This is a genomic window from Rhodococcus sp. NPDC056506 (assembly GCF_042794945.1).
GTDB lineage: Bacteria > Actinomycetota > Actinomycetes > Mycobacteriales > Mycobacteriaceae > Rhodococcus_F.
Map to the genome: position 1 here is coordinate 1 of NZ_JBHTSW010000015.1, position 115,343 is coordinate 115,343.

The 115,343-nt window shown below is 62.9% G+C and carries 103 protein-coding genes and 1 riboswitch (1 of these 104 running past the window's edge); of the genes, 50 read left to right on the forward strand and 53 right to left on the reverse strand.

Annotation, left to right across the window (positions count from 1 at the left end; all coding sequences use genetic code 11):
• The first annotated feature begins 2 nt into the window (after window positions 1-2).
• Together ACFQ6H_RS14565 and ACFQ6H_RS14570 are read left to right on the forward strand one after the other, a co-directional pair.
• Window positions 3-1,136 (forward strand): DUF3068 domain-containing protein, encoded by a 1,134-nt coding sequence (locus ACFQ6H_RS14565; RefSeq protein ID WP_378646866.1) that lies wholly within the window; start codon window positions 3-5, stop codon window positions 1,134-1,136.
• 169 nt (window positions 1,137-1,305) lie between these two features.
• Complete coding sequence (locus ACFQ6H_RS14570) at window positions 1,306-2,262, forward strand: ABC transporter substrate-binding protein (protein WP_378646868.1); 957 nt, start codon at window positions 1,306-1,308, stop codon at window positions 2,260-2,262.
• On the opposite strand, the gene ACFQ6H_RS14575 is transcribed toward ACFQ6H_RS14570, so the two are convergent.
• A complete protein-coding gene (locus ACFQ6H_RS14575; RefSeq protein ID WP_378535473.1) occupies window positions 2,243-3,469 on the reverse strand; it encodes a lipopolysaccharide biosynthesis protein in 1,227 nt (408 codons plus the stop codon). The genes ACFQ6H_RS14570 and ACFQ6H_RS14575 overlap by 20 nt on opposite strands.
• 33 nt (window positions 3,470-3,502) lie before the next feature.
• Between ACFQ6H_RS14575 and ACFQ6H_RS14580 the strand changes: the two genes are divergently transcribed.
• Complete coding sequence (locus tag ACFQ6H_RS14580; protein ID WP_378646870.1) at window positions 3,503-5,242, forward strand: hypothetical protein; 1,740 nt, start codon at window positions 3,503-3,505, stop codon at window positions 5,240-5,242.
• Here ACFQ6H_RS14580 and ACFQ6H_RS14585 read toward each other — a convergent pair.
• Complete coding sequence (locus ACFQ6H_RS14585; protein WP_378646872.1) at window positions 5,189-6,403, reverse strand: glycosyltransferase family 4 protein; 1,215 nt, start codon at window positions 6,401-6,403, stop codon at window positions 5,189-5,191. The genes ACFQ6H_RS14580 and ACFQ6H_RS14585 overlap by 54 nt on opposite strands.
• A gap of 173 nt (window positions 6,404-6,576) precedes the next feature.
• On the opposite strand from ACFQ6H_RS14585, the gene ACFQ6H_RS14590 reads away from it, so the two are divergent.
• The 5 genes from ACFQ6H_RS14590 to ACFQ6H_RS14610 all read left to right on the forward strand — a co-directional run bounded on the left by ACFQ6H_RS14590 (window position 6,577) and on the right by ACFQ6H_RS14610 (window position 12,187).
• Entirely contained in the window at window positions 6,577-7,347 is a 771-nt protein-coding gene (locus ACFQ6H_RS14590) for a class I SAM-dependent methyltransferase (protein WP_378646874.1), read from the forward strand.
• Window positions 7,348-7,351: 4 nt separating this feature from the next.
• Window positions 7,352-8,239, forward strand: coding sequence for an ROK family protein (locus ACFQ6H_RS14595; RefSeq protein ID WP_378646876.1), 888 nt, complete (start codon window positions 7,352-7,354; stop codon window positions 8,237-8,239).
• 139 nt (window positions 8,240-8,378) lie between these two features.
• The gene (locus tag ACFQ6H_RS14600) at window positions 8,379-9,566 is read left to right on the forward strand and encodes a phosphotransferase family protein (protein WP_378646878.1); all 1,188 of its coding nucleotides are present in this window, start codon (window positions 8,379-8,381) and stop codon (window positions 9,564-9,566) included.
• 1 nt (window position 9,567) lies between these two features.
• Window positions 9,568-10,737: a hypothetical protein gene (locus ACFQ6H_RS14605; protein WP_378448795.1), complete on the forward strand. Its 1,170-nt coding sequence runs from the start codon at window positions 9,568-9,570 to the stop codon at window positions 10,735-10,737.
• Between the two features lie 4 nt (window positions 10,738-10,741).
• Window positions 10,742-12,187: an aldehyde dehydrogenase gene (locus ACFQ6H_RS14610; protein WP_378646880.1), complete on the forward strand. Its 1,446-nt coding sequence runs from the start codon at window positions 10,742-10,744 to the stop codon at window positions 12,185-12,187.
• Between the two features lie 330 nt (window positions 12,188-12,517).
• On the opposite strand, the gene ACFQ6H_RS14615 is transcribed toward ACFQ6H_RS14610, so the two are convergent.
• The 5 genes from ACFQ6H_RS14615 to ACFQ6H_RS14635 form a co-directional block, all read right to left on the reverse strand.
• The gene (locus tag ACFQ6H_RS14615; RefSeq protein ID WP_378646882.1) at window positions 12,518-13,219 is read right to left on the reverse strand and encodes a hypothetical protein; all 702 of its coding nucleotides are present in this window, start codon (window positions 13,217-13,219) and stop codon (window positions 12,518-12,520) included.
• On the reverse strand, window positions 13,216-14,277 hold the full coding sequence (locus ACFQ6H_RS14620) for an ABC transporter substrate-binding protein (RefSeq protein ID WP_378646884.1): 1,062 nt from the start codon (window positions 14,275-14,277) through the stop codon (window positions 13,216-13,218). Before ACFQ6H_RS14620 ends, ACFQ6H_RS14615 begins: the two co-directional genes overlap by 4 nt.
• The gene (locus tag ACFQ6H_RS14625; RefSeq protein ID WP_378646886.1) at window positions 14,274-15,092 is read right to left on the reverse strand and encodes an ABC transporter ATP-binding protein; all 819 of its coding nucleotides are present in this window, start codon (window positions 15,090-15,092) and stop codon (window positions 14,274-14,276) included. The genes ACFQ6H_RS14620 and ACFQ6H_RS14625 overlap by 4 nt, the downstream gene beginning before the upstream one ends.
• Window positions 15,089-16,096 carry a FecCD family ABC transporter permease gene (locus tag ACFQ6H_RS14630; protein WP_378646992.1) on the reverse strand — a complete coding sequence of 336 codons (1,008 nt, stop codon included), beginning with the start codon at window positions 16,094-16,096 and terminating at the stop codon, window positions 15,089-15,091. Before ACFQ6H_RS14630 ends, ACFQ6H_RS14625 begins: the two co-directional genes overlap by 4 nt.
• Before the next feature lie 115 nt (window positions 16,097-16,211).
• Window positions 16,212-16,349, reverse strand: a riboswitch (cobalamin riboswitch).
• Between the two features lie 16 nt (window positions 16,350-16,365).
• Complete coding sequence (locus tag ACFQ6H_RS14635; protein WP_378646994.1) at window positions 16,366-16,878, reverse strand: TetR/AcrR family transcriptional regulator; 513 nt, start codon at window positions 16,876-16,878, stop codon at window positions 16,366-16,368.
• Between the two features lie 148 nt (window positions 16,879-17,026).
• On the opposite strand from ACFQ6H_RS14635, the gene ACFQ6H_RS14640 reads away from it, so the two are divergent.
• The 3 genes from ACFQ6H_RS14640 to ACFQ6H_RS14650 are packed head-to-tail and all read left to right on the forward strand — an operon-like array spanning window position 17,027 to window position 19,257.
• Complete coding sequence (locus ACFQ6H_RS14640; RefSeq protein WP_378646888.1) at window positions 17,027-17,965, forward strand: alpha/beta hydrolase; 939 nt, start codon at window positions 17,027-17,029, stop codon at window positions 17,963-17,965.
• Between the two features lie 10 nt (window positions 17,966-17,975).
• On the forward strand, window positions 17,976-18,923 hold the full coding sequence (locus ACFQ6H_RS14645) for a cation diffusion facilitator family transporter (RefSeq protein WP_378646890.1): 948 nt from the start codon (window positions 17,976-17,978) through the stop codon (window positions 18,921-18,923).
• 28 nt (window positions 18,924-18,951) lie between these two features.
• Window positions 18,952-19,257 (forward strand): hypothetical protein, encoded by a 306-nt coding sequence (locus ACFQ6H_RS14650; protein WP_378646892.1) that lies wholly within the window; start codon window positions 18,952-18,954, stop codon window positions 19,255-19,257.
• Window positions 19,258-19,316: 59 nt separating this feature from the next.
• Here the strand turns inward: ACFQ6H_RS14650 and epsC are convergent, their stop codons facing one another.
• The 6 genes from epsC to ACFQ6H_RS14680 form a co-directional block, all read right to left on the reverse strand.
• Window positions 19,317-19,895: a serine O-acetyltransferase EpsC gene (gene epsC / locus ACFQ6H_RS14655; protein WP_003945907.1), complete on the reverse strand. Its 579-nt coding sequence runs from the start codon at window positions 19,893-19,895 to the stop codon at window positions 19,317-19,319.
• A gap of 5 nt (window positions 19,896-19,900) precedes the next feature.
• A complete protein-coding gene (gene cysK, locus ACFQ6H_RS14660; protein WP_019747115.1) occupies window positions 19,901-20,836 on the reverse strand; it encodes a cysteine synthase A in 936 nt (311 codons plus the stop codon).
• Between the two features lie 170 nt (window positions 20,837-21,006).
• Window positions 21,007-22,836 (reverse strand): phosphoenolpyruvate carboxykinase (GTP), encoded by a 1,830-nt coding sequence (locus ACFQ6H_RS14665; RefSeq protein ID WP_317551408.1) that lies wholly within the window; start codon window positions 22,834-22,836, stop codon window positions 21,007-21,009.
• Between the two features lie 277 nt (window positions 22,837-23,113).
• The gene (locus tag ACFQ6H_RS14670; protein WP_378634770.1) at window positions 23,114-23,452 is read right to left on the reverse strand and encodes a DUF6802 family protein; all 339 of its coding nucleotides are present in this window, start codon (window positions 23,450-23,452) and stop codon (window positions 23,114-23,116) included.
• Window positions 23,453-23,583: 131 nt separating this feature from the next.
• The gene (locus ACFQ6H_RS14675) at window positions 23,584-24,924 is read right to left on the reverse strand and encodes a hypothetical protein (RefSeq protein ID WP_378646894.1); all 1,341 of its coding nucleotides are present in this window, start codon (window positions 24,922-24,924) and stop codon (window positions 23,584-23,586) included.
• On the reverse strand, window positions 24,917-25,849 hold the full coding sequence (locus ACFQ6H_RS14680; RefSeq protein WP_378646896.1) for a Rab family GTPase: 933 nt from the start codon (window positions 25,847-25,849) through the stop codon (window positions 24,917-24,919). The genes ACFQ6H_RS14675 and ACFQ6H_RS14680 overlap by 8 nt, the downstream gene beginning before the upstream one ends.
• 163 nt (window positions 25,850-26,012) lie before the next feature.
• Here ACFQ6H_RS14680 and trmB point away from each other — a divergent pair, with 163 nt between their 5' ends.
• From trmB to ACFQ6H_RS14695, 3 genes are read left to right on the forward strand one after another with little or no spacing between them, the layout of a single operon-like run.
• Window positions 26,013-26,771 carry a tRNA (guanosine(46)-N7)-methyltransferase TrmB gene (gene trmB, locus ACFQ6H_RS14685; RefSeq protein WP_378448806.1) on the forward strand — a complete coding sequence of 253 codons (759 nt, stop codon included), beginning with the start codon at window positions 26,013-26,015 and terminating at the stop codon, window positions 26,769-26,771.
• Window positions 26,768-27,475: an NYN domain-containing protein gene (locus tag ACFQ6H_RS14690; protein WP_378547578.1), complete on the forward strand. Its 708-nt coding sequence runs from the start codon at window positions 26,768-26,770 to the stop codon at window positions 27,473-27,475. The genes trmB and ACFQ6H_RS14690 overlap by 4 nt, the downstream gene beginning before the upstream one ends.
• Before the next feature lie 10 nt (window positions 27,476-27,485).
• Entirely contained in the window at window positions 27,486-30,437 is a 2,952-nt protein-coding gene (locus tag ACFQ6H_RS14695; protein ID WP_378646898.1) for an MMPL family transporter, read from the forward strand.
• On the opposite strand, the gene ACFQ6H_RS14700 is transcribed toward ACFQ6H_RS14695, so the two are convergent.
• Together ACFQ6H_RS14700 and ACFQ6H_RS14705 are read right to left on the reverse strand one after the other, a co-directional pair.
• A complete protein-coding gene (locus tag ACFQ6H_RS14700; protein WP_378646900.1) occupies window positions 30,412-32,289 on the reverse strand; it encodes a DUF2339 domain-containing protein in 1,878 nt (625 codons plus the stop codon). The genes ACFQ6H_RS14695 and ACFQ6H_RS14700 overlap by 26 nt on opposite strands.
• Window positions 32,290-32,394: 105 nt before the next feature.
• Window positions 32,395-32,967, reverse strand: a complete 573-nt coding sequence (locus tag ACFQ6H_RS14705; RefSeq protein ID WP_378535436.1) for a TetR family transcriptional regulator — start codon at window positions 32,965-32,967, stop codon at window positions 32,395-32,397.
• 152 nt (window positions 32,968-33,119) lie between these two features.
• Between ACFQ6H_RS14705 and ACFQ6H_RS14710 the strand changes: the two genes are divergently transcribed.
• Both ACFQ6H_RS14710 and ACFQ6H_RS14715 read left to right on the forward strand, forming a co-directional pair.
• The gene (locus ACFQ6H_RS14710; protein ID WP_378646902.1) at window positions 33,120-33,647 is read left to right on the forward strand and encodes a cupin domain-containing protein; all 528 of its coding nucleotides are present in this window, start codon (window positions 33,120-33,122) and stop codon (window positions 33,645-33,647) included.
• Window positions 33,648-33,682: 35 nt separating this feature from the next.
• Window positions 33,683-34,135: a MaoC family dehydratase gene (locus tag ACFQ6H_RS14715; protein ID WP_378646904.1), complete on the forward strand. Its 453-nt coding sequence runs from the start codon at window positions 33,683-33,685 to the stop codon at window positions 34,133-34,135.
• Between the two features lie 4 nt (window positions 34,136-34,139).
• On the opposite strand, the gene ACFQ6H_RS14720 is transcribed toward ACFQ6H_RS14715, so the two are convergent.
• The 4 genes from ACFQ6H_RS14720 to ACFQ6H_RS14735 are packed head-to-tail and all read right to left on the reverse strand — an operon-like array spanning window position 34,140 to window position 37,941.
• Window positions 34,140-34,868, reverse strand: a complete 729-nt coding sequence (locus tag ACFQ6H_RS14720) for a DUF1707 domain-containing protein (protein ID WP_378448809.1) — start codon at window positions 34,866-34,868, stop codon at window positions 34,140-34,142.
• Window positions 34,869-34,885: 17 nt separating this feature from the next.
• Window positions 34,886-35,518, reverse strand: coding sequence for a response regulator transcription factor (locus ACFQ6H_RS14725; protein ID WP_047269712.1), 633 nt, complete (start codon window positions 35,516-35,518; stop codon window positions 34,886-34,888).
• 28 nt (window positions 35,519-35,546) lie between these two features.
• Window positions 35,547-36,770, reverse strand: coding sequence for a MacS family sensor histidine kinase (gene macS, locus ACFQ6H_RS14730; RefSeq protein ID WP_378634748.1), 1,224 nt, complete (start codon window positions 36,768-36,770; stop codon window positions 35,547-35,549).
• A complete protein-coding gene (locus ACFQ6H_RS14735) occupies window positions 36,763-37,941 on the reverse strand; it encodes an AI-2E family transporter (protein ID WP_378535428.1) in 1,179 nt (392 codons plus the stop codon). Before ACFQ6H_RS14735 ends, macS begins: the two co-directional genes overlap by 8 nt.
• Before the next feature lie 192 nt (window positions 37,942-38,133).
• Here ACFQ6H_RS14735 and ACFQ6H_RS14740 point away from each other — a divergent pair, with 192 nt between their 5' ends.
• Together ACFQ6H_RS14740 and ACFQ6H_RS14745 are read left to right on the forward strand one after the other, a co-directional pair.
• The gene (locus tag ACFQ6H_RS14740; RefSeq protein WP_021343017.1) at window positions 38,134-39,612 is read left to right on the forward strand and encodes an adenylate/guanylate cyclase domain-containing protein; all 1,479 of its coding nucleotides are present in this window, start codon (window positions 38,134-38,136) and stop codon (window positions 39,610-39,612) included.
• Between the two features lie 9 nt (window positions 39,613-39,621).
• Window positions 39,622-40,728, forward strand: a complete 1,107-nt coding sequence (locus ACFQ6H_RS14745) for a YbhN family protein (RefSeq protein ID WP_378634741.1) — start codon at window positions 39,622-39,624, stop codon at window positions 40,726-40,728.
• On the opposite strand, the gene ACFQ6H_RS14750 is transcribed toward ACFQ6H_RS14745, so the two are convergent.
• The gene (locus ACFQ6H_RS14750; RefSeq protein WP_378646906.1) at window positions 40,725-41,405 is read right to left on the reverse strand and encodes a FadR/GntR family transcriptional regulator; all 681 of its coding nucleotides are present in this window, start codon (window positions 41,403-41,405) and stop codon (window positions 40,725-40,727) included. The two genes, ACFQ6H_RS14745 and ACFQ6H_RS14750, sit on opposite strands and share 4 nt — an antisense overlap.
• A gap of 163 nt (window positions 41,406-41,568) precedes the next feature.
• Between ACFQ6H_RS14750 and ACFQ6H_RS14755 the strand changes: the two genes are divergently transcribed.
• The 4 genes from ACFQ6H_RS14755 to ACFQ6H_RS14770 all read left to right on the forward strand — a co-directional run bounded on the left by ACFQ6H_RS14755 (window position 41,569) and on the right by ACFQ6H_RS14770 (window position 45,904).
• Complete coding sequence (locus ACFQ6H_RS14755) at window positions 41,569-43,305, forward strand: 2-isopropylmalate synthase (protein WP_378646908.1); 1,737 nt, start codon at window positions 41,569-41,571, stop codon at window positions 43,303-43,305.
• Between the two features lie 78 nt (window positions 43,306-43,383).
• The gene (locus ACFQ6H_RS14760) at window positions 43,384-43,932 is read left to right on the forward strand and encodes a YceI family protein (protein WP_378646910.1); all 549 of its coding nucleotides are present in this window, start codon (window positions 43,384-43,386) and stop codon (window positions 43,930-43,932) included.
• A 64-nt stretch (window positions 43,933-43,996) separates the two neighbouring features.
• Window positions 43,997-44,374, forward strand: coding sequence for a DUF3054 domain-containing protein (locus ACFQ6H_RS14765; protein ID WP_378535419.1), 378 nt, complete (start codon window positions 43,997-43,999; stop codon window positions 44,372-44,374).
• Between the two features lie 57 nt (window positions 44,375-44,431).
• A complete protein-coding gene (locus ACFQ6H_RS14770) occupies window positions 44,432-45,904 on the forward strand; it encodes a peptide MFS transporter (protein WP_378535417.1) in 1,473 nt (490 codons plus the stop codon).
• A gap of 6 nt (window positions 45,905-45,910) precedes the next feature.
• On the opposite strand, the gene ACFQ6H_RS14775 is transcribed toward ACFQ6H_RS14770, so the two are convergent.
• The 3 genes from ACFQ6H_RS14775 to ACFQ6H_RS14785 form a co-directional block, all read right to left on the reverse strand.
• Window positions 45,911-46,648 carry a sulfite exporter TauE/SafE family protein gene (locus tag ACFQ6H_RS14775; RefSeq protein WP_378448816.1) on the reverse strand — a complete coding sequence of 246 codons (738 nt, stop codon included), beginning with the start codon at window positions 46,646-46,648 and terminating at the stop codon, window positions 45,911-45,913.
• 30 nt (window positions 46,649-46,678) lie between these two features.
• Window positions 46,679-48,358 carry an NTF2-like N-terminal transpeptidase domain-containing protein gene (locus tag ACFQ6H_RS14780; protein ID WP_378535413.1) on the reverse strand — a complete coding sequence of 560 codons (1,680 nt, stop codon included), beginning with the start codon at window positions 48,356-48,358 and terminating at the stop codon, window positions 46,679-46,681.
• Window positions 48,359-48,465: 107 nt separating this feature from the next.
• Window positions 48,466-50,283, reverse strand: a complete 1,818-nt coding sequence (locus tag ACFQ6H_RS14785) for a penicillin-binding transpeptidase domain-containing protein (protein ID WP_378646912.1) — start codon at window positions 50,281-50,283, stop codon at window positions 48,466-48,468.
• A gap of 96 nt (window positions 50,284-50,379) precedes the next feature.
• On the opposite strand from ACFQ6H_RS14785, the gene ACFQ6H_RS14790 reads away from it, so the two are divergent.
• The 4 genes from ACFQ6H_RS14790 (at window position 50,380) to ACFQ6H_RS14805 (ending at window position 54,209) form a co-directional block, all read left to right on the forward strand.
• Window positions 50,380-50,934 (forward strand): hypothetical protein, encoded by a 555-nt coding sequence (locus tag ACFQ6H_RS14790; protein WP_378634719.1) that lies wholly within the window; start codon window positions 50,380-50,382, stop codon window positions 50,932-50,934.
• Window positions 50,935-51,168: 234 nt separating this feature from the next.
• A complete protein-coding gene (locus ACFQ6H_RS14795) occupies window positions 51,169-52,770 on the forward strand; it encodes an ABC-F family ATP-binding cassette domain-containing protein (protein WP_378646914.1) in 1,602 nt (533 codons plus the stop codon).
• A gap of 50 nt (window positions 52,771-52,820) precedes the next feature.
• The gene (locus tag ACFQ6H_RS14800; RefSeq protein WP_378646916.1) at window positions 52,821-53,360 is read left to right on the forward strand and encodes a hypothetical protein; all 540 of its coding nucleotides are present in this window, start codon (window positions 52,821-52,823) and stop codon (window positions 53,358-53,360) included.
• Window positions 53,361-53,438: 78 nt separating this feature from the next.
• The gene (locus ACFQ6H_RS14805; protein ID WP_378547826.1) at window positions 53,439-54,209 is read left to right on the forward strand and encodes an alpha/beta fold hydrolase; all 771 of its coding nucleotides are present in this window, start codon (window positions 53,439-53,441) and stop codon (window positions 54,207-54,209) included.
• A gap of 18 nt (window positions 54,210-54,227) precedes the next feature.
• Here the strand turns inward: ACFQ6H_RS14805 and ACFQ6H_RS14810 are convergent, their stop codons facing one another.
• Together ACFQ6H_RS14810 and ACFQ6H_RS14815 are read right to left on the reverse strand one after the other, a co-directional pair.
• Entirely contained in the window at window positions 54,228-56,291 is a 2,064-nt protein-coding gene (locus ACFQ6H_RS14810; protein WP_378646918.1) for a heavy metal translocating P-type ATPase, read from the reverse strand.
• 112 nt (window positions 56,292-56,403) lie between these two features.
• The gene (locus ACFQ6H_RS14815; protein ID WP_378646920.1) at window positions 56,404-57,054 is read right to left on the reverse strand and encodes a DUF305 domain-containing protein; all 651 of its coding nucleotides are present in this window, start codon (window positions 57,052-57,054) and stop codon (window positions 56,404-56,406) included.
• A 212-nt stretch (window positions 57,055-57,266) separates the two neighbouring features.
• Here ACFQ6H_RS14815 and ACFQ6H_RS14820 point away from each other — a divergent pair, with 212 nt between their 5' ends.
• Window positions 57,267-57,980: a response regulator transcription factor gene (locus tag ACFQ6H_RS14820; protein ID WP_378646922.1), complete on the forward strand. Its 714-nt coding sequence runs from the start codon at window positions 57,267-57,269 to the stop codon at window positions 57,978-57,980.
• Window positions 57,977-59,113, forward strand: a complete 1,137-nt coding sequence (locus ACFQ6H_RS14825; protein ID WP_378646924.1) for a sensor histidine kinase — start codon at window positions 57,977-57,979, stop codon at window positions 59,111-59,113. Before ACFQ6H_RS14820 ends, ACFQ6H_RS14825 begins: the two co-directional genes overlap by 4 nt.
• On the opposite strand, the gene ACFQ6H_RS14830 is transcribed toward ACFQ6H_RS14825, so the two are convergent.
• Window positions 59,097-59,387 carry a YiaA/YiaB family inner membrane protein gene (locus ACFQ6H_RS14830; protein WP_054800678.1) on the reverse strand — a complete coding sequence of 97 codons (291 nt, stop codon included), beginning with the start codon at window positions 59,385-59,387 and terminating at the stop codon, window positions 59,097-59,099. The two genes, ACFQ6H_RS14825 and ACFQ6H_RS14830, sit on opposite strands and share 17 nt — an antisense overlap.
• Before the next feature lie 164 nt (window positions 59,388-59,551).
• Here ACFQ6H_RS14830 and ACFQ6H_RS14835 point away from each other — a divergent pair, with 164 nt between their 5' ends.
• Window positions 59,552-60,760: a macrolide family glycosyltransferase gene (locus ACFQ6H_RS14835; RefSeq protein ID WP_378646926.1), complete on the forward strand. Its 1,209-nt coding sequence runs from the start codon at window positions 59,552-59,554 to the stop codon at window positions 60,758-60,760.
• Window positions 60,761-60,766: 6 nt separating this feature from the next.
• Here ACFQ6H_RS14835 and ACFQ6H_RS14840 read toward each other — a convergent pair whose 3' ends face one another.
• Window positions 60,767-61,213, reverse strand: coding sequence for a MarR family winged helix-turn-helix transcriptional regulator (locus ACFQ6H_RS14840; protein ID WP_378646928.1), 447 nt, complete (start codon window positions 61,211-61,213; stop codon window positions 60,767-60,769).
• A 55-nt stretch (window positions 61,214-61,268) separates the two neighbouring features.
• Window positions 61,269-62,675: a PLP-dependent aminotransferase family protein gene (locus ACFQ6H_RS14845; RefSeq protein WP_378535389.1), complete on the reverse strand. Its 1,407-nt coding sequence runs from the start codon at window positions 62,673-62,675 to the stop codon at window positions 61,269-61,271.
• Between the two features lie 137 nt (window positions 62,676-62,812).
• On the opposite strand from ACFQ6H_RS14845, the gene ACFQ6H_RS14850 reads away from it, so the two are divergent.
• Window positions 62,813-64,033 carry a pyridoxal phosphate-dependent aminotransferase gene (locus ACFQ6H_RS14850; protein ID WP_378535386.1) on the forward strand — a complete coding sequence of 407 codons (1,221 nt, stop codon included), beginning with the start codon at window positions 62,813-62,815 and terminating at the stop codon, window positions 64,031-64,033.
• A 77-nt stretch (window positions 64,034-64,110) separates the two neighbouring features.
• Here ACFQ6H_RS14850 and purQ read toward each other — a convergent pair whose 3' ends face one another.
• Both purQ and purS read right to left on the reverse strand, forming a co-directional pair.
• Entirely contained in the window at window positions 64,111-64,788 is a 678-nt protein-coding gene (gene purQ, locus ACFQ6H_RS14855; RefSeq protein WP_050655460.1) for a phosphoribosylformylglycinamidine synthase subunit PurQ, read from the reverse strand.
• Window positions 64,785-65,024: a phosphoribosylformylglycinamidine synthase subunit PurS gene (purS, locus tag ACFQ6H_RS14860; RefSeq protein ID WP_003945817.1), complete on the reverse strand. Its 240-nt coding sequence runs from the start codon at window positions 65,022-65,024 to the stop codon at window positions 64,785-64,787. Before purS ends, purQ begins: the two co-directional genes overlap by 4 nt.
• Before the next feature lie 165 nt (window positions 65,025-65,189).
• Here purS and ACFQ6H_RS14865 point away from each other — a divergent pair, with 165 nt between their 5' ends.
• The gene (locus ACFQ6H_RS14865) at window positions 65,190-65,837 is read left to right on the forward strand and encodes an MBL fold metallo-hydrolase (RefSeq protein WP_378646931.1); all 648 of its coding nucleotides are present in this window, start codon (window positions 65,190-65,192) and stop codon (window positions 65,835-65,837) included.
• Window positions 65,838-65,846: 9 nt separating this feature from the next.
• On the opposite strand, the gene ACFQ6H_RS14870 is transcribed toward ACFQ6H_RS14865, so the two are convergent.
• The 4 genes from ACFQ6H_RS14870 to ACFQ6H_RS14885 all read right to left on the reverse strand — a co-directional run bounded on the left by ACFQ6H_RS14870 (window position 65,847) and on the right by ACFQ6H_RS14885 (window position 69,782).
• On the reverse strand, window positions 65,847-67,244 hold the full coding sequence (locus ACFQ6H_RS14870) for an Ig-like domain-containing protein (protein WP_378646932.1): 1,398 nt from the start codon (window positions 67,242-67,244) through the stop codon (window positions 65,847-65,849).
• Window positions 67,245-67,471: 227 nt separating this feature from the next.
• On the reverse strand, window positions 67,472-68,176 hold the full coding sequence (locus tag ACFQ6H_RS14875; protein ID WP_378535379.1) for a DUF2334 domain-containing protein: 705 nt from the start codon (window positions 68,174-68,176) through the stop codon (window positions 67,472-67,474).
• A 125-nt stretch (window positions 68,177-68,301) separates the two neighbouring features.
• Window positions 68,302-68,799, reverse strand: a complete 498-nt coding sequence (locus ACFQ6H_RS14880; protein WP_003945816.1) for a glutathione peroxidase — start codon at window positions 68,797-68,799, stop codon at window positions 68,302-68,304.
• A gap of 47 nt (window positions 68,800-68,846) precedes the next feature.
• Window positions 68,847-69,782: an ABC transporter substrate-binding protein gene (locus ACFQ6H_RS14885; protein WP_378646933.1), complete on the reverse strand. Its 936-nt coding sequence runs from the start codon at window positions 69,780-69,782 to the stop codon at window positions 68,847-68,849.
• A 277-nt stretch (window positions 69,783-70,059) separates the two neighbouring features.
• On the opposite strand from ACFQ6H_RS14885, the gene ACFQ6H_RS14890 reads away from it, so the two are divergent.
• The 3 genes from ACFQ6H_RS14890 (at window position 70,060) to ACFQ6H_RS14900 (ending at window position 73,507) form a co-directional block, all read left to right on the forward strand.
• Entirely contained in the window at window positions 70,060-70,884 is an 825-nt protein-coding gene (locus tag ACFQ6H_RS14890) for a sucrase ferredoxin (protein WP_378646934.1), read from the forward strand.
• Window positions 70,885-71,009: 125 nt separating this feature from the next.
• On the forward strand, window positions 71,010-72,287 hold the full coding sequence (locus ACFQ6H_RS14895) for an acyl-CoA dehydrogenase family protein (RefSeq protein ID WP_378646935.1): 1,278 nt from the start codon (window positions 71,010-71,012) through the stop codon (window positions 72,285-72,287).
• Complete coding sequence (locus ACFQ6H_RS14900) at window positions 72,284-73,507, forward strand: acyl-CoA dehydrogenase family protein (protein WP_378646937.1); 1,224 nt, start codon at window positions 72,284-72,286, stop codon at window positions 73,505-73,507. The genes ACFQ6H_RS14895 and ACFQ6H_RS14900 overlap by 4 nt, the downstream gene beginning before the upstream one ends.
• A 131-nt stretch (window positions 73,508-73,638) precedes the next feature.
• Here ACFQ6H_RS14900 and ACFQ6H_RS14905 read toward each other — a convergent pair whose 3' ends face one another.
• A complete protein-coding gene (locus ACFQ6H_RS14905) occupies window positions 73,639-75,051 on the reverse strand; it encodes a cation:dicarboxylate symporter family transporter (RefSeq protein ID WP_378448841.1) in 1,413 nt (470 codons plus the stop codon).
• A gap of 119 nt (window positions 75,052-75,170) precedes the next feature.
• Between ACFQ6H_RS14905 and ACFQ6H_RS14910 the strand changes: the two genes are divergently transcribed.
• Together ACFQ6H_RS14910 and ACFQ6H_RS14915 are read left to right on the forward strand one after the other, a co-directional pair.
• Window positions 75,171-76,757, forward strand: a complete 1,587-nt coding sequence (locus ACFQ6H_RS14910) for an ATP-binding protein (RefSeq protein WP_378535369.1) — start codon at window positions 75,171-75,173, stop codon at window positions 76,755-76,757.
• Window positions 76,754-77,443, forward strand: a complete 690-nt coding sequence (locus tag ACFQ6H_RS14915) for a response regulator (protein WP_003945570.1) — start codon at window positions 76,754-76,756, stop codon at window positions 77,441-77,443. Before ACFQ6H_RS14910 ends, ACFQ6H_RS14915 begins: the two co-directional genes overlap by 4 nt.
• A 28-nt stretch (window positions 77,444-77,471) precedes the next feature.
• Here the strand turns inward: ACFQ6H_RS14915 and ACFQ6H_RS14920 are convergent, their stop codons facing one another.
• From ACFQ6H_RS14920 to ACFQ6H_RS14930, 3 genes are all read right to left on the reverse strand, one after another.
• Window positions 77,472-79,586 (reverse strand): S9 family peptidase, encoded by a 2,115-nt coding sequence (locus ACFQ6H_RS14920; RefSeq protein ID WP_378646939.1) that lies wholly within the window; start codon window positions 79,584-79,586, stop codon window positions 77,472-77,474.
• The gene (locus ACFQ6H_RS14925) at window positions 79,583-80,476 is read right to left on the reverse strand and encodes a phosphoribosylaminoimidazolesuccinocarboxamide synthase (protein ID WP_050655449.1); all 894 of its coding nucleotides are present in this window, start codon (window positions 80,474-80,476) and stop codon (window positions 79,583-79,585) included. Before ACFQ6H_RS14925 ends, ACFQ6H_RS14920 begins: the two co-directional genes overlap by 4 nt.
• 155 nt (window positions 80,477-80,631) lie before the next feature.
• Window positions 80,632-81,666, reverse strand: a complete 1,035-nt coding sequence (locus tag ACFQ6H_RS14930; RefSeq protein ID WP_378646941.1) for an ABC transporter substrate-binding protein — start codon at window positions 81,664-81,666, stop codon at window positions 80,632-80,634.
• A 248-nt stretch (window positions 81,667-81,914) separates the two neighbouring features.
• Here ACFQ6H_RS14930 and ACFQ6H_RS14935 point away from each other — a divergent pair, with 248 nt between their 5' ends.
• On the forward strand, window positions 81,915-82,847 hold the full coding sequence (locus ACFQ6H_RS14935; protein ID WP_378646943.1) for a tyrosine-protein phosphatase: 933 nt from the start codon (window positions 81,915-81,917) through the stop codon (window positions 82,845-82,847).
• A 92-nt stretch (window positions 82,848-82,939) separates the two neighbouring features.
• Here the strand turns inward: ACFQ6H_RS14935 and ACFQ6H_RS14940 are convergent, their stop codons facing one another.
• From ACFQ6H_RS14940 to fepB, 3 genes are all read right to left on the reverse strand, one after another.
• Window positions 82,940-83,602 carry a response regulator gene (locus ACFQ6H_RS14940; protein ID WP_378535357.1) on the reverse strand — a complete coding sequence of 221 codons (663 nt, stop codon included), beginning with the start codon at window positions 83,600-83,602 and terminating at the stop codon, window positions 82,940-82,942.
• Window positions 83,599-84,876 (reverse strand): sensor histidine kinase, encoded by a 1,278-nt coding sequence (locus ACFQ6H_RS14945; protein WP_378646946.1) that lies wholly within the window; start codon window positions 84,874-84,876, stop codon window positions 83,599-83,601. Before ACFQ6H_RS14945 ends, ACFQ6H_RS14940 begins: the two co-directional genes overlap by 4 nt.
• A 147-nt stretch (window positions 84,877-85,023) precedes the next feature.
• Complete coding sequence (fepB, locus tag ACFQ6H_RS14950) at window positions 85,024-86,019, reverse strand: Fe2+-enterobactin ABC transporter substrate-binding protein (protein WP_378646948.1); 996 nt, start codon at window positions 86,017-86,019, stop codon at window positions 85,024-85,026.
• Between the two features lie 81 nt (window positions 86,020-86,100).
• Here fepB and fes point away from each other — a divergent pair, with 81 nt between their 5' ends.
• Entirely contained in the window at window positions 86,101-87,321 is a 1,221-nt protein-coding gene (gene fes / locus ACFQ6H_RS14955; protein ID WP_378646950.1) for an enterochelin esterase, read from the forward strand.
• 42 nt (window positions 87,322-87,363) lie between these two features.
• Here fes and ACFQ6H_RS14960 read toward each other — a convergent pair whose 3' ends face one another.
• From ACFQ6H_RS14960 to ACFQ6H_RS14980, 5 genes are all read right to left on the reverse strand, one after another.
• Window positions 87,364-88,752: a DUF1254 domain-containing protein gene (locus ACFQ6H_RS14960; RefSeq protein WP_378646952.1), complete on the reverse strand. Its 1,389-nt coding sequence runs from the start codon at window positions 88,750-88,752 to the stop codon at window positions 87,364-87,366.
• A gap of 55 nt (window positions 88,753-88,807) precedes the next feature.
• Window positions 88,808-89,221: an HIT family protein gene (locus ACFQ6H_RS14965; protein ID WP_378646954.1), complete on the reverse strand. Its 414-nt coding sequence runs from the start codon at window positions 89,219-89,221 to the stop codon at window positions 88,808-88,810.
• 66 nt (window positions 89,222-89,287) lie between these two features.
• Window positions 89,288-90,709, reverse strand: a complete 1,422-nt coding sequence (purB, locus tag ACFQ6H_RS14970; protein ID WP_378535344.1) for an adenylosuccinate lyase — start codon at window positions 90,707-90,709, stop codon at window positions 89,288-89,290.
• A gap of 55 nt (window positions 90,710-90,764) precedes the next feature.
• Window positions 90,765-91,370 (reverse strand): TetR/AcrR family transcriptional regulator, encoded by a 606-nt coding sequence (locus tag ACFQ6H_RS14975; protein ID WP_003945736.1) that lies wholly within the window; start codon window positions 91,368-91,370, stop codon window positions 90,765-90,767.
• 64 nt (window positions 91,371-91,434) lie between these two features.
• On the reverse strand, window positions 91,435-92,595 hold the full coding sequence (locus tag ACFQ6H_RS14980) for a pyridoxal phosphate-dependent aminotransferase (protein ID WP_378448852.1): 1,161 nt from the start codon (window positions 92,593-92,595) through the stop codon (window positions 91,435-91,437).
• A 162-nt stretch (window positions 92,596-92,757) separates the two neighbouring features.
• Between ACFQ6H_RS14980 and ACFQ6H_RS14985 the strand changes: the two genes are divergently transcribed.
• The 4 genes from ACFQ6H_RS14985 (at window position 92,758) to ACFQ6H_RS15000 (ending at window position 100,682) form a co-directional block, all read left to right on the forward strand.
• On the forward strand, window positions 92,758-94,368 hold the full coding sequence (locus ACFQ6H_RS14985) for an ABC transporter substrate-binding protein (protein ID WP_378646956.1): 1,611 nt from the start codon (window positions 92,758-92,760) through the stop codon (window positions 94,366-94,368).
• A 54-nt stretch (window positions 94,369-94,422) separates the two neighbouring features.
• The gene (locus tag ACFQ6H_RS14990) at window positions 94,423-97,791 is read left to right on the forward strand and encodes a serine hydrolase (RefSeq protein WP_378646958.1); all 3,369 of its coding nucleotides are present in this window, start codon (window positions 94,423-94,425) and stop codon (window positions 97,789-97,791) included.
• Window positions 97,792-97,793: 2 nt separating this feature from the next.
• Window positions 97,794-99,209: a serine hydrolase domain-containing protein gene (locus tag ACFQ6H_RS14995; RefSeq protein WP_378535334.1), complete on the forward strand. Its 1,416-nt coding sequence runs from the start codon at window positions 97,794-97,796 to the stop codon at window positions 99,207-99,209.
• Window positions 99,210-99,296: 87 nt separating this feature from the next.
• A complete protein-coding gene (locus tag ACFQ6H_RS15000) occupies window positions 99,297-100,682 on the forward strand; it encodes a sensor histidine kinase (protein ID WP_378646960.1) in 1,386 nt (461 codons plus the stop codon).
• A 3-nt stretch (window positions 100,683-100,685) separates the two neighbouring features.
• Here the strand turns inward: ACFQ6H_RS15000 and ACFQ6H_RS15005 are convergent, their stop codons facing one another.
• Window positions 100,686-101,360: a response regulator transcription factor gene (locus ACFQ6H_RS15005; RefSeq protein WP_378646996.1), complete on the reverse strand. Its 675-nt coding sequence runs from the start codon at window positions 101,358-101,360 to the stop codon at window positions 100,686-100,688.
• A 117-nt stretch (window positions 101,361-101,477) separates the two neighbouring features.
• On the opposite strand from ACFQ6H_RS15005, the gene ACFQ6H_RS15010 reads away from it, so the two are divergent.
• Window positions 101,478-102,311 carry a phosphatase PAP2 family protein gene (locus ACFQ6H_RS15010; RefSeq protein ID WP_378646962.1) on the forward strand — a complete coding sequence of 278 codons (834 nt, stop codon included), beginning with the start codon at window positions 101,478-101,480 and terminating at the stop codon, window positions 102,309-102,311.
• Here the strand turns inward: ACFQ6H_RS15010 and ACFQ6H_RS15015 are convergent.
• The gene (locus ACFQ6H_RS15015) at window positions 102,247-103,329 is read right to left on the reverse strand and encodes an ABC transporter substrate-binding protein (protein ID WP_378646964.1); all 1,083 of its coding nucleotides are present in this window, start codon (window positions 103,327-103,329) and stop codon (window positions 102,247-102,249) included. The two genes, ACFQ6H_RS15010 and ACFQ6H_RS15015, sit on opposite strands and share 65 nt — an antisense overlap.
• Window positions 103,330-103,428: 99 nt before the next feature.
• Here ACFQ6H_RS15015 and ACFQ6H_RS15020 point away from each other — a divergent pair, with 99 nt between their 5' ends.
• Window positions 103,429-103,884 carry a MarR family winged helix-turn-helix transcriptional regulator gene (locus ACFQ6H_RS15020; RefSeq protein ID WP_378646966.1) on the forward strand — a complete coding sequence of 152 codons (456 nt, stop codon included), beginning with the start codon at window positions 103,429-103,431 and terminating at the stop codon, window positions 103,882-103,884.
• A gap of 6 nt (window positions 103,885-103,890) precedes the next feature.
• On the opposite strand, the gene ACFQ6H_RS15025 is transcribed toward ACFQ6H_RS15020, so the two are convergent.
• From ACFQ6H_RS15025 to purD, 4 genes are all read right to left on the reverse strand, one after another.
• The gene (locus ACFQ6H_RS15025; protein ID WP_378646968.1) at window positions 103,891-104,832 is read right to left on the reverse strand and encodes an ABC transporter substrate-binding protein; all 942 of its coding nucleotides are present in this window, start codon (window positions 104,830-104,832) and stop codon (window positions 103,891-103,893) included.
• Window positions 104,833-105,023: 191 nt separating this feature from the next.
• On the reverse strand, window positions 105,024-105,857 hold the full coding sequence (locus tag ACFQ6H_RS15030; protein WP_378646970.1) for a helix-turn-helix domain-containing protein: 834 nt from the start codon (window positions 105,855-105,857) through the stop codon (window positions 105,024-105,026).
• A gap of 110 nt (window positions 105,858-105,967) precedes the next feature.
• Window positions 105,968-107,536, reverse strand: a complete 1,569-nt coding sequence (locus ACFQ6H_RS15035; protein ID WP_378448879.1) for a GMC oxidoreductase — start codon at window positions 107,534-107,536, stop codon at window positions 105,968-105,970.
• 242 nt (window positions 107,537-107,778) lie between these two features.
• Window positions 107,779-109,035, reverse strand: coding sequence for a phosphoribosylamine--glycine ligase (purD, locus tag ACFQ6H_RS15040; RefSeq protein ID WP_347871725.1), 1,257 nt, complete (start codon window positions 109,033-109,035; stop codon window positions 107,779-107,781).
• 171 nt (window positions 109,036-109,206) lie between these two features.
• Here purD and ACFQ6H_RS15045 point away from each other — a divergent pair, with 171 nt between their 5' ends.
• The 5 genes from ACFQ6H_RS15045 to ACFQ6H_RS15065 are packed head-to-tail and all read left to right on the forward strand — an operon-like array spanning window position 109,207 to window position 114,237.
• Complete coding sequence (locus ACFQ6H_RS15045; RefSeq protein ID WP_378646972.1) at window positions 109,207-110,829, forward strand: ABC transporter substrate-binding protein; 1,623 nt, start codon at window positions 109,207-109,209, stop codon at window positions 110,827-110,829.
• Window positions 110,826-111,860: an ABC transporter permease gene (locus ACFQ6H_RS15050; RefSeq protein WP_378646998.1), complete on the forward strand. Its 1,035-nt coding sequence runs from the start codon at window positions 110,826-110,828 to the stop codon at window positions 111,858-111,860. Before ACFQ6H_RS15045 ends, ACFQ6H_RS15050 begins: the two co-directional genes overlap by 4 nt.
• Window positions 111,853-112,674, forward strand: coding sequence for an ABC transporter permease (locus ACFQ6H_RS15055; protein ID WP_378646974.1), 822 nt, complete (start codon window positions 111,853-111,855; stop codon window positions 112,672-112,674). The genes ACFQ6H_RS15050 and ACFQ6H_RS15055 overlap by 8 nt, the downstream gene beginning before the upstream one ends.
• Window positions 112,671-113,588 carry an oligopeptide/dipeptide ABC transporter ATP-binding protein gene (locus ACFQ6H_RS15060; RefSeq protein WP_378646976.1) on the forward strand — a complete coding sequence of 306 codons (918 nt, stop codon included), beginning with the start codon at window positions 112,671-112,673 and terminating at the stop codon, window positions 113,586-113,588. Before ACFQ6H_RS15055 ends, ACFQ6H_RS15060 begins: the two co-directional genes overlap by 4 nt.
• A gap of 1 nt (window position 113,589) precedes the next feature.
• The gene (locus tag ACFQ6H_RS15065; RefSeq protein WP_378646978.1) at window positions 113,590-114,237 is read left to right on the forward strand and encodes an ABC transporter ATP-binding protein; all 648 of its coding nucleotides are present in this window, start codon (window positions 113,590-113,592) and stop codon (window positions 114,235-114,237) included.
• A gap of 106 nt (window positions 114,238-114,343) precedes the next feature.
• Here ACFQ6H_RS15065 and ACFQ6H_RS15070 read toward each other — a convergent pair whose 3' ends face one another.
• Window positions 114,344-114,592 carry a hypothetical protein gene (locus ACFQ6H_RS15070; RefSeq protein ID WP_378646980.1) on the reverse strand — a complete coding sequence of 83 codons (249 nt, stop codon included), beginning with the start codon at window positions 114,590-114,592 and terminating at the stop codon, window positions 114,344-114,346.
• Between the two features lie 201 nt (window positions 114,593-114,793).
• Between ACFQ6H_RS15070 and ACFQ6H_RS15075 the strand changes: the two genes are divergently transcribed.
• Window positions 114,794-115,343: the 5' end (the start) of a DUF222 domain-containing protein gene (locus ACFQ6H_RS15075; protein WP_378646982.1), read on the forward strand. 749 nt of this gene lie beyond the right edge of the window; 550 of the gene's 1,299 nt are visible here — the first part of the coding sequence; its start codon is at window positions 114,794-114,796; its stop codon lies off the right edge, out of view.

Consider the following 115,343-nt stretch of genomic DNA (forward strand, 5'->3'; position numbering starts at 1 on the left):
GCATGGCGGAACGCTCAGGGCCGAGCCGGATACTTCCTTGCATTCTGGTGGGCCTCGGTGCCTTCCTTTTGGCCATCGCCATCCTCATTCCTACCTACACGGTAGGCAAGCTGGAGAAGACGCCACTCGACCTCGAGGTGACCACCGTCGCCACGGGCACCGGTAGCGTCCTCAACTCGGCGGCCCTCCTCGGTGGTAAGGCACAGGTCGACACCAACGTGCCGATCGTCGCTCAGCGCTACGTCACCACGCAGGACCCGTCCGACGCCGACATCATCACCGTCGAAGCCGGCCAGACGGTCCGTCGTACCGACAAGCAGGGCGACACCGGGCTGCTGACCGCAACCCTGGACCGCGTCACGCTCGATCGCGTCAGCTCGATGCCGACCAACGATCCGGTCGGAACCGTCCAGACCTCCAGCGACCAGCCCGCCGAAGAAGTTTCCCGCGACGGTCTGCAGTACAAGTTCCCGTTCAACACGGAACAGAAGAGCTACCCCTACTTCGACCTGAACGCTCGCGCCACGAAGGACATCGACTTCGTCGAAGAGACCGAGATCAACGGTCTGAAGGTGTACCACTTCCAGCAGACGATCGATCCCGTCGACCTGTCGAAGGTCGTCAACTCCCCCACCAACAAGCTGAGCCTGCCCGCCGACACCTGGGGCGTTCCCGGTGGCGCTACTCCGATCACGATGACGCGTTGGTACACCAACGTCCGTGACCTGTGGGTCGAGCCCAAGACCGGCGTTGTCGTCAAGGGCCAGGAGCAGTTGCACCAGTACTACGGACGCAACAAGGATGCCGTCGACGTCGAGGTTCTCAAGGTCACCCTGCCCTTCGACGAAGCGACCATCGAGTACCAGGTCCAGCAGGCACGTGACGGCATGGACAAGCTCTCGCTCTTCGGCCGCACCGTCCCGATCGTGGCAGGTGTCCTCGGCGTCATCGCACTGATCGCCGGTATCTTCCTCGGCCTCCGCGGCAGCAAGGGCGGAACTCCGGCCCGCGCTGCACACGGCGGAACGAACCAGAATCCCAGCGGCCAGGGTTCGCCAGAGCCGGCTCCGGGTGAGCACGACTGGACCTCGGACGACACTCAGGTGATCCCGCGTCCGGATCTGCGCAAGGACTGATTCAGACAGTAAGTAGAGCGCCCCTTCCACACGGAAGGGGCGCTCTACTGCGTTTCGGGATGTTGTTGCCGGATCGGCGTACGGATTGGCGCGACGGATGGTTCCCTCCGCACGGTCACGGGCTTAGCGTTTTCTGGAAGTCCGGATCACCCCGAGCACGAGGAGCCACATGCCCGCATCAACAGTTCTGGGGTCACACATCTGTGTCAGCGATCTGACGCGGCGGAGATTCGTGGTCAGTACGGCAGCATTCTCCGGGCTGTTCGCCGCCGGTTGCGCACGATCCGCCGGGACCGAGAGCGATGCGTCCGGGATGCGCACGGTCACGACCTCTCTCGGAACCTACGACATTCCGCTCACCCCGAAGCGCGTCGTCGCCATCGACTCCCGACTCGACCTCGAACCGGCCGTCGCGATGGGCCTACCGGTCATCGCCTACAGCTTCGACGCCGCCGAGCCGTGGGTTCCTGCTGATCCCACGGCGCAGGTGTTCGAGGCACCGGTCAACGTCGAGGCAATTCTCGCGCTGGAACCGGACCTGATCATCTGCACCGACATCGGTGAGGCCTCCGACATGTGGCCGCTACAGCAGTTGAGCCAGACAGCGCCGGTGCTTCCGATGGACTTCACGCGCCCTTGGCGCGAGAACATCGATCAGTTGGCGAGTTGGCTGGGGCGCACCGAGAACCCCGACGTCCGTCAGGTCATCGGAGCGTACGAGGACAAAGCAGCCGGATTGAAGGAACGCCATGCCCAGAGCTTGGCGAGCAAGCAGATCGTGCTGCTGAACTACGTGAACCAGAAGGTCAACGGCGTCAACCGCAAGGGCATCTCCACGCAGGTTGCCGAAGACCTCGGCGTGCAACTCCAGTGGCCGGTCGAGGGACAGAAGGAGATCTCCACCGAAAATCTGGTGACTGCTCTCGACTCGGCCGACGGAATGATCGTCACCACCGCGCCCGGCGTGGATCCCGTCAGCGACGACCGCGCGATGTGGAACCGTATCCGCGCAGTTCAAGGCGACAACGTCGTCTACACGGGTGGGAACATCAACTACGGATCCGTCTACACCGCGATGCGCACGCTCGACTACTTCGACGATCTGTTCACGCGTCTGGAGAACTGACGCCGCTGCGAGGGGCCGGCCCGGCGCGGTCGGCACTTCGCACCGCGGCGACGGACACCGCCAACGCCGTCGTCGACGCAACCACGACGGCGACACCGATCAACTCTCCCGGCGTCTTCGCCCACACCAGCATGACCGTCGCCTCCACAGCCAGCCCTGCCCATGCCAGAAGGGCCACTCGTGTGCGTTCTGACGCGATTGCGGACAGCAAAGCACCCTGGAGTACCGCCAGCGCTGCACCGTGCAGGGCGAAGGCCCACAGCATCGGAGCGACGGCGGCGTACGCGTCGCCCACGAGCATCGGCACCAGCGGGCCGGCAACCGCCGCCCCCAGAACCAAGACGGCGCCGATACCGACGAGCACCGCCAGAGCCGAGCGAACCGCCTGCGCCGAGTGCGCCGGGTTCGCCATCTTCGGGTACAGCACGACGCCCACTGCCTGCGGCAGCCAGAACGCGACCTTCGTCGCGACGGCGCCCAGTGCGTAGACACCGGCGTCGTATTCACTGAGGACGACGCGGACGATCAGCAGGTCCAGCGAGGACAACGCGATAAGCGCGAGCTGAACCTGCGACGCCGCGAGCACGGAGACGACGCCGATACGCACCGGCCGGTCCTCGCTCACCGAGACGGTTCGGTCGACCACGCGCACTATCGCCACCAACACCGCGGTTCCGGCCGCGCCCGCGACCAATGCCGCACCTGCTCCGCCGCCGAATGCCAGAACGATCACTGCCGGAAGGACTTTCATCACCCCGGCGCCGGCGAGTACCGCACTGAGAGTGCCGAATCGACCGTGCCCCTGCAACAACCCCTGCTCCGTGGCCAACAGAACCAACATGGGCGCGGTCACCAACGCCGAGAACGCCGCCACGATTCCGGTGTCGAGCAGCCACGCCATCGCCGGAGCCAGCGCCACCGCGAGGACGGCGACGATCGCCGTGCATCGATACCCCAACGACCGCAACGCATCTGTACTCTTGCCACGCACCGCCTCGCGGGCCACCACCGTCTGCAACGCCAACGCCGGAACCGCAAGTACCAACTGGGCGGCAAGCAGACTCGCGAACTCGCCGTAGCCGACCGGCCCCAACCATCTACTGGCCAACCACGCCAACAGGTACGACGCGACATTGGCCGTCATCGATCCCACCAAAACCATGCCGACCCCGGCCGCGGCGGCGCGATCGAGTGGTTGGCGAGACATGGCAGTAATGATGCACCACGTATCGTGCGCGTCATGACAGCGCAAGCCGGATACCGCCGTTACCTGCCTGCGGCGTACAGCCTGGCGCTGGCACTGTTGATCCTCGGACCGCTGCTCGGCCCCGGCTACCTCCTGCTGCGCGACGCCGTCAGCACGCCGCGCTCGTACCTGACCGACTCGGCCCTCGGACTCACCGACGCCGCAGCCCGCGCTGTTCCCCAGGACGCGCTGATCGCAGCATTGAGCACCGTGATCGACGGCGGACTGGTGGTCAAGTTCATCCTGCTCGCGGCGCTCTGGCTCGCCGGTTGGGGTGCGGCGCGCATGGTCGCCGTTCTGCTGCCGACTGCCGGTCTCGGTCCACAACTCGTCGCGTCGACGGTGATGCTCTGGAACCCGTATGTGGCCGAGCGCCTGCTGCAAGGACATTGGAGTCTGCTGACCGGATATGCCGCACTGCCGTGGATCGTGTGTGCCGGAATCGGAGTTCGCCGAGCAACGCCCGGATCGTGGTGGGCGTTGGCCGCGTCAGTGGCATTCGCGGGCCTGACACCTACCGGCGCTCTGCTCGCTCTGGCGGCTGCCTTGGTGGTGGTTGCCTCCCCAGGAGGGCGCACCTCCGCTCCGAGGCGTATCTGCGGCACTGTCGGGCTCTTCCTCGTCACGGCCTCGCCGTGGTTGGTCGCCACCTTCGTATCCGGAGCAGCAGGCGACGGTTCCGATCCAGCAGGAGTCGCGGCCTTTGCCGCCCGAGCGGAACCCGGACTCGCGACGCTCGGCAGCCTCGCCGGTCTCGGCGGTATCTGGAACTCGGCAGCGATACCGTCTACGCGCACAACACTCTTCGCATTGATCGGAACACTTCTTCTGCTAGTCGTGGTGTTCGCCGGTGTGCCCGCTCTGTGGCGACGACGCCGAAACCCTGTCGTCTCCGGACTCGGCGCGCTGGCACTGTTTGCGGTGCTGGCTCCGACCCTGGGCGCCACCCCGTGGGGACTCGACGTCGGCCGATGGTCGGTCGAGGTGTTCACCGGCGCCGGTCTGCTGCGTGACGCGCAGAAGTGGGTCGCGCTGGCCGTACCGTTCTACGCACTCGCTGCCGCCGCCGCGGTGATGTGGGCAGGCAATCGGTTCACCGTTCCCCGCCCGACATTCTCGATCGTCGCCGTCGTGGTGACGATCGTGGCACTGCCGGATCTCGTGTGGGGCGTCGGCGGCGCGTTGAAACCCGTGCACTATCCCGGGTCCTGGACCGTGGTGGTCGAGCAACTGCAAGACGAAACCGGTGACGTTGCAGTGCTTCCCGCCGGAATGTTCCGTGCCTTCCCCTACAGCGGCGATGCGCCGGTGCTCGATCCCGCACCACGCTTCCTGCCTCTCGACGTTCTGCAGACCGGCCAACTGGTGGTTGCCGGTGGTGCGGTCGGCGGCGAGGGAACCCGAGCCACCCAGGTCGAGGACCTACTGCTGGCCGGCGGAAGTCCTACGCAGTTGGCCGCTCTCGGAGTCGGATGGGTGCTGATCGAGCGCGGGACACCGGGTCAACTCGGCAACTCGGCAACTGCGCTCGACGGATTGGAACAGGTCTTCGCCGACGACGACCTCGAGCTCTACCGAGTACGGGGAGACGTTGCCACACAGGAAGCCTCGACCGGCGCCCGAACTGCCGTCATAGTTGCGCATCTCGCGTGGATACTGATGGGCGTGATCGCGCTGATCTCAGTCGGACTGAACCAGAACCGAATTCGACTCGCGCGGCGCGGCCAGTCCTGAGACCCACCGGCCGTCCTTGTGTGCAGACAGCACCTCCAGGACTCCGGTGCCGGTCTGTTCCCAGGAGAACTCACCGGACCACACGCGAGCTTTCTCACCGAGCACCGTGCGGAGTTCGTGGTCGCGAAGCAGGGTGCCGGCAGCCTGCGTCAGATCAGCGATGTCACCGTCGCCGGCATGCTCTCCGCCGACCAGAAGCCCGGTCACTCCGTCGACGATCGAATCGGTCAGGCCTTTGGAACTGCGGTAGCCGATCGTCGGAACACCGTGCTGCGCAGCCTCGATGACTGCAAGGCCCCATCCTTCTTTTCGCGAAGGCATGAGATGAATCCACGACTGCGCCAGTAGTTCATGTTTGCGAGCCTCGTCGACGTGGCCGTAGAAGGAGACGGCGTCACCGATCCCCAACTCGGCAGCGCGATCACGCAGGTTCTGCTCCCACCAACCACCACCGATGACGTCGAGATGGATGTCAGGAAGCGTCGGCCGCAGCGCCGCGACAGCTTCGAGTGCGTCCTCGATCTGCTTGTGCGGCACCAGTCGCGAGAGAACCGAAATGGTGGGACGCTCGGCTCTGGTGATCGAACCACCCGCGTCGACGCCGACGGGGAGCCGATCGGCACCGTTGCGCACCACGGCAATTCGTTCGCGCTCGACACCGAGATCCACCAATTCTTCCGCCGAGGGAAGCGACACCGTCAGATACTGACTACGTCGATGGGCGCGCGGTGACAATCGCGATTCGACCCACCAGCCGATCCGACCGACGAGCTTGCCTGCCACCGGCCACTGTTCACGATGGCAGTGATGGACCAGAAGCGTGACCGGCGCACCCGCCACGGTCTTGGAGAAGAAGGGGATGCCGTTCTGGGTGTCGATCACCGCGTCGGGGCGAATGCCCTTCAGCGATCCGAAACCCAGACGCCCAGCGGCAATGGCAGCCAGAGCGCGGGGATACACACTGAAACGTCCACCCGCTCGGCTGATGGTGATGCCGTCACGAACCTCCGACGCGGGCGCTCCGGGATACGACGCCGTCCGCAGCGTCACCTTGATGCCGCGCTCGGCCAACTGGGATCCGACCTGCTCGAGGTAACGCTCGCTTCCACCGCCCTGGGGATGCCCGGTATCGCGCCAGCAGAGCAACAGAACCTCGCGCACGTGCGTTACTCCCTGAGTTGGTCGGTGGCCACCACGATTCGGGCGATCCTGCGGGATGCCCCGCCTGACCGGCCGGTAACCCTGCCGAACACCCTAACTGTTCGAGCGTCCGTATTGCCGCGCTCCTGACGGTGTTCGTGGACCGGGCGCCCCAGTGGCTAAAGTTGCTACCCGTGACCAAGCCCGCAGTGACCCGCATTTTCGGCCGACGGGCAACCCTGAAACGCTCGTTCGGCCTGCTCAGCGACTTCCGCCACGAGCAGACCGCACCCGATATCTTCTACGGTGCGCTCGCACGCGACTCCGTCGAATTGATCTCGGACCTGCACGAAGGTCACACCGGACGATCCCTCGACGGCCTCACCGTCCTCGACGTGGGCGGCGGGCCGGGCTATTTCGCGGAGGTCTTTAAGGCCGCCGGTGCCCGCTACATTCCCGTCGAACCCGATCCCTCGGAGATGCACGCGGCAGGTCTGACCGTGGGTGGTGCGGTGCGTGGATCCGGTTTGGCGCTGCCGTTCCTGGACTCGTCGGTGGACATCTGCTTCTCCTCCAACGTGGCCGAACACGTCAGTGAGCCGTGGCTGATGGCGGAGGAAATGCTGCGCGTGACCAAGCCCGGCGGCTTGATGGTTCTCTCGTACACCTTGTGGTGGGGTCCGTTCGGCGGCCACGAAACCGGGCCGTGGCATGCGCTGGGCGGCGAGTACGCGGCCAAGCGGTACCTCCGCAAGACCGGACGCGAACCGAAGAACAGATTCGGGGTGTCGTTGTTCAAAGTCGGCGCCACCGACGGCCTACGCTGGGCCCGTGGAACCAGCCAGGGAACATTGCTCGCCGCGATCCCGCGCTACCACCCGTCGTGGGCGTGGTGGATGGTCCGAGTCCCCGGCCTGCGGGAGTTCCTGGTGAGCAACCTCGTCCTGGTTCTCGAAAAGCGATAGCGGCATGCGCCTCGCACTCGACATCGGTGGCACCAAGATGGCTGCCGGCGTCGTGTCAGAGGATGGCCGTGTCCCCGTGTTCGACAGCGTTCCGACGCCGCAGACCGACCCGTGGGGAGCATGCGCGGCGCTGCTCGAGCGAGTCGCCGACGGCCGAGACGTCGACGGTGTGGGCATCGCGTGCGCCGGACCGGTGGACACCGTCGCCGGCGTCGTCGCTCCCATCAACATCACCGAGTGGGCACAGGGATTCGAGCTGGTAGCGGGCGTCCGTAACCTCTTTCCCGACGCCGGAACCGCCCTCGCCATGGACGGGGCGGCAGCGGCACTGGCGGAGTTCTACCACGGCGCCGGACGCGGAACCCCGAACCTCCTGAGCCTGGTCGTCTCTACGGGGATCGGCGGCGGAATCGTTCTCGGCGGAGAGATCGCGCGAGGTCGAACCGGCAACGCGGGCCACATCGGTCACCTCGTCGTTCCAGGCTCTTCCGAACCGTGCAGTTGTGGGGGCGTCGGCTGCCTCGAGACGGTGGCCAGTGGACCGTCCGCGGTGCGATGGGCTCGTAGCCAGGGCTGGTCGGGGAACACCGGCCGTGAACTAGCCGAGGGTGCACGCAGCGGCGACGCGATCGCCGTGGACGCGCTTCACCGCGCAGGCACGGCGCTCGGTGGTGCCATCGCCTCTGCGGCTGCCCTCCTGGACGTGGACCTCGCGGTGATCGGCGGCGGTTTCGCACAGTCGGGTGCGCCGCTGTGGCAACCGATGCTCGACGCGGCTGCCCGACATGCCCGTTTATCGTTCATCGCCGGGCTTCGGATCGTTCCCGCCGAGCTGGGCGGCGCCGGAACTCTGACCGGCGCAGGTCTGCTCTCGCGCACCGCCGCGATCTGACACGCGTTCTTCCCTGATAAATCCGCAGGGAGTCCCACTAAACGGGTGCCACCTGTTCCCAATTTCTGTAACGTGTTTTAGTGTTCTGACTCACACCGTTACGGGCACTGCGCGTGACACCTATGGGAAGGAGGTGACCGTGAGCCCAGACGCTTCCTCATCTGACGTCGCCTCGACCGTTTCTTCGACAGAAGAAGCCGAGCATCACGCCCAGGTCGCCCGACCGAGTGATTCCCTCCGCGACACCGAAGACCTCCGTGAACGACTGGAACGGTGGATGGCGGGAAAGGTGCCGAGCGGATCGACCGTGACCGTCGCCGACGTCACCTTGCCCGCAGCCAACGGCATGTCCAGCGAAACCATCCTCTTCGACGCCACCTGGGACGGCGATCATCATCCCTTGGTCGCCCGGGTCGCACCGACGGAATCGACCATGCCGGTCTTTCCTGCCTACGACCTCGAATCCCAGTTCCGCACCATGGCTCAGGTGCGCGAGCACTCGGCGGTGCCCGTACCTGCCGTGTACTGGTCCGAATCCGACCCGGACGCGTTGGGTGCGCCGTTCTTCGTGATGGAACGCATCTCCGGCGACGTGCCACCTGACGTCATGCCGTACAACTTCGGATCGTGGGTCACCGAAGCGTCCCCCGCGCAGCGAAAGACCCTCCAGCGCAGCTCGGTCGACGTCCTGGCTCAATTGCATGACATCGACAAGCCGTGTGAGCGTTTCGACTTCCTCCGGCTCCCCAATTCGGGAACGACTGCACGAGAGGCATTCACGGCACACATCGCCGAACAGCGCGCGTACTACGAGTGGGTGGTCTCCGACGGCATCAGATCACCGCTCATCGAACGTGCCCTCGACTGGATCGAGGAGAACAATCCCGCGGACGATTCGCCGGCCGTGCTCTGTTGGGGCGACTCGCGTATCGGCAACGTCATGTACCAGGACTTCGCGCCGGTAGCCGTACTCGACTGGGAAATGGCAACTCTCGGCCCAAGGGAGATGGATCTGGGCTGGATGGCATTCCTGCACAGGTTCTTCGAGGACATCGCCGGCCTGGCGAACCTACCCGGCCTTCCCGACTTCCTGAGACTGCCGGATCTCGCGCAGACCTACGCCGAGATCACCGGCCACGCCCCACACGATCTGGAGTTCTACGTTACCTATGCCGCACTGCGTCAGGCGGTCATCATGTGGCGAATCCAGGCCCGCGCCATAGCTTTCGGCCAGTCACAGCGACCCGAAGACCCCGACGACATGATCATGCACCGCGCTTCGCTCGCCGCGATGCTCGACGGTACCTACTGGGAGAGGTTGGCCTGACATGCTCTCACCGATGGACGACTATCCCGTTCACCAGATCGCCGAACCGATCCGTCACGTAGCCACCTCGGATCGAAACTTCTACGACCGCTACTACTTCAACTGCTACCCCACCGAATCCCCCGACGTGTTCCTCATCGTCGGACTCGGCCAGTACCCCAACCTCGGCGTCATGGACGCCTTCGCGGTACTGCGCCGCGGTGACGACCACATCGTTGCGCGTATGTCGAAGGCTCTGGGCGCCGACCGCACCGACACCACCGTCGGACCTTTGCGCATCGAAGTGCTGGAAGGACTGCAGAAGCTCCGCGTCGTCCTCGAACCGGGCAGCGAATACGATCTCTCCTTCGACATCACCTTCGACGCCACCATCCCGGCGGCGCTCGAGCCCAAGCACTTTCGTCGCCAACTCGAACGTGTCACGTTCGACACCTCGCGCTTCCTGCAGACCGGAACCTGGACCGGATCGCTCACCGTCGACGGGGAGGAGTTCGCGATCGACCCGAAGACGTGGCGGGGAAACCGCGACCGCTCGTGGGGTGTGCGTCCGGTCGGTGAAGCCGAACCGCAAGGCAGACGCGCCGTCGACGGAATCCAGAACTTCTTCTGGATCTACGCGGTCATGCAGTTCGACGAGTTCACGATCTCGGTGATCATGCAGGAAGACGAGCAGGGCAGGCGCATAGTCGAAGAGGCCATGCGGGTGTGGCCGGACGAAACCAGGGACAACGAATGGCTCGGCCGGCCCGAACACGAACTGACGTTCTGCCCCGACACCCGCGACGTCACCGGAGCCACCATCACCTTCCACCGGCCAGGCGGTGAAGTCCTGACCGTCACCTGCGAACTGTTGCTGGCCAACTACATCGGAATCGGCACCGGCTACGGACTCGAGCAGGACTGGCGTCACGGAATGTGGCAGGGCGAACTCGTCGTACAGGGACTGCGCCACAAGGTCCACGAGATCGAACCGTTCCAACGCATGTTCTCCCCCGTCGACAATCTTGCGTCCTTCACGCTCACGGAAGGCGCGAACACCCACACCGGCACCGGCCTTTTCGAGGTAGCCGCCATCGGACCGCACGAGAAATACGGATTCACCAGTTTCACCGACACCGCACAGGCAGACGACGCGTATGCCCTCGCGGCGACCGACAACACCGAGGAATGAATTGATGACTGACTACGACAAGCTCTACATCGGTGGAGCATGGGTGGCCCCGGCCACCGACCAGGTACTCGAAGTGTTCTCTCCCGCAACGGAGGAGCGCGTCGGCAGCTGTCCCATCGCAGCACCGGCAGACATCGACGCGGCCGTGTCCGCAGCCCGCGCGGCGTTCGAGGGACCGTGGTCACGCACCACCCCCGCCGAGCGCGGCGCGATCCTCGCCAAGGCCGCCAAGCTGATCGAAGAGCGCAGCGCGGAAATCAACCAGCTCATCTCCAACGAGATGGGCCAGCCGCCCGCCATGGTCGGCATGATGCAGCAGACCCCGTCGATGGCGACGCTGGGCTACTACGCCGAACTGGCCGACAAGTTCGCGTGGGAAGAGAAGCGCACCGGCGCATTCGGGCAGACCAAGGTGACCCGTGAGCCCGTCGGCGTCGTCGCCGCCGTGCTGGCCTGGAACGTCCCGCTGTTCCTGGCGATCAACAAGCTGGCACCCGCCCTGCTCGCCGGCTGCACGGTTCTGCTCAAGCCCGCACCCGAATCCCCACTGTCCGTCCACGTGATCGCCGAGATCTTCACCGAGGCAGGCGTTCCCGAAGGCGTCATCTCCGTGCTCCCCGGCGGAGCCGAGACCGGCGAATACCTGGTCTCTCATGCGGGCATCGACAAGATCACGTTCACCGGATCCAGTGCCGTCGGCCGCAAGATCGGTGCCATCGCCGCACAGAACCTCAAGCGCTGCTCCCTCGAACTGGGTGGCAAGTCCGCCGCGATCATCCTCGAGGACGCCGACATCGCCGCCGGAATGCCGATGCTCGTCATGTCCGGCCTGATGAACACCGGTCAGGCCTGTGTCGCTCAGACCCGAATCCTCGCTCCCCGTTCGCGTTACGACGAGGTCATCGAGGGAATGAAGACCGCCGCAGGCTTCATGACCGTCGGCGATCCGTCCGATCCCGCAGCACAACTCGGCCCGCTGATCTCCGAGAAGCAGCGCGAGCGCGTCGAGGGTTACATCGCCAAGGGTAAGGAAGACGGCGCGCGCGTCGTACTCGGTGGTGGACGTCCCGCCGGCCTGGACAAGGGCTGGTACGTCGAGCCGACCATCTTCGCCGACGTGGACAACTCGATGACCATCGCACGCGAGGAGATCTTCGGACCCGTTCTCTCGGTGATTCCGTACGACTCCGAGGACGAGGCCATCAAGATCGCCAACGATTCGGATTACGGCCTCGCCGGATCGGTGTGGACCACCGACATCGATCACGGACTCGAAGTTGCTGCGCAGATCCGCACGGGTACCTACGCGATCAACTGGTACGCCTTCGATCCCGGATCGCCGTTCGGGGGTTACAAGAACTCCGGTATCGGGCGCGAGAACGGACCTGAGGGCCTCGAAGCCTTCTGCGAGACCAAGTCCGTACTCATGCCGCCCGGCTACGTGGGCTGACCCACCCGGGAGTTGGCACCCTTTGCTGACAGTTGGCACCCGTTCCGACCTGCCGGAACGGGTGCCAGCCCCATGAAATGGGTGCCAACTCCCAGCGAATCCACAGATCCACCCGGTACCGTCGAAAACGAATCAGTCATCTCACAAAGGACATTCATATGCTCACCAACGCCATCAACGCTTTCCTCGCGCTCTGGGGCAGCGCCTCCGTCGGCAGCAGTGGATACCAGATCCCGCCGGGAACCCTTCCCTTCGGTTCCTGAGACAGGACAACAGAACCCGCTGAGCGCACTTCGCGCTCAGCGGGTTCTCTGTTTCGCCGACCTATATCTACCGGTCCAGAACGTGATCCACCAATTGATTCTCCTGACCTGCGACCAATGCTTCAGCGTCACCGGCGTCCACATGACCGAACCAGGTGCCACCGGGGTTCGCGATCACCAACGGGCCCAGGTTGCACGGGCTCAGACAACCGGTTCCGGTCACCTTTGCCGAAGTGCCTTTGGCCGCCGCACTCATGGCCCGGTGAAGCGGTCCTGCTCCGTACGCCATACAGCGAGGGCCCTTGCACACCAACAGATGCCTATCGTGCTGCTCGATCACGGACCACGCCGGACTGCGATACGACGCCGGACTCGCGGCGATCGGCTTTCCCGCCGAGTCGAGTTCGTCGATCACCTGCCCGGCCACCGCACCTTCGAGCGTTTCCGATTCGTGGAGCGTCACTTCCAGTTCGGCGTCGATTCGGGTTTCGCGCCAGTTCGCAACCGCCTTGCTTGTCCAGGTGAGCAGGTACCGATCCCTCGGCACCGCAACTGGAATCAACACGACCTTGTCGACGTCATCGACATGGGCTCGATCGAGTTCCTCGTGAAGGCTCGGCGAGGAGACATCGAGGTACGCAACGCGAACGTCGGCGTCGGTGCCGGCCCGAACAGCGTCGAGCATCCGTCGTGCAGCCGACTCGTCCAGGCCGCTGACAGTCGGCCGTAAGACGACAATCACCCGACGCGAGCACCGGTTGTTGCTCATGCCGACGGCGCGGTTGTCCAGTCGATGCTGCTCGACGGAGCCAGCCCGAACTCTTCGATCTTCGCGCGCAACTGTTCCGCGCCGTAGATATTGGGGAACCCACTGGTGAACATGGCGAGCGGGAGTACGACGAAACGGTTCTGCTTGACTGCGTCGAGGTCACGCAGGCCTTCTCGGCTCTTGATCGCGTCGATCTTGCCCTGTACTTCGTCGGCACTCTTCTTGTAGTCCATGATCACGATGACGTCGGGTTCTGCCTTCGCGACGGTCTCCCAGCTCGCCTTGAACCAGGTGTTGTCGACGTCGGCGAACACATTGGTTCCCCCGGCCGCATCGATGATTCCGTTGGGGGCTCCATTACCTCCGCTGGTGTACAGATCTTCTTCACCGCTGTCGTAGATCAGCACCTTCGGCTTGTCGCCCGCATCCGGTGCCGACTCCAAACGTGCCAACCGCGAATCCAATTCGGTCTGCGCCTCGGCGGCGGTGTCCTCGGTTCCGAACAGCTTTCCGTAATTGGTCACGTCTGCACGGAGGGCATCCCACGGACCCATCGTTCCGAGCGCGGAATCCGCGGCGGCACTCTGCCGACAGCTGTCGGAGATCACATATGAGTCGATATTGTTGCCCTGCAGCGATTCCGGCGTCACACCGGACGCTCCCTTGAACAAGCCGCTGTACGAGCCGACCACCAGGTCCGCCTGCTTACCCAGAATCGTCTCCATCGTGATCGTTCCGTCCAGGTGTGGAACGTCGGCGATTCCAGGACCGAACATCGAATCCATGACCGCGTCGTTGTTGGTGTTCAACACGACCGCAGCGAGACGATCCAGTCCGCCGACTCGGAGAATGGTGCCGATATTGGCCGCATTGCTTGTGGCAACAACTTTTTCGATCGGAAGTTGGAAAGTGCTTTCCGTTCCGCAGTTCTCCAGCGTGACCGAAGTCTTGTCTGCGGCTTCGTCGACGGGTGCGGTCGCTGTGCAGCCGGAAACGGCCAACAACGCTGTCGCGGCTGCGACCGCACCGAACGACGCGCGGGTCTTGACGTGTATCAAAGTGCACTCTCCGAAAATGTGAGTTGTGGTTGAGAATTTCGTGATTCGAATACGAGGTGTGAACGGCCTGTCGCAGGGTTCACGAGCTCGAATGTCTCGACGCCGAAAACAGTTGCGACCACCGAGGTGGTGAGTACATCGGAGGGATGACCGAAGGCTTTGGCAACTCCGTCCGCGAGCACGAGTACCCGATCACACACTGCTGCAGCCAAATCGAGGTCGTGCAGTGCCATGATCACCGTCCGGTCCAACGACCGGACCAGATCGAGCAGTTCGAGTTGATGCCGGATGTCGAGATGATTGGTCGGCTCGTCGAGGATGAGTACGCCGGCGTCCTGCGCGAGTCCCCGAGCAAGAAATACCCGCCGACGCTCTCCACCGGAAAGCGTGTCCATCGAAGAGAATCGGTGCTCGATCATTCCGACCTCGCCCAGAGCACGGTCCACGACGGCATTCTCGTGCTTTCCGCCGACGCTCCAGGGCTTTGCGTGTGGGGTGCGCCCCAAAGTCACGTATTCGTGAACCAACAGGTCGGCGGGACTTTGCTCTTCCTGCGCCACAAAAGAAATCGCTTTGGCCCGCGAACGCGCCGACATCGCGTGCACGGACTGGCCGCCGACGCGAACGTCACCGCCGGCGATCGGTCCGAGACCGGCGAGAGCACGCAAGAAGGTCGACTTGCCCGAGCCGTTCGGACCGACCACACCCACCACTGCGCCGGCGTCAGCGACGATGTCGACGCCCTTGACGATGGTTCGACGGTCGATGCGAACAACTACTCCGGACGCAGTCAGCGGCAGTGCACGGGCGCTCACGAACTACCACCGAAACGGTAGCGCCGACGGCCGAGAAGCAGGAGAAACAGCGGGGCCCCGATCACTCCGGTCACCACGCTCAGCGGGATCTCGGTCGGCCGCAACGACGTCCGCGCCACGACGTCGACCCACACCAGGAACGACGCCCCGATCAGCGCTGCCGCCGGCAACACCACTCGATGTCTGGCTCCGACGATCATGCGTGTCACGTGCGGAATGACCAAACCTACGAAGGCGATCGCACCGGACACCGCAACCATCGTGCCGACCAACGCTGCCAGCACTCCGAACAACACGTTTCGCAGGGTTCGGATGGGAATACCGAGCGAAGCCGCGACGTCCGGCCCAGCCGCCAGTGCGTCCAGCCAACCGTGCAGGGCGAACACCGCTGCCGTCAGCAGGAACACTACGATGACCGGCGCCCACAACTTGTCCCAGGATGCCCCGGCCAAACTTCCCAGGAGCCAGAACAATACGGACTGCGCAGCCTGGGAGTCGTTGGTGCGCAGGACCAAGAAGCTCGCGATCGCCGACAGCGCGGATGCGGTAACAGTTCCCGTGAGAACCAATCGCAGTGGAGTGATGCCGCCTTGTAGCGTCGCGATGGTGAAGACCAGAATCGCAGCTCCCAGAGCTCCGATCATCGCGCCGAAACTGAGCGCCCACACTCCCGCGCCGGCGAACAGTCCGGTGGTGATGACGGCGGTGGCACCGACACTCGCGCCGGACGACACTCCCAGCAGGTGGGGATCGGCGAGAGCGTTACGGACGAGGGTTTGCACCACCGCACCGGCAACGGCAAGACCAGCGCCGACAGCCAGACCGAGCAGCACCCGAGGTGCCCTGATCCCCCACACGATCGCAAGATCCGAGCGTGTGACGGCCGGGCCTCCGAAGCGCGAGTGCACCACGTCCACCACGGTGGACACGGGGAGCATCTCGGATCCGAAGGCCAACGCGCACACAGCCGAGACCGCGGTGACGACCAGCAGAATGGGCAGCACGATACCCGGACTGAGTCGTCCTCGCGGTGCACCAGCCTTCGGCGAAGGCAGGTGGGTAGGTGGAGACAGAGCTCCGCCAACAGCATTCATGGTGTGACCGATCCATCCTCGTGGCATGACACAACGTCAACGAGGGTGGTATCTGGCTACGGTCGACGCGTGGACGACCTCACAGTGGCGGGACCGCGCCGGAATTGCACCGACTTCCCATTACCTCGATGATGACGTCAGAACCATAACGGACTGCGGTCACCATTCCCCACACCGGATCAGGATTCCGACGCGATCATCGATCTCGCCTGCCGCACGACGGCTTCCGTGCGCACCCGAAGTTCTTCGGGTGAATCCGATTCCAGCACAACCCGATGCACCTGACTGTCCACGGCAGTCACGGTCAGCCGCGAGGTCAACAACGCGTCCTGCGCACTGAATCCACGGCTTTGCAACACCTCCGAAAACCCTAGTACCAGTTGCCGATTCATTCCTTCGACCTGTTCGATGAGCTCAGGCGTACGCGGAACCTGATCGTAGAGCAGGTGAAAGAACTCTCGCGGTTTACTGTTCACCGCGACCGCGCACTCCACCAACATCCTGACGGCGTCGTCGAGGGAGAGTTCGCGCTCGACGATGTCGGCAAGGCAGACCGCAAAACTTTCCCGCGCGGCACTCACGTGACGGTTCGCCAACTCCGCAAGGATCGCGTACTTGTTGCCGAAATACTGGTAGAGCGAGCCCACCGACACGCCTGCCTCGTCGGCGATCCGGTTGGTGGTCGCCGCCATGCCTTCCGCAGCGAAAACGCGAGTAGCTGCCTCCAGGATCGCGTCGTACGTAGCCCTGGAGCGCTGCTGGGAGGGCCTTTTCCGCCGAGTCGACACGGTCCTCCGATGCGAGTTGTCAGCCGCGATGCCGGTATCGAGAATTGTGTAGGTGACCAGCGCCGATTATTCGAAGTTTATGCCCGCCCGGTACGCCGACCACATGCCGGCGCCGACCCCGACGTGGTGGCAGTGGAACGGCAACACCGTCCACGTCGCACGGGCGGTGGTGCCGCACGCGCCGGTTCGTGTTCTCGGCATCCACGGCGCCGGCGGGTACTCGGGCGCGTTGTGGCCGTTTGCCGGGATCGGCGTGAAACTCGGCGCCGAAGTCCTCTTCCCCGACCTTCCGCTGTACGGCGACACCGTTACAGCCGATCCCGCCGGCGTCCGGTACGAGCAGTGGGTCGATCTCCTCTGCGATCTCGTCCGGGCCGAGAAGGCAGCCGACGATCGGCCGCTGGTGTTGTTGGGCGCCAGCATCGGCGGTCTGCTGGCCTACGAGGTAGCCGCGCGGACCGGTCTGGCCGACGCCGTTGTCGCTACCTGCCTGCTCGATCCCTCGAATCCGTCGGCCAGAGCTGCCGCGGCACGGTTCGCCCCGATGGGTGTCTACGGCGCTCCCCTGATGCGCCGCACCGATCGGCTGGTGGGCCGCATCCGCGTACCCATCCGTTGGGTCGCCGACGTCGCGAACATGAGCAGCAATCGGGAACTCTCGACGCTGTGTGCGACGGACCCGCGCGGCGGCGGCGTTCGGGTGCCACTCGGATTTCTCAGCAGCTACTTCTCGTTCGAGCACACCGCGCCCGAATCATTTCGCACGACACCCGTCCTGCTCACCCACCCGGCCGACGACCGATGGACACCGCCCGAACTGAGCCTGAAGTTCCTTCGCCGTATCAACGCACCCACCGAATCCGTGATGTTGGAAGGGTGCGGGCACTTTCCCGTCGAAGAGCCGGGCCTGACGCAGTTCCACGACGCCGTCGCCACACTGTCGCAGTCCGTCGCCGAGCGTCACCGCACGAAACCGTCGTCACCCGCCTAGCCTGAGAATCGTGAGCACCGAAACGAAAGCATCGGCCGACGAGAGCACCACGACGGTCGTACTGGCGTTTGCGGCGAACGCACTGATCGCCGGGGCCAAGACCGCGGCCGCCATCGTCACCGGATCTGCCTCGATGGTCGCCGAGGCCACCCACTCCTGGGCCGATACCGGCAACGAAGTGCTGCTGCTGATCGCGAACCGCCGCTCGAAACGGGTTCCCGACCGAGACCAGCCACTCGGCTACGGCCGGGAGGCCTACATCTGGTCGATGTTCGCCGCTCTCGGACTGTTTGCACTCGGCGCGGGTGTCTCGATCACCCATGGCATCCAGGAACTGTTCCATTCCGAACCGGCGTCCGACTTCGGTGTCGCCTACGCCGTCCTCGGCGTCTCGTTCATCCTCGAAGGCATCTCGTTCCGGCAGGCGTACAAACAACTCCGAAACGAGGCCTCCGCCGTGAACCGCGACGTCATGACCCAGGCACTCAACACATCCGACCCGACGACTCGGGCCGTGTTCGCCGAAGATGCTGCGGCACTTATCGGTTTGGTCATCGCGTTCGTCGGTGTCCTGTTGCACCAGATCACCGGTTCACCGATCCCCGACGCCCTCGGCTCCATCTTCGTCGGCATACTTCTCGGGGTCATCGCGATCATCCTGATCGATCGCAACCGCCGATTCCTGGTGGGCGAAGAGGCCTCACCGACGCTGCGGGCAGCAGCCGTCGAAGCCCTCACCCAACTACCCGAGATCAACCGAATCACGTTCTTGCGCATGGAATACCTCGGGCCGCGGCAGGTGTACCTGGTGGCAAGCGTCGATCTGGTCGGTGACTACGTGGAATCGCGAGTGGCCCACACGTTGCGCGAACTCGAACGCTCACTCGAGCAGAGCCCACGCGTCGTGCGGGCGATCCTGACCCTCTCGACGCCCGAAGAACCGTCGATCACCGTCTGAACTTTCGGCTGGGCGATAGGCTCGGGCGATGCGCACACTGATCGTGATTCTGGCGGTTCTGGGATTTGTCGTCGGGGGAATTCCCCTGGTGGGCAGTCTGATCGACGTGATGACCAGTCCTGACGAGACCATCGTCTATCAGGGTTCCTACGTACCACTGCGCGGCGTACAGATGGCTCGGGACTACGAGTCGTCGTTGAACATCGCTTTCGACGCCCGATCGGACAATCCACGCTGGCTCGTCCTGGCCTGCTATCCCCTGATCGGAGCAGCACTGGGCGCTTTGACGGCCGCGGTACTGGGACGTATCGGGTGGCGCCTGACGCGCGCCTGAGCAGACGCCGATGGCCACCCGTCGTCGACACGAGGGGTGGCCATCGAAGAAGGAGTGCTTCAGATGTACATAGCAGGATCGATGTAACTGTTCGGGTCCACCAATTTCTCCTTGGTGGTCCGTGGCCGCGCCACCGCCGGGATACCCGTCGCGATGGATTCGGCCGGAACATCCCTGGTCACAACGGCGTTGGCGCCGATAGCGCTACCTTCGCCGATGACGACGGGCCCGAGGATCTTGGCACCCGCACCGACCGTGACCCGATCACCCAGCGTCGGGTGGCGCTTGACCTGCTCGAGTGAGCGGCCACCGAGAGTGACGCCGTGATAGAGCATCACGTCGTTACCGACCTCGGCCGTCTCCCCGATCACGACGCCCATGCCGTGGTCGATGAAGAACCGTCGACCGATGGTGGCACCGGGATGAATCTCGATGCCGGTGACGAAGCGTGTCAGCTGCGAGAGCACTCGCGCCGGGCCGCGTAGCGCAGGGACGGCCCACATGCGATGCGCAACCCGATGTGCCCAAATGGCATGCAGCCCTGAATAAACGAGCGCGTTCTCCACATTGCTGCGCGCGGCAGGATCCTGACCGCGCGCAGCCTGCAGGTCCTCGCGAATTGTCCCGAGGATACTCACAAGTCTCAGTCCCGGATGTGTTCGAACAGCGGGGTGGAGATGTAACGCTCGCCGAAGTCGCACACGACAGCCACGATCAGCTTGCCGGCGTTTTCCGGACGCTTCGCCAACTCGAGCGCTGCCCAGACGATGGCGCCGGACGAGATGCCGCCCAGGATGCCTTCCTGGGTGCCGAGTGCGCGAGCGACCTCGATGGAATCGGGGAACGAGACGTCGATGATCTCGTCGTAGATCTCACGATCGAGGACGTCGGGCACGAAGTTCGCGCCGATTCCCTGGATCTTGTGAGGGCCGGGCTGGCCACCGTTGAGGATCGGCGAGTCGATGGGCTCGACGCCCACGATCTTGACCTCGGGCTTGTACTTGCGGAGGGTGCGTCCGACGCCGGTGATGGTGCCACCGGTGCCGATACCGGACACGAAGATGTCGACGGCGCCGTCGGTGTCGGCCCAGACCTCTTCGCCCGTCGTGGCCTCGTGGATGGCCGGGTTGGCCGGGTTCGCGAACTGGCTGGCCGAGACGGCGTTCTCGGTCTGCTCGACGATTTCCTTGGCCTTGGCGACCGCACCGGCCATGCCCTCGGAGCCCGGGGTAAGGACGATCTCGGCGCCGTAAGCACGCAGCATCACTCGACGCTCGGTGGACATGGTCTCGGGCATGGTCAGGATGACCTTGTAGCCGCGAGCAGCACCGACCATGGCGAGCGCGATACCCGTGTTACCGCTGGTTCCCTCGACGATCGTGCCACCGGGCTTGAGTGCTCCGGACTTCTCGGCGGCGTCGATGATCGCCACGCCGATCCGGTCCTTGACGCTGTTGGCCGGGTTGTAGAACTCGAGCTTGACGGCAACCTGTGCGTCCAGGCCCTCGGTCAGACGGTTGAGTCGCACGATCGGGGTGCGCCCGACCAATTCGGTCACGTTGTTGTAGATCCCGCTCATATCTGGTCCTCCTGAGGATCGAGTGTGTCGACCCGCTCGATTCGCTGATCACTGCTTTACGGCTGAACTGCATAACGGCTACAGGCAAGGGCATACAGACGACCGATGCCGCATCGGTTCATCAAATTGAACCAATGCGGCATCAGGCCACTACATACGGGGGCGGTTTATCAGGCCAACCGCTGCTTCAGAGCTTCGAACTCGTCACGAATGCCGGTCGGCAGCTTCTCGCCGACGAAGTCGAACCACTCTTCGATGAGCGGGATCTCGGCCTTCCACTCGTCGATGTTCACCGCGAGAGCCTCGGTGATGTCGGCGTCCGACACGTCCAAGCCTTCGATGTCGAGTGCCGATCCGGTGGGAACGACGCCGATCGGGGTGTCGATGCCCGCAGCCTTGTGCTCGATACGCTCGACGATCCACTTCAGGACGCGAGAGTTCTCGCCGAAGCCTGGCCACAGGAAGCGTCCGTCGTCGCCGCGGCGGAACCAGTTGACGTAGAAGACCTTGGGGAGCTTGGACGCGTCCGCGGACTTGCCGAGGTCGATCCAGTGCTGGAAGTAGTCACCGACGTTGTAGCCGAGGAACGGCAGCATCGCCATCGGATCGCGGCGAACCGTACCGACCTGGCCTTCGGCTGCTGCGGTCTGCTCGGAGCCGACCGTTGCACCCATGAAGACGCCGTGCTGCCAGTCGCGAGCCTCGGTGACCAGCGGAACCGTCGTCTTGCGACGTCCACCGAACAGGATTGCCGAGATCGGCACGCCCTTCGGGTCGTCCCACTCGGGAGCCATGATCGGGCACTGCGACATCGGGGTGCAGTAACGCGAGTTGGGATGAGCCGCATGGGTGCCCGACTCGGGCGTCCACTCGTTGCCCTTCCAGTCGATCAGGTGCTGCGGGTCGCCTTCGAGGCCCTCCCACCAGACGTCACCGTCGTCGGTCAGAGCGACGTTGGTGAAGACTGTGTTGCCCTGGTCGATGGTGCGCATGGCGTTGGGGTTCGAGGACCAGTTGGTGCCGGGAGCCACGCCGAAGAAACCGAACTCGGGGTTGACGGCGTACAGCTGTCCGTCCTCACCGAAACGCATCCAGGCGATGTCGTCACCGAGGGTCTCGGCGCGCCATCCGGGGATGGTCGGCTGGATCATCGCGAGGTTGGTCTTGCCACAAGCGGAGGGGAATGCCGCCGCGATGTAGTAGGCCTTGTCCTCGGGCGAGATCAGTTTGAGGATGAGCATGTGCTCGGCCAGCCAGCCCTCGTCGTGCGCCATTGCCGAAGCGATACGCAGCGAGTAGCACTTCTTGCCCAGGAGAGCGTTTCCGCCGTAGCCGGAACCGAAGCTCCAGATCTCACGATCCTCGGGGAAGTGAGTGATGTACTTGGTGTCGTTGCACGGCCACGCCACGTCTTCCTGGCCCTCGGCCAGCGGAGCGCCGAGCGAGTGCAGAGCCTTGACGAAGAATCCGTCGGTGCCGAGCTTGTCGAGAACCTTGCCGCCCATGCGGGTCATGACGCGCATGGAGACGACGACGTACTCGGAATCGGTGAGCTCGACGCCCAGCTTCGGATCCTCGGCGTCGAGGGGGCCCATGCAGAACGGAACGACGTACATGGTGCGTCCACGCATGCAACCGCGGTAGAGGTCACCCATGAGGGTGCGCATCTCGGCCGGGTCCATCCAGTTGTTGGTGGGACCTGCGTCGATTTCTTCCTTCGAGCAGATGTACGTACGCGATTCGACTCGCGCCACATCGGAAGGATCGGAGTTGCCGAGGAAAGAATTCGGCTTCTTCTCGTCGTTGAGGCGGGTGAAGGTTCCTGCCTCGACCAACTTCGTGGTCAGTCGGTCCCATTCTTCGTCCGAGCCGTCTGCGAAGACGACGCGGTCAGGCTGGGTGAGTTCGGCAACCTCTTGCACCCATGCAAGCAGTTCCTTGTGCTCCGTGGGGGGCGTGCCGTCAGTTCCATTGAGACCGGGAATGGTCGCTGAGGTCATCAAACTCTCCTGGGGTGAGCCGGAACCGGGTTCTCGTGACACCGGATGCGAACTGCAGCGCCCCGATACCAGTCGATCCCGGTGTCCCCCTCTCGACGGGGTCCAGCCGCGTCATCCACTCACGTGGATTTCACGGACGCCGGGTGTCCTATGTATTGAGGTTAACGCTGGCTGTTCACCTGCAGGTAATCGGGTGCGGTCAGAAATGTCACAGAAACGATTCAGTTGGTGTGTTCAGGTGCCTACCCGGCGCTCAGAGCACATAAACGGAAGCTTTTCAGAGCGCGCCGGCATCGATTTTCTGCCAGACGAGGGAGCCTGCGTCGTCTCGACGGCATTCCCAGGCCGAGTAGTCGCCGTCCGACTCGATCATCGTGAGGCGATCAGCGCTACCGTCACGATCGAAATCGGACACGATCACGACGGCGTCGTCGGAGTGAACGACGCGGCTGTCGACCGTCCCGTCACCGTCCAAGTCGAAGGCGTCGAAGTTCATTTCGCCGGCATCGACCGGTCCCGACTCGGGCCCGAAGGTCGCGGGCTCGATACGCCCAGGATCGAGCGCTTCGGATTCGTGCCCGTCGATGTGTCCGGCCGTGATCAGAAATGCATCCATGAATCCCCCAAATGAAAGTGACTCCTGCTTCGGCAACCCCTACCGAAACCGTCCGCTCAGTATTACCAGACTCGGCCGATCACGCGTGGCCGAAATTGCCGCCCTGTGGACAACCGCCCGCCCGAGAATCGTCAGAGGGCAGCGTTCAACGCGGCGAGGTCGCGCTCGCACGACGCGAGCTGACCCGATCTGGCCGCGGCAAGCTCACGAAGTTCACCGTCGATCTCCACGATTCGTGCCTGCGCCGACGCCAACTGTTCGCGACTCTCCGCCATGATCGCCGCTCCCAGATCTGCCTCCGCCTCGAGCAGCACGCTCTGTACCCGCTGCTCCCACTGAGCGCGCACCGTCGACATCGACTCGACGATCCACGACCGCGATTGGGCACGATCCGCCATCAGCCCGCGAGTTCGCGCCAACCACCACGCCGCGACGCCACCCAGCACCAAGGTCACCGGGATGCTCGCGAACTCCAACGCCGGAATCATCTCCAGCGGAGTCACCGCGATCCGGCCGAGGCCGAGGCCCGCGGACGCGCCGACGAGAATCGTTACCCGGTCCTCATTTCTCCGTCGACGATCCGGCGGGTCCTCTGGAATCCGTGGGGAAGCCACGTAGCCGGTCGCACCCGCCACCTCGACAGCTGCCGCCATCGCGGCATCGATTACCCGGGTGTGATGGTCGACCTCGTGCTGCAACCGCATCGGTACGCTGCCCAATTCGGCTCTCGAGGCCGTGTCGACCCAGGCACGTGCCCCTGCGACCGTCGCCCGGGTCGCTTCGGCGATCTGCTGTGACAGATCCCCACGCGCTCGTTGCAGTCGGCTTCGCACCTGCACCAGTCGTTCGCCTCGCCGGCCGTCGCGGTCTGCCAGCAGCTGTGATCGCTCGGCCCGCAGTTCGGCACCCGGAACGCTGTCACGAAGATTCCGGATCTCTACCTCGATCATCCGACGTGTCTGCGCTATGACGCCGGAATTCGAGTCGCCTGCATGTCTCTCGCGTGCCACCTGGCTCACGACGGCAACGAGCGTCTGCTCCTGACCAGGCGCAATCGGAACGATCGATGCCTGGGCAAAGGCGGTGCAGTGAGAGGAAAGAACCTCGGCATTGCGTCGGTGCACAGCCTGCCAGTCTCGGTAGACGTCAACGCGGGTCAACGCCACCACCACCGGCGTTCCGCTTTCTGCTGCGTCGTCGAGCAGAAGAAGATCCTCGCGACCGATCACGCTGGCAGCATCGACGACCAGAAGTACGACGTCCGCGTCCGCTTCGCGCGCCGCTATCGAACACTCGCCTGAAGCACGGAACATCTGCACGATGTCTTCCCGACCACATCTGTGTGGCCCGACTACGTAAATGCGAGTGCCACTGGATGATGCACCACTGACGAGGCGACCCGGATCGGAGGACGGGTTCCATCGTTGCACCACACGCAGAATCGAATCCGGAAGTACCGAAACGCTATTCATCGGTCACCGCCGGAGCGGAGCGATCGCCCCCGAGCTGCGCCCACCGACGCACATACCCGCGGCGAATCAGTGAGATCCTTTGTTGTGGAGCCTCTTCCGACTCGTCGACGAGCTCGCCCCACCACCGACTGCACGTGCCCGCCTCGTCAGCAGTACGAGGATCGGGAGGCTCGCCGTGACGCAGGCCTCGAATTTCGGGGCTCATCATCGCCGCCGCGGCGCCGAACAACACCGCGGAGTCCGAACTCAGATACAACTCGATCTCGTCCCTGCCCGCAGTGCTGCGCGAGGCAGATCGCGTCAGAACTGGACCGATCTGCTCGACCCGGCCCCACCACTGCGCCTCCAGGACAGGTCCGAGAGCCGCGAACAACTCTTCGACGCCGCGTCCGGTCAGCGTCTCCACCGGAACCGTGTGCACGCCGACGGTCTCCGAGATTTCCGCGGCCCGTCCCAGTGCCTCGTCCCAGCGCGGTCCGAACAGGTCGGCCTTGTTTGCCGCGACCACCGCCCGATCCGAGACTCGGGCGATCACTCGGCGGTCGACTTCGCGGACCGCGTCGACCACCACGTAGACAACACAACGACGACCCAGATCAGGGTTCGACGTTCCAGGGATGTCGAACGCCCGCGACTCGGTCACCACAACCGGTGCACCGACAACTCTGCGCGAGAACCGCTGATCGCGCCCCAGGACCCGGACCAACGACGACCGCCCCACCCCGGCTCGACCCGCGACTACCAACTCGAGCGGCGCGGTCAGCGATCCGAGCACGGAGTGAACCGCCTCTGCGGCTCCCGAATCGATCGACGCCAGCCGGTATGCCAGAGCGCGCAACCGGTCGATCGGCTCCGCGCAGGCGTCGTCGAGCGATTCTGCGGGCAACATTCGTGACCAATTACTGCATGCAAATCCTGTGTTCATCCCCACCCCACGTCCCCATCGTGTCGGTGAGATTCTGTCAGGTTCTCGGCAAGGACGGCAGGTGACACCGCCCTTTCGCCGACTGTCCGAAGTCGGCGGATTCAAGACTTTCCGCGGAAAGTCTCAACTCAAACTTCAGACCCGTCTGCGCTAAACGGGGGTCATGCGTGACAATGGGTTCGTGAACGAAGCCGATCAGCATGCACCGCAGACCCCAGAGACGGGGCAGACGGACCACGCCAAGGGGTCCCGTCTCCATCCGAGAGTGACCAGCTTTCGCTCTCGTCGGGGTGCGCTGACCGACGCACAGCAGCAGGCTTGGGACCGTCAGTGGCCGCTCATCGGCGCCGACGTCTCGGACACACCGCTCGACGCGAACGCCTGGTTCGGACGCGAAGCACCCCTGATCATCGAGATCGGTTCGGGTACCGGTACCGCGACGTCCGCTATGGCCAAGGCAGAACCGCACGTGAACCTGGTCGCGATCGAGGTGTACCGCCCGGGGCTCGCACAGCTTCTGCAGCAGGTCGAACGCGAAGAGATTCCCAACGTCCGCGTACTACGCGGTGACGCGATGGACGTACTCGAAAATATGGTCGCCCCCGAATCCCTGACGGGCGTCCGGGTGTTCTTCCCGGATCCGTGGCCCAAAGCCCGCCACCACAAGCGTCGCCTCCTGCAGGGGCCGACGTTCGCGCTGATCGCCAACCGCCTCAAGCCTGGCGGAGTGCTGCACGTGGCCACCGATCACGCCGAATACGCAGAATGGATCGAAGAAGCCGGTAATGCCGAGCCGCTGCTGACCGCACTCGACTGGGAGTCTCCGATGACCCACGAGCGTCCGGTCACCAAGTTCGAGGACAAAGCCCATAAGGTCGGAAGTGCAATCACCGAGCTTATATGGGGGAAGATCAGAGCATGAGCGTCAGCGAACAGCTATCCGACGACGTGGCGTCGTCGGAATCTCCTCTCGACTTCGGTCGTGACTCCCGCCACCCCAAGCGGGTGCTTCTGGTCTGGGACGCCCCCAACCTCGACATGGGCCTCGGCGCCATCCTCGGTGGCCGGCCTACCGCCGCCTACCGGCCACGATTCGACGCACTGGGCCGCTGGCTGCTCTCCCGCACCGCCGAACTGTCCACACAGAACAGTGGCACGCTCGAGCCCGAAGCGACGGTCTTCACCAACATCGCCTCCGGCAGCGCCGACGTCGTTCGTCCTTGGGTCGAAGCCTTGCGTAACGTGGGTTTCGCGGTGTTCGCCAAGCCGAAGGTCGATGAAGACAGCGATGTCGATTCGGACATGCTCGAGCACATCGCGCTCCGGTACGGCGAGGGCCTCGCCGGAATCATGGTCGCGTCTGCCGACGGCCAAGCGTTCCGCGAACCTCTCGAGGACATCGCAGCAACCGGCATCCCGGTCCAGGTTCTCGGGTTCCGTGAACACGCCAGCTGGGCTGTGTCGTCCGATATCTTGGATTTCGTCGATCTCGAGGACATCCCGGGTGTCTTCCGTGAGCCTCTGCCACGGGTAAGCCTGGACACCCTGCCCGACGAGGGCGCCTGGTTGCAGCCGTTCCGACCGCTTTCTGCCCTGCTCATCGGGCGAAAAAGTGTTGCCGAGTAGGAGTTGATCAGTGTTCGCCAGCTGGGGAAGCATCGTCTATCGAGCCCGCTTCACCGTCATCGCTGTCATGGTGGCGGGGCTCCTCGGGCTCGCTGCGTACGGCCTGAGCCTGCAGGATCATCTCAGCCAGAGCGGCTGGGACGATCCGGGGTCGGAATCGGTAGAGGCTGCAAAACTCGCTGACGGCACGTTCGGACGCAGCACGACGGGTGACGTTCTGGCGCTGTACACAGCGCCGGAGGGCAAGACGGTCGACGACCCCGAGTTCCAAGCGAAGGTCATCGACAATCTGCAGCGGCTCGTTGCCGACAACCCCGACCAGATCATGAAGATCAACGGCTCGTACTTCAAGGTCGACAACGGTCTCTCGGTGGCGGCACTGGCGGACAAGACCAAGCAACACGCGGTCACCAGCATCGCGATCGCCGGCGACAACGACACCGCGGTATCGAACAACTTCCGCGACGTCGAGTCGCAGTTCTACATCGACGGCGTCGACGTGCAACTCGCCGGCCTGCAACCTGTCGCGAATTCGCTCAACGACACGATGGCCAACGACATCAAGCGCATGGAAATGCTCGCAATTCCCGCTGTCGGTGTCCTGCTGTTCTTCGTCTTCGGTGGCGTGGTCGCTGCCGCCCTCCCGTTGATCGTCGGCGGACTGACCGTCATCGGCGCCAACGGCATCATTCGACTGATCACCAACTTCACCGAGGTCAACGCGTTTGTCGCGCCCGTGGTCTCTCTGGTCGGTCTGGGCCTCGCGATCGACTACGGACTGTTCATCGTCAGCCGTTTCCGAGAAGAGATAGCCGAGGGGTACGACACCCCGACCGCAGTACGCCGAACGGTCATGACAGCAGGTAGAACGGTCATGTTCTCGGCGACCATGGTTGCCGTCAGCCTCGGCGGTCTGCTGTTGTTCCCGCAGGGCTTCCTCAAATCGGTGGCCTACGGCGCCATCGCTGCAGTCATGCTTGCCGCGATCTCGTCCATCACGATCCTTCCTGCGATTCTCGGCATTCTCGGCAAGCGGATCGACGCGCTGACCTTCAAGAAACTGCGCCAGACCAAGACCAACGAGGAAATCGAGAACGGTTTCTGGGGCAAGCTGACCCGCTGGGTCATGCAGCATCCGCTCAAGGTCGCGGTCCCGATCGTCGCGGCTCTGCTGCTGATGATCATTCCGCTGACGGGCATCAAGTTCGGCGGTATCAACGAGACGTACCTGCCCCCCGACAGCCCCACTCGTGTCGCGCAGGCGCAGTTCGACGAACTCTTCCCGGGCAATCGCACCGAGCCCGTTCGACTCGTCATCGAGGGAGCCGACAACACCACTCTCGGTCAGATTTCCAAGACGGCAAACGCTGCGCCAGGTCTGGTCGAGAAGTTCACCCCGGAAGTTGCGACCAAGGACGGTGTCAACGTCCTCAAAGCCGGTCTGACCGAGCGCAACGAGGCGCGTCCCACCATCGACTATCTGCGGTCCGCGGACTGGCCCGAGGGCACAACTGTGCTGGTCGGCGGTACTCCGGCCATCGAGCAGGACAGCGTCGACGCGTTGCTCGATCGTCTGCCGCTGATGGTCGTATCCGTCATCCTGCTGACGACCCTGCTGATGTTCTTGACGTTCGGTTCGCTCGTCCTGCCGATCAAGGCTGCGTTGATGAGTGCGCTCGGACTGGGTTCGACGCTCGGAATCCTGACCTGGATCTTCATCGACGGGCACGGTTCCGGTCTGTTGAACTTCACACCGGGACCGATCATGTCTCCCGTCCTGGTGCTGATCATCGCGATCGTCTACGGCCTGTCGACCGACTACGAAGTGTTCCTGCTCTCCCGCATGGTCGAAGCGCGAGCGCAGGGCGCGAGTACTACCGAATCCATCCGAATCGGCACGGCACATACCGGCCGAATCATCACCGCTGCCGCACTGATCCTGATCGTGGTCACCGGTGCATTCGGCCTGTCCGATCTGGTGATGATGAAGTACATCTCGTACGGCATGATCTCCGCGCTGATCATCGACGCGACGCTGATCCGAATGTTCCTGGTCCCCGCGACCATGAAACTGCTCGGCGACGACTGCTGGTGGGCTCCGGCCTGGATGAAGCGGATCCAGCAGAAGATCGGGCTGGGTGAGCCGATCCTCGACAACGAGCTGGTACTCGCGAACGTCCCGCAGATCGCGCCTGTCGGTGCGATCGCCGGACCGGGTCAACCGCGCAAGATCGAAGCGGCCTCGCGGGTCATGCCGCCGCCTGCCTCGGCTGTACAGCCGGACAGCGGACCTCGTGTTCCCGATCCACTCACCGAGCCCATTCCGCTCAGCGAAATGGCGATCAAGGCACCGAACACGGATACACCTGCCACAGAGAAGCCGGCACCGCGACGTCGTCTCGATATCGGGAGTGCAGCAAGCGCGCCCCAGAACTTGATCGAGGCACCGGTCCCCAATCCTTCGTACCGGCCGCAACCGAACGCCACCGACAAGCGCAGGAACCCCGCGCCCGCTGCGCCGGCCGAGCGTCCCATCGAAAGCTGGTTGTCGGACCTGCGGGCCCGGGAACAGACTCCCCCGGCCTCACGGCCGCTGCCGGTGGTGCGGACGCCTTCGCGTACAAACGGTTCGGCGACCAACGGTGCTGCTAGCAGCGCTTCAGGTAACGGCTCGAGCCGGAATGGCTCTGCAAACGGCGCTACCAACGGCTCTGCAACAAACGGCTCCGTAACCAACGGCTCGGCCCCGACCTCGGTGGAGGCGACCCCCCAGTCGCCGCCTCCACCGACCGCTCCGGAGCGTCGCAACGGGGTTTTCACGGATGCGCCTTCGCCTACCAACGAGCCCCGAGCTTCGGACGCCACCCCTGACGGCGACGACAACGCCACCGGCAGGCACCGGCCTGACGACGCCGGCGCCATCAGCGTGAGCGAGCTCATCGCTCGCCAGAAGCGAAGCTGACCTGCTCCTGCTCCTGCTTGGCAAAGGCTCGTGCATAACGTGTCCCGACCAGCAGGAGCAGCAAGCCGACCACCAGGAAGGCGACGCTGCGCACTAGCCCACTGAGTGTGGCCAGGTCGAAGAGGAACAGCTTTGCCACTGCCGCACTGGTGAGAGCAAGCCCGGCTCCGAGCAAGACGCGAGCGTGCTGGCGGTTGTTCAATCCGAGCACCAGCGCTGACGTGGCGGCAAGCATCCAGACGATGGTTGCAACGCTGTGCCCGGCAACGAAACCGGTTGCACTGTCGAAAATTTCGACGCCGGATGAGACGAGCGCGCACGTCACCGCGTAGAGGACACCGAACCCTGCGGCCGCCCATAGAACCGCCGCATTGGTATCGGCGACCAACTTCAGTCGGTGAATCGCCCACACCAGCATCACCAGTGCGCCTATCGCTGTCAGGCTCGAAAGTGCCGTGATCGCACCGAGTTGCATGGATGCGGCACGGGCGGTCGTCAACGCTTCCGGCGGAACCGTCGTGAGGTATCCGATCGATCCGATTGCCGCAAAGGCGGTTCCGAGCGCGAAGACGAAGCGCGAACCCGCATACAGCGAGACTCCGAGGAAGATCATTCCGACCGTGAGGATCAGCGGCACGACCAGAGATTCAGTCGCCCCGGAGAAGCAGCAGAGCAACAATGCGAGGGCGCCGGTTGCGCCCAGTCCGAATCGCAGTTGCGTCGGCAAAGGCTTGGCCGCCGCTGCAGCCGAAAGAAGTAGTGCCGCAGTAATTCCGTACAGCACTGCGGATTCGGTGCGCCCGAGCACGGCTCCGACGCTCATCAGCGGAAGGGTCGAGACAACAAAGGTAGCGGTGGACCACGCCCCTGCAACTCCGCCGCGCGAGGGCCAACCCGTCCACTGCATAGCCATCGCGCAGCCGGCGCCCACGATTGCAACCACGCTGGCACTGATCACCAATTGCACTGCACTGTTACCGGATTCGTCGAAGATGGACTCCGACGCTATCGCGATGAGCAGTGCGAGAACCACCGGTACGGTGCGCGCCATGCCCAGGTACTTCCAGTCACGACCGAGCTGGGCGGAGAACGTCGCCGATTGGATCGCGAACAGGAAACCGATGAGGGTCAACGATATTCCCGACGTCAGTACGGGAGCCAGCACCGCTGCGCCCAGAACGATCATGAGCGCCAGTGATTCGGAATCCCATTTGACGGCGAGGGCAACGCCGGCCGCGGCAATCCCGAAGGCAATCACCACCGCGAGCGGCGTCGTCACCCAACCGTAGAGAACGGACGCTGCGACGACGTCGAGGTACATCCCTGCGAAACCGGTGGCAGCCAGGGCAATTGCCCCCACCTTGCCCCCTGGGCGTCCATGCACCCGCACCCCGGCAAATACCAAGGCGCCGGAAAGAAGTGCGCCACCGAGCACCCGCAGCGGCGGCCCGAAGAACCCGGCCTGCGCTGCAAGTACCAGCAGCATCACGACGCCGATCAGTGTGACGGCAACCCCTGCCGCGGCCAGGAGTCGACTGATGACACCGTCGCGTTGCCACCAGGGCTGGCGAGGTGCCGCAACCGGATACGTCGGCGGCTGCCACGAGGGCACGCTCTGCTGAGGGCGGACCTGCTGCATCGGCTGTACCGGGGCTACCTGAACTACGGGAACAGAAGCTACCGGAGCCGGAACTACCGGCGCGGGCGCCGGCACGGCGGTCGAGGCCAGCTGAGTCTGCAGAATCGACAGGTTCTGGCCCATGTGACGCAGTTGTCGGCCGATGCTGTCGCACTCGGCCGAGAGGGCGATCACCAGTCGCGGATCGACGGCGGGAGAGCTCGGTGTAGTCATGAATATGAGCTTGCTGCTCAGCCGAACAGATCAGATGAGTAGTACTACCCGATCAGCGTGGGGACTTCTCGTATTCGACCGACAGCACCCTCGGCTGACAGGGCACTATCGCCGAGCTGCTGCGTTCCGCAATCGTTCGGACAGAAGCCGACCCGACGTGTGAAGCGGAGCGGGATCCTGACGCGCTCGAGCGAGCACCAGCGCACCCTCGAGTGCGGACAGAGCGAGAATGGCCTCGGACTCTGCGTCCTCGCGGGACCAGCCGTCGGCTTCGAGGCGCTGAGCCAACAAAGCAAGCCAGGAGTTGTAACCGTCCGCGCAAGCACCACGGATGACGTCGGATTCGGTTGCGGCATCCAGCGTTGCCGTAGCCAGAGCACATCCACGTTCGTAGTCCGAATCCGACAACCGAGCAGCCAGCGCGGCGGCGAATGCCGAGATCGCGGTGGCGGCATCGGGTGAGCTCTCCAGCAGATGCCGGATGAAATCGGCCATTGCCTCGCCACGACGCCTCAGAGCCTCGCCTGCGAGTTCTTCCTTGCCGCCCGGAAAGTGAAAGTACAAGGAACCTTTGGTAGTCGCACTAGCCGAGAGAACTTCCGACACACCCGTTCCCGCGTAGCCCTTCCGCTGCAGCAAATCGGCAGCGGCATCGACCAACAAATCCCTCGTAGACATAAGTTCAATATACCGATCAGTACACATATCACCAACACTTGAAGTGCATAAACTGCCAAAACCTTGCATCACTAGACCGATTGGTACATGATTCGGAAATCGACAAACCGGAGCGCGGCCAACGACGCTCACGATGGCAAAGGATCGAATCGATGTCCCCGAATCCCACAAACCGCACTACGCCGACCGTCCTCGGACCGGACGAAGATCTCGCCGCGACTCTCTCGGCCACCGGCGTCCGGATGATGGTTCGAAGCAAACAGACCGAGGGAGGATTCTCGCTTGTCCAACACCGCATCGCTCCGCATTCGATGACCTCGCCGGTCCATCGCCACAGCCGGGAAGACGAGTACACGGTGGTTCAAAGTGGCCGCGTCGCAGCGATGGTCGGAGACGAGGTCGTCTACGCGGAGACCGGCGCCATGATCTTCAAACCACGTGGCCAGTGGCACGCAGTGTGGAATCCCGACGACATTCCAGCCCGGATTCTCGAAATCATCACACCAGGAGGGATGGAAGACCTGTTCGAACTGATGCCGAAGCTACTGGCCGAAGCAGGTGCCGCAGCGGAATCGGTTGCAGCGCGGGTAGAAGCAGACTTCGGGATCGAATTCGATCTCATGGCCACCGCCGAGATCGCACAGATACACGGTGTGGGATTCGGTATCGAAAGTCACTGACCGACTGTCAGCACCTACCGATCGAAGGAGAATTCATGCTTGTACTCACCGGAGCAGAAGACCTCACCGCCAACCTGAACCAAGAGTTGGGTGTCAGCGACTGGCACGAGGTCACTCAGGAGTCCATCGACGAGTTCGCCGGCGTCACCGGCGACGATCAGTGGATTCACGTCGATGTTGATCGCGCGAAGGAGTCACCGTTCGGCGGAACGATCGCGCACGGCAACTACACGCTCTCACTCGGCCCCAAGTTCTCGTACGCGATGTTCTCGCTCGAAGGTTTTGCGTTTGCTCTCAACTGCGGATTCGACAAGGTCAGGTTGCCTGCTCCGCTTCCGGTTGGCTCTCGCGTCCGCATGCGTGCGACGTTGAGCAAAGTCGAACCGATCAATGGCGGCGTCCAGATCACGGTGACCCAGACATTCGAACGAGAACACGGTGACAAACCCGTGTGCGTCGCCGAGATGTTGACCCGCGCGTATCACTGAAAGGTCAGGAGCCGAACATCTTTCGGATCGTGGTACCGAAGGGATGCTTCGCGGTGACGCTGCCGAATCGCACCTTGCCGTGAACCACCAGGTGCAGCGGCCCCATCTGCGGACCGGAGCGAACCTTGTTGGACGCGCTTCCCCCGACTGCCTCGACACCGTTCATGTCCACCGTCGCCTCTTCGGGAACGATCAGTGAGATTGAACTGGCGTAGTCGTCGATCGAGATGTTCACGACCTGCGTCTGCATCACTGCACGCGTGAAATCGATGGTCACACTGGACATTCTGGTGTCGACCACGACGGCTGGAGGAACGATCCATGCACCGTTCCGCGTCACCGTCGCCATTCGTCCGCGGATCACGGCAGCATTCGCCGCGCCGTACGCACCGACAACCGGAGCCCCGACCGGAGCGCGGTAGGGCGGGCTCGGGTGAACCGGCGGTGGCTGATGCGGCTGGGGTTGGTAGGTCGGCGCCGGATAGGGCTGGCCTTGGTACATCGGCTGACCCGCATTGGGATACGCGGGTGGGTCGTAGTCGGAGATCAGTGTGATGCCCGGAAGATCCGTGAGTACCGAGTTGAGTTCACCTCGCGTCTTCGCGGCCAAGGCCGTGTCCATGCGCTCGGTGAACTCACCGAGCGAGAGCATCCCTTGACCGACAGCTTTCTGCAGCAGCTCGCCGACGTGCTCTCGTTCGGCATCGGACACGCGTAGATTCCTGGCCTCCATGATTTCCAGGATAAACGTTATTCGAGACCTTGTTCTATTGCGTATCGCGTGAGTTCGACGCGATTGGCCAATTGAAGTTTCCGAAGCGTCGCCTGGACGTGGTTTTCGACGGTCCGGTGGCTGAGCGAGAGCCTCGTGGCGATCTGTTTTGCGCTCAGCCCCTTGGCGACAAGACGGAGCACTTCAGTCTCACGGTCTGTGAGCCGAGGCAGCTCTGGTGCACGATCGTCGGCCGGTGCCGTCGACATCCGGCGGTACTCGCCGAGCACCAATCCGGCGAGGCCGGGTGTGAAGACGGCTTGTCCGTCGAAGGTCGCTCGCACGGCCTCGAGCAGTTCCGCCACGGAAGCACTCTTGACCAGGTAGCCCGACGCTCCGGCTTTGACCGCGTCGAGGACGTCGTCACGCTCGGCGGAGGCCGAAAGCACGAGTACCTTGCTCTTCGGCGAAACCTCGAGCACCGCAGTGGTGGCGTCGGCGCCGTTTCCGTCCGGCAGGTTCATGTCCATCAGAACCACGGCGGGTTGCACGGCGGCGGCGCGGCGGCGTGCACTCTCGACACCCTCCGCCGTCGCACTCACCGTGAAACCGGCGGCCTCGAGGTCCCGGGAGACACCGTCGCGCCACATCGGGTGATCGTCGACGACCATCACCGTCACCGGATTCTCGCCCTGTTCGTCAGCCACGCTCACTCTTCCCCTTCGGAACGTTGATCTCCCATTCGGTGCCCTCCCCTGGCCCCGTTTGCAGGACTGCAGTTCCGCCGAGCACCTGCACTCGGCCGAGAATGGACTTCGATACTCCCATGCGGCCTTCGGCTTCGGCTTGCGCCAAGCGACCCTCTGGAATTCCGATTCCGTCGTCGCGGACGCTGACGATCACCTCGCCCGGCAAATCTTCGAGCAATACGTATGCCTTCGCCGCGGGCCCGGCGTGCAGCCCGACATTGGACAGGGCATTGTCGACGATGGCTGCCAGTTCGATGGCTCGATCGCGCTCGATCACGACCGGGTGCGCGGGCGTCGACACCGACACCGACGTGCTGGCCTGCGTGGTCAACAGCGGACACAGATCCACTGTCTGTCCGCCGACGTCAGCCGCGGCACCCGAAACCTGCTCGGAGATCAGCATTCTCAAGGCGACCTCCTGCTCACCTGCCAGAGCAGCCAGTTCAGCTGCCTCGCCGCCGAGTGCCGCTCCTCGCCGGCGCACCATCGCCAGGACCTGCAGGACTCCGTCGTGTACTTCGCGTGCCAAGCGTTCGCGCTCTTCGGTGGCCGCCGCCAGACGTACGGCTTGTTCGAGTTGTCGATGCGAGCGCCGAGCGGTGGTGGTGGCCAAGCCCAACGCCAGGCCGACCGATACGAGCACGGGAGCCGTCGCATCGCGCCAGAGGTCCAGGTTGACCTGGTCGCGGATGATCGCGCTGGCCGCCGAGATGACGACTCCGGACGCCATGCCGAGCCACGGCCCGCCGAGAATTGCCGCGGAGATGACAGCGTTGGTGGCCCACAGCGTGGTGGGGAGCGTCTGGTGATTCTGATACCACTCGTGGTCGGAGACCAGCCTCGTCGACGCCATCAGCAAGACGACGACCACCTGATCGGCAATCACCACCTGGTACCGCGGCAGCTTCTTCCCGAACAAAGCACCGGAGGTCCCGAGCAGCAGTGCCGACACCCCGGTCCACACGGCCATCAGAGCGACGAAGAACCAGCTGAGCCGGGAGTTGGTGTAGTCGGAGGCCGAAGCGAACTGGTAGCTGATCGCGTACACCAGCGTGACGAGCCGAAATGCCTGCGCCGCCCGCCACAGCGGGGCATCAGGGTCGGTGTCGATGCCCGACGCCTCGCGAACGGTCGGCTGATAGTGCAGCCGGCGACGGCGGGTGGGCTCAGTCATCGGGAGGGGTGGGGTTCACGATGCGAGGCTCGGCGCGCGGCTCGTCGGGTTCGGCGGGGAACAGTGGGGTCTCCGGATCTTCGACGTGCAGTTCGGCGTACGCGATGTCCGGGTCGTCGGCGAGGAGGGAACGAATAGCGGTATTCAGGACCGCGACGATCGGAACAGCCAATAGCCCGCCGACGATTCCGGCGAGAACGATGCCCGTCGTAATGGCGAGAACGACTGCCAGCGGATGCAGGCGAACAGCGCGACCCAACAACAGCGGTTGCATCACGTGCGCTTCGAGCTGCATGACGCCGATGATGATGCCGAGGACAATCAGCGCCGTCAGGAAACCCTTCGTGACCAGAGCGACAAGCACCGCGAGAAAACCGGTCAGAAATGCACCGACGATCGGAATGAACGCGCCGATGAACACCAACGACGCCAGCGGCAGGGCGAGCGGCACCCCGAGGATCGCCAGGCCGGCACCGATACCGATCGCGTCGGCGGCGGCAACCGCGACCGTGGCGCGCACGTAGCCGATCAGCGACCCGAAACCCGCAGAACCGGCGATCCGCACGCGACGTCGAGCATCGGTGGGAACGATCCGGGTGACGAACTGCCAGATCTGGTCGCCGCCGTAGAGGAAGAAGATGAGAGTGAACAGCGTCAGCAGAGCCCCGGTGAAGATCTCGCCGATGACTGTCGCCGTGGTCAAGGCGCCGCTGGTCAGGGACTCACGATTGGATTGCACCGACTTGACGACCGAATCACCCGCTTGGCGGATCTGATCCTCACTGAAGTGCAACGGTCCGCTGGTGAGCCAGTTCTGAATCTGCGTGACGCTAGCCGTGAACTGGTCGGTGAGCTGCGGCAACCCGTCGATGAACTGCTCGACGACAAACGTCATGATTCCCGCGACCAGCCCGATCGAGCCGAGCAACACGACGATGACGGCTGCCGAGCGAGGAACACCCCACACCTGCAGCCGATCAACCACCGGAATCAACAGAGCCGATGCCAAAAGAGCCAGCCCGACTGGGATGAGCACGGTTTCGAGACGTAGAACGACATACCCGAGAACCAACAGTCCAGCGAAGATCACAATGAGGCGCCACGACCATTCCGCCGCTATGCGCACACCCGGATGCACTGCCCGAGCGTCGGCGGATATGGGTTTGTTCATCCTCGAAGCTCGCTCCGCACGCCCCCTGTTTGCGTTCACATCGCGAGCCTAACCGGACCGGCCGACACAGGTGAGCGGACGAATAATCGGACGCGCGTACCAACACTTCGACCTCTGCCAGCTAAATTGAACCCTGTGCGGGCCTCATACAGAGCAATAGCGGTGACCATCCGCAGCCGGTGGCCTCTCTATATGCTCTCCATGCTCGCGGCCAACCTGATCGGCGCGGTACTGGTCTTCGCCTTCGTGCGGTACGGCGTGCCGATCCAGGAGTCCGACGCGATTGTTGCCGACCGGGTCCGCAACTTCGCGATCTTCGGCGTGTACCTCGCGTTCGCCGGTGCCGTCAGTCTCACTGCAGCGGCCATGATGTTGAAATCGGTCATCCGTTGGCGGCTGCGCGGGGGTCCGCCGACAAGGTCCGAGCAGATGGCGGCACTCCACGCGCCGCTTCGCCAGGCCATCGTCCACCTGGTGCTGTGGATCTTGGGCGGAATCATCTTTGTGTTCCTCACCATCACCGAGATGCCCGGACTCGCGATCGCGGTGATCGTGACGGTGTGTATGGCCGCGACCACGACCTTCGGGTTCACCTACATGCTCGGTGAGCGCATCTTGCGTCCGGTCGCCGCCCAGGCCTTGAGCGAAGGCGAATTCGATCGGACCATGGCGCCGGGCGTCGGCACCCGGCTTGCGATGACCTGGGGACTCGGCACGCTGATGCCCGTCGCAGGCATCATCTTGCTGTGCTCGACGCAGCTCACGACGAATCTCGAGTTCTCCCCCGACTCACTCGCGTGGGCGATCCTGCTCATCTCGATCATGGCGATCGTGCAGGCGTTTGCGCTGTCGATGCTGACGGCTACTCAGATCTCCGATCCCATCCGCCAACTGCGTCGGGCCATCGAGCGAGTGCAGCGCGGCGCTACCGACGTACGTGTCGAGGTGTTCGACGGTAGTGAGATCGGCCGGCTGCAGGTCGGCTTCAACCGCATGATGAAAGAGTCCGACGAGCGTCGTCTGCTGCGTGAGCTGTTCGGTCAGCACGTCGGCGAGGACGTGGCCCGGCGCGCGCTGAAGTTCGGTACCGAACTGGGCGGCGAAACTCGATTCGTGGCAGTTCTGTTCGTCGACATGGTCGGATCCACCGGCGCCGCGGCCGAACGCCCGCCGGGTGAAGTGGTCGAGCTGCTCAACGAGTTCTTCCGTGTGGTCGTCGACGTCATCGATCGTCACCACGGTTTTGTCAACAAGTTCATGGGTGATGCGGCGCTCGCCATCTTCGGTGCACCACTCGATCGACCCGACGCTCCGACGGCAGCCCTCGCTGCGGCTCGCGAACTGCGGTTCAAGCTCAACGACATCACCGGCCTCGACGTCGGGATCGGCGTGAGCGCGGGGCTCGCGGTCGCCGGCAATATCGGTGCTGCCGAACGTTTCGAGTACACCGTGATCGGTGATCCGGTCAACGAAGCGTCACGACTCACCGAGCTCGCGAAGCTTCGGCCCAGCCGCGTGCTGGCGTCGACGAGCGCGCTGTACTTCGCCGACGAAGAGGAACAGGCCGAGTGGGAACTCGGCGAGCAAGTTCAACTGCGTGGACGCCGACGACTGACGCATCTGGCGTGGCCCGAAAAGTATCCAGAGGTCGATCCGGATCAAATTGGTTAGGGTGAGTCGATGGCTCAGCCTGGAAACACCCCACGGCGACTGAGACGACCACGCTCGCCCGTGGCCGAGACCAGTCGGGCCAGAGGGCGCTTCTGGTGGCTGAAGTGGCTGCTCGGGGTGGCGCTCGTCGCCCTTCTGATAGTCGAAGGCGCAATTCTCTGGCCCAAGCTCAGTGAGTCCTGGCGGGCCCTCACCGAAATCCATTGGGGATGGGTGGCCGCCTGCGTCGCGGCGCAACTCATTTCACTCAGCGGTTACGCGTCCGTGCAGCAACGTCTTCTCAATGCCGCCGGCGTGGTTGCCGGTCATCTGAAAAACCTCTCGGTCATTTATGCCAGTACGGCGATGGCGCTGACGCTACCTGCGGGCCAGGTTTTCTCGACCGCGTTCACGTACAAGCAGACTCGAAAATGGGGCGCGACACCGGTGGTCGCGTCCTGGCAGTTGGCTGTGTGTGGAGTGATCGCTGCTGCGACTCTGGCACTCCTCGGCGCTACCGGCGCAATAGCATTCGGCACCAAGGTCAGCCCCATAACGCTTACGATCTCGATCATCGGCATGGCAGCACTGTTCCTCGCGTTGCGATACATAGCCCAGAACCCCGGCAGTATCGAGCGGATCGGGCATCGAGTCCTGGCCCGATACAACCGAATTCGCAAGAATCCACTCGGCCGCGGAATGCGACGCTGGTCCGAGATCCTGAAGCAACTGGATTCGGTCGAGCTCAGCCGCACCGACTCGGTCATCGCATTCGGGTGGTCAGCCATCCATCGCGTCGCCGATGTCGCCTGTCTGGGTTTTGCATGCTGGGCGGTTGGCGCGGAGCCCTCTTTTGCGGGGCTCCTCATTGCCTTTACTGCCGCCAAAGCAGTCGGCAGCATTCCGCTGGTTCCCGGCGGACTGGGTTACGTGGACACGGCCCTGATCACAGCGCTGACGATCGCCGGAGCCAGCGGGGCGCAGGCAATCGCGTCGGTGTTCGTGTATCGAATGGTCAGCCTCGTTATGGTCGCTGTCGCCGGTTGGATCGTCTTCTTGATCACTTTCCGTGCAACCCACCACGAAGATCTCGAGATGGACCTCGAATTCGAACGTCGAGAACAACCCGGCGTCTAGCGTCGCAACGCTGCTGCCATGTCGTCGAGGTGTGCCCGGCTGATCCGTACGGCTGCCTCCGCGTCGCCGGCTTCGATGGCGTCCACCAACATTCGATGCTCGTCGGCGTCGGGCTGGTTGTGTGGATGTAGATCCAGAACCGCGATCAACTCGATCAACGCGGCCCGCAGACGCGGCACAAATGTCTCGAAGAGTTCCGACAGCACGGGATTGTGGGCCGCATCCACCACTGCCCGGTGGACGGCGATGTCGGCGTCGACGAAGGCCGCGTCACCAGAGTGCGCAGCGGCAGTTCTACCGTCCAACGCTTGCCTCAGAGCCGCGACGTCGACGGCATCGCGCCGCTGCGCTGCGAGGCGAGCCGCTTCGATCTCGACCGCGTTTCGCACCTCGACGACGTGAAGAATCGCCTCGGCCTCGAGCACTCGGGGCCACTGATCCGGTGGCGTCGTACTCCGTAGGAAGACGCCGGCTCCCTGTCGCGATTCGAGCATGCCGAGGCCAGCGAGGGTCCGCACCGCTTCCCTGATGGTGGACCGACCGATACCCAACTGCGCAGCCAAAGTGGTTTCACCTGGAAGTTTGGCGCCGACTTCCCATTCACCGCTCACGATCCGCGCTCGCAGCAACTCCGCGGCCTGGTCGGTGAGCAGCCGACGCTCGACGATCGGGGACACGTGAACTCCTCAGGTTGTCTGATAAGTGATTTCGTTCTAGTGTAGCCCGCATGGCTACAGGAGCACTCCTTCTCGACTGCCGCGGCGGGGCCTGAAAGACCGGCACCCCTCCGCGGGGTTTCGCCATGCCGGTCTTTCGACTCGACCGCAGGAGAAACCGAAGATGAGTACAACCCGCTCCAACCGCTGGAACAACCAGAAGCGCTCACCCATGCCGTCCGAGCGCTATCGCGCAGCCTGGGACCGCGTCGACATTCCGACTTTCGAGCGAACCTGGCCGTCCAATCGCACCACCGTGGCACCCCTCTGGGTGCCCGTCGATCTGCGCGACGGCAACCAAGCCCTCGCGGAACCGATGGACCCCGAGCGCAAGCGCCGAATGTTCGAACTGATGGTGGCGATCGGCTACAAGGAAATCGAGGTCGGCTACCCCTCCGCGAGCCAGACCGATTTCGATTTCGTTCGAGACCTGGTGCGCTTCGATCTCGTTCCCGACGACGTCACCATCGTCGTATTCACCGCCGCGCGTACGGATTTGATCGAGCGGACGTACCAATCCATAGAGGGACTGCCGAACGCGGTCGTCCACATGTACACGGCGACGGCGCCGACGTGGCGAAACGTGGTTCTCGGCAAGGAGCGAGAAGAGCTGCACGACATGATATTCCGCGCCGCACAAGATGTCGCTCGCGGCGGCGAAGACCACGACGGATGGCGATTCGAGTTCTCCCCCGAGGTCTTCAACCTCACCGAACCCGACTACATCCTGCAGGTATGCAACAGTCTCACCGAACTCTGGGACGCCAGTCCCGATCGCCCGGTCATTCACAACCTGCCTGCCACAGTCGAAATCGCCACCCCCAACATCTATGCCGATCAGATCGAATACATGCACCAGAACCTGGCCCGACGCGATTCGGTGATCCTCTCGGTCCACCCGCACAACGACCGCGGCACCGGGGTTGCATGCGCCGAACTGGCAGTGCTGGCCGGTGCGCAGCGCGTCGAGGGGTGCCTGTTCGGCAACGGCGAGCGCACGGGCAACGTCGACCTGGTAACACTGGGGCTGAATCTGCATGCACAGGGCGTCGATCCGGAAATCGACTTCTCCGACATCGACAAAATCCGTCGAACGGTGGAGTACTGCAACAGAATTCCCGTCCACGAGCGTCACCCGTACGGCGGCGATCTCGTGTACACGGCATTCTCCGGCACCCACCAGGATGCGATCAAGAAGGGTTTCGCCCATCACTACGAGAGCGCGAAGGCCGCGGGCGTCGATCCAGGATCGGCGCCGTGGGCAGTCCCCTACCTGCCGATCGACCCCGCCGACGTCGGCCGTGATTACCAGGCGGTGATTCGTGTGAACAGCCAGTCGGGCAAGGGCGGAATCGCTTATCTGGTACAGACCGAGTACGGAGTCGAACTCCCCCGGCGTCTGCAGATCGACTTCGCTTCGCGGGTGCAACTCGAGACCGACGACTCGGGCACCGAAATGACGGCCGACCAGCTGTGGAACCTGCTGCTGCGCGAGTACGGGTACAACGGAGGAGTGCGTCGGTACTCGCTGGAACACACCGCCGACGGTGATCAGTTGTTCGTCGCCATCGATCGTGGCGGGCGCGAGGTCACCGCCGCAGCCAGCGCGTCCGGACCGGTCGAGGCATTGAGCAAAATCCTGACCGATCAGGGTTCGGTGGTCGAGGTCGTCTCGCTCACCCAGCATTCACTGCCCCGCAACCCGAAATCTTCCGGGAGTGCGAATTCGGCAGTCACCATTGCAGAGTGCGTGGTGAACGGTGAAGGGCGCTGGGGCATTGCGGTGCATCAGTCGGTGACGGCGTCGGCGCTTCACGCGGTCTATGCCGCAAGCACACAAACTGTGATGCAGCTCACATGATCTTGCGGAAGGATTTCCAGGGGTCCATAGTTGAAGCTACAAGAACTTGAACATTCAACTACTTCTTCAGGAGCTTCCATGACCACCGCAACCTTGCCCACATTGACCGCCGGAACCTGGGTCATCGACACTGTCCACTCCACCGTCGGATTCTCGGTTCGCCACCTCATGGTTTCCAAGGTTCGTGGAACGTTCGACGAGTTCTCCGGAACGATCACCGTTGCCGAAGACGGAACCCCCGCCGTCGAGGCCGAGATCTCCGTGGACTCCATCAACACCAAGAACGAGCAGCGCGACGGCCACATCAAGTCCGCTGACTTCTTCGACGTCGAGAAGTTCCCGAAGGCAACCTTCAAGTCCACCGCAGTGCGCTCCAAGGGCAGCGACTTCGTCCTCGCCGGCGACTTCACGCTCCACGGCGTCACCCGCGAGGTCGAGCTGAACCTCGAGTTCAACGGCGTCAACCCGGGCATGGGCCAGGGCCCCGTCGCCGGATTCGAAGCCACCACCGTCATCAACCGCAAGGACTTCGACATCTCCATCGAGATGCCCCTCGAAGGCGGCGGAGCAGTTGTCGGCGACAAGATCACGATCACCCTCGAGATCGAAGCCGGCCTCCAGTCCTAACCTCACTGTGCGCCTTTATTAACCGCCCGCGGTTAATAAAGGCGCACAGTCGTATGGTGTGAGCGTGAAGAAGTACGCACCATTCCTGCTGATCGACGCCATTCTTGTCATAATCTTCTGCGCGATAGGGCGCCGTACCCACGAAGAAGCCAACGCGCTCGCCGGTCTCGCGAAGACGTCCTGGCCGTTCCTGACCGGCCTGGCAATCGGATGGGCCGCCACGTTCGCGCTGTACCGCGACAAGTTCAACCCCGTTCTCCTGCTCCCCACCGGCATTGCCGTTTGGCTCGGCGCCGTCGTCATCGGCATGGTCCTGCGAGTGCTGAGCGGTCAAGGCACGCAGTTCAGCTTCATCGTCGTCGCGACGCTGGTCCTCGGCGCGTTCCTGCTCGGCTGGCGTGCACTCGTGCCGCTGGTAGCGAGGATTCGCACCAAGTCGTAACCAAATTCCACGGCTCGGAACCACCCGAAATGCCCGAGGACGTAGGACACTTTTCGGATGAGCAACACTACGGAGCCCGTCGAACGTAGCGAAAAGGAAGACCGGGGGTTCTTCGGACAGCCCTTTGCGCTGGCGAACCTGTTCGGCGTCGAGATGTGGGAGAGATTCTCCTTCTACGGGATGCAAGGCATCCTCATCTACTACCTGTATTACAGCGTCAGTGACGGCGGCCTCGGCATCAGCCAGGCAGCAGCGACCAGCATCGTCGGCGCGTACGGCGGCACCGTCTACCTGTCGACGATTCTCGGCGCGTGGGTGGCCGACCGACTTCTCGGCTCCGAGCGCACCCTCTTCTACAGTGCTTCGCTGGTGATGGCCGGCCACATCGCACTGTCGGTTCTCCCCGGCATGTGGGGTGTGGGTGTCGGCCTGGTCATGGTTGCCTTCGGCAGTGGTGGTCTCAAGGCCAATGCGACCTCACTGGTCGGAGATCTCTATTCCGAAAAGGATGTCCGCCGCGACGCCGGATTCTCCATCTTCTACATGGGCATCAACATCGGCGGGCTTGTCGGTCCGCTGCTCACCGGTGCCGTCCAGGACGCCTGGGGATTCCACGCCGGTTTTGCTCTCGCCGCCGTCGGTATGGCGCTCGGTTTGATCCAGTACACGCTGGGCCGCAAGCATCTTCACGGAATCGGAGCCGAGCCCGGCAACCCGTTGCCCGCGGACAAGCGCGCTCTCTACATCGGTATCGGCATTGCTGCGATCGTCGTCGTCGCGGTCGCCTCGGTCACCGGTTTGATCACGGCGGACAACATGTCCGACGTCGTTGTCGGACTCACGATCATCGCGTCCGTCGGCTACTTCCTCCTCATGCTCACCAGCAAGAAGGTGACCAAGGTCGAACGCAGTCGGGTCTTTGCGTTCATCCCGATGTTCATCGCGAGCGCGGCCTTCTGGTCGCTGTTTCAGCAGCAGTTCACCACTGTGCCGGTGATCTCCGACAAACTCCTGGACCGCAATCTCTTCGGTTGGGACTTCCCGCCGACGTGGGTGCAGTCGATCAACCCGGTCTTCATCATCATCTTTGCCGGTGTGTTTGCAGCCATGTGGACCAAACTCGGTGACCGTCAGCCGTCGTCGCCTATCAAATTCGCACTAGGTACCGGCACGATGGGTCTGGCGTTCCTGGCGTTCATCCCGATCACCGGCGGCGGCCCGAACAGCGCACCGCTCCTCGGCCTTGCCGGAGTGCTTCTGCTCTTCACCTTCGCAGAGCTCTTCCTCTCCCCCGTCGGCCTTTCCCTTGCAACCAAACTCGCGCCCGAGCATTTCCACACCCAGATGGTGGCGTTGTTCTTCCTGTCCGTTGCTTTGGGTTCTTCGATGGCAGGGACCTTGGCCGGTTACTTCGACATCGACGACAGTCGCCCCTTCTTCCTGATCATCGGTTTCTCGTCGATCGGAATCGGAGTGATTCTTGCTCTTGCCTCCCCGTGGATCAAGAAGCTGATGCAGGGCGTGAATTAGGCAGTCTCACTTCACCCACAACCACACAGCCAGCACGAATCCCGCTATCGCTACTGCCACACGCAGTACCGATGGCGGGATTTTCTTGACGACGGGTGGCCCGCACCATCCTCCGGCCAGCGCGCCGAGCGCCATCGCCAACGCGGCCACCCAGTGCACCTGTCCGGAGAAGGCGAAGATGAGCGCGGCCACAAGATTGGCGATGCCGAGAAAGAAGCTCTTCAGGATCGTTGCACGCCAGACCGTTTCGGAGGTCAGGATGAGCGTCGCGGCCAGGAAGATGACACCGGCGCCGGCGCCGAAATAGCCACCGTAAACCGCAACGGCAAACAGTGCTGCCGAGTAGATTCCGGGACGGTCACCGCCGCCGGCCAGCTCACGAATCTTCGGTTGCAGTAGCAACGCGAGCGAGGCGAACACAACCATCGCGGGCACAACGGATTCGAAAGAACCTTCCGGTGCCAGCCACAGAATCAGGGCACCGACAATGCCGCCGGCCGCTGAATAGAGAGCCCAGCGAACAAGTTTCGGACCAGTATCTGCAACTTCGCGTGACGAGTTCGCCAATGCTCCGACGCCGACGGCCACCAACGCAACAGTATTGGTCATGTTCGCGCTGACCGGTGAGAGCCCGACGCTCAGCAAAGCCGGATACGAAACGATCGATGCAAGACCAGTGACAAAACCGACAAGACCGCTGAAGAATCCCGCTACGACGAGGAAAAGGAAATCGAGCAGGTTCACGAACCAGGAATCTACTCGCGGTGCCCGGTACTACTTGTCGGCAGGCTTGCCGAGTTCCTGGAAGAGCTTGTCCGTCATCTGCATTGCTCGATCGCCGCCGTCGGCGTCTGCGACGAACACCGCGAACGCGAAGTCTCCGCGCGATCCGTAGAACCAGCGATCGTCGCCGCTCGCTGCACCGGCCGCCATCATGTCCGGGTACCCGGCCAGTCCGCCGGCCCCTCGCATGGCGTCGCGCAGACGATTGTTCACATCGCCGGGCAATGCCGTCGGGGCGACGTCGGCGGTAGCCGGTTGTCCGAAGACCATCATCGGAAGCGGGGCACTACCGCGGGCGATCGATGCCGCCAGCATCGCCATCCCGAATGGAGTCACCGTCGGCGCACCCGAGTCGTTGGACGTCTTGTTGGCCATGACGTTGTTCATCGCCTGGTCCACGCCGGGGCGGTTCGCGGCAAGCACTGCTGTCTGCTGTTCGAGTCCCTGAATATGGAAGCCGTTGCCCAGTCCGAGTTGCTGCCCCGTGTCGGCCAACTGCTCGGCTGACACTGCTCCGGGGTCGACGCCGTTCTGCATCGACGATGCGAGACGAACCAGATCGAGGGCGCCGCCGGCCGGGCGCAACCCGGTGAAAGCGATGGGCCCCTGTTCGATGGCCTGATTGTTCTGTGCTGCAGCCAGAATGGCGCCGTCCGACGGGCGGATCGCGACGATGGCCGCGGGAGTACCTGCACTGACGACGGCTTCGATCGCGGCAAGTTGAGCGTGCGAGTCGAGAGTCGCGGCGACGTCGGGGCCGGGAGGTCCCTGGAAGCCGGCTTGCTTGATCGGGAACCCGTTGGACTCGACCAGGTTGACCGCCCAGCCGGCGGTGGCGTCACGATTGGCCTGCCACACGGTTCGCAGCGGATCGAGCAACGGCGAGTTGATGCGACGGTCGGAGGCGATCAGCTTGGGTGTCTTGACCACAACGACGCCGGGGATCGCAAAATCGCTTTCCAGGTAGGCGTAGTCGGGATCGCGGAGCAGTACGGCGGTGACGGGCTTGCCGGGGTTGGCGGCGAGGTCGGCCAGCATCGACTCCGAGGTGACCAACGGCGCGACAGGTTCGAGGACCGTGGCGAGGCGACGGGTGGTGTCGACGGGGTCCGGCATGGTGGCCGGGTCGAGAGTGATCGCGTTGATGGTCTGCTCGTTCATGAGCAGGGTGCCGGTGCTGTCGACGACCTTCGGCGGCGCTGCGTCCGTACGGGTGTACGAGACGGTGCGACCGTTGCCGAGGTCGGGGACGAGGACCGACGGGTCCCAGGACACACGCCAGCCGACGGACAGATCGCGAACCTCACCCTGCGACTGGTAGCTCCAGTCCTTGCCTTCCCCGAAATTCCAGGACGCGTCGAGGGTGAAGAGTCCGGAGTCGCTACCCAGATCCATGACCTGAGCGACGTCGAAGTCGGTGGACTTGGCGGCCAGTCCGTCGAACATCTGCTGGATCGACGGCCGTGCCGCGTTGGGGTACGACGTGAGCGCCGCGGCAGCTTCGGCGTCGTGGTTGTTGAGGGCGGTGACGAAGTCCTCCACCACCGAGGCGGCGTCGGATTTCTTCTCCCCACCGATGACACACGACGCGAGCGCCACTGTCAGAACGACAGCAGTTATCGACGCAACGACATATTTTCCACGACGGTTGTGCTGTCCTCCGGGCCCCATGCATGTAACTCTTTACTTCTGTCACACGAGTAACAAGCACGGGATGCCTACGAACGTGTCACGGTTGAGCTACGACGGTGTGATCCAACTGCAACGGAAAACAGGTTTCAGCGCAGAAAAGTGCCCGCTACCTGCACTGCAGGTGAAGAGCTGTCCGCACCCGCGATGAATACCGCAAATGCGAGGTCTCCCTTGATTCCGACAAACCACCCATGTGCCGGGCCACCCTCAGTTTCGGCCGTGCCGGTCTTGCCGAGAAGCCCCGGAATGTCCTGCAACGACGTCGCAGTACCGCCCGTGACGGTCTCGCGCATCATCACCCGCAACTGTTCGGTCACCTCCGCGGGAGCAGGTGCGACCGTCTGATCCGCCACGCCGGCCTGTCCCTTGACCAACATCGGCGACGGCGTGGTTCCGTTGGCGATCGAGGCCGCCACGAGAGCCATCCCGAAAGGCGTGGCGGTCACGGTGCCCTGGCCGATCGCGGACTCGACGCGCTCGGCGGGAGTGTTCGCGTCGGGGACGTTGCCCGTCACCGTCGTGAGCCCGGGGGTCACGTAGTCGACGCCGAGCCCGAACTGAAGCGCCGCATTGTGCAGGGCATCCGCAGGCAGACCGACGGCCATCCTCGCCATGGTGGTGTTGCACGACTTCGCGAATGCCGTGTGCAGCGGAACCGATCCGAGGTCGAACTCGTCGTCGTTGGGGATCTGACGCCCTTCGATGTTCTCGGTACCCGGGCACGGCAGAACTGTGTCCGGTGTAGCGACGCCGGCTTGCAGGGCCGCGGACGTCGTCACTGTCTTGAACGTCGAACCCGGTGGGTACAGGCCGGTCAACGCGATCGGGCCCTGTGCGTCTGCGGGGGCGTTCTGGGCCACCGCCAACACCGCTCCGGTTGACGGCTGCAGCGCAACGATCGCCGCCTGTTGCGTCACCCCGGCCAGTGCGTTCTCGGCCGCGAGTTGCAGCGGTCGGTCGATGGTTGTCGCGATGTTCGGAGCAACCGGCCCGTCTTGGCCGGCGACTGTGGTGACGGTTCCGTTCTGCTTCACCTGCTGTACCGCCCAGCCTGCTGACTTGTCCTGCCCCTCCTGCCACAGATCGGACAACCCACTGAACGTCGGCGACGCCAGAGTTTTGTCCACCGAGAGCAACCGCGCCTGCGGTGCCAAGCTCACTCCGGGAATCGCCGCCAACCGCTCCTCGATCGGTGCAAGATCCTCGGCCCGCAAAGTGATTGCGGTGACCGGCTTCCCACTTGCCGACGCAAGATCGCCGCTCAGCGATGCCGCCGTAATCGTCGGTGCGATGGGCGAGAGAAGGGCCGCCACGGCTGCCGTGTCCACCGGGGGCACCGCGGCGGAATCGAGATTGACCAGCGTCACCACCTGCTGCTCCATGATCGGCTGACCCGCAGCGTCCAGCACCGACGGCGGAGCACCGGTCGTGGGCGTGTAGCGCAGGGTCGTCGAGGAGGTCAGGTCCGGGGCCAACAGCGCCGGGTCCCACTGAATCAGCCAGTTGTCCCCGCTTTTCGACGCGTTTCCCTGCGTCGAGTAGTTCCAGTCCTGACCTTCACCGAACTTCCACGCCGCATCGAGTGTGAACGTCCCCGCAGAATCACCGGACTCGGTGGCGTCGGAGACGGTGAATGTTCCCTCGTCCTTGCCCAGTCCGTCGATCAGGGCAGAAATCGCAGTCGACGCCGCCGCCGGGTCGGTGGTGAGGGCTGCCGCCGCTTGCACGTCATCCGCGGTGAGCGCGGACGCGAACTCCTCTGCCACAGATTTCGGCTGATCAGGGCCAGAACTGCACGCAACGACGGATCCTGCGGCCAACACCCCCAGAGCTACGGCAGCCACGGGACGACGGAAAGTTCGAAAGCTCTGACGAGCGTGTGAAAGGCGCACGACTTCGATCATGCCCGAATTTGTGGCGCCAGTTCGACTATCGGTGTAATCATGTAATCAGTGCAATAAACGCACGCCACACTCCACCAGCTCTCAGAGGAGAACGCCATGAAGAACTCACAAAACTCCGGCGACCGCAGGTTCGGCCGTCCCGGAGGTTGGCAACAAGCATCGGTTCCCGACGCGAGTGATGCGTCCGACTGGTTTGCCGGTCGACTCCCAGATGACTGGTTCACCGGAACGGCCGACGTCCAGGTCGACCGCGAAGAAATCGTCGTGATCGGTGAACTCCCGGCAGTCGACGGCGGCGAGGCAGCCACGGACGGAAGGATCTCGCGCTTTCGCGAAACCACGCGCGCCGACCGGATGCGCATCGCCGACGAGGCCGAGGCTCGCTACGGACGCAAGGTCGCCTGGGGCGTACGCCTGGACGAAAAGACCGTCCTGTTCACACATCTCGCGGTCCCGGTGATGACACGGTTACGTCAGCCCGAACGCAAGGTTCTCGACACTCTGGTGGACGCGGGTGTTGCTCGTTCGCGCGCGGATGCACTCATGTGGACAGTTCGGTTGGCGGGCAAGCACAGCGAACAGTGGCTCACTGAACTTCGCGAAGCGATGTCGAAGGTCGACGATCTCCGATCCGAAGGCCCGAAAATCTGAAGGCCCGAAGATCTGAAGGCCAGAAAATCTGAGCACCGAACACTGACGAGACCGACAGCACAGAATAATTCGATTGCACGGGACCGTTCGAGTGTTCTAACCTGGAACACGAATCATTCCCGACAGAACAGGAAACGGGCCGTTGCTCCTCTAGAGGTTCATCACGCGAAGGCACTCGCACCCATCAGCACTTGCTGAGCCGGGCGCACAGTCCAAGCACCCTCTGGAGTACTCATGACCCATACGCATTCTTCTCTGTCGCTCTCGGATCTCACCTTCATCTGGGCGGACGGCGAATCAGTCTTTTCCCGCACCAGTTTTGTATTCCCCAGTGGCCGTGTCGGTCTCGTGGGGCTGAACGGATCAGGAAAGTCGACTCTGCTGCGATTGATCGCGGGAGAGCTCTCACCTGAATCCGGATCCGTGACCGCCTCCGGCGAGGTCGGCTACCTCCGTCAGGACATCACACTCGATCCGAGCGTTCGGGTGGATGACATCCTCGGTATCCACGAACTCCGAAACGCACTGCACCGCATCGAAACCGGCGATGGTTCGGAGTCCGATTTCGCTCTCGTGGACAACAACTGGGACATCGAGGAGCGTGCACTCTCCACCTTGCATCGGCTCGGCCTCGAGAAGGTAGTTCCGGATACGGCAGCACTGAGTCGAACGGTCGGCACCCTCTCCGGCGGAGAGACCGTACTACTCGGCCTGACCGCAACGCTGCTGAAGAATCCGCAAGTGCTACTCCTCGACGAGCCGACCAACAACCTGGACCGCGACGCTCGATCAAGGGTTCATGCTGCAGTCCAACAGTTTCCGGGAACCGTACTGATCGTCAGCCACGACCGGGAACTGCTCGACACAGCGGAGTACACCGTCGAACTACGTCGAGGGGGTCTACGCGTGTTCGGCGGCAACTACTCGCACTACCAGGAGGTCGTGACCGCTGAGCAGGAAAACGCACTCGCCACCGTTCGCGACGCCAAGGCCGATCTGGCGAAGCAGAGCCGCGAGCTGATCGACGCTCGAACAAAACTGGACCGACGTAAGCGCTATGGGCAGAAGATGTTCGAGAACAAGCGGGTGCCACTGATTATCGCGCAGGAACGAAAACGCCAAGCCCAAGTTTCGGCCGGAAAGCTGGCCCTCAACCATATCGGGAAGGTGGACGAGGCCAAGTCCGCCCTGTCGGAGGCAGAGGAACTCCTTCGAGACGATCGCGAGATCCGCCTGGACCTTCCTGCTACAGAGGTTCATCCGGGGCAGCAGGTTGCGCGGCTCGACGAGGTGACGTTGCGGAGCGGCCAAGGGGTATCGCTCCAGATCACCGGGCCGGAGCGGATTGCGCTACTGGGACGCAACGGAATCGGCAAGACAACGTTGCTCGATGCACTCGCTGCGTCGACTCCGTTCGTAGCCTCTCGTGCGCTCCCCCAACGTCTCGACGTGTTCGACGAGGATCTCTCGGTGGCAGACAACGTCGCTTTGGCCGCGCCACACGCGACAGCCGAGGAAATTCGCGGGCAGTTGGCACGGTTCCTTTTCCGGGGAACGGATTCCGACGTGTTGGCTTCTGCGCTCTCCGGCGGTGAACGATTGCGCGCGGCGTTAGCGACGATCCTTCTGGCCGAACCCGCGCCCCAGTTGCTTCTTCTCGACGAGCCGACCAACAACCTGGACCTACCGAGTCTCGCTCACCTCACGCAGGCACTTTCCGATTTCCGCGGTGCCATGGTGGTGGTGAGTCACGATCTGCCGTTTCTGCGCGACATCGGCATAACGCGGTGGATCAGCATGGACGAGACTGGTATTCGAGACATCGATCCCGAGTAGGCCGACGGTTGTCGCCAACGGTGCTTGACGGTCTGGCCTACCGTGGGGCGATGTGCCTTCACCTCGACGCAACCGCTGCGCTGTCGCTCGCAGGTTGGGTTCGCGAAGAACCTACTCGATCGGCCTCTGCCCCAGTTCCGCAACCACTGGTCGGCGGTTGTGACCAACTCATAGTGTGGGCGAGTTCGTTCTCCGTACTTGCCAGTTCCGACGACCAGGTGTGGTTTCTCTCGGCAGAGAACTATGCCGGTGGTGTTGGCGTCAGCGATGAGGCGTTTCCCTGGAATGCGTTCCGGCACGAGAGCCTGGCGGTCGCTTCCGGGCCGGCGGAGCGCGCGGCGATCAACGCCTTCTGGTCCACTCACCTCCCGGTCCTGATGTCGGTGCGAAATGGGTACGAGTACTTGGCGCTCGCACCCGACGGTCAGGTTGTCCGCGGGAGAGAGCCGGAGTTCGAGGAGGTCACCATCGTCGCCGCTGATTTCGAGGCTCTGATTCGGGGCATAGCCGCAGGCGTCAGCACCGCAGACCCCTTCACCGATGCACTGCTTGGAACAGTGGGCACTGCCCCGCCGGGCAGTGACCGGTAGCTCTGAGGGAGGCCGAGTTGATGGCCCGTAGCAACTGACACCCATACTGGACGGGTGTTGCACGACGTGAGAAATCCGGTGGACGGTGCGCGAATCGCCTATCAGATCGTGGGCGATGGCCCACCCCTGTTGATGGTGCACGGCACGGCGTTGTCGCGCTCCATCTGGCGTGGCTTCGGGTACGTCAAGGCACTCCAGGACCGGTACCGTCTGATCCTCGTCGACATGCGGGGTCACGGACGCAGCGACAAGCCGCACGACTCCGATTCGTATGCAATGGATCTGGTGGTCGCTGACCTCCTGGAAATTCTCGACACGGAGTCTCCGTTCGAACCGGCTCACGTCCTCGGATACTCGTTCGGCGGGCGTTCGGTGATGTCACTGGCAGTAGAGCACTCCGAACGGGTGCGGTCGTTGACCGTCGGGGGCGGTAGTAGCCGACCGATGACGGGTGCGTTCGACGCATTGTTCTTTCCCGGTTGCATCGACGCACTCGAAAGCGGCGGTATCGAAGGGTTCCTGTCCGGTTGGGGCGCTCGGCGCGGCAAACCGGTGGATCCCCAGACTGCGACCGCGTTTCGAATCAACGACGCACTCGCACTCGCGGCATACATGCGGCGAGCCGAGAAGGAGAAGGGCATCGACGACGCGGTGCTTCAACGGATCACCACGCCGACTTTGTTGTTCGTCGGATCGAGAGATCGCGAGCGCCTACCGGATACCGAGCATCTCGCGTCGATGATCCCGGACAGTGCCTTGACCGTGATCGAGGGCGCTGATCATGCGAGCGCAGTCGCGGACTCCGAAGCTGTGCTGCGTGCGCTCATTCCGTTCCTGAGCCGTCAGTAGTCCGGCTACACCCGACCGCTACTGAGGTGTGAGCACTTTCGACTCGAGTGCAGTCACCGGTGGTTGCCGCAAGTCCAAGCGCCGCAGCAACTGCGCATTCGCGGCAACCACCACGGTGGACACCGACATCAGGATTGCTCCGACCTCCATCGGCAGCACGAACCCGACGGGCGCCAGCACTCCCGCAGCGAGGGGAACCGAGATCGCGTTGTATCCCGCTGCCCACCACAGGTTCTGAACCATCTTCCGGTAGGTGGCGCGGGACAGCTCGATGACCGAGCTCACCGATCGCGGATCATCGCTGGCCAGAACAACTCCCGCCGACGCGATCGCCACGTCCGTTCCGGCACCGATCGCGATGCCCACATCCGCCTGGGCGAGCGCCGGCGCATCGTTGACCCCGTCGCCGACCATCGCCACGCGGTGGCCCGCAGCCTGAAGCCGCGATACCTGTGCCCCCTTGTCCTGCGGAAGCACCTCGGCGAAGACCTCGTCGATCCCGAGCGTGCGGGCAACCGAATGTGCCACGGCCTCCGCGTCTCCGGTCACCATGGCCACGCGCACACCGCGAGCGTGGAGGGCGTCGACAGCCAATACTGATTCCGGGCGAATCTCGTCGGCCAATGCCAATGCACCGATCACCTTCTCGTCACGCACCACGTGCAGAACCGTCGACCCGTCGCTGAGCCACTCTTCGGTCCCCGGGATCGGCGTGGCACCGACCGATCTCAACATCCCCGGTCCGCCGACGCCTACGCGTGCACCGTCGACGTTCGCCGCAACCCCGATCCCGTTGTGCGCCTGAAAGTCCGAACCTGCAGTGAATTCGAGTGACAACTCCCGCGCCGCTGCGACCACGGCGCGTCCGAGTGGATGTTCACTGTCGAATTCGACGGCAGCGGCAGCGCCGAGAACTTCGTCATCGGCATACCCGTCGACACCGCGCACACCGACCACTGCTGGCTCGCCCTTGGTGAGAGTGCCGGTCTTGTCGAAGAGAACGGTGTCTACGTTGCGCATCGCCTCGAGGGCCATGCGGTCCGTGATCAGAATCCCAGCCCGAGCCGCCCGTTCGGTCGCGATCGACACGACCAGCGGAATCGCCAACCCGAGTGCGTGCGGGCAGGCGATCACCAGAACGGTGATCGTACGGGTGACTGCGCTTTCCGGTGTGCCCCAGATGCTCCAGGCGATCGCGGTCAACACTGCCGCGCCGAGTGCGTACCAGAACAGCAGGGCAGCGGCCTTGTCCGCCAACACCTGGGCACGACTCGACGAATTCTGGGCCTGCTCGACCAGGCGACGGATACCGGCGAGCGCGGTGTCTTCGCCCACCGCGGTGACTCGCAGCCGCAGCGCAGAGTCGGTGGCTACGGTGCCGGCCACCACCTGGTCACCGACAGTGCGCCGAACTGTCTTCGACTCGCCCGTGATCATGGATTCGTCCATGTCGGCACTGCCCTCGACCACCGTTCCGTCCGAGGGAACGCGGGCGCCGGGACGAACTATCACCAGGTCACCGGTGACCAGAGCTGCGGTGGGCACGGTTTCCACCGAATCGCCCACCACCCGTTCCGCCTCGTCGGGTAGCAACGCGGCAAGCGAATCCAAGGCGCTCGAGGTCTGACTGAGCGAACGCATCTCGATCCAGTGGCCCAACAACATGATCACGATCAGAAGCGCGAGTTCCCACCAGAAATCGAGAGTGTGATCCACCCAGTGCAGACTCGCAGCCCAGGACGCAAAGAAGGCCACCGTGATCGCGAGCGCGATCAACAGCATCATTCCCGGTTGCCGAGAACGGATTTCGGACACGCCACCGGTGAGGAACGGCTTACCGCCCCAGAAGTACATCACTGTGCCGAGTACCGGTGAGATCCATTCCACCAGAGAGCTTTCCGGCAAGGTGTACCCGACCAGATCAGCGAACATCGCGTCTGCCGCAACAACCGGAACTGCGATGACCAGCATGACCGCGAACAATTTCCGGAACTGTGCGACGTGATCCCCGTGACCACCGTGTGCCCCATGCTCCATCTGGCTGTGGTCCATCTGGCCGTGGTCCATCTGACTGTGATCCATGTGGCGGTCATCCCCTCGCGTGTGATTGCAGCACAGCACCAGTCAAGCCATCAGCCTCGAACGTATGCCCAGGCAGTCACCCGAGCAAGGTCACGCGGCCAAGGTCTCCCGTTCAGCTGCCCTTCAACATCGCTTCCATCTGAGTGATTTCTGCCTGCTGACCAGCGATGATCGCTTCTGCCATCGCCTCCGCCGAGGGGTCGAGCCCGTTGTCGATTTCGGTCTGGGACATGGTGATGGCGCCCTTGTGGTGCTCGATCATCATCGTCAGCCACATCTTGTCGAACTCCGCGCCGCTGGCGTCGGTGAGAGCCGTCATGTCTTCGGCCGACATCATGCCCGGCATGTCTGCCATCCCGACGCCGTGACCCGCGTGCGCCGAATCATCCATTCCTCCCATCGAACTCGACGCAGGGTCGGGGCGTCCCCACTTCGTCAGCAGTTCGGTCATCTGAGCCATCTCCGGGCCTTGCGCTGCCTCTATCTGCGCTGCAAGAGAAAGAAGTTCGGCATTGTCGGTTCGGCCTTCCACCATCCGGGCCATGTCCAATGCCTGCGCGTGATGCGGGTACATCCCTTCGAGGAATTCGATGTCGGCTGCATTGACACCCGCCGGAATCGCCGACTGTGCTGCGACGCTGGTTGTTTCGGAAGAATGGGTGACGCTCTCCCCGGAGTTGTCCGAACATCCGGCAATCAACAGTGCTGTCGCTGCCACCGCTGGAACGAACCGCGCGGCGCTCCGCTTGAACGTCGAAGACATGTTTTCCACTCCCAGAAATTGAATTGATATACATTGCCCCACAACTGATTTGATCCCTGTGGGTGCTACTGCACATTTGCCACACTACCGGCGCAATGCCGCCGAGAGACTCGATAACCGGCCCATACGATGTTCCTTCATCGAATCTTCACAGTCGAACGAAACCATCAGGCGGCGGTAACAAGGCGGCGCAGTCGACTAACCTCGGACTGATGAGCGCCGAACTACGACCGAGCGAGGAGCCTGGGCGCGTACTCGTCGTCGACGACGAACCTGCGCTCGCGAAGGTTGTCTCCAACTACCTGAGCCGAGAGGGCTTCACCGTTCGGATCGCACACGACGGTCCGAGCGCGGTACGTGCGGTCCGCGAATTCGAGCCCGCACTGATCGTGCTCGACCTGATGCTCCCGGGCTTCGACGGTCTGGAAGTCTGCCGGCGGATCCGCACGTTTTCCGACGCGTACGTCCTGATGCTCTCCGCCCGCGGTGACGAGTCGGACAAGGTGACCGGACTGGCAGCTGGCGCAGATGACTACGTGGTCAAACCCTTCGGCCCCCGCGAACTGGTTGCGCGAGTGAAAGCACTGCTCAGACGGCCACGCGCGTCGAGCATGCTGCCGGAAGCGCTGCCGACGCCACCCGGTCTCGACATCGACGTCCTCGCCCGCACCGTGCACGTCGACAACCACCCTGTCGATCTCACTCCCACTGAGTTCGCGTTGCTCTCCGCCCTCGCTACCCGACCCGACACGGCCTGGAGTCGGGCCGAGATCATCACCTCGGTGTGGGGTTCGTCCTGGTTCGGGGACCAGCACATCGTCGACGTCCATGTCCGTGCACTACGCCGCAAACTCGGCGACGACGCGACCGATCCGCGGTTCATCAGAACCGTCAGGGGCGTCGGATACTCCCTGAGGTCGTCATGAACGCGGTCGTCATGAACGGGGTCGTCATGAACGGGGTCGTCATGAAGAAACTCGGGCTACGCGGAAAACTGCTGCTCGCGCAGCTTGTCGTCCTGTTCGTTTCCTGCCTCGCCATCGCCGCCGTTGCCATTGCCGTGGCTGCCCCGCTCTTTCACAACCACCTCATGATGGCCGGCATCGAAGACTCGAATGTACGTACCCACACCGAAGAAGCGTTCGCTCAGACCATGACCATCGCACTGTTGTGCGGGATCGCGGTCGCATTGGTGGGAGCAGGCATCGCCGCGGTCTACATCGTCCGACGCATCACGGCCCCGATCACAACGCTGGCGGAGGCGGCGCAAAGCGTCGCCGACGGGAACTTCGACGTGACTATCGACAGGTCCGACGTGGATGCAGATTTCACGCGTCTCGAAACGGCCTTCGCTGACATGGCTGCACGCCTTGATCATTCGGATCGGGTTCGCAAACGACTGCTTGCCGACCTCGCCCACGAACTGCGCACTCCGGTATCGACTTTGGCTGCGTACGTGGACGGCATCGAGGATGGCGTCCTACCCACGGACACCACTTCGTGGTCGGTGATGCGTGACCAACTCGAAAGACTTCGTCGGCTCTCGTGCGATCTGGCGGACGTCTCCGCTGCCGACGAGCACGCACTCGAACTCGATCGACGGGCCGAGGATCTCGGCGATATCGTCGCCGGCGCAACGGCAGCAGCGCGGCCACGATTTGTCGATCGTGGGGTCGAATTGACGACCGTCTTGCCTCCGCACACAATCACGGCCGAGGTCGATCGCCAACGAATCGAACAGATCCTCGCCAACCTTCTCGAGAACGCGTTGCGGCACACTCCAACCGGAGGTTCGGTGACGGTGACACTCGCGCGGGGAGAGGATCACCTCTCGGTGTCCGTCACCGACACCGGCGACGGAATTCCCTCAGACCAGCTCGAATCCGTCTTCGACCGGTTTCATCGTGGTGATCGATCCGACGGTTCGGGTTTGGGGCTCACGATTGCGCGTAGCCTCGCGCTCGCCCACGGCGGCGATCTGTCGGCACGCCGAAACGAGCAACCTCTCGGCAGCACGCTGATCCTGACCTTGCCGACAGGTTTCACGCTGCCGCTTTGAACGGATCGTGTTCGGCGATCAACTTCTCGAGTCGAGCCTCGTCCACCCGAACTCTGACCGTCGATGCCTCCTGCTGATCACGAATCACCTTGGCCAACGTGAACGTGCTGGTGACCAAGAACAGCAAGGACATTCCGAGAAATCCGCGTTGCCACGCATCGATCGGAAGATAGGCAATTCCGAGGAGGGTGCCGACAAAACTGACGGCAAAGGCGATTCCGGCCTGCAGGTAGAAGGCTGCAGTGGTCTTCGAAGGTGTTGTCGGTGCGCTCATGCTTCGAAGTCTGGCCTTTCGCCGCAACACTCGGATGCGTAGTCCTACTCGAGAGCCCACGGTACTTCCCCCGGCAAAAATCAGATGCCGTCGCCCATCGTGGTGGATAGTCTCGGTTCGGTAGACGGAGATGTTCGAGAACAGTCAGACGGCAGGAGTGATCGATGACCCGCAGACATATCGCCATGGTGAGCATTCCGGCACCGGGCCACGTCAATCCGAGCCTGGCGATCATCGCGCGTCTCGTCGCCGCCGGTCACCGCGTCACCTATGCCAACGACGAGTCGATGCGTGAGATCATCGAGGCGACCGGGACCGAATTCGCACCGTACGTATCCACGCTGCCCAGTCTCGCTCCTTCCCCTGACGACACCGAACCGGAGAAGAGCTGGGACGGGGATCTGATAGATCAGTGTACCCTGTTCCAGGACGATTACGAGTCGATGCTGCCGCAACTGCGCCGAATTTACGAAGACGATCGACCTGACCTCTTTCTTTACGACATCGCCGGCATTCCGGCACGAATACTGGCTCAGCAGTGGAACGTTCCCATCATGCAGTTGTCGCCGACGTACGTTGCCTGGGACGGTTACGAAGCCGACGCCGCACCGATGTACGACGAGATTCGTTCCGATCCGAGAGGCGTGGACCTGCTCGATCGGGAGGCCCGGTTCTTCCGCAGCGAAGGCGTCGAGGTCGATCCTCGTGAGTTCACCGGACGCCCACCGCGTGCGATCGTTCTGATCGCAGAATCCATGCAGCCCAACGCCGATCGAGTGAACCGCGACGTCTACACGTTTGTCGGCCCCGCACTCGAACCGAGCAGTCAACCCTGGGTGAACCCGGATCCGGAACGCAAGCTCTTGTTGATTTCGCTGGGTTCTGCCTTCACCGATCACCCGGATTTCTACCGCACCTGCGTCGAAGCTTTCGGCGAAATGGACGGGTGGCACGTCGTCCTCCAAATCGGAAAGCAGGTACAGATCTCAGATCTCGGATCTGTTCCCGAGACTGTCGAAATACACCGCTGGGTACCGCAGTTCGCGATTCTGCAGCAGGCCGACGCATTTGTGACCCACGCGGGTATGGGCGGATCCAGCGAGGGACTCGTCACCGGCACGCCCATGATCGCGGTGCCGCAAGCCGTTGACCAGTTCGGCAATGCCGATTCGCTTGTCGACGCCGGCGTCGCAGTACGCGTCGACGGCGCTACCGTCACGGCAGAAGAGCTTCGTGAGGCGCTGACGCGCGTGAGTTCGAGTGAGTTCCGCCGACGCAGCGCAGAGTTGGCAGAAGAACTCGCAGCGGCGGGCGGCGTATCCCGTGCAGTCGAGTTGATCGAAGCCGCCCTACCCGGCAGCGGGGCGAGATGACGAGTTCTACCAGTGCCAGGCGTCGCCGCCCACGTTCTTGATGGTTTGCTGCAGGACCGTGATGGTGGTGACGAATTCTTCTTCGCTGATTCCCTGCATCCGCTCCTCCTGCAACGTCTGCTGTACCCGCGCTGCACGATCGAACTGCTCGGAGCCGGCATCAGTAGGGCGAAGGACAGTCCCGTCCTCACGCGCCCACCCCAGTTCGAGGGCAGAGTCGACGGCCTCGTCGATGACGTCAGTTGATTCGTTCGGACCGATCGTCCGTAGGAGGACGGCTCGCTCGATCCCTTCCGGGTGCAGCGAAAGTTGGTGCAGGATCCACCATTGCGGCTGAGTCACGCCGATTGCTTCGAGTGCCCCGCGCGTGCGTGCGCGAATCGCTTCGCCTGCACGCGCGGTCCAGAATCCGATCGGCTGGTTCGCCGGTGGCTGCATTGGCTGTTCGGTCATGGACACGACGATAAAACCTCAATGGAAGTTCAGGTCAACCCCAAGGCGGTGAGTTCTACATATGTTGTGTGATTGCTCCGCCGATGATGCGGGCGGCGTCGGGGAATTCGCCCGGGTTCGGACCGGCGTAGTTGAGCCGCAGGAACTTTCCGGTCGGTTCCGCCGGGAACCAATCGTCTCCGGCCCCGACGATCACGCCGGCCGACCGGCAGTCCTGCACGACGCGTTCGAGATTCGTGGTGTCCGGAAGCCGAAGCCAGAGGTTGAGTCCACCTTGCGGTACGGCGTCGAGGTGAGCGTCCGGCGCATGCTCGCGCAGACTCGACACGAGGAGGTCGCGTCTGGCCTCGAGTTGGTGACGAAGCCTGCGCAGGTGCGTTCGCCAGGCCGGTTGGGTAACGACGTCAAGGGCGACTGCCTGCAGCATTCCGCTGACGTACATCGAATCTGCTTGTGTATCAGCAAGAATCCGCTCGTACGCCGGGCCGCGAGCGATCAAGCCGGCAACTCGCACCGATGGGGACACACTCTTGGTCAGCGCACGGAGGTAGACAACGTGTCCGCTGTCGTCTCGAGCGGCAATAGGGCTGGGATCGGCGGTGATGCCGAAGTCGAGCGCCGAACTGTCCTCGATCAGGAAGGCTCCGTGCCGACGGACGGTCTCGAGCACCTTGTCAGCCAATGTCGGCGACCACAGCGCCCCCGTCGGACTCGCGAAACTCGGTTGTGCGTAGAACGCCCGAGCGCCTGTCTGTTCGAATGCACGCGAAAGCTCTTCCGGATCAGGACCGTTGGCACCACTGGAGATCGGAATGACCGTGACACCGGCCTGGGCGGCAGCAAGGATCGCACCCCAGTACGTCGGCGATTCCATGAGCAACGGACGCCCCTCCCCCACGAGCGCACGGAAGGACGTCGCAAGTCCACCCTGACTGCCGGGAAGTACAACCACGTCGTTCGGCCCCGGCGGCGTGATCCCGGCAGGAGTGGCAGAACCCAATTCGGAGGCAAACCAGGATTGCAGTTCCGGAAGCCCGGCAGCAAGTGGCCGATTGAAGACGGCGTCGGTTCGCGTCGCCCTGGTGAAGGCTGCACGAACCAGTCCTTCCGGCAACAGTTCTCGGGCCGGATAGCCGGAATGCAGCGCGATCACGTCGTTGGAGGTGGACTGCAGCGCAATAGGCAGTTGCAGCCGATAGTTCGGCGATCCGAGCGCCGCCGTCTGCCACCCGTAATCGTTGGGTCGCACGACGCGTGCGGCGCGTACGAAGGTCCCCACACCGGGACGAGCCTCCACAGCCCCCTGAGATACCAGTGTTCGCAGCGCCTTCTGCACAGTGACCGGACTCGCCCCGTGCGTGCTGACGAGCGACCGAGTGGACGGAAGCTTCGCACCTGGAGGAGCCGTCGCGATCCACTCGCGCAAAGCTGCGGCTATCCGCGAACTGCTATCATTGGACATGTCGAATCATAGTAGCGCTACTCTCTCGCCAACGCCAGCGCTATCGCGAATTTTTGTCCGTTTCCAGGCCGAACCGTAAGGCGCCCTTCTCGTCCGACACACCACTCGTCCACCGAACCGGAGAGGTACGTAACCGCGTGAACACACCCATCGATCAGGCCCGCAAGCTCGAGAATGTCAGGTACGACATCAGAGGGCGAATTCTCGACAAGACCGAAGAACTCGAGGATCAGGGACACACGATCCTGCGACTCAACGTCGGCAATCCGGCCCCCTTCGGGTTCGAAGCACCGGACGAGATCATGATGGCCATGATCCGTAATCTCCCTACCGCACAGGGATATTGCGATTCTCGCGGACTGTATTCGGCGCGCACTGCGGTGGTCCAGTACTACCAGACGCGGGGCATCACCGACGTCACCGTCGACGAGATCTACCTCGGAAACGGTGTCTCCGAACTGATCACCCTAACGATGCAGGCCCTCTGCAATCCAGAGGACGAGATCCTCATTCCCGCTCCCGACTACCCCTTGTGGACGGCTTCGGTGTCGCTTGCCGGCGGTACACCGGTCCACTACCTCACCGACGAAAGCCAAAGCTGGGCACCGGACTTCGACGATCTGGAAGCTCGGATCTCTCCGCGCACCCGAGGGATTGTCGTCATCAATCCCAACAATCCGACGGGCGCCGTCTACTCGACGGAGGTGCTGCAACGCTTCGTGGACCTTGCGCGCAAACACGATCTGATGCTCTTCGCAGACGAAATCTACGAGAAGATCGTCTACGACGGTCGATCCATGACAAACCTTGCGACGATGACCGGGCGAGACGTCCTGTGTCTGACGTATTCGGGACTGTCCAAGGCCTACCGCGTCTGCGGATTCCGAGCCGGATGGCTGGCCATCACCGGACCACTCGAACGGGCGTCGAGCTTCATCGAAGGCATCAAACTGCTGGCCAACATGCGTATGTGTGCCAACGTGCCGGCGCAGCACGCGATCCAGACCGCACTCGGCGGACGCCAGTCCATCGAGGACCTGTTGCTTCCACAAGGTCGGCTGACGGCCCAGCGCGATCTCGCGCACAGCACGCTCAACAGCATCGACGGGATCAGTTGCCAGCAGGCCGACGGGGCGCTGTACCTGTTCCCGAAGCTCGACGTCGACAAGTTCGGCATCGTCGACGACGAGAGGTTCGTTCTCGATCTACTGGAATCGGAGAAGATTCTTGTCAGTCACGGTCGCGCGTTCAATTGGATCGAACCTGATCACTTCCGACTGGTGACTCTGCCGAACACCGACGACCTCGCGACCGCCCTCGAGCGCCTCGGTAACTTCCTCAGTTCCTACAGCCAGTAATCCCCGGGCACCTCCACAAACGACTGAACGCCGACCGGATTTCCGGTCGGCGTTCAGTCGTGAAAGTCAGCGAGCGATCAGGCAGTGACGATCGCGTCGAGTGCCGAGTAGAACAAGCCGAGTCCGTCGTCGCTGGGGCCGGTGAGAGCCTCGGTGGCGTGCTCGGGGTGCGGCATCAGACCGACGACGCGGCCGTTGGCCGAAGAGATGCCGGCAATACGACGCTGCGAGCCGTTGGGGTTCTCCTCCGAGTAACGGAAGACGACGCGGCCTTCGCCCTCGAGTTCGTCGAGAACCTTCTCGGACGCCTGGAAGCGGCCTTCACCCGACTTGAGCGGGATGAGGATCTGGGCGCCGGCCTCGTAGCGTGAGGACCACGCCGTGTTGTTGGCTTCGACCGTCAACCACTCGTCGCGGCAGATGAAGTGCAGACCCTGGTTACGGGTCAGGGCACCGGGGAGCAGACCGGCTTCGCAGAGGATCTGGAAACCGTTGCAAATGCCGAGTACCGGCATGCCGCCCTTGGCTGCTTCGACGACCTTGCCCATCGCGGGAGCAAACCGGGCGATTGCGCCGCAGCGAAGGTAGTCGCCGTAGGAGAATCCACCCGGGACGACGACTGCGTCGACACCCTTGAGGTCTGCATCGCCGTGCCAGAGTTCAACAGCTTCACCGCCGGCCAGGTTGACGGCCCGAGCAGCGTCGATGTCGTCGAGCGTGCCCGGGAACGTGATAACCCCGATACGTGCGCTCATGCCTCGACTCGCCTGACGGTCCAATCCTCGATCACCGTGTTGGCCAGCAGGCCTTCGGCGATCTTCTCGAGTTCGGCGTCTTCGACACTGCCGTCGATCTCCAACTCGAACCGCTTGCCCTGACGGACATCGGATACTCCTGCAAAGCCCAGGCGAGACAGTGCCCCGACAATTGCCTGTCCCTGGGGGTCGAGAATCTCGGCCTTGGGCATGACTTCGACGACGACACGGGCCACGTGCTGCTCCTCGGTACTAGTGCGCGAACCCGGAGTGAAACGCTCGGGTGATGGCCAGTTTACCGGGCGCACCCGAGATGGTTCGCATCGAGTGATCGGGGCGTGACGGCCAACACCTGTCGGACTCGCCTGCGAGCCCTTCCGCGTCGGCGCATACTCGAAATCATGCGACTGACACATTTTGGCCATTCCTGTGTGCTCGTGGAGTTCAACGGCTCGAAGATCCTCTTCGATCCCGGCAACTTCTCGCACGGATTCGAAGGCATCACCGGCCTCGACGCCATCCTCGTGACACATCAACACCCCGATCATGCCGACCCGGCTCGCCTGCCCGAACTGGCCGAAGCGAACCCCGACGCCGTGCTCTACAGCGATCCGCAGACGGCTGAAAAGCTCGGTGGGCGCTGGACCGGAGTCCGGCCCGGCGACCGGTTCAGCATCGGCGACGTCGAAGTGACCGGAACCGGCGGTGAGCACGCGATCATCCATCCGGACCTACCGATGATCGACAACACCGCATTCCTCCTCGGCGACGCCACCAACCCGGCGCAGTTCATGCATCCCGGCGATTCCCTCTTCGTTCCCGAACAGACGGTCGACGTTCTTGCTCTTCCTGCCGCCGCACCGTGGCTCAAGATTTCCGAGGCCATCGACTACCTCCGCGCGGTGGCGCCGCGTGTCGCGGTTCCCATCCATCAAGCGATCATCCGCGACGAGGCCGCCGGAATTTTCTACGGCCGCTACTCGGAAATGGCTGCCGACGGCACGGAGTTCCGCGTCCTCGACGAGGAGTCGAGCGTCGAGGTCGCCTGATTCAACCCTTCATGCACTCACATCGACGATGATCCAGCCGGTGCTCGTCCCACCGGCTGCGTCGGTGAGTGTGTAGCGGATCCGGTCGACCCCCGTCTTCGTCCCCGCCGTGTACACAACTTTGCCGCCCTCGAGTTTCACGGTGCCGCCGAGAAGCGAGGTCGCCTCGACACCGGTCACCTTGATCGAATCTCCGTTGCTGTCATGATCATTCGCGACAGCGTCGACAGTGGCTGTGCCACCCGAACTGACCCGCGCGGTGTCGAGTGCGGCGTACGGCGGGATCGGGGTTGCCGTGTACCGACCGATGTCGTCGAGTCGAGCCGAGGCAACGTCCGCGGCATCGACGATGGCTGCGAATTCGGTGCCGTCGAAGCGCGAGAGGTCGTTGCCGTTCATGATGGTTCGGCCCTCGGCGCCGCCGCCGTGATAGTCGTCGGCATAGAAGTTGTGGCCCAACTCGTGGCGGAGGACGCGGCTGAAGTTGCCGTCGGACTCGGCGCCGACCTGCGCGTAGCTGTGATCAACCTCGAACTTCGAGTAGTAGGCATTTCCGCCACCGGACCTGCACACGACAGTCGCCTGATCGACGCTCGTCCCGACTTGATCGGACCACAGATCTTCCAACTGCTCGAGGTTTTCACAGCTGCTCGAGTACGGGTCACTGACGGCATCGGCCCGAAGGACGACGCGACCGAGGATCGGCCGAATTCCGACGTCTCTGATCCAGATGGCAGCGGTTCTGGCCATGGATTCCTCGGCCCGATCCAAAGCAACGGCGGGACTGCCTTCGCCGTGCGCGGAGTACCACTCACCGCTCAGGTCCAACCCCACTACGAACTGCTTCACGGTTTTGCCGACGCCGGCTGCCGAAGCCGGCGCGATCGAGGCCGTCGGCCACTGAGGCTTCGCATCGATCGGCGCTGTACTTCGACCGACCACGTCGGATCCGACGAACTCGATCGAAGAACCACGATCGAAAATCGCCTGCCCACGCAGTATTCCGGCCGAGTCGACGATGGCCGAGACGATTGCGTCCGGATGCCCTTCCACGCTGCCGATGTACGAACGGGGCGCCGGAATCACCACATCGGACAGCTTGCCGCCGCTTTCTTGTACGGCCATCGAGAAGTCTGATCCCCGCAGATCCATCTTGTGCAGCCGCAGAGTGAGTTGCTCACCTTGATCGTCGACGGTTGCGGTGCGTACGCCATCACTCGATCCGCTCGATCCGCTCGATCCGCTCGATCCGCTCGATCCACCGTCGATACTGCCCGTCGGCAGCGTGTGAACCGCGCCGGCCGGAGCGGCAGACGCGAGTGCCGGAACGAACGCAGCACAGACAACTGCGCCAACAGCCACGGCAACAAGACCCTCGGCCGACTTGGAGAACACTCTTGCGCGCATGGTGAAGTCCCAACCTCGTCTACTAGCGGCACATTAACTGCACGCACTCTAGCAGCGAGAAAGCCGGCAGACTCCACTCTCCACTTCAGCGTCCGATATATCCGAATTAGCCCCTTGATGGACCACTACCAGCCAAGAAGCGGAGAAATACGAAGAGTGCGCCTGCTCGGACAACCCGGACAGACGACGCCGCCTCCTAGCTATCAAATAGTTGCCAACCGCCGAACTCAGGCAGCGCCGAGTTCTCGAGACGGCGAGTTCCACCGATACACCTGCGAGGCGGCTTCGTGAAAGAGAGCAAGATCGACGGCGTCGAGAACTGCCTGGCGCGGTCCCTCGTTTCCCAACTGCTTGGCGGTGATCGACAACCTGACCAGTCCCCCACGCTTGGCTGCGCGCCCGGCTCCGAGAACCAACGCACGACACCACCACGGCTCGGCCTTGAAGCCCTCGCCGATACCGAAAACCCTTCCCCGCTGCAAGGTTCCACGAGTCAGATCGTGCACGGCGCCGAGGCCTGCCATCGTCCGAAAGCCGGTCTCCGGCAACACCGACATGGCACCGGGCGACGCCACCCAGCGCGGCGGTGCGAACACCCGGGTCCTGAGACCTGCCTGTTCGAGGACCCGATCCGCAGCGAGTAGTCGCAGTTTTGCTTCGTGCTTGGACAGAGTCGCGAACTCGGCCCGACGACGCTTGGTCGCGGCCTGGTCGTAACCGTGCAGAACGATGGCGTCGCCGTGCTCACGACGCTCACGCAGCCAGGCCGTCGTCACCGCGTCGTCGGCAAGTCGATATTTGTCCTTGAGTCGCGGCGCCACCAGGAGCGACAAACGCACACCTCGAGCGTCCATCTCGTCAGCGAATCCGGCAGCGAGATAACATGTCTCGTCTCTGATTCCGGATACCGACACGATCAGTTCTGCGGACATACTCCGATAGTGGCAGCTGTGGGTGAACAGCACACTGCCGCCGGATGATCATCCGGCGGCAGTTTCCAACAACGAGCTACTAGTTCTCGAGAAGCGCAGCTACTAATTCTTGGGAAGCGCAGCTACTAGTTCTTGGGAAGCGCAGCTTCGATCGCGGCGACGACCTCGGGTGCGTCAGGCTCGGTCCGCGGACGGAATCGGTTGACGACGGTGCCGTCCGGTCCGATCAGGAACTTCTCGAAGTTCCACTGGATGTCGCCGGCAGCGCCTTCGGCGTCGGCGGCCTTGGTGAGTTCGGCGTACAGCGGATGCTGGTTTTCGCCGTTCACCTCGATCTTCTCCAGAAGCGGGAACGTGACGCCGTAGGTGGTGGAGCAGAACGTCTCGATCTCTTCTGCGGTGCCCGGTTCCTGGCCCATGAACTGGTTGCACGGGATACCGATCACGGTCAGACCGCGGTCCGCGTATTCACTGGCCAGCTTCTCGAGAGCCGAGTACTGCGGGGTCAGTCCACACTTGGATGCGACGTTGACCACGAGCACGGCACGGCCGTCGTATTCGCCCAACGAGGTGGGCACGCCACCGAGAGTGTTGATCGCGATGTTCTGTACTGGAGTTGTCATAGGTTCCAACTTAGCGACTCTCTCGCGCACTGCTCCTTCGCGCACTGCTAATTCGACGCTCCGAGAATGCGATCGAGGTCGTCCAGAACGGTGAGGCCGCCGAGCGGTCCGACGCCGGTGATCCAGTAGGACATGTCCACCAGATGCGGGTTCGGGAAGAATCCGGCGTTGTCGGCCACGGCCTTCGGCATCGTGCCGGCATCGGCCGGTTTCGCGGAGGTGACCAGGATGAGGTCGGCGTTGGCTCCGGAGACGAATTCCGGGGAGAGGTCGACGGAGATCGAGTTCTCCCAGTCGCGTGCGGGAATCGTGAGTCCAGCACATTCGAGAGTGCTTCCGGCAAACGACGTGGGTCCGTACAGCGTCAGAACGTCGTCGCGTGGGCGGATGAGCTGAGCGGTCTTGCCCTCGGTGCTGTGCTTGCTCGCCACTTCCTCGCAGCGTGCCGTGTAGTCACCGAGCAGCTCGCCCGCCTGATCGGTCTTGTTCAACGCTTCTGCGACGAACTGGACGTTGTCCTGCCACGGATCGGTCTGAGTTGCCATGTAGACGGTCGGCGCGATGGCAGCGAGCTGCTCGTACAGATCCCCGTGCCGTGTTTCCGTTCCGATGATCAGATCCGGGCTCAGCGCGACGATCTTCTCGAGGTTCGGTGCCGCGACGGTTCCGACCATCTCGATCTCCGCCGCCTTCTCACCGAGGTACGCCGGAACGCCCGTCGTCTCGCTGAGTACCGCGGTGCCCACGGGAATCACGCCCAGCGCTACCGACGTGTCGAGCTGAACCGGCTCGAGCACGACAACTCTCTGCGGATCCATCGGCACTTCGGTGGTTCCGCGGGCGTGGGCGACCGCGTGCACGGCGTCGGGCTGCATCCCAGGGTCATCAAGATCGTCACCGCCACAAGCAGTCGTAGTTGCCAAGATGGCGGCGAGGACAAAACCACCCAGCACGTACCTCGTACACGAGTTACTGCGCTTCATTCACACACTCCTGTCACCGACTGCTTCCGACCGTCACAGCCACGCGTATTCACCACGGCTGAGCAAAGGATTCACCATCCAATAGTCTGGTGAGCCTAACCTACGAAACTGGAGCCTTTTCGTGTCTTCCCTCCCCTGCCACAGCGACGGTGTCGTGGGGAAGGCACCTGTGCAGTGCCTTTCGGAATTTTTCGCCAATCCTCAAACCAGTCGACGCCCTCACGCCTGTACACGGCAGTCGTCGACTGCCGGCGAACCTATGGTTGGTCGCGCCGGCATGACACATCTGTGGGTGTTGATCGAGCACCCCGGGCCCTGGCCGGCGTCCGCCCCGGACGACGTTCTGCCAGACGCGCTCACCGAAAAAATCTACTCAGCGCAGGGTCGTATCCGCGTTGTGCTGATCCGGCGTCCCCGCAACCGCCAGGTCCTCACCCCGACGTGCGTTCTCGCGTGGACGGACGGCACGCGCCACTGGATGAGGGAAGGGTCGGTGGACCGATACGAGAACCTGTCGGCACTACCGTTCGAATCGATGGCCACCGGAGTGGAGCCCGCCTTCGGCCGCTCCCGTACGGAACCGCTCTTCGGAGTCTGCACACATGGGAAAAAGGATGCGTGCTGCGCCGAACTCGGCCGTCCGGTTGTAGCGGCGCTGGACGCGGCCCAGATCGCGGACGTGTGGGAGTGCAGTCACATCGGTGGAGATCGTTTCGCCGCCAACATGATTGCGTGGCCCGCCGCAGTCTATTTCAGCCGACTGGACGGCAACTCTGCGATGGATGCAGCCGAGAAGTACCTGAACGGAGAACTGTCCCTGACGCACCTGCGCGGCCGGGCAGCGCTGTCGCAGGCCGCTCAGGCCGCCGAGCACGCTGTCCGGCGCGCCACCGACATTGTCGCTTCGGGCGCACTCGAGAGTGTCACCGAGAGGGTGGACGGAGTACGCACGACTGTCGATCTCCGGTTGGGAGCGAGAGACTTTCGCGTGGCCGTACGTCCCGGCCCTCCAGGGCAACCGTTCCGACATGATTGTGGTTCCGGTGGCACCGTCGAATGGAACGGATGGATCGTCGAGCATCTTCACGAGCAATCGCACTGACCACTCAGTTTCGGTACGACTGCCCGGCAGGCCATCGAACCGAGATTTGCGCTGAGTGACAACACTTCGAATCAGGTCGCGATGAAGGATCGACGCCCCTGGTGATTACAGCTTGCATTCTTTCCATGACCACCGCACTGACGCCGAATGCCGTAGCCCGGTCTGCAGATCCGATCAAGAGTGAGGTCGACTACGAAACACTGGCAGGGAAATTCCGTCCGATCTTCGAGGACATCGCACAATCCGTCGTCGAACGCGAACGCGACCACGTGCTTCCGTTCCAACAGATCGACGCACTCAAGAAGGCAGGCTTCGGCGCCGTTCGGGTGCCGACCACGCACGGCGGATCCGGCGCGAGCATCCCACAATTGATCCGTTTGTTGGTCGAGTTGTCGAGCGCCGATTCCAACATCACCCAGGCATTGCGCGGTCATTTCGCGTTTGTCGAAGACCGACTGGTCGCCGACCCCGGAACTGAACGCGATACCTGGCTCCGACGCTTTGCCGAGGGACAGTTGGTCGGGAACGCGTGGACCGAAATCGGCGATGTTGCATTGGGCGAAGCCAACACCAAGGTCTCGCCCGCACCCGATGCCGATCATTTCCTGGCGAACGGGGCCAAGTTCTACAGCACGGGTTCCATTTTCGCCGACTGGATCGACCTGTACTCGCAGCGCACCGACACTGGCGCATTCGTGATTGCCGCGGTCGAGGCGAGGCAACCCGGTGTCACACACAGCGACGACTGGAACGGCTTCGGCCAGCAGACGACGGGGTCCGGCTCATCCGTCTACGAGAATGCGATTGTCCAGCCGGAGAACATCTTCGACTTCTCGACGCGATTCAAATACCAGACCGCGTTCTATCAACTGTTCCATCTGGCCACTCTCGCCGGCATCGCCAAGGCTGCGACAACCGAGATTTCTCGCCGAGTTGCCGCTCGCACTCGCACCTTCAGTCACGGCAACGCTCCACGGTATGCGCAGGATTCACAGATCCAGCAAGTGGTCGGTGAAGTGTCCTCTGCCGCCTTTGCAGCCGAGGCCGTTGCACTGCACGCCGCGCAGTCGTCCCAATGGGCCTACGAAGCCGCGTTCTCCGGCTCGCCGGAGGAAGAGAAGGCCGCCAACATCGCGGCCGAAATCGATTCAGGGCGAGGCCAGGTCGCCTCGATCGGACTGGTCGTGCCGGCCACGGCCAAGATCTTCGACGCACTTGGTGCTTCCGGAGTGAGCCGGGACCTCGATCTCGATCGGTTCTGGCGCAACGCCCGCACCGTGGCCAGTCACAACCCGGTCGTCTTCAAATCCAAAGTTGTCGGCGACTACGAAATCAACGGAACCGAACCGATTTACGTGTGGGCCATCGGGACTGCACCGACAGAAAAGGATGTACAGGCATGACCGTGACCAGTGAAACCGAAGTCTTCGTCGGCATTCCCGACACATCCGAGGGCTGGATCGACAGGGCTCGCGAGGTGAGCAACATCCTCGCCGTCGACGCACTCGCGCGTGATCGAGCCGGTGAACCGCCGTTCCGAGAAGTTCAGCTACTCAAGGACAGTGGTCTGGTGACACTGCTGGGTCCGGTCGAGTTCGGCGGCGGCGGGCAGCGATGGGAGACCGCGTACAAGGTGGTTCGGGAGATCGCCCGCGCCGACGGCTCCATCGGACAGTTGCTCGGATACCACTACCTGTGGGCCTGGGCTGCCAGATTGGTCGGAACCGATCCGCAGATCTCCGCTGTCGAGGAGCTGTACACGAGCAACCGATTCTTCTTCGGCGGCGCGGTTAACCCGCGAGACACCGACCTCACCGTCGTGGACCGCGGAGACACCCTGGTATTTAACGGCGTGAAGTCGTTTTCCACCGGCGGCCGAGTCACCGACCTCACCGTGCTCGAAGGAATCATCGACGGAACTGCGACGCATGTGTTCGCAATCGTGCCGACTGCTCAGGACGGCATAGTCTTCCGCGGAGACTGGGACAACCTCGGGCAGCGCCTCACCGATTCCGGCAGTGTCGAGATCAACGACGTCGAGGTCGACTGGGCAAGTGCAGCAGGCTTTGTCGACAAGGAATTCCAACCCCTCGTCTACAACACCCTGAACTTCCCGGCGATCGAGATCGTGTTCGCGAACTTCTACCTCGGGATCGCCCGTGGCGCGCTGGACACCGCAGCCGAGTACACCCGAACCCGAACGCGTCCATGGCCGTACGGAGGTGACAACCGCGAAATCGCGACCGACGAGTGGTACCTCCGTGAGGGCTACGGCGACTTGCAATCCAAGCTGTGGGCAGCGGAGGCCTTCGTGGACCAGGTCAGCCGCGAGGCCGACGCCGTACTCCACGCTGCTCGCGAAAACCTCACCGAGCAGGCTCGCGGCGACCTCGCCGTACGCATCGCGGCCGCCAAACTCCGCGCGGCCGACGTGTCCTTGGAGATCAGCAACAAGATCTTCGAACTGACCGGTGCCCGAGCCACTTCCAACGATGTCGGCCTGGACATCTACTGGCGCAACATTCGGACGCACACCCTTCACGATCCGCTCGCGTACAAGCGCCGTGAAGTCGGTAGCCAGTACCTGACCGGTGAGATTCCTGAACCGACCTGGTACACATAGCGGCCACGAACAGAAAGAGACCGTCGCACGGTTGGTGCGGCGGTCTCTTTCATCGTTACGACCAGGATCACTGATCGTAGATCGGGTTCCGCGCCTGCAGCGCAGTCAAACGTTCAGCAGAGCGCACGGATCTAGTGATGGCTCACAAACGACTGCTTGGTGCCGGTCGGAGCCGTCTCGAGTTTGTGCTGCTCCTCTTCGTCCTCGTCGTCGAGCATCGTTGCCTCGTTGAACGGGATCTTCCCGTCGAGCACCTCGATGACGCGTTCCTTGTCGATCGTCTTGGTCCACGCGCCGACCAGGAGAGTCGCGACCGCGTTGCCCGAGAAGTTGGTGATCGCTCGCGCTTCCGACATGAAGCGGTCGATTCCGACGATGAGTCCGACGCCGTCGAGAAGCTCGGGGCGATGGCTCTGCAGTCCGCCGGCCAGTGTGGCCAGACCGGCGCCACTGACTCCGGCAGCACCCTTGGAGGCGATGATCATGAAGACCAGCAGCGAGAGCTGTTCACCGAAGGCGAGCGGCTGTCCCATGGCGTCGGCGATGAAGATCGACGCCATCGTCAGGTAGATCGCGGTGCCGTCGAGGTTGAACGAGTAGCCGGTGGGAACGACGATGCCGACCGTGGTGCGCTCGACGCCCACGTGCTCCATCTTGGCGATCAGACGCGGCAGTGCCGATTCGGAGGACGAGGTGGCGAAGATGAGCAGGTACTCACGGGCCAAGTACTTGACCAGCTTGAAGATGTTGAATCCGGTGACCGCGCGCAGCAACGTTCCGAGAACACCGAAGACGAAGATCAGGCAGGTCAGGTAGAAGCCGATCATCAGGGTTCCGAGCTGGACGACGGCGTTCAGACCGGTCTGGCCGACGACGCTGGCGATGGCTCCGAAGGCGCCGATCGGGGCGAGCCAGAGGATCATCGTCAGGATCTTGAACACGAGCTTCTGGATGTATCCGACGGCCTTGAGGATCGGCTCGCCCGACTTGCCGAGCGACTGGATCGCGAAGCCGACCAGAAGGGCGACGAACAGAGTCTGCAGCACGCTGCCGGCTGTGAGGGAGGACAGCATCGACGTCGGGATGATGGACGCGACGAAGTCCCAGGTGCCGCCGGCACTGTGTGCCTGATCTGCAAGCTTGGCCACAGAAGCCGCGTTGGGCGTGATGTTCAGGCCACTGCCCGGGTTGAGCAGGTTGCCGACGCCCAGGCCGATCGCGAGTGCGATGGTGGACATCCCGATGAAGTAAGCGAGTGCGAGGCCGCCGACCTTGCCGACCTTGGCCGCTGCTCGAACCGAGCCGATGCCGAGCACGATGGTGCAGAAGATGACCGGGCTGATCATCATCTTGATCAGGCTGACGAACAACGTGCCGAGTACACCGACGGACTTACCGAACTCGGGTGCGAGCCAACCGACGAGGATGCCGCCGATAACCGCGACGATGACGCTCATGTAGAGCCAATGCGTCTTGTCGCGCTTTGCCTTGGTGCCCTCGGGCTGTGGGGAACCGTCTACTGTCCCTGTTGCCGTGCTGCTCATGGGGTGTCCTTTGGATCGGATATCTGTGAAGTGATCGGGATCACTTCGAGTCGTGGAGAATTCTTGTTGCAAACAGGTGGGCCCGGAAGTTTGTGTTCATTACGTTCAGGAGGCGCTCGATGGTCGAACGAAAGACCGGCCGACGTATGAGCGTCGCCAGACAGATCCTGCTCCTGCAATTGGCGTTGTTGGCGCTGGTCATCGGCGTGGGGGCCGCGCTCGCGGTTGTCGACGAACGCCGAGACAGCGACGACGCGATCCGCAGGCAGGTGAGCTCGATAGCGCAGACTCTCGCCCTGTCGGATTCGACGGCGGCAGCCCTGACGAGTGCAGACCCGACCGCGATTCTGCAACCACAGACCGAGAAAATCCGACAGGCAACTGGCGTCGATTTCATCGTGGTGATGGCGCCGGATCGCACTCGGTTCACCCACACGAGCCCGGAACTGATCGGTCAACTGTTCACCGGGAACATCGACCGCGCACTCGCCGGCGCGACCTTCACGGAGACGTACGCCGGGTCGCTGGGGCCGTCGATCCGCGCAGTCACTCCCGTCTACGATTCCGGCGGAACCCTGGTGGGTCTGGTTTCTGCCGGTGTCACCCGCGAACAGATCAGCAAGCAATTCGCCCAAAGTGTTCCGGTCATCCTGTTCGTTGCTGCCGGCGGTCTTCTTGCCGCGCTCTTGAGTTCGCTTCTGGTGAGTCGGCGCATCAGGCGACAGACCCTGGGCATGGCTCCCGACGAACTCCGCACCATGTTCGAGCACCACGACGCCGTCCTGCACAGCATCGGTGAAGGTTTGGTGGTGATCGGCCGAGGCCGGGGCAAGGACGCGAAAGTGGACATCGTCAACGACGAAGCACGTCGACTCCTCGACCTGCCGGAAGGACCTGTCCCGCTTTCGTCCATCCCCGAGACCTTGCGAGTCGACGACGCATCGCCCGCCAAGGATCAAGTGCACCTCACCGACAAGCGTGTGCTGGTGGTCAACCAACACCCGGTTGAGTGGGAGGGCAACAGAATTGGCACCGTGCTGACAATTCGCGATCACACCGAACTTCAGAACGTACTCGGAGAATTGGATTCGGTGCGTAGTTTTGCCGAGTCGCTTCGCTCCCAAGCCCACGAGAGCGCAAATCGTCTGCACACCATCATCACGATGGTCGAGTTGGGGCGAAACGAAGACGCAGTGGCCTTCGCCACCAACGAATTGCGGGTGTCTCAGCAGCTGATCGATCGTCTGATGAATGCGGTTCACGAGCCGGCGCTGGCCGCACTGTTGCTCGGAAAAATGAGCGAAGCGGCCGAACGCGGGGTCGACCTGACCATCACGGAAGACACCGCACTCGGTCCGGTGCCTTCACTCAATGCACGCGAGTTGGTCACGCTGGTCGGCAATCTCGTGGACAATGCTATTGACGCATCACGCGCGAGCGAGTCTCCGTGGGTGGAAGTGACGGTAATGGAAGAGGATTCGATGATGGTTGTTGCCGTTGCCGACAGCGGCCCGGGAATGACACCCGAAGCTCTCGAAAAGGCCAAGGGCCGTGGCTACTCCACAAAATCCGGCTCTCGTGGACTCGGACTCGCACTGGTCTCTCAAGTGGTGAAACGGCACGGCGGCACGCTGTCCAGTGAACCGGCGATGGGCTCGATGCTGGTGGTCCGCATCCCGCTGCGCGAAGCGGAAGCACCCCGATGATTCGCGTCCTGATAGTCGACGACGAACCGTTGATCGCGCAGGCGCACCGTTCGTACGTCGAACGCGTGCCGGAGTTCGTGGTCCACGGTGTGGTTCATTCCGGGAACGCCGCCGTGCGTGCAGTTACGGCGGCAAACGCAACCGACCAGCCCATCGACCTGGTCCTGCTCGACATCGGGTTGCCCGACGCCAGCGGCCTCGACGTGGCTTCCGCCCTCGGTGGGTTGCGCCCGAGTCCGGACATCATCGCGGTCACCTCGGCGCGAGATCTCGAGGTGGTTCGAAGCGCCGTCGCTCGCGGGATCGTGCTCTATCTCCTCAAGCCGTTCACCTTCGCAGCGTTCCGCGACAAGCTCGAGCGCTACCTCGAATATCGTGCAGCGCTTCCCGCCGGAGAGTCTGCGGTCAGCCAGCACGACATCGACCGCGCGATGTCCGCACTGCGAACGTCCGACGATCGAGCAGCGGCACCGAAAGGCTTTGCGTCTCAAACGCTCGGACTCGTCGCTGCGTCCGTCCGGGATTCGGAAGGTCCTGTGACTGCGGCAGAGGTGGCAGCCTCGGTCGGAGTGTCCCGGGTGACAGCCTGGCGCTACCTCGAAAAATTGGCAGACGACGGCATGCTCACCCGGGAGACCGAGTACGGGCGCGCTGGGCGCCCTCAGGTTCGTTACCGCAGAACCTGAGAGTCACCGAACTTGATTGGTACAGAAGCTAGTTCGCGCCCACGGTGTCCAGCACCCAGGCGAACTCGAACGCGACCTCTTTCCACTTCTCGTAACGACCGCTGACACCGCCGTGTCCGGCGCTCATCTCCGTCTTGAGAAGTAGCGGAGCGTCACCGGTCTTCGTGGCCCGCAGTTTTGCGACCCACTTGGCCGGCTCCACGTACAGGACACGGGTGTCGTTGATGCTCGTGATTGCGAGAATCGCGGGATAGTCCTTGGCTTCCACGTTCTCGTACGGGCTGTACGAGCGCATGTAGTCGTAGACGTCCCTGTTGTGCAGCGGATCTCCCCATTCGTCCCACTCGATGACCGTCAACGGCAGCGACGGATCGAGAATCGACGTCAGCGGATCGACAAACGGAACATTGGCGAGAATGCCGGCAAACAGTTCCGGAGCGAGGTTGGCGACAGCGCCCATCAGCAGTCCGCCCGCACTACCACCGTCGGCAACCATACGATCAGCGGCTGTGACTCCGGTGTCGATCAAATGCTTTGCGCAAGAGACAAAATCGGTGAAGGTGTTCTTCTTGGTGAGCGTCTTGCCGTTTTCGTACCAGTGACGGCCCATCTCGCCGCCGCCGCGCACGTGTGCGACCACGAACACGACACCGCGATCGAGCAACGACAGCCGGGCAACCGAGAACGACGGGTCGATGCTCGCCTCGTAGGAACCGTAGCCGTACAACAGCAGCGGCGCGGGACCTTCGGGTGCACCTACGCGTCTCACGATCGAGAGCGGAATGCGGATACCGTCGTCGGCCACCGCCCAGTCGCGGCGCTGCTCGTAATTACTCGCATCGAAGTCACCGAGAACGGGCTGCGACTTACGCAGTGCCAGTTCACCACTGGCGACGTAGTAGTCATACACCTGCCCGGGAGTGATGAAGGACGTGAAGCCGAGCCGGATGGTGGGCTGCGCCCATTCCGGGTTGGACCCCATCCCGATGCTGAAGAGTTCTTCGTCGAAGTCGATCTCGTGACGTTCGCCGTAGCCGTCGGCCGTCAACGGCCACACGGCAACACGAGTGAGTGCCTCGCGGCGGTAGCTCAGGACGAGGTGTCCGGCAAAGGCTTCGGCTTCCTCCAGTCGAACGTCGGCGCTGTGCTCGATCAGCGTCGTCATGTTCGTCGGATCCGATACCGGAGCTTCCACCAACACGAAGTTCTCGGCCTTGACGCCGTCGACGACGTCGTTGTGGAGGATGAGGAAGCGGTCCTCTCCCCCGATCACCGCGTGTTCGGCCCCGTACTCGACGCCTTCGCGACGCGGGATAATGACGCGGAAGTCGCCTTCCGGATTCGCCGATTCCAGCATCCAGCCTTCGCTGGTCACCTTGGACCCGACCCAGATCATCAGGTACTTCTCGCTGCGAGTCGAACCCACGGATACCCAGTAACGCTCGTCGGGCTCGTGGAAGACCGAAACATCTTGGCTCTGCGGCGTTCCCAGCTTGTGACGCCACACGGTGTCCGGACGCCAGGAGTCGTCGACGGTCATGTAGAAGACGTGACTGTGGTCGATTGCCCAGGTGGCACCGGGTGCGGTGTCGGGAATCTCGTCAGCCAGCATTTCGCCGGTCTCGAGGTTCTTGAACCGCAAGGTGTACCGCTCGTCGCCGACGATGTCGACCGAGTACGCCAGCAACGTGCCGTCCTCGCTGATGGAGAACGCGCCGAGCGAAAAGAACTCGTGCCCTTCGGCTTCGACATTGCCGTCCATGAGGATCTGCTCGTCGGCCAGCTCGACGCCAGGCGTCAGGTTGGGCGGAGTCCAGTCGTCCTCACCGGAAATGGGACACCGGCACTGGACGGTGTACGACTTGCCTTCCACGCTGCGCGAGTAGTACCACCACTTGCCCATGCGTGTGGGTACCGACATGTCGGTTTCCTGCGTCCGCGACTTGATCTCCTGGAAGATCTTCTCGCGCAACGGCTCGAGAGCGGCTGTCTGCTCGTCGGTGTACGCGTTCTCGGCTTCGAGGTACGCGACTACCTCGGCATTGTCCTTGTCCCGCAGCCACTCGTAGTCATCGACGAACGTGTGTCCGTGATGGGTACGTTCGGTGGGGACCTTCTTTGCGACCGGCGGGACGAGGCTCATGCGCTGGGACCGACCCAATCGTCGAAGGACAACCCGGAAATGCGTTCGTACGCCTCGATGTAGCGAGCGCGAGTCGCATCGACGATCTCCTGCGGCAACGGCGGCGGAGTCGTGTCCGAGCTTCGATCCCAACCGGATTCTGGGCTCGTGAGCCAGTCGCGGACGAACTGCTTGTCGAAACTGGGCTGCACCTTGCCTGCCTCGTAACCTTCGAGGGGCCAGTAGCGGGACGAGTCGGGGGTGAGCACCTCGTCGGCGAGCACGAGGTTTCCAGCGGAGTCGAGACCGAATTCGAGCTTGGTGTCCGCGAGGATGATTCCGCGATCGGCCGCGAAGTTGGAGGCGCGGGCGTAGACGTCGAGAGTGTCCTCGCGAAGCTGCACGGCCAGCTTCAGGCCGACCTTCTCCACTACCTGCTCGAAGCTGATGTTCTCGTCGTGATCGCCGAGAGCCGCCTTGGACGCCGGCGTGAAGATCGGGTCGGGCAGCCGCGACGCCTCGACAAGGCCCTCGGGCAGCGCGACGCCGCACACTGCGCCGGTGTTGTTGTAGTCGACCAGGCCGGAGCCGGTGAGGAAGCCACGGACGACGCATTCGACGGGAACCATGTCGAGGGAGCGCACGACGAGAGCCCGGCCGAGCACCTCTTCCGGGATGCGATCGTCGTCGGGCTCACCGGCCAGATGGTTGGTGCCACCGAGGACGTTGAAGAAGAACACGCTCATCGCGGTGAGAACGCGGCCCTTGTCCGGGATCGGTGTGCTGAGCACGTGGTCGTAGGCCGAGATCCGATCACTCGCGACAAGCAGCAGATGCTCGTCGTCGATCGTGTAAAGGTCGCGGACCTTGCCACCGGCCAGATGAGTGTAGGAATCAAGTGTAGGACGCACCCGGTCACCCTATCGGGCGTTCGCAGTTCGTACAGAACCCCGGTAGCCGGGACAGGTGAGCGTCCTCGCCGTTCGGAGAGCTGTCCGCCCTGCTCATCCGGATATGCAGGTGGCCCCTCGCCACTGGGCGAGAGGCCACCGTCACAGTCGATGAACTACTGGTTTGCGGGCAGCTTCGACAGGCCCTCGTCGATCGAATCCAGCGTCAGAAGAGCCGTCTGATAGGTCGCTGCCAACGAATGCTGAACCTGGACGACGTTGCCGGCCTTCACTGCGGGCAGTTCCTTCCACAGTTCGGAATTGACCAGTTCCTGAAGCTGCGGAGACATCGAGCCGTCGGCGTTGAGGCCGTAGACGATCACGTCGACATTTCCGAGATTCTCGCCGATCTTCTCGATGGATACCTGTTCGACGTGGACGTCAGCCGGGTCGGCAGGGGTGCCGGGGAACTGCAGGCCGAGTCCGTCGAAGAGGTTGGTTGTGTACGAAGACGCGTACTCGCGGGAGAACGTTCCAGCCTCGGGCTTGCAGACGTTGCACACGCCTCCGAAGGTGACCGAGCCGAGCTTGTCCTTGTACTTCGCGGCCAATTCGGCGGTGCGAGCGTCGTACTCGCCCTTGAACTCACCGTAGGTGTCGGAAACATTGGCGGCGTCGGCGAACTGCTCGCCCAGCACTCGCCAATCAGCGGGAACCGTCGGCCCCAGGAAGACGACCGGAGCAGCAGCCTCGAGCTGAGCCATGTCCAACTGACTTTCGACTCGAGCGGGAACGCCCATGACGATCAGATCGGGCTCGGCAGCGACGATTCCCTCGTAGTTGAGCTGGGAGACGTTGCCGTCGGGCGCGACCTTGGGCAGAGCTTCGTAAGCGGCCTTGGTCTTGTCGTCCATGTTGCCGAGTTCACGGGTCCACTCACATACCGCAGCCAGGTTCGCTCCCGCCTGAATCAGCGGCAGAACTGCGTATCCGCAGGCCACGATCCGCTGCGGGTCGCTCGGGATCTCGATGGATCCGTTTTGTGCTTCGAAGACACGGGTCTGCGAGCTCGCGGCTGTCGTCGACGATTCGGACGACGCCTCCTCCGAGTTGCTGCAGCCGGCGACGCCGACCGCCAGCGCAGCTGCTGCACCGATCACCACTGCGCGGCGAAACCGCGACAGACCTTGAACCCGCATGTTGAACTCCATCTGAACGCACCGGACTACTCCGGAATGATTTGGTGAGGCTAACCAATATCAGGGCGGCGAGAGTTTGCACAAACACAGGTCTCGAGGAATGAACTGCGCCTCCCGAGCGCTCACGCTCAGAGCAGCACGCCTCCCACTGAGAGGGAGCAAAGCAAGATTCCTCTCGAATCGGACACTCGAACTCGCTACCTTGCCTTCGCGATACCTCATCGACTCGCCACTCTCACCGCTCGACGAAGGGCTCACACATGTCCCGATCCACGCGCACCTGCTCACTACGGTCTGCCGCGGCCATTACCTTGACCAGTAGCTTTCTCTTCACCGGTTTCGGCGCCTCGATCGCACAGGCCGAACCTGCCCCCTCGGCTCCACAATTCGGCTCACTGGATCTAGGCTCCAGCAGCTTCGGCAGTGCCGAGCAAACTCCAGATGCCCCCCGGCTGATCGGGATCGACAACTTCCGCGATGTCGCAGGCACCGGCAGCGGATACTCGGGAACTTTCGGTCTGCCCGTGAACAAGGGAGTCTTCTACCGCGCGAACGCGATCACGCCCAAGGGCGATGACATGAGCGTTCTCGAAAAGCTTGGACTGACAAAGGTTTACGATCTGCGCACGGAACCCGAGATCGCCAGCAAGCCGGACGTCCTGCCCGACGGTGTTGCGTACGAGAACATTCCGATCCTGTCCGGGAACATCGCCGAGATGGTCGCGAAGATCAAGTCCCCCGAGGACTCACGATCGATGATGCAAGACATGAACCGCGCCTTCGTCACCGGAGCGACGGAGCGAGCCGGGTTCGCGCAGTTGCTGACCGGCCTCGCGGAAACCGAAGGTGCACAGGTCTTCCACTGCACTGCAGGTAAGGACCGCACCGGCTGGACGTCCTTTCTGCTACTGAGCATCGCCGGCGTCGACCGCTCGGTGATCGTGAACGACTACCTGCTGACAAACGAGTACACCGCCGAGGGCATGAAGGCCACGCGCGCGGGCATCGCGGCGAGCTTGGGCGAGCAGATGGCCGTCAACATGGAGCCTCTATTGGGTGTCGAGGCAAGCTATCTCGATGCCGGCCTCGCCCAGTTGGACCAGACCTACGGGTCGGTCGATCGCTATCTGACCGAGGGCCTGGGCCTGAGCCCGGCGACGGTCATGACACTCAAAGCCAAACTGCTGGGCTGAGCGACACAGATGCCCCGGGTTCGACGAGGGGCCGAACCCGGGGCACTGTGCTTCTCTGCCCGTGCCGTGCCGGATGCGCAGCGTCCCGTGCGTCAGCGAGATACGGCGATCACGTTGTTTCGGTACGCCCAGATGACGATCTGCACCCGGGTTCGCACCTGTAGCTTCTTGCAGATGTTGCTGATGTGCGACTTCACCGTGCTCTGCTCGAGGCTGAGGGAATCTGCGATGTCGTTGTTTCCCAAGCCTTGTGACAGCAACTGCACCACATCCATTTCACGCGCGCTGAGACCGTGATCCGATCCGGAGCGCGCTGAGGACATCGGTGCCGGCTTGCGCCTCGCGAACTCCACGATCAGTCTCGACGTCAATCTCGGTGAAAGCACCGAGCCACCCTCGGCGACGGTCAACACGGCCGACGAGAGCTCTTCGGGATCGGCGTCTTTGAGCAAGAACCCTGCGGCGCCGCTGTCGAGCGCCTCGAAAACGTACTCGTCGAGATCGAACGTGGTGATCACGATGACGCGGGTCGCCGGAAACTCGGCAAGAACCTCCCTGGTCGCAGTCAACCCGTCGCCGTGCGGCATTCGGATATCCATCAGTACGACATCCGGACGCAGTGCACGCACCTGCTCGTACGCCTCGACTCCCGTCTTGGCATGCCCGACTACGCGAATCTCGGGATGTCCGGAGAGAAACAGCTCGAACCCCTGCCGCACCACCTGCTGGTCGTCCGCAATAAGGACATCGATCATGCGTTGATCCTCCCGTTCACCGGCACCAGTGCCTGCACAGCCCACTCACCTTCCGAATTCGGTCCGGCGTCCAGTTGACCACCCATGAGCGTCGCGCGTTCGCGCATTCCCACAATTCCGAGGTTTTGCCCGTCGGAAGCCGGGCGAGAATTTCCCAGAGTATTGATCACCCGCACCCTCACCGCGCCGGCTTCTCGGCTCAGACACACCTTCGACTCACTGCCCGGCGCATGGCGAAGGACGTTCGACAACGCTTCCTGCACGATCCGATAGCAGGTCAACTGAACTCCACTGTCCAGGTCGTCGAAGCGGCCGACTTTCTCCAGCGATATCGACGAGATGGTGCGCCTGCAGTCATCGACCAACTCGTCGATGTCGGAGACCATGGGCGTCGGGAAATCGGGGTCTTCTTCACCCAGGCGAAGGATCCCCACGATCTGCCGCAAGCTGTTGAGTGCCCGCTGACCCTGCTCGATGACGCCGCCCAGCAGGGCTTGCGCTTGTTCGGGATTGCTCGAGAAGAACTTGTCGGCGGCACGCGCTTGGATGATCATGCCGGTCATGTGGTGAGCCGCGACGTCGTGCAACTCGCGTGCCATGTCCTGCCGTTCGGCGACAACGGCATTCGCGATCTTGCGTTCGCGGTCCCGGTGCAGATCGGCTACAGCCTGACTGTTCTCCACTGCTTGCTTTCGCAGACGCGCGACGATCTTTCCCATGGCTGCGACGACCAGAAAACTCGTCACGGTATTTGCCGCCGGCTCGAGGAACAAGTGAGGCAACTCCCCCACCTGAACCTCGGCGACTGTCAGCCCGTCCCGTTCGGTGAGATACATCGCCATGATCACGTCCATCGCCATTCCGAGGACCAACAGTCCGACCAGGCGCATGCCTGTCACCCGGATGGATACTGCCATGATCGCGAACCAGAAAAGCGGTGTGGCCCCAAGCGATCGACTGCCGAGGAAGAGCATCAACCCGCCGGATCCTGCCAACGTCAGAAGGTAGTACGCGATCGGGTACCGACGGCGCGTACACGCCACAATCGTCAACACCGTCAGGAAACCCATGATGCCGACAACAGTTGCCGGATCGCTCAGTACTCGATTGCTCGTCTCGGATTCCGACTTGAGACTGGCGAGGCCGAATACCCAGGGCACGCTCAACAGACCGACGATCACGGCCGCAGTAGCCGGGTTGCTCAGGCTGAAACGTCCCCAGCCTCGCGATGCCAGCGCTTGCCCCGGGGCATTCTGACCAGCCGAGTCGAACATCCACTCCCCATTCCGCATCCGATGATTGACGTTCATGGTGGCATGCCCACACCACTTGGTCACACATTCGACGAACGTGAAGGGAATGTTCGATTCTCGGTTACTACCAAAGGACTAGTTCGGAGTGGAGGTACTAGTACTTATGGATCAGCTGAACTGCTCGACCAAGCGGTTCACCATATTGGTTGCACTGTAGTAATCGAGACGGAAGGTATCGAGTCCCACGGCATAGACATGATGATCACGAATCGCCGGATGCTGAGCCAACAGGGGAAGTCCCTCGACTGCTTTCACCGCACCGTCGTCGGCGCTGACCAAGATCAGGGTGTTGCCCGCGATTCCGTCGTAGAGATTCTCGGCCGAGACCTGGATGATGTCCTTACGCTTACCCATCGATTCACTGCTCTTCGCGGACTCTGGAATGTCGGCGACCGTGAAACCCATCGCCGTGAGCAACTTCGCCTGTCCGGACTCGTGCGTCCAGATATTGGCACCGCTGCCGTCCTCGTAGTAGACCAGCGCAGTGGTCGGCTGCGGGGGAAGAGTGATCTTGGCCTTGGCAGCCTCTACTGCGCTGTCGAACTTCGCGACCGTGGCCGCGGCGTTGTCTTCGAGACCTGTCGCTTCACCCAGCACGGCGGCTACTTCCTGCCAACTGCTTCCGCCGTAGTCCACCACGATTGTCGGAGCGATGGCCGTGAACTGTTCGTACAGATCGACGACGGAGTCGCCTCCCGTCGCCGAGACGACGATCAGGTCCGGGTTCTGAGCCAGAACGGATTCCGCATTCGCGCCGCCCATCGGCAGCACGGCAAGTCCGCGTTCTTCGGCTATGTCGCCCCACTGTGTGAACAACCCCTGCGCATCCGACACGTCGGTGTTCGGCCCTGTCGATGCGGTAGCCACCACCGGTGCGTCGATCGACAACAGCGTGCCTGTCAGCGTCACACTGGTCGAGACGATCCTCTCCGGCTTCGACGCTATCTCCACCGGCCCCTTCGGCGTCTCCACCGTGCGCGGCCAATTACCCTGCGATGCAGCCGAATCAGGATCGGAATCTGCATCCGCAGAACTACACCCGACGAGGGCGAACCCTGCTACCAAGACTGCGGAGAGCACCTTCACGGTGCGCGATTTTTTCATTGTGACGCCCACTGGCGGACCACTCCTCGAATTCAAAAGCCCATCAAATTAGGTTAGGCTGTGCTCATGCTAACTCAGGCGGTGACTGAATTGTCCGCTACCCTCGCGGCCTCGCCCGACATCGAGACGTCCTGGAATCGGATAGTGCAACAAGGCACGCCGGTCATCGAAAGTGTTGATACACAGACTGTTCGAGTCACCTTCCTCTGGCGTCAGCCCGAGGAGACGGAGATCGAGCGCGTCTACCTGGATGCAAATTCGCTGACCGACCATCACGCGGAACAACTGAGCGTCATGCAGCGGATCGGCGACAGTCCGGTGTGGTTCTACACCGCCGAAGTCTCGAACACCTGGCGCAGCAGTTACAGCATAATCCCGGTACCGAAGTCCGTAGTCGACGAGTTCGACTATCCGGGAGCAGGCAAGGAGGACACGACCCGCCGCACCCGCTGGTTGGGGCTGCTCGAACACCGCATTGCCGACCCACTCAATCCGCTCTCCGCGGGCGTGGACACACGACGTTCCGTAGTCGAGATGCCCTCAGCGCCGGTCCAGTTCGGCTGGGATGCTCCGGCTTTCAGGAATTTCGTGGAGGTCAACTGGAACAGCTCGACTTTGGGCGTCGAGCGGCCGGTGTGGATCTACGAGACCGTCGACGACGGATTGACACCTCTCGAAGAACGTCCACTCGTGATACTTCTCGACGGGCGCCACTGGGCCGAGGTCATGCCTGCCGGCGCCGCCTTCGATCGTGCGGTCCAGACCGGCAAGCTGAAATCCTGCGTTCTGCTGGCCATCGATTCCGTTGACAATCAACGCCGTTCGCAAGAATTGCCGTGCAACCGCGAATACTGGAGCGCAGTCGTCCACGAACTACTCCCGCAAGTACGCGCCGTCACACCCTTCTCGTCTGATCGAACGCGAAACGTGGTCTCGGGGCAGAGCTTCGGCGGCCTGGCTTCGATGTTCGCAGCACTCGAATTCCCCGAACACTTCGCGCTGGTCGCCAGTGGATCCGGTTCATTCTGGTGGCCGACCGGCTTGAAGCGCGGGGAGGACGGTCCGCCGGGTGGAGACATAGCCGCACGCGTCGAGCGCGACGGTGCACCGGACGGCTTACGTGTTGTCCTCGAAGTAGGTAAGCACGAGTCCGACATGGTCGGGCACAGCGCAGCCGTCGCCCGGGCGTTGGAGGCCGCCGGAGCGCAAGTGTCGTACCGAATTTTCGACGGTGGCCACGACTGGTTGTGCTGGCGCAGTGTTCTTCTGGACTCCGTCGTCGAACTGATCGGCAGTCCGTGAAATAGGTACGATCTCAGGGCATGTGATCTGGGTGCGTGTGATCTAGGCCGCCGTGATGTCACCCAGTTTCCACGTTCGATCGAAATAAGGTTCGAGAGGTCCGTAGAAGCGGAAATACGAGAACCAGTGCTGACCCGGAATGGTCTGAACCCAATTGGATTCCTTCCCTTCCGGAGCAGTCGGTCCATAGTAGAGATCTACCGAACCATCGTCGTTGACAACAAGATCGGGATCTCGCGAGCCACGGTCGCCTCGCCCTTGTTCGTTGTCGATCAGGCACCGCGTGTCGATCGAGTAGACCGTCGCGGACCAGAACAGCTTTGCCGGGACATCGGCAGGTACGTGGAGTGTGTAGCTGTTTCCGCCGTCCAACCAGTTGCCGTCGGCGTCGGAGTAACTACCCAGATATGCCTGACCGAGTCCAGGCGTCGTACTCTTCATCGCCTTGGAGAAGCTGACTGCCTCGTAGAACCACGACGCGCGTTCGTAGAACTCGTCATAGTTGCCGCCTCGCTGAGCGGAGTTGTCCAGAACAATCGCCAAGTCCCACTGACGATCCGGCCAGTAGCGCGAACCGGGGAAGCGTTTGACGAACGCATTCGCCTGAGCGAACACCTCCCCCACTTCGACTGCCCGCTGCAAGATCTTCCGCAAGCGATCATCCGGGGCAAACGGTTTGCCCTTCTCCATCCCCAGCTGCCGAAGCCACGCCATCGGGAACCGGTCGCGCTCTTCGACAGGTTCGTCCTGCACGATGTCGTGCAAAAGTTCCCAGTACTGAAGGTCCCGCGGCTGAATTCCGCTCCAGGGCTTGCCGTCCGGTGAGACCAGTCGTGTGGGAGTCGGATTCTCGCGATCGGAGTAGGGGTACACCCGGACAGCGTCGACCAACTCACCTGAGCGCACCGGGTCGGGATCGAGCGTGCGGAGGCCGAACATGATGTGCATCATCGGGGAGTGGACAACGGTGTATTCACCTGTGTCCTGGGCACTCTGGTCTGGGCCGACTACCAGGGTCTTGCCGCCATTGCCTGCATCGGGGCCCATCTCACCGAGCACCGCGAATTCTCGTTGCCAGAAATCTGCGATGCCCCCCGCGGTCGGCCCCGGCGGCAACTCGATCACCAACGGACCCGTCGTACCGAGATCGAAAAAATTCAAGATGTACGGCGTCGTCGCGTTGGCGGTGATCAGGCCTAGTCGGTCACGATAGGAGCGGTAGACGACGATATCGGACGCAGTTGCTCCGAAGATGTTGGTATGCACGTCCATCCACTGCGCCCAGGACACGATGGGGATGGCCCACAAGTACGCCTGCACTGCTGTCTGGAAGTCGAGTTCGTCGAACACCGTTGCGATGTTTTCGCGAGCGGGAAGCTCCCCGTCTCTGGGGACAACTCCGGAGGAATACGTCAGTTCGATGTCGGCCATACCCAGATGGTGCGGGGAGAAACCTCGGCGCGAATCACCCGCACCGGGTGAACCGCTAGTTCAGTGCGTCGCGAATGACAGCAGCCGTGCTGTCGAGAATTGCCCGATTGGGTGTGCGAGGTAGTGCGCGCAGGCCGAAGCCGTCGCCGCGATTTCGCGGAATGACGTGCAGGTGGACGTGGAAGACTTCCTGCCCCGCAACAGCTCCGTCGGAGAGGTGCAGATTCACTCCGTCGATGGGGAGAGGCCCAGTACGCATCGCCGCGGCGATCTTCTGCGCGACCGCAAAGATCCTGGCACCGTCGTCGGCGGCGAGCGTGGACAATCCGCTGGCGTGACGCTTGGGCACGACCAGGAGATGACCGGACGTGAACGGCCGAATATCCATGAAGGCAAGGACATTCGCGTCGTCGTAGACGACACTCGCCTCGGCCTCACCGGCGATGATGGAACAGAAGATGCAGTTCATGGTCTCCGCCCCTGTGCGCCTTTTTGGTAGTCACCACTACCAGAAAGGCGCACGGGGGCGTAGCCCTTACAGAATCGGCGACGGCGCGTACGCCGCAGCTTCGGGGTTGGCGTCGACAAGTTTCCGGACCTCGGCGACAACGGCGTCGACCTGAGCAGACGCGGCACCGACAAAGGCTGCCTTGTCGGCCAGAGCCTCGTCGAGTGCGGCGCGGTCGAGCGGCAGACGGTCGTCGGCGGCGAGGCGATCGAGCAGATCGGGCTCCTTGCCCTCTTCACGCATCGCGAGTGCAACTGCCACGGCGTTCTCCTTGATCGCCTCGTGTGCGGTCTCGCGTCCGACGCCGGCGCGCACGGCAGCCATCAGCACGCGCGTCGTGGCGAGGAACGGCAGGTACCGCGTCAGTTCCTTCTCGATGACGGCCGGGTAGGCACCCATCTCGATCAGCACGGTCAGGAAGGTCTCGAACATGCCGTCGATCGCGAAGAACGCGTCCGGTAGAGCGACGCGACGCACGACGGAGCAGAAGACGTCGCCCTCGTTCCACTGTGCACCCGCGAGCTCGGCTGCCATGGAGCCGTATCCGCGCAGGATCACCTGCAGTCCGTTGACGCGCTCGCACGAGCGGGTGTTCATCTTGTGCGGCATCGCCGAGCTGCCCACCTGGCCGGGCTGGAAGCCTTCGGTGACCAGCTCGTGGCCGGCCATCAGGCGGATCGTGTGTGCAAACGACGACGGTCCCGCGCCGACCTGGACGAGCGCGGAGATGACGTCGTGGTCGAGGGAACGCGGGTACACCTGGCCGACGCTGGTCAGTACGTGCGCGAATCCGAGGTGCTCGGCGACCTTCGCTTCGAGCTGATCGAGCTTGGCCGCATCGCCGTCGAGCAGATCGAGCATGTCCTGAGCGGTACCCATCGGGCCCTTGATCCCGCGCAGCGGGTAGCGGTCGATCAGCTGGCGCAGACGCGTCAGTGCTACCAGCAGCTCGTCGGCGGCCGAAGCGAAACGCTTGCCCAAGGTGGTGGCCTGAGCTGCGACGTTGTGTGAGCGTCCGGCCATCACGATGGACGAGTACTCGGCAGCGCGCTCACCCAGGCGGGCGGCGACGGCGATGCCGTGGTTGTAGACGTGTTCGAGTGAACGCACGATCTGCAGCTGCTCGACGTTCTCGGTGAGGTCACGGCTGGTCATGCCCTTGTGGACCTGCTCGTGACCGGCGAGTGCATTGAATTCCTCGATGCGTGCCTTCACGTCGTGGCGGGTGACCCGCTCGCGGTCCGCGATGGACTCGAGGTCGACGTTGTCGATGACGCGCTCGTAGTCGTCGATGGCGCCGGCCGGAATGTCGATGCCCAACTCTGCCTGCGCACGCAACACCGCCACCCACAATTGACGCTCGAGCACGATCTTGTACTCGGGAGACCACAGAGCAACAAGCTCGGGGCTGGCGTAACGGTTGGCAAGGACATTCGGGATGCGGCTCACGAGGCCTCAGTCTAACGGGGGCCAAGCAGTGCTGTTACCCCCGATAGTGACCGAGCTAGACCGGCGGCGCCATCACGTCGATCGATTCCAAGAGCATTCCCCTGGCCAACCCCCGTGGGTCCGGGTCGTACTCCCCCAGAGCCGTGATCATCGCGCCGTCGACCATCGCGACGAGACGACGCAGTTGCCCCTCGGGAGCCGAGCGGCCCGAGCGTCGAAGCGCATCGGTCAACAGGTCGTCGAGCTGGGCGCGTAGGCGCAACTGCACGTCACGAAGTGCGGGATGACGGGCACACGCGACGAATCGTTCGTAGCGCGAAATCAAACGCTCGCGGCTCTCCGGACGCTTCTCTTCATCGCCGAGCAGCAGTTCGACCAACAGTTCGACCGTTGATTCGGCGCCCCGCCGACGTTGGGTCACCGCAGCCACTCTGGCGCGCATTGCTTCCATGTCGGCGTTGCCGTTGAGCTCGACGGCGCACGCGATCAGATCGTCGAGTGAGTCGAAGTAGTACGTCGTCGAAGCCAGTGGAAGGTCGGCCCTGGTTGCCACCGCTCGGTGACGAACGGCGTCGAACCCGCCTTCCAGCAATAGTTCAGCAGCGGACGCCACCAGAGCTTGGCGACGTCGTTCGCCCTTGGGCGTAGCTGCAGAAGACACCACGACATCGTGCCAGCAGAGGGCACCTCCGCATGGCGAAACAGCTCGAAGACCCTGCTGTTTGTTACCCGAGCCACTTCTCGAGGCGAATCAGCGCCTCCTGGATGTCGGCTGTCGCGCCCGCGAACGAAAGTCTGACCATCCGGTTTCCGTGGACGGTGTCGAAATCGATTCCGGGCGCCAACGCGACCCCGGTATCTGTCAGCAACCGCGCACACCAAGCGGTGGCGCCCTCGTCGCCACACAGATGGCCGATATCCGCGTAGACGTAGAAGGCGCCGTCAGCAGGGGCCAACTCCGTGATGCCCAGTTTCGGCAGTCCGGTCAACAGCAGTTCACGATTGACGGCGTATCGCTGAACGTGCCCGTCCAACTCGACCTTCGCCTCGTCCGAGAACGCCTCGATCGCGGCGTACTGCGAGATCGCGGGCGGACACACCGTCATGTTCGACGCGAGCCTCTGCAGCGGACGCCGCAGGTAGGTCGGCACCAACATCCAGCCGAGCCGCCAACCGGTCATCGAGAAGTACTTGGACACCGATCCGATCACAACGGACTCGCGCGAGGTCTCCCAGGCGCTCGACGTGTGCTGATCGCCGTATCCGATGCCGTGGTAGATCTCGTCCGAGATCAGGAGGGTGCCGTGCTGCTCGCACCACGTCGCCAATGCAGCGAGCTCCTCGGGCGAGATCACCGTGCCCGTGGGATTTGCGGGGCTGGCGACGATCAGACCGGCAGGCGGCGACGGCAAAGCCTCGAGCATTTCCACCGTCGGCTGGTATCGAGTTGCCGGCCCGCAGTCGAGTTCGACGACGTTGCAGCCGAGCGCGGCAAGGGTGTTGCGGTACGCGGGATATCCGGGGCGAGCAACCACCACGGTGTCGCCCTCGTCGAACGCGGCGAGGAAGAGCAAGGTGAACGCCCCGGACGAACCGGTCGTCACCACCACGTCTTCGGCGTCGACGGCGATTCCCGAGCGCTCACTGTGGTAGCGCGCAATAGCTTCGCGCAGCGGCAGGATCCCGAAAGTCTCGGTGTATCCGAGTAGTTCGGTGCCGAGAATCTCTCGCGTCGCACGTAGTACCGGTGCGGGAGCGGGCGTCGACGGTTGACCGGCAGCCAACGTCAGAACGTCACCATGTGTCCGCTGACGTTCGGTCGCGGCCTTCCATACATCCATGACATGGAAGGTCTGGATATCTGATCGACGAGATTCTGAGCGCACACTCCGACGGTAGCCGAACCGTGGTGCGGCAAGAAACGACGACCACCCATTGTGACGATCCGACAGATTCAGGCACTCAGCATGAGTCGATTCAACGAGACCTGGGCCACGTCACTCGCGCAACATTGATCAACGACATCCTTCGATCAAAAGGTGCATCAGATGAAAGCTCGCTCAGTGCCCACCGCGGCTCTGGTCACGATCGGCGTTCTCACGGTTGCCTCGTGCGGAAGCACCTCTGATCCTGGCGGCAATTCTTCCGGCGATTACGCCAAGGACGGCAGCTTCACGACGATCGTGAACACCGACCCCGGCAACCTTCATCCCCTGATCACCAATCTGACTGCCACGCAGGCGATCAACAGCTATACCAACGACTCGTTGTTGGCCATCGACCCCAAAACCCGCGCAGCCGGCCAGTATCTGGCCGAAAAATGGAGCGAGAACGGAACTTCGCTGAACTTCACCCTCAAAAAGGGGATCACGTGTGAAGACGGCACGACCTTCACTGCCCAGACCGCAGCGAACAACATCAACTGGGTCGTCGACAAGACCAACGGCTCGCCGTGGTTGGGAGCATCCGTACCCGAAACTGCGGTAGCAACCGCTGAGGGTGACGAACTCACGATCAAGACAACGGAACCCGCGCCCTTCCTCCTCGAACGCATCGGCGCTCTCAAGTTGGCGTGCCAGGCAGCGCTCGACGACCCTGCCAGTGTTCGAGGCAGTAGCAACGGAACCGGACTGTTCAAAGTCACCGAAGTAGTGGCCAACGATCACGTCACCCTCGAACGCCGCGACGGATACAACTGGGGACCGAACGGCGAAACCACATCGGACACGCTCGGAGTGCCCAAGACGGTCACGATCAAGGTCGTGACCGACGCCGCGACGACGGCGAACCTGGTCCTCACCGGAACGGTCAACGCGGCCCCGGTTGCCGGCTCGGATATCGAACGTGTGGAAGCTTCCGGCCTTGAATCGATGACGTCCAACACCCTGAGCGGACAGTTCATCTTCAACCACAATGCGGCTCTCCCCACCAAGGACGAGGCCGTACGCACCGCACTGGTGCAGGCGATCGATCTCGACGATTACACAGACATCAACACCGGCGGCAAAGGCTCACGCGCTACGGCACTGGCAGTAGTCGATCCGCGGGCGTGCGACTTCGACAGCGTCACCGGTGTAGTTCCGAAGTTCGACATGGCCGCGGCGAAGAAGACTCTCGCGGACGCCGGTTGGAAGCCCGGATCCGACGGCGTCCTGACCAAGGACGGTCAAACGCTGCAATTGACGGTCATCTTTGCCAACTACCGCGACACCACTTCTGCAGCAGCAGAATACGCAATGAAGCAGTGGCAGGAGCTCGGCGCGAAGGTAGAGCTTCGCGGTGGTGACAACAACTTCATCATCTCCAACACATTCGCGGCAAAAGACCTGACGTCATGGTCGATCTCGATCGGACTGACCGTCCAGAGCGACACCCCCAGCATCTTCGTTCCGTACTTCGCCGGCCCCACTCCACCGTCGGGTGTCAACTTCGCATCGATCGACAATCCGAAGTACACCGAACTGGCAGCGAAGGCCTCGGTTCTGCCCGGGCAGGAATCCTGCTCGGTGTGGAAGGAAGCGGAACAAGCACTGTTCACCTCGTCCGACGTCATTCCGGTGTCCACATCGCCGAACTTCATGTTCTTCAACGGCGCGACGGCCCTGTATGCACCGATTGGCGGCACCCTGGCCGGCCCTGGCATCCGCGTTCTGAAATAAGCCGGAAGACAAAGCTTTACGTCTGCATCTATTTCTCCGATTCGAAGGATCTACATGACTGACCGTCCATTTGTTCTCGACGACCTCCACCGTGTGGTCACACCCACTGAGACCGCAATCTCTCCCGACGGCACCGTGGTCGTCTTCGTTCGCTCGGAAATTGTTGCCGGAAAGGCAACTACATCGCTCTGGGCGGTGTCCCGCGATTCCCAGGCTCGCCGCCTCACTGCGGGGCCCGCGGATTCGGCACCTCGGTTCTCTCCGGACGGAACCTCGATTGCCTTCCTCCGTAAGGTCGGAGACTCCGCGCAGCTGCACCTGATCCCGCTCGCCGGCGGCGAGGCCGAAACCCTCACCACAGCAGCATCACTCCCCCTCGGGGCCGGCGCAGCGGCCTGGAGCCCGCACGGAAAAGCCATTGCATTCGCCGCCGTGGTCTCACGTTCGGACTCCACCGACCCGAACGCGCCCATCGTCACCGACCGACTCGGATACAAGGTGGACGGTGCCGGATGGCTCGGAACCTTCCGGCGCCACCTGCACACCGTCGAACTGGAAACGAAGGCAGTTCGACGCCTCACCGACGGTGATTGGAATGCAGACGTTCCGTCCTGGTCACCGGACGGCAAGGCTCTCGCCTTCACAGCGAATCTGGAACCGGACAGCGATCTGAACCTCACGTTCAGCGCCTACCGAATCCTCGTCGACGATCTGTCGGTTCCGCCGCAGCAACTCGGCCACGCCACCGGGGTGCAGGGCTCGACGCTCTGGCACCCGAACGGAGATTCGGTTGTCGCCATCGGCACTCCCGAGGTCCGTGTCGGAACTGCAGACCTGATCCGTCTGTCCGTCCCCGGCCCAATCGAGACACCGGTCGACGTCACCCTCACCGCTCATCTCGATCGCAACGTGATGCCAGGCGCACCCGGTTACCCCGGTGGCACACCGGCACTGTCGAACACCGGCGACGAGATCGTGTTCTGCCTGCGCGATCGCGGATGGACGCATCTGTACGCCGTCGACATAGAAACCGGCACCTCCCGCTCCCTCGTCGCCAATCCCAACGAGGTCGTCGCGGCGCTCTCCGTTGCCCGTAATGCGCGCGTCGCCTCCGTCATCGTCACCACGCAGCAGTCCTTCGGTGAGGTCGCACTCGTCGATCTGGACAGCGGCGCTGTCACCACGCTGACGAAATTCACCGCAGAAGCACTCCCCGAGGTGACCCTGTTTGCCGCCGAGGAACGCGAGTTCACCATCTCCGACGGCCGTACCGTGCACGGCTGGTTGCTGTCCGCTCCCGAAACCGATGGCGCCGCACCACTTCTGCTCGACATTCACGGTGGGCCGCACAACGCATGGACGGGCGTTGCCGACACCTATCACCCCGCCCACCAGGTTCTCGCAGCGCAGGGTTGGCGCATCTTGACCCTCAATCCACGTGGATCAGACGGGTACGGCGAGGACTTCATGTACGCCGTCAACGGCGCCTGGGGCACCTCGGACCAAGCTGACTTCCTCGAGCCGATCGATGCTCTTGTCGCCGAAGGACTTGTCGATGGGGACCGACTGGCGATCACCGGGTACAGCTACGGCGGATACAGCACCTGCCACCTCACCTCACAGACCGATCGCTTTGCCGCGGCTGTGGCCGGCGGGCTGATCTGCGATTTCAACGCCATGGCCGGAGTCTGCGATTTCGGTCCGCACCTCGCCTCACTGGCCACCGGAACGACTGTCCCCGAGAACTCCGCCAAACTCCTGGCTGCCTCGCCCCTCGCCTCCGTGAAGAACGTGGTGACTCCGACGCTGATCCTGCACGGAAAGTCGGACGAGCGGTGCCCGCTGGGTCAGGCCGAGGCCTGGTTCGCGGCGCTGCGCCAGCAGCACGTCCCCACCCGAATGGTGGCGTATCCCGGCGCAAGCCACGGTTTCCTCGTCAACGGCTCGATCGCACACCGAATCGACTACAGCACACGGCTCATCGAGTGGGTGAAGCGATATACCTCGGCGAAGCTGCCCAAGACCGGCCTGGCCAACGCGTCTGCCGGAGCCGATGCATGGAAGCGTTCACTGGACGTACTCTGTGAGCGTTACGGCGTCACCGGTGCTCAATTCGGTATTCTCACACTCGATTCCAGCGGTAAGGAAATCACCCGGACGACTGTGGCTTCCGGCGTGATCAATGCAGACACCGGGGTCGAGGTCTCCACCGACTCCCTGTTCCAGATCGGATCCATCACCAAGGTGTGGACCGCGATGCTGGTCATGCAACTGGTCGACGAGGGCTTGCTCGACCTGGACGCAACCGTCCGGTCGATCCTGCCCGACTTCGCACTGCAAGACGAGGAAACAGCCGCCCGTATCACGGTTCGCGCACTTCTGAACCATCGCAACGGAATCGACGGTGACCTCTTCATCGACAAGGGACGCGGAGACGATGTCGTCGAACGCTACGTCGAGGGCCTGCGCGACTTCCGTCAGGTTCATCCCCTCGAGGATGGCTTCGCGTACTCGAACTCCGCGTACGTCCTGGCAGCTCGTATTGTCGAGGTTCTTCGCGGCGGCATCTGGGACGACATCCTCAAGGAGCGGATCATCGATCCGCTCGGTCTCGCGCACACACTCACGTTGACCGGAGATGCTCCGAGATACTCTGTGGCAGCGGGACATACGGGAAATTCTGTCGTGATGCCCGTCTGGCCGATCACGCGCTCGATGGGGCCGGCCGGCTGCATCACTGCCAGCATCGGAGATCTACTCACGTTCGCCGAACTCGGACTCCTCGAAGGACAGAGCGTCGACGGCGTGCGGATCGTGTCGGAGGAATCAGCCGCCGCGATGCGTACACCCGAAATCGACATCAGCGATCTGTTCCCGGACAAGTCGGGTTGGGGCTTGGGCTGGTTCCACGAAACCTGGTCGGGCGAAGAAATTTTCGGGCACGACGGCAGCACCATCGGGCAGCATGCCTATCTGCGTATCTTCCCCCGCCACAATGTCGCGATCGCACTGCTGACCAGCGGCGGCAAAGCAGACGGCCTCTACCGCGATCTCTTCACCGAAGCCGCGGCCGCGTTGGTCGGACTCGAACCTCCGCAAGCCCTGGCCCCGAACCCCGCGAGTGTGGAGTCGATTCCGGATTCGGTTCTGGGTAAGTACAGCTCGGGCGGAATAGCAATCGAGTTCCGTCGAGGAGAGTCCGCCGACGAAGCCGTGATCACCGTGATCGGCGACGTCATCCCGAATCCCGAGGAAGACGAAACAGCTCCGAAGAAGCCTGCAGCGGTAGCCACTCTCGTACCGTCGCAGATCCCCGGAACCTGGACCACCCGTCAACCGGGAGCGGCCGGTTGGACGACGGTACGGCCGCACCGCGACGGCGTGTACGTCGGATTCCGCTTCCTACCACGGGTTAACGCGTGACCATGACCGATACACATACGATTGCGGAAACACAAAACGCCGAAACACAGAACGCCAGCGAACTCGAGGAATCAAAGATGCAAGAACAGCTTCAAGAACTCGTCGATCAGTGGAGGGTCGAGGCAAACATCCCCGGCGTCTCGGTCGGTATCGTGCACGGTGACAAGGACATCGTCGTCACCAGTGGCATCGAAAGCGTCGAAACCCAGCTCCCGGTCACCGACAAGACGATGTTCATGATCGGCTCCACCACAAAGGTGTTCGCCGCAACAGCCGCGATGGCACTCGTCGAGGACGGACTGCTCGACCTCGACACCCCGGTGGTCGAGTATGTCCCCGAACTGACCTTCGCCGACGAAGAAGCCACCCGCACAGTCACGATGCGTCATCTCCTGACCCACACCGGCGGATTCACCGGCGACGCGGGCCTCTCGGCAGGCTGGGGCGAAGACGCCCTGGGACGCTCGGTTTCACGGCTGAACGAACTGCGACAAGAGTTCCCTGTCGGAGAAGTATTCTCCTACAGCAACTCCGGATTCGTTCTCGCCGGACATGTCGTGGCCAAGATCAGCGGACTGACCTTCGAAGAGCTGGTCAAACAACGCGTGCTGGACCCTCTGGAAATGAAGAATTCGGCGTTCCTGCCCTGGGACGTGATGACCCACCGGTTCGCACTCGGCCACTACATCCGCGACGGTGTGCCGTTCGTATCCAACGAAACCGGACTGGACCGCGGCATGATTCCCTGTGGTGGAATGTGGTCCTCGGTGCGAGACCAGCTCGTCTGGGCACGCTACGCGCTGTCGGGCGAACGCCCCGGCGAAGGACAACCACTCGACGAGTCCACCCGGTTGCTGATGCAGAAGCCGCAGCGTCCCGCAGCGATGATGTTCGAGGAAGTCGGCCTGGGATGGCTGCTGACTCGGTACGGAACCACGCAGGTAGTGCGGCACGGCGGAAACGTCAGCAATCTCCAGGTCTCCGAGTTCATGACGGTGCCCGAGAAGAACTTCGCCGTCACCGTGCTGACCAACGCACTCGGCGGCGGAATCGGCAAGAAGATCGTCGACTGGTCCATGGCCAATCTCACTGAACTACCCGCGCCGGCATCCCTCGACGTGGTCGAGCCCGAACCCGCTGCCGTCGATGCAGTCCTGGGCAAGTATCAGGCAGGCTCGCTGACGATGACCGTCGCCCCCGGTGACGAGGGAATCGGCATCCGGATGGGTAGCGCGCAGGACCTCGGCGAATACGAGGACATCGTCTGGCCGCCGGCGATCCCGATCGCCTTCGTCAACGACCATGACTTCGCTGCTCGCGCCGACACCACCCGGGCGTTGGGCCGCTTCGTCACCGACGAGACCGGTCGCGCCGTGATGCTCGAATTCGGCGGGCGTACCGCCAAGCGAGTGGCGTGATCCTGTAGGCGGGTGACGCGGTCCGATTACGGGACCGCGTCACCCGTCTTCGTAAATGCACAGCCTCGAAGGTACAGACTGGACTCCATGAACTTCATCGGCGAGTCGATTCTGCACCCGTCCCGGTGGAGCGTACGTGCCCGTTCGACCGTGGCATCGACGCTCGTGATCGCCTTCTGCCTGGTGATCGCCGGGCTTGCACTGGTTTTCGTACTGGCGAACTCCCTGCATCTGTCCGCACTGAACAGCTCCGAAGCTCGCGCCACGCAACTGGTCCAGCAACTCAACGGAAAGAACCCGGCCGATCTCGACCCTTCGCTTCTGTCCACAGACAGTCAGATCGGAATCGTGCAGATCGTCGACGCCAACCACCGAATAGTCACCCAGTCTCCCGGAACCGAGAGCGGCCTTCTGTCCGAACAGCTTCTCGGCCCTGACGAGTCGGACACCTTCGGACGGGTGAAAGAGTCGGACGACGAGGACTACTGGCTGGTCGGACGCGGCGCTCGGACGCCGACCGGACCGGTGACCGTCTTCGTCGGTGCCGACCGCGAACCGGTTGAAACCGTGGTCATCACCGTTGCCGTTCTGCTGGCCATCGTCGGCCCTCTGGTTCTGGCGCTGGCCGCATTTGCCACCTACCGCCTGGTCGGTTCGGCCCTCGCTCCCGTCGAACGCATACGCGCTCGGGTGGCCTCGATTTCGAGTCGACAGGGTGAACGGGTCCCCGTCCCGGCCGGGAACGACGAGATAGCCCGGCTGGCAACAACAATGAACGACATGCTCGCGCGCCTCGACGAAGGCGCACTGGCCCAGCAACGATTTGTCAGCGATGCCTCACACGAATTACGTAGTCCACTGTCCACGATCACGACGGCTCTCGAACTCGCACACCGACGCCCGGATCTCCTCGACGATGCATTGATCGAAGACGCACTACTTCCCGAGGCGCGCCGGATGCGGCAGTTGATCGAGGATCTGTTGATTCTCGCGCGCTCGGACGAAAGCGAACTCGAAAAGATCGGTACCTCCGTCGATGTCGACCTCGACGACATCTTGTTCGCCGAGAAGAAAAGGATCGATGGTTTCTCCGACGTCAAGGTCACCGCTGCCGTGGCTCCGGTTCGCGTCTCAGGAGACCCCCGAGCGTTGACGCGAATGGTGCGCAACCTGGTCGACAACGCGGTGCGGCATGCCGAGACTCTCGTGCATCTCGAGTGCTCCGAAGCCGGCCACGAAGCCCATATCGTGATCGAGGACGACGGGCCCGGAATCCCTGCAGCAGAACGCGAACGAATCTTCGGACGCTTCGTCCGCCTGGACCAACCACGGTCGAGGCAGGGAGGCGGGTCCGGACTTGGACTCGCCATCGCGTCGGAAATCGTTGCGGCGCATCACGGAACCATCACCGTCAGCGAAAGAGAGGGCGGCGGAAGTCGATTCGAGGTGACAATTCCGGTACCGAACGACTGAGGATCAGGCAGTCCCGACAAAGCGGTACCCGACACCTCGAACGGTTTCGATGCTGTGAGTTCCGAACGGCAGGTCGACCTTCTTACGTAGGTAACCGATATAGACCTCGACGATGTTCTCGTCACCTTCGTAGTTGCGGTCCCAGACGGAGCGGACGATCTCGCTCTTGGTGACCACAACTCCGTTGTTGCGCATCAGGAACTCGAGAACGCTGTACTCACGAGGCGTCAAGGTCAATTCGCTTCCCGCTCGCCGCACCTGATGTTTGGCAGGGTCGAGGGACAGGTTTCCTATTGTGAGTATCGCCGGACGTTGCGGAGCGCCTCGCCGCACCAGAGCACGCAGCCGCGCGAGGAGGACGACAAACGAGAAGGGCTTGACCAGATAGTCGTCGGCACCGAGGTCGAAAGCATCAGCGAGGTCGTATTCGCCGTCCTTCGCGGACAGCATCAGGATCGGCGTCCAAATCTCCCGGGCGCGTAGGTCCCGCACGATGTCGTATCCGTGTTTGCCCGGCAACATGATGTCGAGAACTATCACGTCGAATTCGTCGCTGCAGGCAGTCGCGAATCCGTCGTCCCCGTTGACTTCGACGGCGGTCACGAATCCCTCGGCCACGAGTCCCCGCCGGATCGTCTCGGCCAGGCGCACTTCGTCTTCGACCACCAGTACTCGCACCACCGGCCCCGTTTCGTCGACACACAGTTGTTCGGATGCACCCAGTAGAGCAGACGGTTGACCCATGACCGAGTTCTGTTCAGCGTTTCTTCAGCTTCAGATCGTCACACTGCATTCATGCCCGCAACTGTATCGACCGTGCGAAACGTGGTCACCGAAGTCCTGACCGAGAGCACCACCGCAGAGATTGCGGTTGCCGCAATCGTGGTAGCCGCAGCTCTGTTCGCGTTCGGTTCGATCTACCGAGCTTCCAGCGTTCGGTCTACAGTCCTCCGCACATGCGGACTCGTGCTTGCACTGGTGACGCTGTCGATCCAGGTGTATGGAAACGGCTGGTTGACGAGCTTCGACGGGCCGGTGACCGACTGGATGGTCGATCATCGGAGCGGCACCCTGAACCAGATAGCGGTCGCAGTCACAGATCTCGGCAGTCCTGTCGCCACCGCATTGCTCGGGGTCACCTGCGGCGTGCTCATCTCGTGGCGAGCGCGTTCGGTAGTTCCAGGCTTGATCGTGATCGGAACCGTTGGCGGTGCAGCGGTTGCCAGCACAGTCGTCAAGGCACTGGTCGGTCGCGAACGTCCGCCGACCAATATCCAAGTACTTCTCGAGACCGGCCACTCGTTCCCGTCTGGTCACGTGACCGGAACCGCAGCGTTGTTCGGCATCGCGGTTCTCGTTGTGAGCATCGACCGAACACCGGCCGTCAAACGCCTTCTGATGCTCCTCGCCGTGACGGTCACCGTCGTCGTCGCGCTCACTCGCCTCTACTTGGGAGCGCACTGGCTCACCGACGTCATCGGCGGAGCCATTCTCGCGACGCTTGCAGTCACTGTGGGCGGGGCAGTATTCCGGTTCGTCGGCACCCTAAGCCAAGCCGAATCGACTACTGCTGCAGTGTGCTCTGCAGAACCTTCAGCACTTCACGCGCCGCAGTCGGTCCGGTATTGAGGTAGAAGACGTCGTCGTCGACAGCAACGGCGTGGTTGGCAACAACACCATGTAGCTGCGCCCACAACGGCGCGTTCGTCAACGCCGCCGGGTCCCCGCCCTGCACTCCGTAGAAGATCCAATCAGCGTCCGCCACGTTCAACTCCTCCTCACTGATGTCTCGGGAGGTGTCGTCGAATTGCTGCGACTCCGGACGCGTCAGGCCGGCATCCTGGGCGATACTGCCGGTGAACGAAGGAATGCCGAAGATGCGCAGCCGATTTCCGTTCTGGCGGGTGAACGACACCGTCGGCGGCGACGAGAGGGAAGCACCGAGGGCTGCGGCATCCGCGTTGAAGGTGTCCAGTAGTGCCGTCGCCTGCTGTGTCCTGCCGATTCCGTCCGCAACGAGCAGGAAGTCCTGCTTCCAGTTGACGCCGGTCCCCTGTGTTGCCACGGTGGGTGCAATCGCCGAAAGCTGGTCGTACAGCGAATCAGCATCCTTCCCTGCAACATTCATCAAGATCAGGTCAGGATCGAGCTTGACGATCGCTTCGAAGTTCGGTGTGAAGCGACCACCTGCGTCGACGACATCACCTAACTGAGTTCGGTATTCGGGGTATGCGGCCGACAAGTACGGCGGCACCAGATCCGCACCGTCACCACGCGTCGAACCTGCCGGCACGACACCGAGCGACAGGAGCGCATCGGCCTGTCCGGTCGAGATCACTACAACCTTCTCCGGCTGTGATTCGATCGTGGTGTCCCCTTTGAAGTGTGAGACGGTGCGGGGAAATTCGCCGTCCGACTTCCCGCTCCCCATGCCGGCGGGGACTTCTCGCGGAGCGACAAACGCAGAGTCCGACGGCGCCGACGCACTGATCTCAGGATCTGTGGTCGAGGCGTCCTCACTCGAGCAGCCACTGAGAGTCGCCACCAAGGCCAGTGCGCCGATCAGCAGTGCACTGCGTGACTTCATTCGAAAATTCATGATCGTGTCCCGTACGTCGTGAAGCATGCCTGCTTCATGTTTCGTCATGGTTAGGTGAGCCTACCCTTTAGAAAACTGTAAACTATATCTGTGTCAGATACAGTTTCAGGGCGTGGCTCACACGGGGCTGATCGCTACCCTGATCGCGTGCCCACAGCAGAAGAATCATCGAGATCAGTCATCGCTGCGGCCTTCGAATTACGTCGGGCGCTGCGCGAATACATGGACGCATCGGGCACCGACGCGACGTTGCCCGAGGCACAATCCGAAGTACTTCACGATGTTGCGCACCATCCGGGCACTCGCATCGGGGCTGTCGCCGATCGCCTCTCCAGACGCCCGAACACCGTCAGCACACTGGTGCGCACACTCTCCGACAAAGACCTGATCGAGCGACGGCCCGATCCCACGGACGGCCGAGTGAGCACGCTTTACGTGAAGGACGAGCGAAGCGCGCGACGGGACCGTCGGTCCGAACTACGCATCGGTGTTCTCGCCGAAGAACTGGAGTCCCTCGACGAGGGCGACCTCCACACGTTGACCGCTGCCATCGGCATCCTCGACCGGGTCAATCGATCATTGCGAGATCACGCACCGCGGTGATGCTGCTCAGGTGACTTTCCCGCTCTTCTCGTAGACGTCGGCAAAACGCTTCATCTGCTCGGTGATGCCCGTCAGGCTGTACCCCGTACGAAGTTCGACCGTCGCAACCTGGCCCGAAACCACAGCCGGAAGCCTGGTGAAAGTCGGCGAATTGAGCTCCGGTGCATCCGACCAAGTCGGCGGAATCAGGAGCAGATCAGCCGGAAAGACGCCCGGCTCTTCCCAACTCGCCGACGCCCAGAAACCGTCCTCGCTGTCGAGCTTCGCAAATTCGACGCCCATCGTTTCGAGAATACTTCCGAGCGGAGTCCATCCCGGTACCGCGTAGTCAAGGCTCGATTCCAACGGAATCACGTATGCAACAGAGATATTCGACCGCGAAGTGGCCAAGTCGCGCACTCGATCACCGAGCGCACTCAACTCTTCCCGTTTGGCCGCGTAGACCGGCGAGGTGTCGGTGCCGCCGATACCCTGGACCAACGAACTGAAGCTGTCCAGCGCCGCTTGCGCCCCGTCGGTGATCTTGACGCCGGCAATAGGAGCAACCTCTTCGACGCGAGCGATATCGTCACCCCAGATGCTGCCGAAGTTGCCACCGTTGTACGAACTCCAGATGTCGATGACGAGATCCGGGTCCACTGCCAGGAGTTTCTCGGCACTGATGTCTGTGTCGGTCTCGCTGACATGGGCGATTCCGCTGAAGTCGAATGCATTCAACGTGGATTCGTCGAGCCTGGAGAATCCGATGATGCCGACCGGAACGACGCCGTATTCGAGTAGCACCGGCGCGGTGTCCGCCGTCGCCACAATGCGTTCGGGGACCTTGTCGAGCGAAATCTGCTGCCCACGCGCATCTACATACGTCCACGCTTCACCGTCGGACTTCGCGTCGGTCGTCGAGGTGCCACACGCTGCCAGCACCGTCGAAAGTGCCACTGCCACAGCCATGAAGATGGCCCTGCTACCGCGTTGGGAACGCGGCGCAACAAAATCGATCACTTCTGCCCCATGCTGTCGAGCGGGTTTCGGGAGAACCCCGAACCCGGAAAGTAAAGTAAGCCTCGCCTACATGGCTAACGGTAGAGCGGATCAGGAGTTGACGCAATCGCGGAGTTTTGTCAATGAATGTCGAAATCCGATCAGCGGTCCGCGTTCTTTCGAAATGCCATCGGCGTGACTCCTGTGGACTGCTTGAAGGCTGCGACGAAACTACTGGGCGTCGAGTATCCGATCTGCTCTGCCACATCGGCCACCGCAATGCCTTGGCCGAGCAGGGACATCGCCACGTTCATCCGAAGCAGTACGCGCCACTGGCCGAAACTGACGCCGGTGTCCACTTTGAATCGACGAGCCAAAGTGCTGGTACTGACACCGATCTCATTCGCCCAGTCTTCGAAACTGCGTGGATCGTCCGGTTGGGACAACAGGTCGCGCGCAATCCGGCCGACCGGCCCCGAATCGGGAATCTTCATCGCTCCGCGCTCGTCGCCGGGAACAACGAGGTCGAAGAACACTCGCTCGGCGCGGCGCCTCGCATCGTCCGTCATCTCGCGAGCACTCAGATGAAGAAACAACTCGTACAGAAGCGGCGTGCCGTGCACCGCAACCGGGTGATCACCGAGCGAAGGTCCCTGCCCTACAGCGCAATACACGGTCAAGAATTGCGCACCCGCGGCAACGCGCACCGAGTGCCGAACCAGTGCCGGTATCCACAGCCCTCTGCCCGGCAGCAACGTCCACATCTGAGCGCCCGAGCGTACAACCACAATGCCGGAACGAGGAAACAGAATCTCGTTCGATCGGTGTGCGTGGGTTTCCCACGTCACCGGCTGATCAGCACTCGACGCACCACCCCACAGAACCAAATCCTCGGGCTCGTCGTCCAATTCGTGTTCGGATACCACCAACTCGTCGTTCGACGGCACGCCCCACCGGAGCCAGTCACCGTCGATCTCGGATTTTGTCCGCCTCACGTCTACATCCCTGGATCGAGCGTCGTCTGTCCAGGTGACTGTAACCGCTACCTACGCCGAACAGGTGCGGTGGAAGTCGATCCCACCGCACCTGACCGCGAGTTGCCGCTCTAGTTCATGTCGTTCGCAATGATGTTCTCGATATTCCGTTCGGCCAGAGCGGTGATGGTGACAAACGGGTTGACTCCGACGTTGCCCGGAACGAGGGATCCGTCCATGACGTACAGACCCGGGTACTCCGGCAGACGACCGTAGCCGTCGGTCGCCTTGCCGAGCACACAACCGCCGAGGGGGTGGTACGTCAACTGGTCGCCCCACGTCTGTGTCGGGCCGAAGAGGTCGGTCCGGTAGATCGTGCCTTCCTTCTTGTTGATCTTGTCGAAGAGCTTCTTCGCCATGTCGATCGACGGCTGGTTCTGCGAACGCTGCCAGTTCAAACCGACTTTGCCTGTTGCCGAGTTGAATTGGAACTGAGCACGTTGCGGATTCTTGGCAATCGCCAAGTACAGGCTGACCCACAGTTCGGTACCGGCCGGGAAGGGTGCGATTTCCGCGAATACAGGTGCGGATGCATCGGCCCAGTTGTCGATACCCATCACCGGGATCGCAGATTGCTTCGCACCGGTGGCGTCCCACATGTGATTGGCGCGACCCACCATCACGTTGCCGTTGTGACCCCATTCCTGGCCCACAGCACCCGGCAAATTCGCCAGCTGCCCTTGCGCTTTCATCGCGACCAGGAGCTTACTGGTGCCGATACTGCCGGCTGCGAAGAAGACCTTGTCCGCCGTCACCGTCTTGGTGCCGACAGTGTTGCCCTGCTCGTTGATCTGATTCATCACCACTTGATAGCCACCGCCGGTCGCGGCCGGGGCAACCGAGGTCACAACGTGCAGAGCTGAGATGGTGAGCTTGCCGGTGGCGGATGCCGCAGCGAGGTACGTCTTGTCCAGAGACTTCTTTCCCGCGTTGTTGCCGTAGATGACCTCACTGACCAGGGCGGACTTGGTGACCTGGCCGGCAGCTTCCTGCTTCATGTAGTTGAAGTCATAGACATTCGGCACGAACGTTGTTGTGTAACCGGATCTCTCAGCGGTCTTTCGCCCGGTCCGCGCGAACTTGTAGTACTCGGTCGATTCGAACCATGCCGGGTCGATGTTGTTGACTCCGAGCGCGGCGTTGGCCCGCGGGAAATACGTCGAGTACATCTCGTTGGAATCGACCCCGGGCAGGATCTCTTCGAAGTAGTTGCGCTTGGGTGTGACAGCCATACCGCCGTTGACCAGCGACCCACCGCCGACCCCTCGGCCCTGGTAGACCTTGATCCCGCCGAAGTCCTCGGCGTCGAGGACACCGACGTACCGGCTGATGTTCTTGTCCACCGAGCCGCCGGAGAAGTGTGAAACCGGTTGAACTGTACGGTCTCTGAGCCAGAAGGATCGACCGTCGGGCGAGAGCATCGGGCAGAAGATCTTGCCGTCGGACCCTGGTGTGGTCCACGACTTCCCCATTTCGACCATGTGTGTGTCGATGCCGGCCTGCGTCAACCGAAGTGCCGCAACGGCCCCGCCGTATCCGCTCCCGATCACAAGCGCGGGGACACGGTCTCCGTCGTTCAATGCTCGCCTGGGCGCAGCGGCCGCCGTAGTCCACGAGGACGAGAGCGCAGCGGCGCCCACAGCTAATCCTGTTGCTGCCAAGAAGTTTCTACGCGAGAGCGTGGAATTGGTACGTGCGTGCCGTTCGTTGGATCCAGCGCGAATGCTCAAGTGTGCCCTTCTCTTTCCGTGACCCCCGCGCTGAGATATACCGGGAGAAACCGAACGAGAAGTCCATACTCGTGGGTAACTTCGAGGAACCGTTGATTTTCCACGAAAAGGGCCGATGAACAGAAAGTTCACCGGCCCTCCGAAAGAACGAGTCAGGGAATTGAGATGCGACCTTCGACGGCGCCGAGTCCGATGTCCTTGCGGAAATGACCGCCGGGAAGCTTGACGTCGGCGATCTTTGCGTAGGCGTCGTCACGAGCTTCGGTCAGATCCTTGCCCACTCCGACAACACTCAGCACACGTCCACCGGCCGAGACGACGGCTCCGTCTTCACGCTTCTTGGTACCCGCGTGCAGGACTCCGTCGGCGTCTGCTCCGGTGATCACGTCGCCGGTGCGCGGGGTTGCCGGGTAGTTCTCGGCAGCAATCACGACCGTGACGGCGGAACCGTCGCGCCACTGCAACGGACCGACCGAATCGAGGGTTCCGGTCGAGGCTGCATTGAGTAGACCGCCGAGCGGCGTTTCGAGGAGAGCAAGCACGGCCTGAGTTTCGGGGTCACCGAACCGGCAGTTGAATTCGACCACGGCCGGGCCGTCGACGCCGATCGCGAGACCAGCGTAGAGAAGGCCGGAGAAGCTGCTACCGCGCGCCACCAACTCGGCAGCGACGGGCTTGACCACGTCGTCGACGATCTGCGTGACCATCTCGTCGGGCAGCCACGGCAACGGTGTGTACGCGCCCATGCCGCCGGTGTTGGGCCCGGAATCGCCGTCGCCGACGCGCTTGTGGTCCTGCGCCGGGAGCAAAGGGATCACGGTTTCGCCGTCGACGAGGCAGAAGAGCGAAACTTCCGGACCGTCGAGGAAGGACTCGAGGAGAACCGGGTGTCCGGTCTCGAGCAGTTCAGCGGCGTGATCGCGCGCGGCGAGACGATCCGTCGTGACGACAACGCCCTTGCCTGCAGCCAGTCCGTCATCCTTGACCACCCAGTTCGGTCCGAAGCGGTCGAGCGCGTCGTCGAGCTTTGCCGGATTGTCGACGATCTCGCTGTGTGCGGTCTTGACGCCGGCGACAGCCATCACGTCCTTGGCGAAAGCTTTCGAGCCCTCGATGCGGGCGGCGTCGGCCGACGGCCCGAAGCAGGCGATACCTGCTGCGCGCACCGCATCTGCGACACCGAGAACCAGGGGAACCTCGGGTCCGATGACGACGAGGTCGGCCTCGACTTTCTTGGCCAGCGCGGTAACCGCGTCACCCGAAGCAACGTCGACGGGATGCTGCTCGGCGATTTTTGCGATCCCGGCATTGCCAGGCGCGCAGATCAGGGCCGTGACACCTGGATCGCGAGCAAGAGAGAGAAGGAGGGCATGTTCACGGGCTCCGGAGCCGATTACTAGTACGCGCACGGGGAACAGACTACGGCCTGCGGTAACAGCGCTCTCGGAGTGCTACGGGTGGGGCCAAGGTCGCAGGGTTCGGCCTTTGTGCGAAATATCCGTTTCGAGATGAGATCATATGAATACCTGAATAGGTGAACAGATGTTTTCGGACACCTGTCCACCGAGGAAAGGACTCCCGTGAAACTCCACAAACCAGGCGTTCTGACGCTCACCGCAACCGCCGCAATCGGCGCACTTCTGATCACGTCGTGCAGTAGCCCGACTGGCACCGACTCTTCGGGCAACAACGACGGCCTCGTCTTGGCCGATGGCTACGAACTGGGCGGCTACAACCCGGTCGCAGGCTTCGGTGCTGCCGGTGAAGCCAAGATGTACGACGGTCTCGTCCGGCTCACCGGCGGCACCGGCATGCCTGGATTCGAGCCGTCTTTGGCCGCAGAGATGCCAACGGCCAACGTCGACGCGACAGTCTGGACGGTCAAACTCCGTGACGGGGTCACCTTCTCCGACGGATCGACCTTCGATGCCGCCGACGTGGTTGCCACGTACCAGGCGATCCTCGATCCCGCTTCCGCCTCGGAGGCACGGTCGTCGTACGACATGATCAGCGATGTCGTGGCCGTCGACGACAGCACAGTCGAGTTTCGCCTCGCCTACTCGTATGCGCCGTTGCTGACGAAGATGCTGATCGGCATGGTTCCGTCGGAGTCCCTCGCAACACCCGGGCTCGCCGCCGAGTCACCGTTGAACACTGCGCCCGTCGGTACGGGTCCGTACACACTCGTCGACCTCTCACCGGATCGAGCGGTCTTCGAGGCGAACGAGAACTACTGGGACGGCGCGCCGGAGATCAAGAAGCTGACTCTTCTCTACGTTCCCGATGACAACACCCGCGCCCAACGAATGGTGTCCGGTGAGATCGACGGAACCAATCTCCCTCCACTGCTTGCCAATACGTTCTCGAGCAAAGACAACATGTCCGTGACAGCCCATCAGTCGGCAGACTGGCGCGGCCTCTCACTCCCCACGAACAATCCCGTCGCGGGCGACAAAGCCGTGCGTATGGCGCTCAACCTCGCCGCCAATCGCCAGTCGATGATCGACAACGTCCTGGGCGGACACGGCAGAGTTGCCGCCACTCCGATCCCCGAGGTCTACGGCGACTCGTACAACCCGAACGCGACCTTCGCCTACGACCCGGCCGAGGCCGAGCGAATTCTGACCGAGGCCGGCTGGATCGAAGGTGCCGACGGAATCCGTTCGAAAGACGGCCGGCGCGCGCAGTTCACGATCATGTACAACTCCGTCGACACCGTCCGACGTGATCTCGCTCAGGCATTCGCCTCCGACGCTCTCGCCGTCGGCATCGAGGTGGATCTCGAAGCGCTCTCCTGGGACCGCATAGACCCTCGCATCAACCAGGATTCAACACTTCTCGGCGGCGGCGACGAACCTTTCGACCCTGACACACAGGCGTACGACGCGCTGAACTCGAAGTACATCGCACCTGGGGTCGGCAGCATCTACGACAACGCCAGCGACTACTCCAATCCAGCAGTCGACGCAGGCTTGGAAGTAGGACGCCGCAGCCTCGATCCGGCAACGCGTGACGCCGCGTATCGCGACGTTCAGCAGGCGTACGTCGAAGATCCTGGATTTGTCATCCTCGTCTTCCTCGACCATACGTACGTATCGAAGGATTCCGACTGGCAGATGTCCGGACCGGTACTCGAGCCACACTCACACGGTGTGACCTGGGGCCCGTGGTGGTCACTGCAGACGTGGGCCCGAGGGCAATGACAGCGGTCGACGTTCGGGCAGACGCGCCGGCGTCGCGGGGCCACCGTGACAACTCCCGCCGAAAGGCCATCCTCACGATGGTCGGTCGGCGGGTGTTGTTCATCGTGCCCGTGATCGCCGTGGTGTCCGCGGGACTCTTTGCCGCCGCGGCAATTTCACCGTTCGATCCACTGGTCGGCTATCTCGGCACGCGATACATGACGACCAGCGACGCGGACAAAGCGTTGATCGCCGATCAGATGGGTTTCGACAACCCCTGGTACAGCACGTACTGGAATTGGCTCCAGGGTGTGTTCACCGGCGATCTCGGGATCTCCAGATCGTTCAATCAGCCTGTTTCCCAAGTTATCTCCGAGCGTCTGCCGTGGACCCTGCTGCTGGTCGGTATCTCACTCCTCATCGCGATTCTCGCCTCGCTGACACTCGGTGTTCTCGCCGGAATCCGTAGTGGAGGATTCCTGGACAAGATCGTGTCCGGGCTGAGCGTCGTCGTTCAGGGACTTCCGCCGTTTGTCTTGTCGCTGGGGGCCATCGCGCTCTTCGCTTTGACTCTTGGCTGGCTCCCGGTCGCCGGACTGACCGACGGGGGTGCCGATCCCACACCGGGACAGGTCGTCCGACACTTGGTCCTACCGGTGACGGTGCTCGCCATTTCGCAGATGCCGTGGCTCCTCCTCGCCGTCCGAGAATCCGTCGTGGGTTCGAAAGGCGAAGGGTTTGTGGCGGGCGCAGTAGCGCGCGGAATCCCGACGCCGACCATTACGAAGCGCCACATACTGCCGACGTCACTGGCACCTTTCGTGAACATCGTCGGCGTGCGATTGCCCGAACTGATAGTCGGGGCGGTGCTGGTGGAAGAGGTCTTCAGTTGGCCGGGGATCGCCGGCGCCATCGTTTCCTCTGCCCGCGACCTCGACATGGCCCTACTCGCATTCCTCACCGTTGGTACGACATTGACGGTCATGCTCGGTTCACTACTTGCCGACGTCCTGGTTGCAGTACTCGACCCGAGAGTGAGTACCGATGGCTGAGCGACGCTTCAAGTTCGCCCTCGGCGTGCTGATCCTCGTTGCGCTGTACGCGGCGCTGGTCCCATGGTTGGCCGACGTCGACGACCGAGTCACCGACTTCTCGGCGGCCCGCCTGGCTCCATCCTTCGATCACCCGTTCGGAACGGACTCTGCGGGACGAGATCTGTTCGTGCGCATAGCTGCAGGCATTCGAACCTCACTACTCATCGCACTCGCCTGCGCGCTGCTCGCCACGGTGATCGGCGTCGCCGTCGGTACCACGGCTGGGCTGGTCGGCGGCTGGGTGGACAGGTTCGTCATGCGCGGCACCGACGCCGTCAACGCACTCCCTCACCTGTTGCTCGGCATCGTCATCGTCGCGATGTTCCGCGGAAGCATTGCCGCCATCGTGCTTTCGATCGCACTGACCCACTGGACCCAAGTGGCCCGGATCATCCGCTCCGAAATCTTGAGTCTGCGCGAACGACCGTACATCGACGCCGCCATTCTGGCGGGGGCAAGTCGACGTCACGTGATCATGCGCCACCTGGTGCCGGCGACGGCGCCGCAGGCCTTGATCGCGGTCGTTCTCCTCTTACCCCACGCCGTGTGGCACGAATCGACGTTGTCCTTCCTGGGTTTCGGCCTTCCCCCGCACAAGCCCAGTCTAGGAACGCTTCTCGAAGAGGCTCGCAGTTCTCTGCTCCTCGGCGGTTGGTGGACGCTGGTATTCCCCGCCGCAGTCCTCGTGATCGCCACCGTCGCAGTTGCAGTCGCCGGTTCGGCCCTGCGGTCGATGCTCACTCCCCCACGACCTTCGGAGTTGCGACTGTGAACCACGGCCTACGCATCGAATCCCTCACCGTCAGGATCCCTCTACCCGGAGGATCCGTAGTCCACGCTGCGAGCGACATAGACCTCTCGGTCCCGGCCGGCACGGTGACCGCACTCGTCGGCGAATCCGGGTGCGGCAAGTCGATCGTCGCCACATCGGTCATGAACATGTTGCCGCCGACAGCTTCTCGAACTGGAACGGTCACCGTTGGCACCCCCGATCAGGAGATCGATGTCTTCTCCGGCACCGCGTTCCGGGGGCGACATGCTGCGCTCGTTCCGCAATCTGCCGCAACACATCTCACCCCCGTTCGAACTGCGAGATCGCAACTGCAAGAAACCATCGACGCGCTCGGCAGCGATCACACCTGCGACGCCTTGGCACTTCGCGTCGGACTCGAGCCCTCGACTCTGGACTGCTACCCGCACGAACTGTCGGGTGGCATGGCGCAACGCGTCGCCATTGCCGGTGCGTTGGCCGGGAATCCATCGGTGATCGTGGCTGACGAACCCACCGCCAACCTCGACCGCGAACTCACCGACCACGTCATGAGCCTACTTCGCGAGTGCGCGGACGCCGGGGCGGCAGTCCTGCTCATCACCCACGACCTGACATCCCTTACCCGCAGCGGCGTCGCGGATCGACTTGCCGTCATGTACGCATCACGCATCATGGAAACCGGTCCGGCTACTCTGGTGTTCCAGGATCCACTCCACGACTACACCCGAGACCTACTCGGCGCCTTACCTTCCCGCGGTTTGAATCCGATCCCCGGCTCGCCACCGCAACTGACCGATCTCCCCGACGAGTGCGTCTATCACCTACGACGCCCGGAGTCGAAACAGTCCGGTGGACCGACCGAGTTGATAACCCTCGGCGAACGCACGTACCGAACATTGCAGAAGGTGGGCTGACATGAGTCTGCAGGCATTGGGAATCACCAGTGGGTACCACCGAAACCGACCGGTGCTCGAAGACATTTCCCTCGAGATTCCGTCGGGAAAGTTGATCGGCCTGACCGGGCCGTCGGGAACCGGAAAGTCCACACTTGCAAGAATTCTCGCCTCACTGGATGCGCCATGGTCAGGCGAGGTGCGGATCGACGGATCACCTGTCGTGGGTACCAAATTCTCGGTGCCTGCGGCGTTGCGCGGCACGGTATCCATGCTGTTTCAGTCACCTCGTGCATCGACCGACCCTCGGCAGACGCTGGCCTCGATCATCGGGCAACCCGGTGATATTGCCGGCAGGACAATCGATGTGGTCACGCTGGCCGCAGAAGTGGGCCTCACCCCCGATCTCTTGTCCCGCAGACCACACCAGGTCAGCGACGGCCAACTGCAGCGCGCCTGCCTCGCGAGATCGCTGGCACAACAGCCGAAATACCTCATCTGCGACGAGGCGACGGCAATGCTCGACGCCGCCACGACGGCCACGCTCATGCGGTTGATCGAGAGTCGCTCTGCTGAAACCGATGTCGGCGTACTACTCATCAGCCATGATCGCGAATTACTCGACGCCTGCTGCGACACGGTCCACGACCTCGACGGCATTCGCGCTTAGCGGTGGCCCGAGCAGGGCGTGTGGGCTCGGCTACTGGAGAACACTTTCCCTCGCGTAGCAGTCGGGAATCTGGACTGTTTCGTTGCCGACCGCACCAAAGTGGCGCTTACTGATCACACGGCATCGTGAACGACACTGGTTTGCCGGTGGCGCGCGCATACGCGACCTCTCGGCGCGTGGACTCGCCGATGTATCCGGCTGGGTTGACGACCAGAACCCGATCAGCCAGGTCGATCTTGCGCAAGTGGAGCGCGTCGAGCAGTGCCTTCTGCTCGACAGAGATCACCTCGCCTGCTTCACCCGGCGCGACGACGATGACGCCTGCGAACGTCAGGTCGCGGTTCACCTCCCGCATCTCTTCAGCGAATCGGGCAGAGCCGCAAATACAGACAATCTCAGGTCGATCAGGCACGGTTCAGTCTCTCATCGACTCGAGAGCCCGCGGTAACAACAGTCCCATCTGGCACCTCGAGCAATACACCCCAGCCCCAACGAAATTGACCCTTGACTCGAACTGGTGTTCGAGTATGCTTCAGGGAGGGGATCGGGGGATTCAATGAGTGTCTTGTCGTCGGACGTTGTTTCGGGTTCTGCGGTGGGGTTACGCGGACGGTTGTGGCAGTTGACTGCTGCCGAGTTACGTAAGGCTGCTATCGAGGCAAGTGCAGAGATTCTGCGCTTGGAAGCCGTTCGGGTAGCGGTAGTCGACGAACTCTCGATGCGCCCGGACGATCAGGTGATTGCGTCCCGTGGAGTCGGTTCCTGGTTGGCGGCCAACACGATGCTGCAGGTTCGGGACGGAAAGAAGATCGCCGCCCTGGGCGCCGCGCTGCGGCCGTTTCCCGCGGTGGCAGCGCAATTCGATTGCGGGGATTGCTCGGTCGATCATGCCGTGTTGATCGTGGCGTTCTGTGAATCCCCACCGAAGGGGATGCCGGAGGAGGCGCTACCGAAGTGCATCGATTTGTTGTTGGCTGCTGCGTCGGGTGTGGAGGCGACAACGACGAAGGTGCGGAACGTGATCGCGACTTTGGAGCGGTTGTTCGAGTCCGATGAGATTCCACCTGCCGAAGACATCGACCGGAACGAGCTCCGGATCGCCTCGA

Bases quoted from the DNA above. Each gene is read 5' to 3' on its own strand.
- ACFQ6H_RS14795 (WP_378646914.1), top strand. From the start codon at position 51,169: ATGACCCATACGCATTCTTCTCTGTCGCTCTCGGATCTCACCTTCATC.
- macS (WP_378634748.1), bottom strand. From the start codon at position 36,770: ATGACTGAGCCCACCCGCCGTCGCCGGCTGCACTATCAGCCGACCGTT.
- ACFQ6H_RS14725 (WP_047269712.1), bottom strand. From the start codon at position 35,518: ATGGTCGTCGACGATCACCCGATGTGGCGCGACGGTGTCTCCCGGGAC.
- ACFQ6H_RS14915 (WP_003945570.1), top strand. From the start codon at position 76,754: ATGATTCGCGTCCTGATAGTCGACGACGAACCGTTGATCGCGCAGGCG.
- ACFQ6H_RS15055 (WP_378646974.1), top strand. From the start codon at position 111,853: ATGGCTGAGCGACGCTTCAAGTTCGCCCTCGGCGTGCTGATCCTCGTT.
- ACFQ6H_RS14705 (WP_378535436.1), bottom strand. From the start codon at position 32,967: ATGTCTACGAGGGATTTGTTGGTCGATGCCGCTGCCGATTTGCTGCAG.
- ACFQ6H_RS14680 (WP_378646896.1), bottom strand. From the start codon at position 25,849: ATGAACACAGGATTTGCATGCAGTAATTGGTCACGAATGTTGCCCGCA.
- ACFQ6H_RS14990 (WP_378646958.1), top strand. From the start codon at position 94,423: ATGACTGACCGTCCATTTGTTCTCGACGACCTCCACCGTGTGGTCACA.
- ACFQ6H_RS14940 (WP_378535357.1), bottom strand. From the start codon at position 83,602: ATGATCGATGTCCTTATTGCGGACGACCAGCAGGTGGTGCGGCAGGGG.
- ACFQ6H_RS14935 (WP_378646943.1), top strand. From the start codon at position 81,915: ATGTCCCGATCCACGCGCACCTGCTCACTACGGTCTGCCGCGGCCATT.
- ACFQ6H_RS14675 (WP_378646894.1), bottom strand. From the start codon at position 24,924: ATGAATAGCGTTTCGGTACTTCCGGATTCGATTCTGCGTGTGGTGCAA.
- ACFQ6H_RS14840 (WP_378646928.1), bottom strand. From the start codon at position 61,213: ATGACCGAACAGCCAATGCAGCCACCGGCGAACCAGCCGATCGGATTC.
- ACFQ6H_RS15065 (WP_378646978.1), top strand. From the start codon at position 113,590: ATGAGTCTGCAGGCATTGGGAATCACCAGTGGGTACCACCGAAACCGA.
- ACFQ6H_RS14820 (WP_378646922.1), top strand. From the start codon at position 57,267: ATGAGCGCCGAACTACGACCGAGCGAGGAGCCTGGGCGCGTACTCGTC.
- ACFQ6H_RS14885 (WP_378646933.1), bottom strand. From the start codon at position 69,782: ATGAAGCGCAGTAACTCGTGTACGAGGTACGTGCTGGGTGGTTTTGTC.
- ACFQ6H_RS14790 (WP_378634719.1), top strand. From the start codon at position 50,380: ATGAAGAACTCACAAAACTCCGGCGACCGCAGGTTCGGCCGTCCCGGA.
- ACFQ6H_RS15025 (WP_378646968.1), bottom strand. From the start codon at position 104,832: ATGGCTGTGGCAGTGGCACTTTCGACGGTGCTGGCAGCGTGTGGCACC.
- ACFQ6H_RS14740 (WP_021343017.1), top strand. From the start codon at position 38,134: ATGCTCTCCATGCTCGCGGCCAACCTGATCGGCGCGGTACTGGTCTTC.
- ACFQ6H_RS14700 (WP_378646900.1), bottom strand. From the start codon at position 32,289: ATGACTACACCGAGCTCTCCCGCCGTCGATCCGCGACTGGTGATCGCC.
- ACFQ6H_RS14825 (WP_378646924.1), top strand. From the start codon at position 57,977: ATGAACGCGGTCGTCATGAACGGGGTCGTCATGAACGGGGTCGTCATG.
- ACFQ6H_RS14605 (WP_378448795.1), top strand. From the start codon at position 9,568: ATGCTCTCACCGATGGACGACTATCCCGTTCACCAGATCGCCGAACCG.
- ACFQ6H_RS15015 (WP_378646964.1), bottom strand. From the start codon at position 103,329: ATGACGAAACATGAAGCAGGCATGCTTCACGACGTACGGGACACGATC.
- ACFQ6H_RS14985 (WP_378646956.1), top strand. From the start codon at position 92,758: ATGAAAGCTCGCTCAGTGCCCACCGCGGCTCTGGTCACGATCGGCGTT.
- ACFQ6H_RS14810 (WP_378646918.1), bottom strand. From the start codon at position 56,291: ATGGATCACAGTCAGATGGACCACGGCCAGATGGACCACAGCCAGATG.
- trmB (WP_378448806.1), top strand. From the start codon at position 26,013: ATGCGTGACAATGGGTTCGTGAACGAAGCCGATCAGCATGCACCGCAG.
- ACFQ6H_RS14635 (WP_378646994.1), bottom strand. From the start codon at position 16,878: ATGGCGGCGACCACCAACCGGATCGCCGACGAGGCAGGCGTGTCGGTG.
- ACFQ6H_RS14690 (WP_378547578.1), top strand. From the start codon at position 26,768: ATGAGCGTCAGCGAACAGCTATCCGACGACGTGGCGTCGTCGGAATCT.
- cysK (WP_019747115.1), bottom strand. From the start codon at position 20,836: ATGAGCGGGATCTACAACAACGTGACCGAATTGGTCGGGCGCACCCCG.
- ACFQ6H_RS14570 (WP_378646868.1), top strand. From the start codon at position 1,306: ATGCCCGCATCAACAGTTCTGGGGTCACACATCTGTGTCAGCGATCTG.
- ACFQ6H_RS15070 (WP_378646980.1), bottom strand. From the start codon at position 114,592: ATGCGGGAGGTGAACCGCGACCTGACGTTCGCAGGCGTCATCGTCGTC.
- ACFQ6H_RS14880 (WP_003945816.1), bottom strand. From the start codon at position 68,799: ATGACAACTCCAGTACAGAACATCGCGATCAACACTCTCGGTGGCGTG.
- ACFQ6H_RS14960 (WP_378646952.1), bottom strand. From the start codon at position 88,752: ATGGCCGACATCGAACTGACGTATTCCTCCGGAGTTGTCCCCAGAGAC.
- ACFQ6H_RS14995 (WP_378535334.1), top strand. From the start codon at position 97,794: ATGACCGATACACATACGATTGCGGAAACACAAAACGCCGAAACACAG.
- ACFQ6H_RS14615 (WP_378646882.1), bottom strand. From the start codon at position 13,219: ATGAGCAACAACCGGTGCTCGCGTCGGGTGATTGTCGTCTTACGGCCG.
- ACFQ6H_RS14890 (WP_378646934.1), top strand. From the start codon at position 70,060: ATGACACATCTGTGGGTGTTGATCGAGCACCCCGGGCCCTGGCCGGCG.
- ACFQ6H_RS14710 (WP_378646902.1), top strand. From the start codon at position 33,120: ATGTCCCCGAATCCCACAAACCGCACTACGCCGACCGTCCTCGGACCG.
- ACFQ6H_RS14800 (WP_378646916.1), top strand. From the start codon at position 52,821: ATGTGCCTTCACCTCGACGCAACCGCTGCGCTGTCGCTCGCAGGTTGG.
- ACFQ6H_RS15050 (WP_378646998.1), top strand. From the start codon at position 110,826: ATGACAGCGGTCGACGTTCGGGCAGACGCGCCGGCGTCGCGGGGCCAC.
- ACFQ6H_RS14610 (WP_378646880.1), top strand. From the start codon at position 10,742: ATGACTGACTACGACAAGCTCTACATCGGTGGAGCATGGGTGGCCCCG.
- purQ (WP_050655460.1), bottom strand. From the start codon at position 64,788: ATGAGCGCACGTATCGGGGTTATCACGTTCCCGGGCACGCTCGACGAC.
- ACFQ6H_RS14965 (WP_378646954.1), bottom strand. From the start codon at position 89,221: ATGAACTGCATCTTCTGTTCCATCATCGCCGGTGAGGCCGAGGCGAGT.
- ACFQ6H_RS15000 (WP_378646960.1), top strand. From the start codon at position 99,297: ATGAACTTCATCGGCGAGTCGATTCTGCACCCGTCCCGGTGGAGCGTA.
- ACFQ6H_RS14580 (WP_378646870.1), top strand. From the start codon at position 3,503: ATGACAGCGCAAGCCGGATACCGCCGTTACCTGCCTGCGGCGTACAGC.
- ACFQ6H_RS14835 (WP_378646926.1), top strand. From the start codon at position 59,552: ATGACCCGCAGACATATCGCCATGGTGAGCATTCCGGCACCGGGCCAC.
- ACFQ6H_RS14785 (WP_378646912.1), bottom strand. From the start codon at position 50,283: ATGATCGAAGTCGTGCGCCTTTCACACGCTCGTCAGAGCTTTCGAACT.
- ACFQ6H_RS14755 (WP_378646908.1), top strand. From the start codon at position 41,569: ATGAGTACAACCCGCTCCAACCGCTGGAACAACCAGAAGCGCTCACCC.
- ACFQ6H_RS14770 (WP_378535417.1), top strand. From the start codon at position 44,432: ATGAGCAACACTACGGAGCCCGTCGAACGTAGCGAAAAGGAAGACCGG.
- ACFQ6H_RS14745 (WP_378634741.1), top strand. From the start codon at position 39,622: ATGGCTCAGCCTGGAAACACCCCACGGCGACTGAGACGACCACGCTCG.
- ACFQ6H_RS14595 (WP_378646876.1), top strand. From the start codon at position 7,352: ATGCGCCTCGCACTCGACATCGGTGGCACCAAGATGGCTGCCGGCGTC.
- ACFQ6H_RS14715 (WP_378646904.1), top strand. From the start codon at position 33,683: ATGCTTGTACTCACCGGAGCAGAAGACCTCACCGCCAACCTGAACCAA.
- ACFQ6H_RS14920 (WP_378646939.1), bottom strand. From the start codon at position 79,586: ATGAGCCTCGTCCCGCCGGTCGCAAAGAAGGTCCCCACCGAACGTACC.
- ACFQ6H_RS14865 (WP_378646931.1), top strand. From the start codon at position 65,190: ATGCGACTGACACATTTTGGCCATTCCTGTGTGCTCGTGGAGTTCAAC.
- ACFQ6H_RS14780 (WP_378535413.1), bottom strand. From the start codon at position 48,358: ATGGGGCCCGGAGGACAGCACAACCGTCGTGGAAAATATGTCGTTGCG.
- ACFQ6H_RS14720 (WP_378448809.1), bottom strand. From the start codon at position 34,868: ATGGAGGCCAGGAATCTACGCGTGTCCGATGCCGAACGAGAGCACGTC.
- ACFQ6H_RS14665 (WP_317551408.1), bottom strand. From the start codon at position 22,836: ATGACCTCAGCGACCATTCCCGGTCTCAATGGAACTGACGGCACGCCC.
- ACFQ6H_RS14930 (WP_378646941.1), bottom strand. From the start codon at position 81,666: ATGGAGTTCAACATGCGGGTTCAAGGTCTGTCGCGGTTTCGCCGCGCA.
- ACFQ6H_RS14565 (WP_378646866.1), top strand. From the start codon at position 3: ATGGCGGAACGCTCAGGGCCGAGCCGGATACTTCCTTGCATTCTGGTG.
- ACFQ6H_RS14910 (WP_378535369.1), top strand. From the start codon at position 75,171: ATGGTCGAACGAAAGACCGGCCGACGTATGAGCGTCGCCAGACAGATC.
- ACFQ6H_RS14670 (WP_378634770.1), bottom strand. From the start codon at position 23,452: ATGGATGCATTTCTGATCACGGCCGGACACATCGACGGGCACGAATCC.
- ACFQ6H_RS14735 (WP_378535428.1), bottom strand. From the start codon at position 37,941: ATGAACAAACCCATATCCGCCGACGCTCGGGCAGTGCATCCGGGTGTG.
- ACFQ6H_RS14905 (WP_378448841.1), bottom strand. From the start codon at position 75,051: ATGAGCAGCACGGCAACAGGGACAGTAGACGGTTCCCCACAGCCCGAG.
- fepB (WP_378646948.1), bottom strand. From the start codon at position 86,019: ATGAAAAAATCGCGCACCGTGAAGGTGCTCTCCGCAGTCTTGGTAGCA.
- ACFQ6H_RS14650 (WP_378646892.1), top strand. From the start codon at position 18,952: ATGCGCACACTGATCGTGATTCTGGCGGTTCTGGGATTTGTCGTCGGG.
- ACFQ6H_RS14760 (WP_378646910.1), top strand. From the start codon at position 43,384: ATGACCACCGCAACCTTGCCCACATTGACCGCCGGAACCTGGGTCATC.
- ACFQ6H_RS14900 (WP_378646937.1), top strand. From the start codon at position 72,284: ATGACCGTGACCAGTGAAACCGAAGTCTTCGTCGGCATTCCCGACACA.
- ACFQ6H_RS14875 (WP_378535379.1), bottom strand. From the start codon at position 68,176: ATGTCCGCAGAACTGATCGTGTCGGTATCCGGAATCAGAGACGAGACA.
- ACFQ6H_RS14945 (WP_378646946.1), bottom strand. From the start codon at position 84,876: ATGTTCGACTCGGCTGGTCAGAATGCCCCGGGGCAAGCGCTGGCATCG.
- ACFQ6H_RS15010 (WP_378646962.1), top strand. From the start codon at position 101,478: ATGCCCGCAACTGTATCGACCGTGCGAAACGTGGTCACCGAAGTCCTG.
- ACFQ6H_RS14575 (WP_378535473.1), bottom strand. From the start codon at position 3,469: ATGTCTCGCCAACCACTCGATCGCGCCGCCGCGGCCGGGGTCGGCATG.
- ACFQ6H_RS14815 (WP_378646920.1), bottom strand. From the start codon at position 57,054: ATGTCTTCGACGTTCAAGCGGAGCGCCGCGCGGTTCGTTCCAGCGGTG.
- ACFQ6H_RS14830 (WP_054800678.1), bottom strand. From the start codon at position 59,387: ATGAGCGCACCGACAACACCTTCGAAGACCACTGCAGCCTTCTACCTG.
- ACFQ6H_RS14870 (WP_378646932.1), bottom strand. From the start codon at position 67,244: ATGCGCGCAAGAGTGTTCTCCAAGTCGGCCGAGGGTCTTGTTGCCGTG.
- ACFQ6H_RS14895 (WP_378646935.1), top strand. From the start codon at position 71,010: ATGACCACCGCACTGACGCCGAATGCCGTAGCCCGGTCTGCAGATCCG.
- ACFQ6H_RS14845 (WP_378535389.1), bottom strand. From the start codon at position 62,675: ATGTCCAATGATAGCAGTTCGCGGATAGCCGCAGCTTTGCGCGAGTGG.